The 115,343-nt window shown below is 47.4% G+C and carries 87 protein-coding genes, 1 other RNA gene and 1 pseudogene (2 of these 89 running past the window's edge); 45 read left to right on the top strand and 44 right to left on the bottom strand.

Going from position 1 to position 115,343, the window contains the following annotated elements; all coding sequences use genetic code 11:
* The 5 genes and pseudogenes from SHEWANA3_RS15600 to SHEWANA3_RS15580 all read left to right on the top strand — a co-directional run.
* Positions 1-805: the 3' portion of a transglutaminase domain-containing protein gene (locus tag SHEWANA3_RS15600; RefSeq protein ID WP_011717824.1), read on the top strand. 335 nt of this gene lie to the left of the window's left edge; 805 of the gene's 1,140 nt are visible here — the last part of the coding sequence; its start codon lies beyond the left edge, outside the window; the stop codon is at positions 803-805.
* A 16-nt stretch (positions 806-821) separates the two neighbouring features.
* Positions 822-1,139, top strand: coding sequence for a membrane protein (locus tag SHEWANA3_RS15595; RefSeq protein ID WP_041413108.1), 318 nt, complete (start codon positions 822-824; stop codon positions 1,137-1,139).
* Positions 1,136-1,435 (top strand): heavy-metal-associated domain-containing protein, encoded by a 300-nt coding sequence (locus SHEWANA3_RS15590; protein ID WP_011717822.1) that lies wholly within the window; start codon positions 1,136-1,138, stop codon positions 1,433-1,435. The genes SHEWANA3_RS15595 and SHEWANA3_RS15590 overlap by 4 nt, the downstream gene beginning before the upstream one ends.
* Before the next feature lie 769 nt (positions 1,436-2,204).
* A pseudogene (locus SHEWANA3_RS15585) lies at positions 2,205-4,438 on the top strand (hypothetical protein).
* A gap of 9 nt (positions 4,439-4,447) precedes the next feature.
* Positions 4,448-6,148 (top strand): hypothetical protein, encoded by a 1,701-nt coding sequence (locus SHEWANA3_RS15580; RefSeq protein ID WP_011717821.1) that lies wholly within the window; start codon positions 4,448-4,450, stop codon positions 6,146-6,148.
* A gap of 643 nt (positions 6,149-6,791) precedes the next feature.
* On the opposite strand, the gene SHEWANA3_RS15575 is transcribed toward SHEWANA3_RS15580, so the two are convergent.
* Positions 6,792-7,724 carry a phospholipase D family protein gene (locus SHEWANA3_RS15575; RefSeq protein ID WP_041412713.1) on the bottom strand — a complete coding sequence of 311 codons (933 nt, stop codon included), beginning with the start codon at positions 7,722-7,724 and terminating at the stop codon, positions 6,792-6,794.
* Positions 7,725-7,986: 262 nt separating this feature from the next.
* On the opposite strand from SHEWANA3_RS15575, the gene hsdR reads away from it, so the two are divergent.
* The 8 genes from hsdR to SHEWANA3_RS15535 all read left to right on the top strand — a co-directional run bounded on the left by hsdR (position 7,987) and on the right by SHEWANA3_RS15535 (position 20,233).
* Positions 7,987-11,490 (top strand): type I restriction-modification system endonuclease, encoded by a 3,504-nt coding sequence (gene hsdR / locus SHEWANA3_RS15570; RefSeq protein WP_011717819.1) that lies wholly within the window; start codon positions 7,987-7,989, stop codon positions 11,488-11,490.
* A gap of 137 nt (positions 11,491-11,627) precedes the next feature.
* Entirely contained in the window at positions 11,628-12,743 is a 1,116-nt protein-coding gene (locus SHEWANA3_RS15565) for a Fic family protein (protein ID WP_041412711.1), read from the top strand.
* Between the two features lie 26 nt (positions 12,744-12,769).
* Complete coding sequence (locus SHEWANA3_RS15560; RefSeq protein WP_011717817.1) at positions 12,770-14,362, top strand: N-6 DNA methylase; 1,593 nt, start codon at positions 12,770-12,772, stop codon at positions 14,360-14,362.
* A complete protein-coding gene (locus SHEWANA3_RS15555; RefSeq protein WP_011717816.1) occupies positions 14,362-16,125 on the top strand; it encodes a restriction endonuclease subunit S in 1,764 nt (587 codons plus the stop codon). The genes SHEWANA3_RS15560 and SHEWANA3_RS15555 overlap by 1 nt, the downstream gene beginning before the upstream one ends.
* A gap of 20 nt (positions 16,126-16,145) precedes the next feature.
* Positions 16,146-17,747: an ATP-binding protein gene (locus SHEWANA3_RS15550; RefSeq protein WP_011717815.1), complete on the top strand. Its 1,602-nt coding sequence runs from the start codon at positions 16,146-16,148 to the stop codon at positions 17,745-17,747.
* Positions 17,748-17,803: 56 nt separating this feature from the next.
* The gene (locus tag SHEWANA3_RS15545; RefSeq protein WP_244096571.1) at positions 17,804-18,556 is read left to right on the top strand and encodes a hypothetical protein; all 753 of its coding nucleotides are present in this window, start codon (positions 17,804-17,806) and stop codon (positions 18,554-18,556) included.
* Positions 18,557-18,600: 44 nt separating this feature from the next.
* On the top strand, positions 18,601-19,362 hold the full coding sequence (locus tag SHEWANA3_RS23510; protein ID WP_011717813.1) for an HNH endonuclease: 762 nt from the start codon (positions 18,601-18,603) through the stop codon (positions 19,360-19,362).
* A gap of 7 nt (positions 19,363-19,369) precedes the next feature.
* Positions 19,370-20,233 (top strand): hypothetical protein, encoded by an 864-nt coding sequence (locus tag SHEWANA3_RS15535; RefSeq protein ID WP_011717812.1) that lies wholly within the window; start codon positions 19,370-19,372, stop codon positions 20,231-20,233.
* Between the two features lie 270 nt (positions 20,234-20,503).
* On the opposite strand, the gene SHEWANA3_RS15530 is transcribed toward SHEWANA3_RS15535, so the two are convergent.
* From SHEWANA3_RS15530 to smpB, 7 genes are all read right to left on the bottom strand, one after another.
* Positions 20,504-21,130, bottom strand: a complete 627-nt coding sequence (locus SHEWANA3_RS15530; protein ID WP_011717811.1) for a helix-turn-helix domain-containing protein — start codon at positions 21,128-21,130, stop codon at positions 20,504-20,506.
* Positions 21,131-21,139: 9 nt separating this feature from the next.
* The gene (locus SHEWANA3_RS15525; RefSeq protein ID WP_041412710.1) at positions 21,140-21,331 is read right to left on the bottom strand and encodes a hypothetical protein; all 192 of its coding nucleotides are present in this window, start codon (positions 21,329-21,331) and stop codon (positions 21,140-21,142) included.
* A 56-nt stretch (positions 21,332-21,387) separates the two neighbouring features.
* Positions 21,388-21,579: an AlpA family transcriptional regulator gene (locus tag SHEWANA3_RS15520; RefSeq protein WP_041412708.1), complete on the bottom strand. Its 192-nt coding sequence runs from the start codon at positions 21,577-21,579 to the stop codon at positions 21,388-21,390.
* Between the two features lie 111 nt (positions 21,580-21,690).
* Positions 21,691-22,500 (bottom strand): hypothetical protein, encoded by an 810-nt coding sequence (locus SHEWANA3_RS15515; protein WP_011717810.1) that lies wholly within the window; start codon positions 22,498-22,500, stop codon positions 21,691-21,693.
* Positions 22,501-22,524: 24 nt separating this feature from the next.
* A complete protein-coding gene (locus tag SHEWANA3_RS15510; protein WP_011717809.1) occupies positions 22,525-23,751 on the bottom strand; it encodes an integrase domain-containing protein in 1,227 nt (408 codons plus the stop codon).
* A gap of 240 nt (positions 23,752-23,991) precedes the next feature.
* Positions 23,992-24,346: a transfer-messenger RNA gene (gene ssrA, locus SHEWANA3_RS23260) on the bottom strand.
* Positions 24,347-24,418: 72 nt separating this feature from the next.
* On the bottom strand, positions 24,419-24,910 hold the full coding sequence (smpB, locus tag SHEWANA3_RS15505) for an SsrA-binding protein SmpB (RefSeq protein ID WP_011623527.1): 492 nt from the start codon (positions 24,908-24,910) through the stop codon (positions 24,419-24,421).
* A gap of 253 nt (positions 24,911-25,163) precedes the next feature.
* Between smpB and SHEWANA3_RS15500 the strand changes: the two genes are divergently transcribed.
* Entirely contained in the window at positions 25,164-25,601 is a 438-nt protein-coding gene (locus tag SHEWANA3_RS15500; protein ID WP_011623526.1) for a type II toxin-antitoxin system RatA family toxin, read from the top strand.
* A complete protein-coding gene (locus SHEWANA3_RS15495) occupies positions 25,591-25,926 on the top strand; it encodes an RnfH family protein (RefSeq protein ID WP_011623525.1) in 336 nt (111 codons plus the stop codon). The genes SHEWANA3_RS15500 and SHEWANA3_RS15495 overlap by 11 nt, the downstream gene beginning before the upstream one ends.
* Before the next feature lie 75 nt (positions 25,927-26,001).
* On the opposite strand, the gene bamE is transcribed toward SHEWANA3_RS15495, so the two are convergent.
* Entirely contained in the window at positions 26,002-26,493 is a 492-nt protein-coding gene (bamE, locus tag SHEWANA3_RS15490) for an outer membrane protein assembly factor BamE (RefSeq protein ID WP_041413103.1), read from the bottom strand.
* Positions 26,494-26,896: 403 nt separating this feature from the next.
* Here bamE and SHEWANA3_RS15485 point away from each other — a divergent pair, with 403 nt between their 5' ends.
* The 4 genes from SHEWANA3_RS15485 (at position 26,897) to SHEWANA3_RS15470 (ending at position 31,729) form a co-directional block, all read left to right on the top strand.
* Entirely contained in the window at positions 26,897-27,688 is a 792-nt protein-coding gene (locus tag SHEWANA3_RS15485; RefSeq protein ID WP_011717807.1) for an SAM-dependent methyltransferase, read from the top strand.
* 44 nt (positions 27,689-27,732) lie between these two features.
* Positions 27,733-27,945, top strand: coding sequence for a hypothetical protein (locus tag SHEWANA3_RS15480; protein ID WP_011717806.1), 213 nt, complete (start codon positions 27,733-27,735; stop codon positions 27,943-27,945).
* 63 nt (positions 27,946-28,008) lie between these two features.
* Positions 28,009-29,736, top strand: coding sequence for a GGDEF domain-containing protein (locus SHEWANA3_RS15475; RefSeq protein WP_011717805.1), 1,728 nt, complete (start codon positions 28,009-28,011; stop codon positions 29,734-29,736).
* A gap of 223 nt (positions 29,737-29,959) precedes the next feature.
* Positions 29,960-31,729 carry a monovalent cation:proton antiporter-2 (CPA2) family protein gene (locus SHEWANA3_RS15470; RefSeq protein WP_011717804.1) on the top strand — a complete coding sequence of 590 codons (1,770 nt, stop codon included), beginning with the start codon at positions 29,960-29,962 and terminating at the stop codon, positions 31,727-31,729.
* A 68-nt stretch (positions 31,730-31,797) separates the two neighbouring features.
* Here the strand turns inward: SHEWANA3_RS15470 and SHEWANA3_RS15465 are convergent, their stop codons facing one another.
* A complete protein-coding gene (locus SHEWANA3_RS15465; RefSeq protein ID WP_011717803.1) occupies positions 31,798-34,269 on the bottom strand; it encodes a TonB-dependent receptor in 2,472 nt (823 codons plus the stop codon).
* Positions 34,270-35,104: 835 nt separating this feature from the next.
* Here SHEWANA3_RS15465 and aceB point away from each other — a divergent pair.
* The 3 genes from aceB to SHEWANA3_RS15450 all read left to right on the top strand — a co-directional run bounded on the left by aceB (position 35,105) and on the right by SHEWANA3_RS15450 (position 38,963).
* On the top strand, positions 35,105-36,754 hold the full coding sequence (gene aceB, locus SHEWANA3_RS15460; RefSeq protein ID WP_011717802.1) for a malate synthase A: 1,650 nt from the start codon (positions 35,105-35,107) through the stop codon (positions 36,752-36,754).
* A gap of 143 nt (positions 36,755-36,897) precedes the next feature.
* Entirely contained in the window at positions 36,898-38,220 is a 1,323-nt protein-coding gene (gene aceA, locus SHEWANA3_RS15455; protein WP_011623517.1) for an isocitrate lyase, read from the top strand.
* Between the two features lie 374 nt (positions 38,221-38,594).
* Complete coding sequence (locus SHEWANA3_RS15450; protein ID WP_011623516.1) at positions 38,595-38,963, top strand: hotdog domain-containing protein; 369 nt, start codon at positions 38,595-38,597, stop codon at positions 38,961-38,963.
* A gap of 37 nt (positions 38,964-39,000) precedes the next feature.
* On the opposite strand, the gene SHEWANA3_RS15445 is transcribed toward SHEWANA3_RS15450, so the two are convergent.
* The 3 genes from SHEWANA3_RS15445 to yiaY all read right to left on the bottom strand — a co-directional run bounded on the left by SHEWANA3_RS15445 (position 39,001) and on the right by yiaY (position 41,782).
* On the bottom strand, positions 39,001-39,246 hold the full coding sequence (locus SHEWANA3_RS15445) for a hypothetical protein (RefSeq protein WP_011717801.1): 246 nt from the start codon (positions 39,244-39,246) through the stop codon (positions 39,001-39,003).
* A 317-nt stretch (positions 39,247-39,563) separates the two neighbouring features.
* Positions 39,564-39,938 carry a hypothetical protein gene (locus SHEWANA3_RS15440; RefSeq protein ID WP_011717800.1) on the bottom strand — a complete coding sequence of 125 codons (375 nt, stop codon included), beginning with the start codon at positions 39,936-39,938 and terminating at the stop codon, positions 39,564-39,566.
* A 695-nt stretch (positions 39,939-40,633) separates the two neighbouring features.
* Positions 40,634-41,782 (bottom strand): L-threonine dehydrogenase, encoded by a 1,149-nt coding sequence (gene yiaY, locus SHEWANA3_RS15435; RefSeq protein WP_011717799.1) that lies wholly within the window; start codon positions 41,780-41,782, stop codon positions 40,634-40,636.
* Between the two features lie 327 nt (positions 41,783-42,109).
* Between yiaY and SHEWANA3_RS15430 the strand changes: the two genes are divergently transcribed.
* The gene (locus tag SHEWANA3_RS15430) at positions 42,110-42,586 is read left to right on the top strand and encodes a MarR family transcriptional regulator (protein ID WP_041408827.1); all 477 of its coding nucleotides are present in this window, start codon (positions 42,110-42,112) and stop codon (positions 42,584-42,586) included.
* Positions 42,587-42,644: 58 nt separating this feature from the next.
* On the opposite strand, the gene SHEWANA3_RS15425 is transcribed toward SHEWANA3_RS15430, so the two are convergent.
* Positions 42,645-43,280 (bottom strand): peptidylprolyl isomerase, encoded by a 636-nt coding sequence (locus SHEWANA3_RS15425; RefSeq protein ID WP_011717798.1) that lies wholly within the window; start codon positions 43,278-43,280, stop codon positions 42,645-42,647.
* A gap of 509 nt (positions 43,281-43,789) precedes the next feature.
* Between SHEWANA3_RS15425 and malQ the strand changes: the two genes are divergently transcribed.
* From malQ to SHEWANA3_RS15380, 9 genes are all read left to right on the top strand, one after another.
* Positions 43,790-46,195, top strand: a complete 2,406-nt coding sequence (gene malQ / locus SHEWANA3_RS15420; RefSeq protein WP_011717797.1) for a 4-alpha-glucanotransferase — start codon at positions 43,790-43,792, stop codon at positions 46,193-46,195.
* Between the two features lie 17 nt (positions 46,196-46,212).
* Positions 46,213-48,450: a 1,4-alpha-glucan branching protein GlgB gene (gene glgB, locus SHEWANA3_RS15415; RefSeq protein ID WP_011717796.1), complete on the top strand. Its 2,238-nt coding sequence runs from the start codon at positions 46,213-46,215 to the stop codon at positions 48,448-48,450.
* Entirely contained in the window at positions 48,447-50,705 is a 2,259-nt protein-coding gene (gene glgX, locus SHEWANA3_RS15410; protein ID WP_011717795.1) for a glycogen debranching protein GlgX, read from the top strand. The genes glgB and glgX overlap by 4 nt, the downstream gene beginning before the upstream one ends.
* 2 nt (positions 50,706-50,707) lie before the next feature.
* The gene (locus tag SHEWANA3_RS15405; RefSeq protein ID WP_011717794.1) at positions 50,708-53,221 is read left to right on the top strand and encodes a glycogen/starch/alpha-glucan phosphorylase; all 2,514 of its coding nucleotides are present in this window, start codon (positions 50,708-50,710) and stop codon (positions 53,219-53,221) included.
* A 118-nt stretch (positions 53,222-53,339) separates the two neighbouring features.
* Entirely contained in the window at positions 53,340-54,602 is a 1,263-nt protein-coding gene (gene glgC, locus SHEWANA3_RS15400) for a glucose-1-phosphate adenylyltransferase (RefSeq protein ID WP_011717793.1), read from the top strand.
* Positions 54,603-54,669: 67 nt separating this feature from the next.
* Positions 54,670-56,259 carry a glycogen/starch synthase gene (locus tag SHEWANA3_RS15395; protein WP_011717792.1) on the top strand — a complete coding sequence of 530 codons (1,590 nt, stop codon included), beginning with the start codon at positions 54,670-54,672 and terminating at the stop codon, positions 56,257-56,259.
* 109 nt (positions 56,260-56,368) lie between these two features.
* Entirely contained in the window at positions 56,369-59,398 is a 3,030-nt protein-coding gene (locus SHEWANA3_RS15390; RefSeq protein WP_011717791.1) for an EAL domain-containing protein, read from the top strand.
* A gap of 230 nt (positions 59,399-59,628) precedes the next feature.
* Positions 59,629-61,029 carry a DEAD/DEAH box helicase gene (locus SHEWANA3_RS15385; RefSeq protein ID WP_041412706.1) on the top strand — a complete coding sequence of 467 codons (1,401 nt, stop codon included), beginning with the start codon at positions 59,629-59,631 and terminating at the stop codon, positions 61,027-61,029.
* 123 nt (positions 61,030-61,152) lie between these two features.
* The gene (locus tag SHEWANA3_RS15380) at positions 61,153-62,250 is read left to right on the top strand and encodes a GTP-binding protein (protein ID WP_041412705.1); all 1,098 of its coding nucleotides are present in this window, start codon (positions 61,153-61,155) and stop codon (positions 62,248-62,250) included.
* A gap of 37 nt (positions 62,251-62,287) precedes the next feature.
* On the opposite strand, the gene SHEWANA3_RS15375 is transcribed toward SHEWANA3_RS15380, so the two are convergent.
* Entirely contained in the window at positions 62,288-63,064 is a 777-nt protein-coding gene (locus SHEWANA3_RS15375; protein ID WP_011717788.1) for a transporter substrate-binding domain-containing protein, read from the bottom strand.
* Between the two features lie 338 nt (positions 63,065-63,402).
* Here SHEWANA3_RS15375 and SHEWANA3_RS15370 point away from each other — a divergent pair, with 338 nt between their 5' ends.
* Positions 63,403-63,924 carry a DUF3087 domain-containing protein gene (locus SHEWANA3_RS15370; RefSeq protein WP_011717787.1) on the top strand — a complete coding sequence of 174 codons (522 nt, stop codon included), beginning with the start codon at positions 63,403-63,405 and terminating at the stop codon, positions 63,922-63,924.
* 145 nt (positions 63,925-64,069) lie between these two features.
* Here SHEWANA3_RS15370 and SHEWANA3_RS15365 read toward each other — a convergent pair whose 3' ends face one another.
* The gene (locus SHEWANA3_RS15365; RefSeq protein ID WP_011717786.1) at positions 64,070-65,614 is read right to left on the bottom strand and encodes an MFS transporter; all 1,545 of its coding nucleotides are present in this window, start codon (positions 65,612-65,614) and stop codon (positions 64,070-64,072) included.
* A 440-nt stretch (positions 65,615-66,054) separates the two neighbouring features.
* On the opposite strand from SHEWANA3_RS15365, the gene SHEWANA3_RS15360 reads away from it, so the two are divergent.
* Positions 66,055-67,407 carry an MATE family efflux transporter gene (locus SHEWANA3_RS15360; RefSeq protein WP_011717785.1) on the top strand — a complete coding sequence of 451 codons (1,353 nt, stop codon included), beginning with the start codon at positions 66,055-66,057 and terminating at the stop codon, positions 67,405-67,407.
* 227 nt (positions 67,408-67,634) lie between these two features.
* Positions 67,635-69,146 carry a hypothetical protein gene (locus tag SHEWANA3_RS15355; protein ID WP_011717784.1) on the top strand — a complete coding sequence of 504 codons (1,512 nt, stop codon included), beginning with the start codon at positions 67,635-67,637 and terminating at the stop codon, positions 69,144-69,146.
* Positions 69,147-69,809: 663 nt separating this feature from the next.
* Here the strand turns inward: SHEWANA3_RS15355 and SHEWANA3_RS23635 are convergent.
* The 14 genes from SHEWANA3_RS23635 to SHEWANA3_RS15290 form a co-directional block, all read right to left on the bottom strand.
* Complete coding sequence (locus tag SHEWANA3_RS23635) at positions 69,810-70,403, bottom strand: hypothetical protein (RefSeq protein WP_166485359.1); 594 nt, start codon at positions 70,401-70,403, stop codon at positions 69,810-69,812.
* Between the two features lie 98 nt (positions 70,404-70,501).
* Positions 70,502-70,948, bottom strand: coding sequence for a hypothetical protein (locus SHEWANA3_RS15345; protein ID WP_041412703.1), 447 nt, complete (start codon positions 70,946-70,948; stop codon positions 70,502-70,504).
* 105 nt (positions 70,949-71,053) lie between these two features.
* Complete coding sequence (locus tag SHEWANA3_RS15340; protein WP_011717782.1) at positions 71,054-72,085, bottom strand: hypothetical protein; 1,032 nt, start codon at positions 72,083-72,085, stop codon at positions 71,054-71,056.
* 446 nt (positions 72,086-72,531) lie between these two features.
* Entirely contained in the window at positions 72,532-74,697 is a 2,166-nt protein-coding gene (locus tag SHEWANA3_RS15335) for an AAA family ATPase (protein WP_011717781.1), read from the bottom strand.
* The gene (locus SHEWANA3_RS15330; RefSeq protein WP_011717780.1) at positions 74,694-75,131 is read right to left on the bottom strand and encodes a VPA1267 family protein; all 438 of its coding nucleotides are present in this window, start codon (positions 75,129-75,131) and stop codon (positions 74,694-74,696) included. Before SHEWANA3_RS15330 ends, SHEWANA3_RS15335 begins: the two co-directional genes overlap by 4 nt.
* A complete protein-coding gene (gene gmtX, locus SHEWANA3_RS15325) occupies positions 75,131-75,808 on the bottom strand; it encodes a gamma-mobile-trio protein GmtX (RefSeq protein WP_011717779.1) in 678 nt (225 codons plus the stop codon). Before gmtX ends, SHEWANA3_RS15330 begins: the two co-directional genes overlap by 1 nt.
* Entirely contained in the window at positions 75,808-78,477 is a 2,670-nt protein-coding gene (locus tag SHEWANA3_RS15320; RefSeq protein ID WP_011717778.1) for an integrase family protein, read from the bottom strand. The genes gmtX and SHEWANA3_RS15320 overlap by 1 nt, the downstream gene beginning before the upstream one ends.
* Positions 78,477-79,934: a gamma-mobile-trio recombinase GmtY gene (gene gmtY, locus SHEWANA3_RS15315; RefSeq protein WP_041412702.1), complete on the bottom strand. Its 1,458-nt coding sequence runs from the start codon at positions 79,932-79,934 to the stop codon at positions 78,477-78,479. The genes SHEWANA3_RS15320 and gmtY overlap by 1 nt, the downstream gene beginning before the upstream one ends.
* A 218-nt stretch (positions 79,935-80,152) precedes the next feature.
* Entirely contained in the window at positions 80,153-80,563 is a 411-nt protein-coding gene (locus SHEWANA3_RS15310; RefSeq protein WP_011717776.1) for an ion channel, read from the bottom strand.
* Between the two features lies 1 nt (position 80,564).
* Positions 80,565-81,590: a DUF2955 domain-containing protein gene (locus SHEWANA3_RS15305; RefSeq protein WP_041412701.1), complete on the bottom strand. Its 1,026-nt coding sequence runs from the start codon at positions 81,588-81,590 to the stop codon at positions 80,565-80,567.
* An 8-nt stretch (positions 81,591-81,598) separates the two neighbouring features.
* Positions 81,599-82,693 (bottom strand): HlyD family secretion protein, encoded by a 1,095-nt coding sequence (locus tag SHEWANA3_RS15300; protein WP_011717774.1) that lies wholly within the window; start codon positions 82,691-82,693, stop codon positions 81,599-81,601.
* The gene (locus SHEWANA3_RS23810) at positions 82,686-83,177 is read right to left on the bottom strand and encodes a TolC family protein (RefSeq protein WP_244096570.1); all 492 of its coding nucleotides are present in this window, start codon (positions 83,175-83,177) and stop codon (positions 82,686-82,688) included. The genes SHEWANA3_RS15300 and SHEWANA3_RS23810 overlap by 8 nt, the downstream gene beginning before the upstream one ends.
* Positions 83,158-84,252 carry an efflux transporter outer membrane subunit gene (locus SHEWANA3_RS15295; protein ID WP_244096569.1) on the bottom strand — a complete coding sequence of 365 codons (1,095 nt, stop codon included), beginning with the start codon at positions 84,250-84,252 and terminating at the stop codon, positions 83,158-83,160. Before SHEWANA3_RS15295 ends, SHEWANA3_RS23810 begins: the two co-directional genes overlap by 20 nt.
* On the bottom strand, positions 84,242-85,351 hold the full coding sequence (locus SHEWANA3_RS15290) for an AI-2E family transporter (protein WP_011717773.1): 1,110 nt from the start codon (positions 85,349-85,351) through the stop codon (positions 84,242-84,244). The genes SHEWANA3_RS15295 and SHEWANA3_RS15290 overlap by 11 nt, the downstream gene beginning before the upstream one ends.
* Positions 85,352-86,215: 864 nt before the next feature.
* Between SHEWANA3_RS15290 and SHEWANA3_RS15285 the strand changes: the two genes are divergently transcribed.
* The gene (locus SHEWANA3_RS15285; protein ID WP_011717772.1) at positions 86,216-87,793 is read left to right on the top strand and encodes a hypothetical protein; all 1,578 of its coding nucleotides are present in this window, start codon (positions 86,216-86,218) and stop codon (positions 87,791-87,793) included.
* Positions 87,794-88,261: 468 nt separating this feature from the next.
* Here the strand turns inward: SHEWANA3_RS15285 and SHEWANA3_RS15280 are convergent, their stop codons facing one another.
* The 6 genes from SHEWANA3_RS15280 to nadK all read right to left on the bottom strand — a co-directional run bounded on the left by SHEWANA3_RS15280 (position 88,262) and on the right by nadK (position 97,424).
* A complete protein-coding gene (locus SHEWANA3_RS15280; RefSeq protein ID WP_011717771.1) occupies positions 88,262-88,831 on the bottom strand; it encodes an LUD domain-containing protein in 570 nt (189 codons plus the stop codon).
* 1 nt (position 88,832) lies between these two features.
* The gene (locus SHEWANA3_RS15275) at positions 88,833-90,227 is read right to left on the bottom strand and encodes a lactate utilization protein B (RefSeq protein ID WP_011717770.1); all 1,395 of its coding nucleotides are present in this window, start codon (positions 90,225-90,227) and stop codon (positions 88,833-88,835) included.
* 10 nt (positions 90,228-90,237) lie between these two features.
* The gene (locus tag SHEWANA3_RS15270) at positions 90,238-90,981 is read right to left on the bottom strand and encodes a (Fe-S)-binding protein (RefSeq protein ID WP_011626788.1); all 744 of its coding nucleotides are present in this window, start codon (positions 90,979-90,981) and stop codon (positions 90,238-90,240) included.
* A gap of 302 nt (positions 90,982-91,283) precedes the next feature.
* A complete protein-coding gene (locus SHEWANA3_RS15265) occupies positions 91,284-94,088 on the bottom strand; it encodes an FAD-binding and (Fe-S)-binding domain-containing protein (protein WP_011717768.1) in 2,805 nt (934 codons plus the stop codon).
* A gap of 63 nt (positions 94,089-94,151) precedes the next feature.
* Positions 94,152-95,795: an L-lactate permease gene (locus SHEWANA3_RS15260; protein ID WP_011717767.1), complete on the bottom strand. Its 1,644-nt coding sequence runs from the start codon at positions 95,793-95,795 to the stop codon at positions 94,152-94,154.
* Between the two features lie 750 nt (positions 95,796-96,545).
* Complete coding sequence (nadK, locus tag SHEWANA3_RS15255; protein ID WP_086017265.1) at positions 96,546-97,424, bottom strand: NAD(+) kinase; 879 nt, start codon at positions 97,422-97,424, stop codon at positions 96,546-96,548.
* A 99-nt stretch (positions 97,425-97,523) separates the two neighbouring features.
* Between nadK and grpE the strand changes: the two genes are divergently transcribed.
* Positions 97,524-98,144 carry a nucleotide exchange factor GrpE gene (gene grpE / locus SHEWANA3_RS15250; protein WP_011717765.1) on the top strand — a complete coding sequence of 207 codons (621 nt, stop codon included), beginning with the start codon at positions 97,524-97,526 and terminating at the stop codon, positions 98,142-98,144.
* Positions 98,145-98,291: 147 nt separating this feature from the next.
* Here the strand turns inward: grpE and dxs are convergent, their stop codons facing one another.
* The 3 genes from dxs to xseB are packed head-to-tail and all read right to left on the bottom strand — an operon-like array spanning position 98,292 to position 101,305.
* On the bottom strand, positions 98,292-100,160 hold the full coding sequence (gene dxs / locus SHEWANA3_RS15245; protein ID WP_011717764.1) for a 1-deoxy-D-xylulose-5-phosphate synthase: 1,869 nt from the start codon (positions 100,158-100,160) through the stop codon (positions 98,292-98,294).
* A gap of 21 nt (positions 100,161-100,181) precedes the next feature.
* Entirely contained in the window at positions 100,182-101,063 is an 882-nt protein-coding gene (gene ispA, locus SHEWANA3_RS15240; RefSeq protein WP_011717763.1) for a (2E,6E)-farnesyl diphosphate synthase, read from the bottom strand.
* A 2-nt stretch (positions 101,064-101,065) separates the two neighbouring features.
* A complete protein-coding gene (xseB, locus tag SHEWANA3_RS15235; RefSeq protein ID WP_011623480.1) occupies positions 101,066-101,305 on the bottom strand; it encodes an exodeoxyribonuclease VII small subunit in 240 nt (79 codons plus the stop codon).
* A 314-nt stretch (positions 101,306-101,619) separates the two neighbouring features.
* Here xseB and pomA point away from each other — a divergent pair, with 314 nt between their 5' ends.
* From pomA to thiI, 3 genes are all read left to right on the top strand, one after another.
* Positions 101,620-102,387 (top strand): flagellar motor protein PomA, encoded by a 768-nt coding sequence (gene pomA, locus SHEWANA3_RS15230; protein ID WP_011717762.1) that lies wholly within the window; start codon positions 101,620-101,622, stop codon positions 102,385-102,387.
* A gap of 3 nt (positions 102,388-102,390) precedes the next feature.
* Positions 102,391-103,311, top strand: a complete 921-nt coding sequence (locus SHEWANA3_RS15225) for a flagellar motor protein MotB (RefSeq protein WP_011623478.1) — start codon at positions 102,391-102,393, stop codon at positions 103,309-103,311.
* A gap of 216 nt (positions 103,312-103,527) precedes the next feature.
* On the top strand, positions 103,528-104,982 hold the full coding sequence (gene thiI / locus SHEWANA3_RS15220) for a tRNA uracil 4-sulfurtransferase ThiI (RefSeq protein ID WP_011717761.1): 1,455 nt from the start codon (positions 103,528-103,530) through the stop codon (positions 104,980-104,982).
* A 151-nt stretch (positions 104,983-105,133) separates the two neighbouring features.
* On the opposite strand, the gene SHEWANA3_RS15215 is transcribed toward thiI, so the two are convergent.
* On the bottom strand, positions 105,134-105,367 hold the full coding sequence (locus SHEWANA3_RS15215) for a hypothetical protein (protein WP_011717760.1): 234 nt from the start codon (positions 105,365-105,367) through the stop codon (positions 105,134-105,136).
* Between the two features lie 176 nt (positions 105,368-105,543).
* On the opposite strand from SHEWANA3_RS15215, the gene SHEWANA3_RS15210 reads away from it, so the two are divergent.
* The 4 genes from SHEWANA3_RS15210 to rlmM all read left to right on the top strand — a co-directional run bounded on the left by SHEWANA3_RS15210 (position 105,544) and on the right by rlmM (position 108,826).
* A complete protein-coding gene (locus SHEWANA3_RS15210) occupies positions 105,544-106,455 on the top strand; it encodes a transcriptional regulator GcvA (protein ID WP_011623475.1) in 912 nt (303 codons plus the stop codon).
* Positions 106,436-107,107: an alpha/beta fold hydrolase gene (locus SHEWANA3_RS15205; protein WP_011717759.1), complete on the top strand. Its 672-nt coding sequence runs from the start codon at positions 106,436-106,438 to the stop codon at positions 107,105-107,107. Before SHEWANA3_RS15210 ends, SHEWANA3_RS15205 begins: the two co-directional genes overlap by 20 nt.
* A gap of 87 nt (positions 107,108-107,194) precedes the next feature.
* Positions 107,195-107,587, top strand: a complete 393-nt coding sequence (locus tag SHEWANA3_RS15200) for a DUF423 domain-containing protein (protein WP_011717758.1) — start codon at positions 107,195-107,197, stop codon at positions 107,585-107,587.
* A gap of 153 nt (positions 107,588-107,740) precedes the next feature.
* On the top strand, positions 107,741-108,826 hold the full coding sequence (gene rlmM, locus SHEWANA3_RS15195) for a 23S rRNA (cytidine(2498)-2'-O)-methyltransferase RlmM (RefSeq protein WP_011717757.1): 1,086 nt from the start codon (positions 107,741-107,743) through the stop codon (positions 108,824-108,826).
* A gap of 134 nt (positions 108,827-108,960) precedes the next feature.
* On the opposite strand, the gene SHEWANA3_RS15190 is transcribed toward rlmM, so the two are convergent.
* Positions 108,961-109,971, bottom strand: a complete 1,011-nt coding sequence (locus SHEWANA3_RS15190) for an isocitrate dehydrogenase (protein ID WP_011717756.1) — start codon at positions 109,969-109,971, stop codon at positions 108,961-108,963.
* A gap of 254 nt (positions 109,972-110,225) precedes the next feature.
* Here SHEWANA3_RS15190 and SHEWANA3_RS15185 point away from each other — a divergent pair, with 254 nt between their 5' ends.
* Positions 110,226-113,042, top strand: coding sequence for a prolyl oligopeptidase family serine peptidase (locus SHEWANA3_RS15185; protein ID WP_011717755.1), 2,817 nt, complete (start codon positions 110,226-110,228; stop codon positions 113,040-113,042).
* A 228-nt stretch (positions 113,043-113,270) separates the two neighbouring features.
* Here SHEWANA3_RS15185 and SHEWANA3_RS15180 read toward each other — a convergent pair whose 3' ends face one another.
* From SHEWANA3_RS15180 to xni, 3 genes are all read right to left on the bottom strand, one after another.
* Complete coding sequence (locus tag SHEWANA3_RS15180) at positions 113,271-113,879, bottom strand: hypothetical protein (protein ID WP_041412700.1); 609 nt, start codon at positions 113,877-113,879, stop codon at positions 113,271-113,273.
* Positions 113,880-114,693: 814 nt separating this feature from the next.
* The gene (locus tag SHEWANA3_RS15175) at positions 114,694-115,122 is read right to left on the bottom strand and encodes a DUF3192 domain-containing protein (RefSeq protein ID WP_011717753.1); all 429 of its coding nucleotides are present in this window, start codon (positions 115,120-115,122) and stop codon (positions 114,694-114,696) included.
* Between the two features lie 110 nt (positions 115,123-115,232).
* Positions 115,233-115,343, bottom strand: the end of a protein-coding gene (gene xni, locus SHEWANA3_RS15170) for a flap endonuclease Xni (RefSeq protein ID WP_011717752.1). The gene runs 672 nt beyond the window's last position; the window shows 111 of its 783 coding nt (coding positions 673-783); its start codon lies beyond the right edge, outside the window; its stop codon occupies positions 115,233-115,235.

Genomic DNA, 115,343 nt, shown 5'->3' with positions numbered 1-115,343 from the left:
CCTAACACTAGAATTAGTGATAGAAACCCAAGATTGGGAACCGGTGAAAAGTGGCGAGTTAAGCCATTACCGCGCGCCAGCTAAACCTGAGTATCCTGCCGACGTCGCCATTTACCTTAAGCCAACCAAGCATATGCCTGTGGATGGTATCGTGAAGCAAACCGCGGATAAGATCGTGGGTAAAGAAACCGAGCCACTCAAGCAAGCACAGTTGATTTATAACTGGGTGAGCGCCAACATGTACCGCGATAACGATGTCATAGGTTGTGGCAGTGGCGATGTGGCGGCGATTCTTGAAAGTGGCAAACTCGGCGGCAAGTGTACCGATATCAACTCAGTATTTGTGGCGCTGATGCGCGCAGTCGGTGTGCCTGCCCGTGAAATGTTTGGTATTCGCCTTGGCCAAGCCATCAAGATGGGCCATTATTCCAAAAAAGCCTTTGGCAACGCCGATGATAAGGGCTTTGCCGATGTGACAGGTGGTCAACACTGCCGTGCCATGTTCTATCTTGCGGGTTATGGTTGGTTACCTGCCGACCCTGCGGATGTCACTAAAATGCGCCTCACCGAGAAGAAGGAGCATAGCGACCCTGCGGTACAAGCGGTCAATGATTACCTGTTTGGTAACTGGGAAATGAATTGGGTTGGCTTTAACTATGGCCGTGACTTTGACTTATTCCCCGTGGCGGAGCAGACTCCACTGAACAATTTTGGTTATCCCTATGCCGAAGTGGACGGCGATCCTGTGAATTACTATGAGCCAAAAGTTTTCGCCTATGAGTACAAGTCAAGCGAGCAGCGCTAAACCCCTGCTTGCCACCATGGCCGCCGCCGTTGTTGCGGCGGTTGCCTCTAGCCTTTGCTGCATTGCGCCCTTAATTTATTTGGTGTTTGGCGTATCTGCGGCGGGGCTGTCGGGGTTATCGAGCTTAGCTTGGTTACAAGTGCCCATGTTGCTTCTATCAACCGGGTTGATTTTGCTGGGTTTTTGGCGCTTGTACTTTGCGAAAAAGCCGCTTTGCACAGGCAAGTTTAGCCGAGGACAAATGTTATTAGCCTATTGGCTGACTGTGCCTATTGTGCTGGCATTCCAACTGTATCCCTTTGTTTTACCTTGGCTACTTGAGGTGTTCGAATGAAGCCACTATTACGCACTACTCTCATACTCATAGTATCGCTGGGGTTTGCGCCATTCATTTGGGCGGATAACGTGCAGGTAACACTCGATGTGAAAGGCATGACCTGCCCGTTGTGCGTCACCGTCGTCAATCAGGCGCTGCGCAAAACCGATGGGGTGATCAAAGCCAAGGCAAACTTGAAAACCGAGCAGGCCGTGGTCACAGTCGCCGATGATTTTAACCTCGATAAGTTGATTACCGCCGTCGATGCCACAGGCTACAAAGGCAGCATCAATAAGATCGAAAAGCAGAGCTGATATTGGCTCATTATCGCTTCAGTATTTAATCTAAAAAGCACAACCTAATTGGATTGTGCTTTTTTATTAGCGGAAATGAGGTGCTGGATTCTATCAAGCAGAACAATATCAATATTGAGTTTTTCATTCACTCACACTGCCATGGTTAATGCTGATAAAATTACTACTTTTGACTGAATGAAGTCTCTAGGTCGCCATACCGGCAATTTCACTGCCAGCAGTAATATGCGATGTAGACCTTGCTCTATTATTGGCACAAATAAAACCAGTAACTAATTATGAGGGCCTGAATCTTATCGATACCCTTGAATTAACGCGTTTGAATAAGGAAAGAATCTAATGGCACGCTTCCAATATGAACACTTATGGCTAATGGTATTGTTATGATTTTAAATGTTTAATTGTATTTTATTGGGGCTGCGATTTGAGCTTGTAATGGGTATTATTAGTACTATTAATGAATATATGTGATTATTATTTTGTTAACATCGGCGTTACTTTTTTGAGGTGAGTTAGTCGCTACAGTCGTCATCGAATATTATCCATTTTAAGCCGTTGTAATCCTATTTGTGGATACTTCGAAGAGCTATTTTTATCGTTGAAATCTTACCAAAGTACAGTCCAAATCGAATTCGAAATCGCGCTCACTTTCCATCAATAATATGCTTCGCTCAAATAGAGAACCCGATAAAAATCGCCTCAAAAATGTATTTATGTTCGATTAACGGGCATAATGCGGCGTTTTAATATTCAGTTACAGGGAATAACCATGAAGTATTTGGTTAGCGTAGTTACATGTTTTCTATTATTTCCCTGCTCATTTGGCGATGCCGATGTGGAGTTTAAGCCACAAAAAGGCGATGAGCGCGCGTATCAAGTGTATAGCACTGCCCGCATCTCGGTCGAAGCGGGTGGGCGTACCGAAACAGTGAACACCACATCCCATCAATTACTGCGTTATAAGGTGCTCGAGACGGGTAAAAATAGCCGCTTCGAAGTGCATGTCGATTATATGAAAATGCAAGATGGCCAAGGGAGTGGTGTGAGTAGTGGCGAACGGGCTGAGCGAAACCCCGAAATGCATGCCATTTTCTCTCAGGGCTTTGAGTTTTCATTAAATTTAGACGATGGCAGCGTAAAAGAATTTAGCGCATTAAATAAACCCGCCTGGAAAGCCATGCTCGCAGAGCGCGGCCTTGAGCTCGAGCAGGAACTTAAAAAGCTCTTTAGCTCATCGGTTTTTATTAATTCGATCCCCGCTGAAGTGGGGGCTGTGGTTATGCTTCCGGCCTATCAAGGCCATGCTAATTCAAAACTTACCGTGTTAAAGGTCACTGACACCCATGTTCTGGCTCAGGTGGAAAGCGAAGGTGATCAAGCCAAAATATATGGCCAACTGATGCTCGAGCGCGACCGCGGGTGGCTAACGCAGATGGGGCTAGTGGCAGAGGTGCCCTTTGAGCGTTACGGCTTTAAGGGAACGATGCGCAGTAATGTGATTATGGTGCCTAAGGAGCGTGAGCTGGGCGATCTGTCGCAGCGAGTGGCTTTTGATTACGATTTCCCACCGGGTGAATATGAAAAACAGCCCGAATTATCATTAGAAGAGGCCAATAAACCCTTAACCCAAGAGGCGGTTTTTGCCTACGATGCGGGTTACTTTGACCTTATTGATGATCAACTCAGTCTTACCTATCAGCATGATTTTTCAGGTTTAAAAGCATCAGGAGAGTTTCGTCTAACCGATATTACGGCGCACAGTGCCGATGGCAGCGTTTTACCGCTACAACTCGATAAGATTTATCGCTTTAATTTCGCTGAAAAGGATGGTTTTTATAAATCCGTAGAGCAACATTTACTCGTTGGCTGGAATGAGCCCTCAGAGCTGCTATCCCAAGTTGTTGAGTTTCGTGCCAAGGCCCACTATCAGGGCGCTAAGCTGGTTAAACTGGCATTAACACCCGATCCAAACAAAACGGTGTCTTTGCAGTATAAGGATTTACAGCTGGAATTTGCCCCCATCCCCGATAAGCCTTTTTCTTATGTGCTGACATCGCGCGACCCAACCCATAAATCTTGGTTAGCGGGGCGATTTGACGGTGCCGAAGGTGCCATGATGAAGTACCAATCGCCGTCGGTAGAAGGGCCTGCTTGGTTAACCGCAGCCGAACGGAATATGTTGGGGTTAGCTGCATCGATGCAATTTGAACCCACTACCTTCTTTACTTTTCCTGCCGAGCCACAGGCGCTAACCATCTATGTGAATACACCGGATGAGAGTAGCGAGCTGACTAAAAATGTTCGTTTTATTCCGATGATGGATTACATGAAGAACGTCGCTTATCCCCCCGTGGATCAGCGCACGCTTTACCGTGATGATATGTATGCGCGCTACAATGAAGCGCCGCAAGAGGCATTAGCTGCGGATCCCGCCTTACTCGAACCCCAAATGGTAGCTAAGTATGGTGTGAGCCTACAGTTAAGCGCCGAGCAAGCTGCAGTATGTTCGTTAACTGTTGTGGATGCGCCCCAAGTTGACGGCCACAGTTTGCAATGGACGCAGATCAAATCCGAAAACAGTATGGCGGAACATCTTGAGAAGACTGTTCTATATCAACTCACCAGTGCCGATGGGATCCGTCGTAATTTTTACGATATTAAAGTCAGCAGTGCCTTGAGCTGTACGGGTACGCCCGAATGGCAAGCGATTGCGTATCAACCTAAGCAGGGTTGATTGATACTACTCAATTGCCAGAACTCGATACCACGCAAACCGTGGGCGAGGTGATGCGCCGTTATCGTTTTTTAAATACGCAGAACATTCCACTCGCGCCTTTTATGCCTGAGGATCGCGACGATTTTTATCAACGGCCGTTACAGCAAGTGCTTCATCAAGACCGTTGGTTTGAGCTGCAAGGGCGAGTGCAGGCGATTGAATACCTGAAGGTTAGTGGCGAGCCCATTAATAAACGGTGGGTTACTACATTCCCAGCCTTGCCTTAAGGAACTGATATGAGAGCCTTATTACTATTATCTGCACTATTCCTGTCGTTTAATGTGCTGGCTGATCGCATCTTACTCGACGAGCAATGGCAGCCTAGCGAGGTGCCTAGTGAGGCGATTTACTACCAGAAACAGCTCGCGACTGAGCAAGAGGGCGTGTGGCCAGTAGCGCTTTTTTATGTAGAGACGGATAAACCCGTTTTTAAGGGGACTGTCGACGGCCCCAATTTAGCGGAGAGTGCTATTGTCGGTGATTTCGAATTTTATCACCCCAATGGTCAACTCTCTCGCAAGGGACGTAGCGATGCACAAGGGCGTTATCAGGGAACGCATCTGTATTACTGGGAAGATGGAACACGCTCGGGTGAGTACCAATATCTGAATGGTAGGCTCTATGGTGAGCAAAAACGTTATCACACCAATGGTCAATTACGCGACCATCAACATTATGCGAATGGTGTGGAGTCCGGATTAGCGCAAAGTTATTTTGACAATGGCCAGTTGCAAACACGGGTAACCTATGGCGCTAAGGGGATGGAAGGCTTATATGAAAGCTTCCACAGTAATGGTCAGCCAGAGCAAACTGTGAATATGGTGGCGGGAAAAAGAGAAGGCGAGCGCCTGTATTGGACAAAAGAAGGCTGGTTATTCACTAAGGAGTTTTATCTTAAGGGGAAATTACATGGTGAAGTGTTGGTTTATCATGCCGCTGATGTGCCTCGAGAAATTAAACATTATCAGCATGATAAGCAGGTGGGTATCCAGCAACGTTTTGATCAGCAAGGGCGATTAACGCAGCAGCAGAAATACGATACTCATGGCCGTGAAATTCAGGATATGATCTATGCGAGTGCGGGCCATGTGACCTCCCAAATAGACACTCAATATCTTGCTAAAGGCCATATTATCAACGAGCAGCGCTTCGATGAGAGTGGGAAGTTAACTTATCAATATCAGCGCGATACCGTAAGAGATTGGAGTCTGCGTCAGCGCTTTGATGCCACAGGCGAGCTGCTTGAACGAGAAGAGCGAGTTAAGGGCAGCTACGACGGGGTGTATGTCGGCGCAGGCTGGAATGGCTTTGTCAGGCGGATAAATTACCGTAAAGGCAAAATGCACGGCGCATATCGTGAAGATAACGCTGAAAATGGCAGTTTTGTCACTGGGCAATATCAATCGGATCTAAAGGTCGGTAAGTGGGTGACCCAAAATCCCGATTCGACGCGTATCGAACAATTTAATTCACAAGGGCAGCTCAACGGCGAGCAGAGCGATATCGCCGCCGACGGCACGGTAATGTATCGAGCGTTTTATAAAAACGATAAGCTGCATGGCGCTTTTTTACAGCGAGGCTTCGATAAACAACTGCAAGCCCAAGGCCAGTATGTTAACGGCCAGCGTGAAGGTAAATGGTTAGTACAAGACGAGAGTAGTTACAGTGAGGTGAAGTTATGGCACGGCCAATATCAAGCGGGGCACGAAGTGGGCCTGTGGCGAGCCATGTCCGCTAACGGCCACTTATTGGGTACGATGCAATACGATAACAAGGGACTCTTGCAAGGGAAAAGCTACAGCTTCAATGAAGACGGCAGCCTGCAGCGAAGCGAAGAGTATGTCGATAACCAGTTACACGGCAAGTTGGTTTACTACTTCAACGGCGAAGCCTCATCCGAATACCATTATCAAAATGGTGTCGATGTGGGTCAATAACCTAGGTGTACTCGCTCAGACTGGAACTGGCCGTAGCCCATTTTTTAGTGTGCCGCGGTCAGTTTGGATTTGAGCTATACTCTTTCTGCCAAAACTGCCTTCCCATCGAAATATCTCTCTTGAGTAGCCCCATGTGCGGCTATGTGACCGGCCACATCTAAATCAACTCGAGTTTAATTCCTAAATGAGGAACTGAACCCGCATCCATAAAAACCACGCAGAAAACATCAACCATCCAATTCAGCCACGGAAACCAGCGCAACAGAGAAACTAAGCCACGAAATCCGCACTCTTGCTCCCCCTTCTGCACGGTTTGTATCTTAAATTTTTTTCAGTTTTGGTTTATTGCAGTTCGTAGGCATTCCTAGGGGGAGTTAAAGGAGCAAAGCTCTGAAATGATTTCGTTGTTGCGCTGTTCGTAGATTTTAAGCAATTGGCAACAGCAATTGTGGGTATTGATAAATCTGTGTGGGCAATCGGTGGACACTGAAAAGAAAAAGGACTTAGCATTTCTGCTAAGTCCTTATTTTATTTGGGGCGGCGTCATCTGAATTGGTTTTTTAATATTTTGATTAATATATATTAAGTTTTTTAGTTAATAGTTAGGTGTTACTTAATGTGTTACTAAAAAATTAGTCAATCACTAATGATTTTGTTCTTTGATTAGTCTTTCAAGTTCCTTAACACTTTGCTGCGCCCAGTAACGTAACGATTTAGAGAATGATTTGTCTTGAGCAAGGTGTAAAAGGAAAGCCAAAACATTTTTAGTCGTTTTAATGCCTCCAGTTTCCATTCTATTAAATACCTGAAGTGTTGAGTCAAATTTTTTCCGTGTACTAAAATCTTCTTCTACAGAGTTGCCAGACATAACCCATATAAAATTAGCTGCATGTGCTGGATTCCAAACAGCTCTATTTATACTTATGGATGTATCTGCTAATTTTTCAGGCTCTATTACTTCTAAGTAGCGCCTTACAAGACGGCTTGTAGCCATTCTCATTTTATTTGGGTGTTTAATTTCATCTTCTAAAAGTTCTTCTATCAACAGTTCTTCTTTAGGCTGAGTCTGTTGAGACTCATATGTATCATCGGTACCTCTACCTGCATTTGAGTTATTCAGCCAAGCTTCAAAAGCTTTTGATATGTCGCTATCTGAAACTATTGATGCCTTCTTCCATAACTCATCAAACCAATCTGAATGAACAGGCTCAGTTGCGATTTGTAAAGCCGCTTCATATTGTCCAGCGTTGGTTGCGCAGCCATAACCTAAACCATTTTCTGAAAAATTCGCTGATCCAACAATAGTGTACTTTGAACCAATGACTACTTTGGCGTGGAGTCGTTCGAGATGTTTGAGCTTAACATTTTTCATCTTGCGGATGATATCGATAGTGGCTGGATTCGTTCCTCCATCGGTTAAATTGCAAATGATTCTGTATTCGCGAGAACTTTCAAGCTTCTCATCTGCACCTTTCCCCCAATACGCGATAGCCATCAGAATCGGCGTACCAGGGTTCTGAGATGTGGTGGTTCTATCAATACTGAGGAAAATCTCTTTGTTACTGTTCAAAAACATCTTATGCCTTCCCTGCATTCAGTGGTTCAAAACCTTAATGTTAGATAAATAACATGGTGAAAATTAAAATCGGCTAAATTTCAGCTGATGGATATCTAAAATGTAGTTCTCAAAATATTAGCTAAGTCTTTGCCAAAATGTACCAATCTGATACTGTTGAACGATTAAAATCAAGTCCAGCAGTAGCTTAGTGGATTCACTAGCGTTCGATACCTAAGATAACAAAAATGGACTGGTTAGCTGAAACGGAGATTCGGGACTAATGGCATCCTCTAGTGAACCCTCAAATTTTGGTTTTCTTGTCGAACATGACCAACTGTTTGTGGATTTGGCCAATTCGGCAGAACGTGCCTTTTCTAGTGATCCTAATACCACTCTACTCAAACTGCGTCAGCTAGGCGAAGCTATGGCGCAACATATTGCTGTGCTCGCCGGTATTGAATTTGATGAGCAAACAAAGCAGACCGATTTGTTATATCGCATTAACCGCGATCTCAAACTCGAGCCTATGGTTCGTGAGCTTTTTCATACGCTACGTGTTGAAGGCAATATCGCCAATCATCAATTTCGCACTAAGCATAAAGAGGCTATCAATGGGCTGGTAGTCGCCAGAAAACTTGCGATTTGGTTTCATCAGACCTTCAGCAAAAGTGGCACAGCCTTTAAGCCCGGTCCATTTATTCCGCCTAAAGATCCAAGTGCTGAACTATTTACGCTACAAGCTGAAATTGAAGGTCTTAAAGCTCAACTTCAAAACGCAAACGTGGAGCTGGATTCTAGCCAGCAGCTAAATGAGCTAATCAAGCAAGAAAAAGACGAATATGAAGCATTGGCTTTGGCAATGGATCAAGAATCCAAAGCCCTAGCACTACAAGCAGCTCAGCATGAGCAAGAACTTGAGCGTGTAAAGCAAGATTACGAAGCAAAGTTAAAAGCCATTCAGCAGCACGCTAAGCAGCAGGACGATAAAGCGCAACGTAGTCAATTAAGTAAGTTAAGCCGTAAAGCTTTCCAAGCCAGTAAAGCCATTGTTGTCGATGAACAACTTACGCGAATTTTGATAGATCAGCAGCTAAATGAAGCTGGTTGGACCGCGGATACGCAAACAATAAGGTATTCCAGTAATTCTCGTCCTGAGAAAGGCAAATATAAAGCGATTGCGGAGTGGCCAACGTCAACGGGTAATGCGGATTATGTATTGTTTGCAGGTCTAACACCTATCGTAGTAGTTGAAGCCAAGAGAGAAAACATCAATGTCGCAGGTAAAATATCCCAAGCGGAAAGATATAGCCGCAGCATAAAAATAAAGGGTGAGTGTGATTGGGCTTGGGAAGTTGCGGGGAGAACCGTTGCTTGGCCTGATGAACAAGAATCGCATTATAAGGTGCCGTTTGTGTACTCCTGTAATGGCCGCCCTTATGTACCTCAACTCGCTGAGCAATCAGGCACTTGGTTTAGGGATGTCAGAGACCCAAGTAATTTAAAGCGAGCCTTGCCTTCATTTCATACTCCGACAGGGTTGCTTGACCTGCTCAACAGAAGTAAAGAAGAGGCGCAAGTTAAGTTGCAGCAGGAACCTTTTGGGTATCTCAAATTACGCGACTACCAAATTAAGGCAATTGAAGCCGTTGAATCAGTACTTAGTCAAAATGTGCGTTCTGCGCTGCTAGCGATGGCAACCGGTACCGGTAAAACCCGTACCATCATCGGTTTAATTTATCGTTTTTTAAAAGCGGAGCGCTTCAAACGGGTGCTATTTTTGGTTGACCGTTTTGCACTTGGCGATCAAGCACAAAATGATTTTAAAGAGGTTTCGTTAGAACAAAACTTATCACTTTCTGGCATTTATAACATTGCTGAATTAGGTGATATGGCCGCCGAGGCGGAAACTCGAATTCAAGTATCAACCGTGCAGGCTATGGTGAAACGTGTCTTTATGAGCGATAACCCACCTCCGTTAGATCAGTTTGATTGCATCATTGTAGACGAAGCGCACCGTGGATATACGCTCGACCAAGAAATGACCGAAGGCGAAATAGCAACACGTGATGCCGCTCAGTACCTGTCAAGCTATCGTCGTGTTTTAGACTATTTTGATGCCGTTAAAATTGCACTTACTGCCACGCCCGCTAAGCATACCTCCGAGATTTTTGGCAAACCGGTATATACCTATTCATACCGAGAAGCGGTCGCCGAAGACTGGCTTATCGATCATGAGCCGCCAATTCGATATGAGACATTGCTAACGCAAAATGGCATTTCATTCACTAAGGGTGAAACCGTTAGTGCCATCAATACCCAAACCGGTGAGATTGAATCCGCAGAGCTTGAAGATGAACTGAATTTTGAGGTGGAAGCCTTCAACCGGTGCGTGATTAATGAAAACTTCAACAAAGTCATTTGCGAGCAATTGGTTCAAGAATTAGACCCATTCGGCGATGAAAAAACGCTGATTTTCTGTGCCACAGACCTGCACGCGGACATGGTCAAACGCTTGCTAGATGATGCGTTTAAAGCCATTTATAACGGTGAATACAATCAAGCGGCAGTGGCCAAAATCACAGGGCAAAGCGACAAAGTTAACCAGCTCATCAAACAATACAAAAACGAGCGCTACCCCAATATCGCTATCACTGTTGATTTGCTGACGACGGGGATCGATGTCCCCAAAATCTGCAATTTGGTCTTTATGCGCCGTGTCAAATCGCGCATTTTGTATGAGCAGATGATAGGACGCGCCACGCGCCGTTGTGATGATATCGGTAAAACGGTATTTCGCATCTACGACCCTGTTGATATTTACGCAGCTTTAAGTGACGTCAACACCATGAACCCCTTGGTGAAAGACCCGAATGTCACTATTGAACAATTGATTGATGAACTCTCAGACCCTGAATCATTGGAACGAGCGTTAAACGCTCCCGGCGAGCAACAAGGTGAAACGCAGGCCGACGTAGTATTAACTCAGCTTGGCCAAAAAGTGATGCGCATCCTCCGTAAGGCAGCAAAGAAAGCCGAAGCCAAACCCGAGTTAAAACAGAAACTGGATGAACTTCAGGACTTATGGGGAGTTGAGCCTAAGAACTTGCATACCCATTTACGCCAATTAGGGCCTAAAGATGCTTCGGTGTTCATCAATCAACATGCAGGCTTACTCAAACAACTTGCTGAGGTGAACAGCTTACTTGGCAGCGAATATCAACCCATTATCTCCGAGCATGAGGATGAACTTAGAGAGCGCACTCAAAGCTACGGTACGCATCAGCGGCCAGAGGATTATCTGCAAGGCTTTGAGCATTTTATTCGTGAGCAGATTAACCAAAGCGCTGCGTTGGCAGTAGTCGTTAATCGTCCTCGGGATTTAACCCGCGGGCAGCTAAAAGAGATCAAGTTACTGCTCGATGCCGCGGGTTACACAGAGGCTAGCTTGCAGACAGCGGTGCGTAATCAAACTAACCAAGAGATAGCCGCCAGTATCATCGGCCATATTCGTCGTGCGGCAATGGGCGAAGCGCTAATCCCATTTGAGCAACGTGTCGCCAAAGCTATGGAATACATTTATGCCTCACATCCATGGACGCCAGTACAGCGAAAATGGTTAGAAAAGCTCGCTAAACAGCTTAAAAACGAAGTCGTGCTGGATCAGCAATTTATCAATCAACGCTTCCGTGATGATGGTGGTGTGAAAGGGGTCAATAACCGCTTAGGCAATCACTTAGATGAAGTATTGGATGAGTTAAAGCAGCATTTATGGGAAGCAAGTTAATGTCTATGTAATCGACATTAACTTATAATGTGTCGATATTTTCTTATTTTTTCGACATTAAAAGTTGATATGTCGATGGCATCGACATAAACTGCGTACCACGTAATTTCGTGTCGATTTTTCTTATGGATTTAAACATGACATGGTATCCCGATCAACCGCACAACGCGCTGCCAGTATTGCCACCAGCGCTTGAGAGTATTGAAACGCGCGCGGTGCTCAAAGCTTGTATTCCTGCTAGAGCGGCCCTTGCTGAATTAAAGCAAGCGGGTGAGTTATTGCCTAATCAAGGCCTACTCATCAACTTGCTGCCATTACTAGAAGCGAAAGATAGTTCTGAAATTGAAAACATCGTTACAACCACCGATAAGTTATTTCAGTATTCCCAAGAAGACACTGGCGCCGATCCTGCAACCAAAGAGGCGCTTCGTTACCGTAGTGCCTTGAATCAAGGCTTTCATCAATTATCACAGCGCCCGTTGTGTGTAACCACTGCAATTGAAATCTGCAGCACACTCAAAGATACCGATATGGAAATCCGCCGTATTCCAGGCACCACGATCAGCAATCAAACTACTGGTGAAGTCATTTACACCCCACCAGCAGGTGAAGCGGTGATCCGCGATTTGCTAAGTAATTGGGAAAAGTTTATTCACACTGAAGATGACATAGACCCATTGGTAAAAATGGCCATTGCGCACTACCAGTTTGAAGCCATTCACCCGTTTTATGATGGTAACGGCAGATCCGGCCGCATTCTCAATGTATTGTTTTTGATTGAGCAGCAATTACTAACCTTGCCGATTTTATACCTCAGCCGCTACATAGTGCAGCATAAGGCGGATTATTACCGGCTGCTTAATCAAGTGACCCGCGAAGGTGACTGGCAATCATGGTTGCTGTTTATGCTCAAAGGCGTAGAGCAAATGGCCAGTTGGACCTGCGGCAAAATTGCCGCCGTGCGTGAGTTAATGGAGCAGACCAGTGAATATGTAAGAACGGCTTTGCCCAAAATCTACAGCCACGAACTGGTACAAGTGATTTTCGAGCAGCCTTACTGTCGTATCGGTAACTTAGTCGAGCGTGACATAGCTAAACGTCAAACCGCATCTGTGTATTTAAAACAGTTGGCAGACATCGGCGTATTAGAAGAGTTAACCATCGGTAAAGAAAAGCTATTTGTGCACCCTAAACTGATGCAATTGATGACGCGCGATAGCAACCAAATTAAGCCGTACACCATGGCCGAATAAGCCACAGCAACAAAATTGAGAACAACATGACCCAAAACGATATCGTTCAAAAACTCTGGAACCTCTGTGACATCCTCCGTGATGATGGCATTAACTATTCTGATTATGTCACCGAGCTAGTCTTGCTGCTGTTTATCAAAATGGTGCACGAAAATACCGAAGCCGAACTCTTGGATAAACATACCTTGCCAGAGGGGTATCGCTGGACCGATTTACACACTAAATCCGGCATCAACCTGCTTAACGACTACAAAGCACTGTTACTGGCATTATCCACAGGTAAACGGGTCATGCTCGACCCTAATGACCCAGAAAAAACCATTGAAGTCCAAGTACACAACGACCCGTTAATCAGCGCTATCTATGCCGATGCGCAAACCCGTTTGCGTGAGCCACGCCATTTAGAGCAGATCACTAAAACCCTCGACCAAATTGATTGGTTTAGCGCAAAGCGCGATGGGTTAGGTGATTTATACGAAGGCTTATTAGAGAAAAACGCCAGTGAGACAAAATCGGGTGCAGGACAATACTTTACCCCGCGTGTATTAATCAACAGTATGGTGCGTTGCATCAAACCCCAAGCTGGCGAATACATTCAGGACCCAGCAGCGGGCACCGCAGGCTTTTTGATTGCCGCCCATGAGTATATTAAAGCGCAACCTGAATATGATGATCTAAGCCTGAAACAAATCGATTTTCAGCGTTATCACGCCTATGTCGGGGTAGAGCTCGTCCCCAATACCCGCCGCTTAGCCTTAATGAACTGTTTGCTTCACGGCATGGAAGGCGATGACGATGGCGTAGTGCATCTAGGCAACGCCTTAGGCAATGTCGGTCAAAGCCTCAAACCTGCTGATGTCATTTTGGCTAATCCGCCCTTTGGTACCAGCAAAGGCGGCGAGGCCAGTATTACCCGTGATGATTTAACCTTTGATACCAGCAACAAACAGTTGGCATTCTTACAACACATTTACCGCAACCTAAAACCCGGTGGCCGCGCCGCCGTGGTGCTGCCCGACAACGTGTTGTTTGAAGCTGGTAAGGGTACCGATATCCGCCGCGATTTAATGGATAAGTGCAACCTGCACACTATCCTGCGCCTGCCCACTGGTATCTTTTATGCCCAGGGTGTGAAAACTAACGTGCTTTTTTTCACCAAAGGATCTGCAAAAGACAAACACCAGCAAGAACAGTGTACCGAAAACGTCTGGGTCTATGACCTTCGTACCAATATGCCAAGCTTTGGCAAACGAACTCCGTTTAGCGATAACCACTTAGCACCATTTGAACAGGTTTACGGCGAACATGCTGGTGGACTCAGCCCACGTACTGAAGGGGAATATAGCTTCGGTGCTGAGCAGGTGGAAATCGCTGACACCGACGAAAATCAGGGCGTGGATAATAGGCTGGTACACTCCCGTTGGCGCTGTTTCAGCCGCGACTGGATCCGTGACCACAAGGGCGACTCGCTAGATATCAGTTGGCTGAAAGACAAAGACAGCGTCGATGCCGCCAGCCTACCCGAGCCCGATGTACTGGCTAGGGAAGCCAAGGCGGAGCTAAGCGCTGCGCTCAACGAGCTGGATGCATTGCTGAAAGCCTTGGGAGGGGCAGTGTGATGGTTGAGGTCAATCTGCCCAAAGGCTGGGCTGTTACAACCATTGGGGCAGTAGCTAGAGTCTCAAGTGGCGTTGGCTTTCCAATTAAATATCAGGGTAAATCAGAAGGTTTATACCCGGTTTATAAAGTTGGAGATGTCTCGAAAGCTGTTACCAGCAAACATGGAAACTTGGCTGTTGCTGGTCATTACGTGGATAAAGAAGAAGCTGCTGAATTAAAAGGGGAGATCTTCCCTGTTGGTGCTACATTGTTTGCAAAAATCGGCGAGGCAGTAAAACTAAATAGAAGGGCATTTGTAAGAAAACCAGGTTTGGCTGATAACAATGTTATGGCTGTCATCCCAGACAAATCTGATTGCAATAGATTTTTATATCAGTTTTTGCGAGCGATTGATTTAACTGAAACGTCTAGGTCCACGACAGTTCCTTCAATTCGAAAAGGTGATATAGAAGACATTGAGTTATACCTTCCCCCCCTAGCCGAACAAATAGTCATCGCCGACAAGCTGGATACCCTGCTGGCGCAGGTGGAAACCACCAAAGCCCGCCTCGAACGCATCCCCGAGATCCTAAAAAGCTTTCGCCAATCCGTCCTGTCTGCGGCAGTCAGCGGCAAGTTGACGCAAGAGTGGCGGGAAAGTCATGGCAATGGTACAGGCGAAGAGGTCGTTAAAGCTGATGCAATAAACAAGTCAGTTTTATTGAATGAAAATCCTGCACTTAAAAAAAAGAAATCAACAATAGAGAGTCAAATCGATACAGAGTATATATTTGACTTGCCTGAGTCTTGGGGGTTTACCACTTGGGGAAAGATTTCTGAATGGATTACATATGGTTTTACAAAACCCATGCCTAAATCAGACTCAGGAGTAAAACTATTAACTGCAAAGGACGTGCAGTATTTTGACGTAAATATAAATGACGCAGGACTTACAACAAGTTCTGCGTTTCAAAGTCTTTCAGATAAAGACAGACCAATAAAAGGCGACTTGTTAATAACAAAAGATGGCAGTATTGGTCGGGCCGCTTTGGTTAGGACTGATGAGCCGTTTTGTATTAACCAAAGTGTTGCAGTGTGTTGGTTACGTTCAACTTCTATGAACAAAGATTATCTTGAGTTTTTAGCCAATAGTGAATTCACACAAAGATTTGTTAAAGACAAAGCTCAAGGGATGGCAATCCAGCACTTATCTATTATTGATTATGCTAAATGTCCACTTCCAGTCCCATCATTAGAAGAACAAACCGAAATCGTCCGCCGTGTTGAAGAACTGTTCGCCTTCGCTGACAGCATTGAGCAAAAAGCCACGGCTGCGCTGGCGCGGGTGAATAACCTGACCCAGTCGATTCTGGCCAAGGCCTTCAGGGGTGAACTGACCGCCGATTGGCGCGCCGCCAACCCTGAGCTTATCAGTGGTGACAACAGCGCCGCAGCCTTATTAGAGAAAATTAAGGTGGAACGTGAGGTCATGAAAAAGCAGCCAAAACCGAAACGCAGCAACATAAAAAAAAAGACTGGTAGCCATATGAGTAAGCAGATCATCAAAGTCGTTGATGCATTAAAAGAGGCCGGTGAACCACTAAGTGGCCAACAGTTATTGGCCGCTGCGGGATATCCCAGTGATAGTGGTACCGAACAACTGGAACAGTTCTTTCTGGATATTCGTAAGGCGCTCATCTCCGAAAAATCCATTGTGAAGTTGCAGCGCGGTGACGATGGACAGGACTGGTTTGCCCTAGCACAGAAGTCTGCCAAAGGATAATAGCGAGCCAAGGACAGCCGATGAAAGTCGATAAATTACACATTCGTTCTCGATTTAAAAATTTGGAAAACGTAAAGGTGGACTTTGATGAAGACCACCTGATGACTGTGGTGGTGGGGCGCAACGGTTCGGGTAAATCCAACGTGCTGGAAGCGTTAGTAGCGATATTTAGGAACCTTGATTTAGGCGAAGAACCACCGTTTTCATATGAGTTGATTTATCGACTTGGCGAGCCTCGCAAACCAAATCAGCCCAGCGAACGATGGCTGGAAATCACTATTGATGCCGATCCGACTCGTGGCACTACCGCTAAGCAATATCAAGTACAGGTGCGAGACTTGTTGGAAGAAGACGCATCTGAAGACATGTTTGGCAAGACTGCATCAGGAAATATCGTTCCGTTTTCAAAGGTGAAACGCGATAAGGAAGGGAAAGCACCATATTTGCCAAACTATGTATTTGCTTACTATTCTGGCCCCAGTGATCGCTTAGAGAATCACTTTAAGAAACATCGCACCGATTTTTACCGTCGTCTGCTTAAAGATGAGTTGGATTTAAAGGGCGATATTCGCCCGCTGTTCTATGCTAAACCCCACCATAGTCAATTTGTACTATTGGCTTTTTTCTTATCAGAGCAAGACAGCGCAGAAAAAGCGTTCTTGCGCGAGCACTTAGGCATTGAAGGTTTAGACAGTATTCACTTCGTGATGCGACAACCCGGTTGGGCAAAACAAAAGGGTGAATTGTTTTGGGGTGCGCGGGGCGTTGTTCGCCGCTTTTTGGACGAGCTAATTAAACACACGTTGTCACCGGTTAAGGTAACGCGCCAAGAAGATACCTCTTTGACTGGTAGTAATATTCGTAATGAGTTCTTTCACCTATTCTTGCCCGATGTAAACGCATTACGTGAGTTTGCCAAAGATCTCAGCCCTGATGAGTTGTTTAAAATGCTCGAAAGTACGCTGCTTTCAGAAATCATCTCAGAAGTTAGTATTCGGGTGAATGTGACTAGCAGTAAAGACCCTCTCACCTTCCGAGAACTCAGTGAAGGTGAGCAACAGCTTCTCACCGTATTGGGTCTGCTCAAATTTACTGGTGGCAAAGACTCCCTATTTTTACTTGATGAGCCTGACACGCATCTCAATCCCTCATGGGCAGTGAAGTATCTGAAGTTCCTCCGCGATTTCGTACCAAACCATGAAACTAGCCATTTGCTGATGGTAACACATCATCCACTTGCTATTGCTGAGCTGAAAAAAGAGCAAGTTCAAGTGATGAAACGAAACGGTGATCAGCAAATTGTCGCTAAGATGCCTGCTGAAAACCCACGGGGTATGGGGATAAATTTGATACTGCGCAGTGATATGTTTGGTCTTCAAACCACGTTGGATGATGATACTAATCAGAAACTCAGTAATAGAAATGCTCTCGCCGCCAAAGATTCTTTATCTAAAGAAGAAGTAGTGCGTGAAAATGGATTTCCTGCAGAGAATGAAGAGCAGTATCTAGCCAGACTTAACTCGGAGCTTGGGCAATTAGGCTTCAATTTGGCGACAGATGATCCGGATTATCTGGAGTTTCTTCGCAACAAGTACCACGCCAATCAGGAGGCCGGTCATTAATGCGATGGATTTGTAAGGATGACATAGAGGAATGCTTGACTCAGGCTTGGCGGACTATGGCTGACCAAGCTAAGGCTGAGCTTATTGCGGCTCAAACCCAAGAAGAGCGGAAAAATATATTAAAAAAAGTCGCCTCTTCAAATGTTTGGCGTCAGTTTTATGATTTGCTCCCAGAAAAATTAAAGAAAAAGTGTTGGTACTGTGAGGCTGAAGATATACGTGCTGATATGCCAGTCGATCACTTCAGGCCAAAGAATAAGGTGGAAGAAGATAAAAAGCACGATGGCTATTGGTGGTTAGCATTCGATTGGCAAAACTATCGATGTGCTTGTACGTTTTGTAATAGCCGCAGGGTATTTGATGAGACCGAGGGCGGAAAGGCTTGCCGATTTCCACTTGAAAATCCGGATGAAAGGGCCATTGCACCTGAAGACCTGGATAAGCTGAGGAAGGAGCGTCCTTCGTTTCTTGACCCCTTTAATTCTCAAGATGAAAAGTTGCTTTGGTTTGACAACGATGGGTTACCTGAGCCTAGGCCACTGGCAACAATTGAGCAGAAAACTAAGGTCGAAAATTCAATTGAAATTTTTCATCTCCATGAAGCCAGAATTGTTCGGGAGCGAAATAAGATTCGTTTAAATATTGAGCGAGAAGTTCGGGATATCAGGGAACATCGAAATGTTAAAGACGCAACTGATAGGTTGCGAAAAATGGTAAGAGATACTGAGAAGCTGTCTCGTGCCGCGGTAGTTTATTTGCGGGCTCATAGAGATCTCCCGGAAGTGAAAGATATTTTGAATCTGGATTAATAGTTTTCGCTAAGTCTGACTAGTAGTAACCTCAAGGACGAGCAATGGTCAATAGTATAACTCCGCAACAATTCGAACCTGCATTTGATATTGCTAAGGCTATGCGCGAAGGGCGTTTAGATACATCTCAAGCTCTTGAACGAATGGTTGAAAATGGCTTTAGTCATAGTTCTGCAACCATGTACCTGAACGCACTTATGGCGATGCCAGTTGGAAAGGTATATCAAAAAACCATTAATAACCCAGCAGCTCGCTATTATCTGCAGAGATTTATGAGCGAGATGACTGCGACTGAATTTGCGACTGTATTATTGTCAGTCACGAGGCATATACATTACTACAATGCACAAGGAGCGGGTAAACATCGGCAATTGGCCACCATCCTAGCGGAGTTTCAATCTCTAGCTAAAGTACATTACGGTCAAAACTTTAACCCTACACTACTACCTTCTGAGATTAGTGAAGCCGAAACCGGATTTGTATTTCATGAAGGCGCGATGAAAACCATTGAGCTTAGTGTGCATGAGCGAGAACCTGCTGCACGAAGAGCTTGTATTGAGCATTATGGTGTTTCTTGCCACGTGTGTGGATTCGATTTTGAGCATGCCTATGGTGATATAGGAAAAGGTTTCATTCATGTTCACCATAGAGTTGATTTAGCTTTAGTTTCAAATCGCAGAGAAGTTAACCCTATTGAAGATCTGATCCCCGTATGCCCTAACTGCCATGCTATGCTGCATACTGAAACGCCCGCGATGGCGGTCGATAAACTCAAAGAATTGCTTAAACAGAATCTTCAAGGATGAACCGACTGTGGGATTATTAAGCGAAATTAACGCATTTTTCTCTCTCAAAGATAGGTTTTGGAAAGCTTCAGCAAATGAACCGGAAGCGCCTAACACTGCGAAGCGTTTTATCCGGTTATTTGAAGGCCATGGTGTCGCTAGAGCGCAAATACCTCGTTTCTTCGGACATGGTCTGAACCTATACCAAGTGGAAAATGAATCGGAGCTTTTAAAGGCTCTAAATCAAGATATTCTGCAAGCTGCCGCAGAGTTGTTTGGGATCAAGCTCGAGTGGCTAGAAGGCGCGACAGATGAGCTGTACGAACTAAATAACTTCTATAAAGCACCGCGGCAATTTGGTATTTGGCTTGATCAACTTATGGCAAAGTCAGTTAATCCAGATGTCGATGGCTGGTTACTTACCACGCATGTGAGTGGTGACCAATACGATGCGCTGATCTTGATGAGGGAACGCATAGGAGAACTATCTAGCCAACCGATTTACCGATATCACTTCTGTGAGCTTTGGATATACAGCTATTGGAAATGTCGAGCTGATTTGGCTGCCTGCATAGCACAGGCCTGGAAGCGTAACTGTTACATCTATGGCCGTGAACTCAAAGTTAACGTATTTGAAAAACTCGCTTCGCTAACAGCAATCCCTGATGCCGAATGTGAGGGAACGGAAATTCGCGGTCGGCATTTTCACCCAGAAAATTTAGCCACTGAGCCACAGGATTTTGTCAATGGATTGGCTGAGGGGAGCTTTGGCAAAAGTGCGGCTATTAGCCGTTGGATAGAGCATGATAAACAAGCATTAATGGATGCGGGTTTTGGTGATCATTCAAACAAATTCGAATCTATGTTGCTCAAGATTGTTCCAGAGGATTGAAGTTAAAAAGTCTATTAGAGTCTATCTCGAACCTCATCCGCGCAGTTCCGCGTTTAGTCGAAATCGAATGAAATTATTCATTTGAAAAGTACCATCATTTATACGGTGGTGATGCTGCTGTTTATGATTATCCTATTGTTTACTCTTCTGCTTAGTACGTCATCCATGGCATATCAAAAATGACTTGGGTGACGTGAAATGGCGACACCGATGACCTATCTGCCTGACATTGGTGACGTAGTATGACGACACCTGTGTCGTGATGGGACATCAGTCGCCGAATATATTCAGGTAACTTTTCCAATGATGGGTAAGGGTCGCTTCTGCATTATGAAGTTGTTCGGCGGTGAGTTTTAGTCTGATAAATGGATTGAATGGCGCTGCACTGTCGCCAAATTCATCAATGATGAAATCACAGAACAGGGCAAGCATTTTCTTGTCAATGAGATTGGGTTCGATTTTTAATGCAAAATCTATGGCGTCGCTGTCTTCACTGGAAGGGTATTTAGATAAATTTACTCCCTTCTCGGCGGGATAAAGAAGAAGATTATTCCAGATGTTGATGCACTTTTGAGTGTGCTTAATTTCTTTATCAAGCAACTGAGCATCAATTGCTGCTATTAGCGTGTCTAAATTGATGGTGTAGACATTGCTGGTGGCAGTTCGTCGTTTGATTGAAATAATGCCAAGCACTGCCAATTGTTTAATACAGCGCTGCACGCCACGAATACTCATTTCGGCATCATTAGCAAGGGTTGTGAGCCCAGGAAAGCATTTAAAGGACTTGTCATTGGCGCGGTCAGCTAAAGCAAAAAGCACACATTTGGTTGCCGTGCGTTGCTTTACCCCCTCCGGCAACCGGTAATCGCGTAATACTGTAAGTATTTTATTGCTCATAGGATTAATTTACTTCGTGGCTTTGAGCAGGATGACGAGTTGCTTGAGCTGTTCTTCAATTCGATACAGACAGTCGTGCGCAAGCCAGATGGCATCGTGTTCGGGGGTATTTAACGCCATCAAAACACTGAGCAGCCCTTTGGTTTTATCTATATGTTCGTCAAGCGTATTGAGTTGTTTAAGCATATTGGCGTTTAGCATGTTCAGTCTCCTTGGGCGGCCCCGTTTGACAGGGACCGTTTCGATTAATGGGATTTTTACAGTAGAGCTTCATCTCGTTTTTGAACTCGTTGTTCAATCCAAGTCATAATTTCCTGCTCCACCCAGCCTACTGCGCGATCACCAAGCTGAACGGGTTTGGGAAAGTCTGAATTGTTGATAAAGTCATATACAGTCGAACGTGCTAAACCGGTAACGGCCATTACATCGCGGAGTCTAAGAATTTTCATGGTGTGCCCTCGTATGTCTGTGGTTTTTCTAAGACAAGGGCAGATTAAGGGAATGCTAGCAGGACGTCCGTTTACTAAAATTTAGTTGCCAGTACTAAATTAATAGCCAGATTAACTCTTGATGTTGAGGGCTTTGTTTAATAACTTTCTAATGGCATCCCTACTTTGAGGCGGCTGACCAGTTTCAGGCCATTTTAATAGGGCTTTTTCATCGATAGTTTCAATCCATTTAGCGACAGTTGTGCATTGTTCAGGAAATTCATGTTTGACGTATAGAGCAAACGATAGAATTTCTTCACGCTGTCTGCCAAAGCGAATAGAGTTGCCGTGTTCAGGTTTGAGACCTTCAGAAATTCCTTCATCATCTGGAAATTTATTTTCTGTTGATGGAAAAGATTCATACCATTTAGGAAGACAAACTCCAGTTTTTAGTGAGTAGATTATTCGTTCTAAATCCCGTTTCCAAATAACGGATTGAACTAATGGAAGAGGTTGATTTTCAACAACCCAAATGCCCCAAGCGCCTTGAGTTCCAGGAATTATTAGACCCTGACGTTCTAACGAAACCCTCAAATCTGGCAAATATCTCCCAAAGCTTAATGCCCAAACTCCAGAAATTTTCCAATATTTATCATTCGATAAAGGGCTAATTAATTTGGTGCAATTAGGTAAGCTAGGTTTTGTCATTATTTGATTTTGCATATCTATTTTAAGATCTAAATCTTCTGCAGGATTCTCTGAGTCAATCATTAAGTTTTCTTTTATATTGACACAGTACTGAATTTGCTCCTGCTGGTATAAAACATCTAATTCATCCTTATGTAAGCCCAATACTTCTATACCGTGACTAACCGGCACGAAATCTATTGGCAACTTGAAATAAGGGCTTAATGAGTGGATCGCTGTTAGTGCGTTATTCATTTTAGAGCATCCATTCGCTAAAAATTATCTAATGGGTAATGACTGAATTAACATGTTAGCTTCAGCAGATTTAATACTTTTACTCCACCATTCCATCATTTCTCTTCGACGTTCAAGATATGTGGCGCGGTTATAAGCGCTGCGTACTTGGTTTTTGTCGGTATGAGCGAGCGCTGCTTCAACAACATCCCAATCAAACCCTTGTTCATTCAATGTCGTGCTGGCTAAGGCTCTAAGACCGTGGGCAGTTGTTCTGTCCTGCAGCCCCATTCTTTTTAGCGCGGCATTAGCCGTTTGCACATTGCTGTGTGTTTTTGGATTACGATCAGCAGGGAATAGATATTCTCGATGACCACTAATGCTCTTAAGTTCTTGCAATATCAACATACAAGCGTCAGAAAGTGGAATTACATGCTCCCGCTTCATCTTCATGCGTTCAGCCGGGATTGTCCATAAACGGTCATCGAAATTGAACTCATCCCAACGAGCACCTGCTGCTTCATTCGGACGTGTCATCGTATGCAGTTGCCATTCTATTAACAGCCTAGTGACTCGTTTAATACTCGCGCGGGACAAGGTTGATAATAATTCCGGTAATTCATAAGGCGCCATCGCTGCCATCTTTTGCTTTTTAGGCTTTTTAAAGGCTGCTTTAATACCAGAAAGTGGATTGGCATGAATTAACCCCGTATTGACGGCGTAGGTCATTACTTCATTGAGGCGTTGAGTCAGGCGCTTGACTGTTTCTAACGAACCTTTAGCTTCAATAGGGCGAAATATTTCAATCACCATCGGAGCCGTGATTTGGCTGATGGGAGTTGAACCGATATATGGAAGTACATGCAATTTAAAGGAACGCCAGGTTGAGGCTGCATGGTTCTCGGTTATTTCGGTTTTCTTGATATCGAACCATTGTGTCGCCACATTCTCGAATGTGTGTTCATGTATTGCTGCGAGCGCTTGCCGTTGTCCCTCTCGGTGTTCTTGTGGGTCAATGTCTTGGGCGATAAGCTTACGGGCATCTAAAGCTTTGCGCCGAGCATCTGCGAGTGTTAATTCAGGGTAAGTGCCTAAGGTCAAATTTGCGCGTTTACGCGAAGTGGGGCGGCTGTAATTGAGGAGCCAAGTTTTGGAACCGATAGGCCTTACTCTGAGCATCAGCCCATTGCCATCACTGAGGTTGTATTCTTTCTCCCTCGGTTTAGCTTGCCTAACTTCTGTGTCATTTAACGGTTTGGCCATTCGCGGCATTATGCTCTCCTCGTAGTAACAACAAGGGGCACCTTAAACCCTGTAACAACAGCATTTCGGTGTTTTTAGTAACACCGGCTGGGGTGGTTGGTACACTGTGTTACAACAAGTGTTACATAAAATCTTGGATGTTGCCAAATGCTTTTGGACAAAAATAGAACAGTTATTTATTTAAGTTATTGATTTTATCTTATTTTAGATAAGAAAAAAGACGTCCTGAGACGTCTTCGTTCTTACATTTGGTGGAGGCGGCGGGACTTGAACCCGCGTCCAGAAAACCTACATCCAAGGCGCTACATGCTTAGTCTTTCTATTGTTTAACCGTTTGAACTCCGAAAGACAGGATCCCACACGGTGAGTCCGGTACTGTTTCGCGGTTCACCCCCGGACAGGGTTCCCTCGCTAGCACGATGTGAGATGACCATCAAATCCACTGCCCATGTGCGAAACGTGTGGTAGATGGCTAGCGGCATTAAGCGGCTAGAGCGTAGTTATCGTCGTTTGCAACTATAACTTTGCGGCTTTTAACGAGGCCAACCGCCCCTCGGCATGCTCCCAGGGTTTCGTGAATCCTGTCGAATCCAGAATCGCCCCCAAGAAAGTTGATTGTAACTCGTAGCGTGGCGATAACCTAGTATCATTTGCTGCAAGTTCAATCGTTTGTTCATTATCCGCGCGTTTTTTCCTTTTTCATTACGCGGGCTTTTTCCACTTCCCACTCGCGTGCTTTGGTATCTTCACGCTTGTCGTGGTCTTTTTTACCTTTACCTAGGCCGATTTCTACTTTGACCCAAGCCCCTTTACGCCAGTACATGGAGATAGGGATAATCGAGTAGCCTTGGCGCTCAACAAGACCAGCTAATTTATCTAACTCTTTACGACTTAAGAGCAATTTCTTCAGTCGAATCGGGTCGCACACCACATGGGTCGATGCGGTATTAAGCGGAATAATGGTACAGCCGTGCATAAAGGCTTCACCATTTTTTAAGAAGACGTAGCAGTCCGATAGGTTCACTTTACCCATGCGGATAGACTTCACCTCCCATCCCATGAGGGAAATGCCGGCTTCCATTTTTTCTTCGAAACGGTATTCGAAGGTTGCGCGCTTATTGCGTGCGATTGTCGCAGGCGCGGCTTTTTTTGAGTTTTTCTTTACCATAATGGCGCCATTATACGCACGGTGAATCAATTTGAAATGGATATAAGGGTTTATTTGGGCTATTTCAAGCCCCCATCATTTTATTGCTGTTTTTTTATGCGGTTTTGCTTAGTCATCATAGGGATATGTGAGGGGTGCGTTTTTTAAGTATCGTGGTAGAATCCAAACCAATTTTGTTAGCTTCCCTAGAGAGTAGGGCGCGCGGAGTTCGCTTGAGACAGCGTGTTTACTTAGATTGAGAGTGCCAAGCCCTATGCCGCAAATTTCTCGAAGTGTGTTAGTTCGTTTTAGTGCGATGCAAATGTATGATTTAGTCAATGATGTTGAGTCGTACAAAGAGTTTTTACCCGGTTGTGTTGGCGGTAAAGTGCTTGAGTTTGATGGTAAAACCATGGTGGCCTCGGTCGATGTGAGTAAGGCGGGGATCCGTAAGACCTTCACTACGCGCAATCAGGTGGTGCCGGGAAAGAGTATCGAGTTAAGACTTGAAAATGGGCCTTTTAAACACTTATTCGGCCAGTGGCGTTTTACCGAGTTGACGGAAGATGCCTGTAAGGTGGAGTTTGACTTAAATTTCGAGTTTTCCAGCTCATTGGTCGATATGGCTTTTGGTAAAGTGTTTAATGATCTTATGGTGTCAATGGTGACGGCATTTACCAGCCGCGCTAAGGTAATTTACAGTGACAAATGAAGCAGATAAGTTCGTCGTCGATGTTATTTATGCGCTGCCGACTCAGCAAAAGGTGATTTCGGTTAGCGTATTGCCCGGCACGAGCGCGATTGACATAGTGCGTCAAAGCAATATGGTGAGTTTTTTCCCTGAGATTGATTTAGAAACGGTAAAGCTTGGGGTGTTTAGCAATGTGGTTAAGCATGACCAAGTGATTTTACCCGGGCAGCGAGTGGAGATTTATCGCCCGCTGATCGCCGATCCTAAGGATGTGCGCCGTCGCCGTGCCGATAAGGCTAAGGATGAAGGTCGTGCCAATAAAGTGACTGGTGGACGGGTGTCTTAATCTGTCCGCAACACGAACAAACAAAAAGCGCCATGAGCGCTTTTTGTGTTTAAGGCAAGTGTTAAACCAGTGTGCTTACTTGATTGGCTTTTGAACTTGCGCTTCGGTTTGATTTTCTTTCACTAATGGCTTTTCATCTGGGCGCTGTGCTGGCACGAGTGGCGCAGACTCAGCGGTGTTGGCCATAGGTAACTTACTCTGCTCAAGCGGCGTATTAAACTCTGGGCTTAAGTCATAGTCGCCCTTCACTAAGCTTAATTTGTTACCGGTAAAGTGCAGGATCAGTTCTTTGTGGGTAATGCTCGCATCACGGCCACTCTTATAGTGATACACATAATACCAAGTGTCATCGGCAAAGCTGTCACGCAATACTGGGCGACCAAGAATGTATTCGGCCTGCTCTTTGGTCATGTCGATACGCAACTTTTCAACCTGTTGCGGCTCCATGTAGTTGCCTTGCGGAATATCGGGCTTATAGATCAGCCAATCAAACACGCTACAGGCACTGAGCGAAACTGAGAGCGCAATGGCGCTCAGCAGGGTAAGACTTTGCTTTTTATTGATCATTGTATGCGCTACTTCTGAAAATCTGGCGGCCATCATACCCAAGCACTCCCCCTTATGACAAGGGTAATTGGGCGTTGCGGCGCTTATCGTTGCAATTGTGTGAGTTTTCGACCTAAGCGGCGCGTTTTAGTTCGCGATGAGTGAAGATTTTTATGCTGATGATTGCGTCTAAATAAGCTGCCCCGCGGTAAATTGCGCTGAAAAACCGTAAAGTTAAGCAAAGTCGAAATAGTCATGTAGCAATGTTGTGAAAACATGGGTAAAGTTGTGAAAGTGTTTTACTTTGATGGTGTTAGCATTTTCTCGCGACTTTAGGGAGTAGCATAGGGTTTAGCGGTTGCTATCAAAGTTATGGCTTGAGTTCATCAATCAGCCTGCGGTAGTGCATTTTTAGGAGAGACCATTGGGATCACTCGTTTGTGTGGGTACGGGGTTACAGCTCGCGGGGCAAATTAGCGTATTAAGCCGCAGCTATATTGAACATGCCGATATTGTATTTTCACTCTTACCAGACGGTTTCTCGCAGCGTTGGTTGACGAAGCTCAACCCCAATGTCATCAATTTGCAGCAGTTTTATGCGCAAAATGGTGAAGTTAAAAATCGCCGAGACACCTACGAGCAAATGGTCAATGCCATTCTAGATGCGGTGAGAGCGGGTAAAAAAACCGTGTGTGCACTCTATGGTCATCCGGGGGTATTTGCCTGTGTATCCCATATGGCGATAACTCGCGCCAAGGCCGAAGGGTTTTCGGCCAAGATGGAGCCGGGGATTTCGGCCGAAGCTTGCCTGTGGGCCGACTTAGGGATTGATCCCGGCAACTCAGGGCATCAAAGCTTTGAAGCCAGCCAGTTTATGTTTTTCAACCATGTGCCGGATCCCACCACCCACTTATTACTCTGGCAAATCGCCATTGCGGGCGAACATACCCTAACCCAATTTCATACCTCGAGTGACAGGTTGCAGATCCTCGTGGAGCAGTTAAATCAATGGTATCCCCTCAACCATGAGGTGGTCATCTACGAAGCGGCCAATTTGCCAATCCAAGCCCCCCGTATCGAGCGTTTACCTTTAGCGAATTTACCCCAAGCACACTTAACGCCGATTAGTACGTTGTTAATTCCGCCAGCAAAAAAGCTGGAGTACAACTATGCTATTTTGGCTAAGTTAGGGATCGGTCCCGAAGATTTGGGCTAAATTGAAGTGTGATATTGAGTCATTATTAACAATAAGGAATAAGTATGTCTGCATTATCGGATTTTTTTACCCAGCTAGGCCAAGATGCGCTGTTAATGGAAGACTATAAACAGAATCCAGAGGCAGTGATGCGTGCCCACGGATTAACTGATGAAGAAATTAACGCTGTAATGACTGGGGATATGGAAAAGCTAAAAGTCTTGAATGGCGACCAAAATTATCAAACCTTTGTTTTAGTTAATCACGGTAATAATTAACTTATCTTGAAACGGTTGCGTTGTGCCCTATTAGCCATCTTTGCTTTGTGTTCGACAGCGTTGATGGCTAACTCTCTCGATTTTGATCAGGCACTCAATGAGCTTGATGTATTACTGCAATCTGATCTTAGCGCCGCGCAGAAAAAACTGGCCGAATATGAGAAAGAATTCAGCAAATTAACTTCAGTGCAACAAGGCCGACTGAGGATAGATAGAGCGATAGGTTATTTTTTCACAGGTGAATATGCCAAAGCGTTAGACGATCTGCATCAGGCCGAAACCTTAATCACAAGTTCTGAATTATTAGCATCGGTTTATAGCTATCAAGCCACTGTCTATATAGGGATGCGCGACTATGACAAAGCCTTATCGGCTGTCGCCAAAGCATTAGCCCTAGTTGTGAATATCGATGATATTACGATTAAACGTCACTCTTATCTAAGAATTGCCAATATTTATTCTGAAATGGACGCTTATAGCGATATGGGCCTCTATGCCAATAAGGTGTTACAACTCGCTCAGGAAACCGATGTCCGCGATATTTGCCATGCCAAATTGCTGCGGGCGATTTACTTGCTCGGTGTGAAAAGTCCCGACACCTTCGATGCCTTCGAAGATAGCCGTCAATATTGTGATGCGAAGCAATTTCCCCTTTTGGCGACTATGTCGATGAAAGGCAAAGGGATGGTTTTGCAGGAGCGGGGTGACTATTTAGGCGCGAGAGCGATTTTGCTATTAGCGTTAAAAGGGTATGAAGCTTTTCAATTTCAATTAGAAATCAGCCATGTGCATGCACTACTTGCCGAGAATTACTTTGCAACGGGTGAGCTGGTTCAAGCAAAAAGTCACGCTGTTAAGGTGCTCACATTTCCCGATGATAATAGTTATATCGAACATAAGCATATTGCCTACAAAGTGTTTGCCGAGTTGATGGCGGCGGACAAACAATTTGAGCAAGCCTATGAATACTCCAGAAAAGAGCAACATTATAATCAACTGATTTTTGACCAATCTAAGATGAAAACCCTTGCTTATCAGGCGGCTAAGTTTAATGCCGATGAGCAGGCGCGTGAAATCAACTTGCTGAATAAAGAGCGCGAACTTTACATCGCTCAGCAAACGGTAAAAGAGCGCGAGTACACTAATATGCTGATGTTTATCACCATATTAGTTGGCGGGCTGTTTTTCCTCGCGATTTTGTTAGTGGTGGGTAATTTGCAAAAACGGCGTTTTATGCGCATGGCCAGAATGGATGCTTTGACGGGCGTGCTTAACCGTGGAGCAGGGCAAGATCTGGGGGAAAATCTGTTTGTGCAAGCCGCTGCCCGAGGGGGCGATTATTGCGTGATTTTATTCGACTTGGACCATTTTAAACGGATTAATGATTCCTACGGCCATGGTACGGGTGACTGGGCGCTTAAAAAAGTCGTAGAAGTATTAAAACCCCATGTTCGCAATGGTGATGTGTTTGCCCGGATTGGCGGTGAGGAATTTGCACTATTCTTGCCTTACGCCAATGAATCTAAGGGGATGGAAGTTGCCGAACAATGCCGTCGACGACTCGAAGCCATTGATACTCATCTGTCGGGGCATAAATTTACTATCACCGCGAGCTTTGGGGTTAGCGGTATGACAAAAGAAGACTTAAGCCTAGACCCTCTGCTGCACCGTGCCGATATGGCGCTGTATGCTGCAAAATCCAATGGTCGTAACAGTGTATTCTGTTATGAGGACGCTTTAGCCTCAGATAAACGCGCCACCAATATTACCAGTCAGTTTGCAAGGCAGTAGGGGGAGGAGTTGTGTTTTCTGTGTAACTGACTGTTTAGGCTAATGTAACGCGGTTTTCTTCTTTCGCTGTTTCGCTTGTTTCTTGCGTTTTTTCGATGATTTTTAGGTCAATTTTTCACACTTTTTCCTGCCTAACTAGAGTATGATTGCCAGCGGTAGCCGAAGCTTTTTTTGCTTATGGCTATACCTATTTTTTGCCTTTCGCTAACGTTGTGGAGCCCTAATGGAAGAGTCGAGTCTGCTCACTTCTGTACTGTTATTTTTATTGGCCGCGGTGATTTTTGTGCCCTTGGGCAAACGTTTTGGCGCAGGACCGATTCTGTCTTACCTCGCTGCCGGGGTGATTTTAGGCCCCGGAGGCATGGCGCTGGTGTCTGATCCCGCCGCCGTGCTGCATTTTGCTGAGTTGGGTGTGGTACTGATGCTGTTTGTGCTTGGGCTTGAACTCAATCCGAGCAAGTTATGGGAGCTACGCAGTGCCATCTTTGGTCTCGGTAGTGGTCAGTTACTCCTTTCTTGGGCGGCAATTGGCGGTTTAGCTTGGGGGTTTGGCTTATCCATTGAGGCTGCATTAGTGGTTGGCGCGGCGTTATCCTTGTCATCGACGGCTTTTGCGGTGCAGTTGATGAGCGAACATAGACTGCTGACCACCCCGCTGGGCCGCGATGCCTTTGGGGTGTTGTTAATGCAAGATCTCGCCGTGATCCCCATGTTGCTATTAACCGCTTACCTTGCGCCTAATTCGGCCCAGATTGAGCACCATGCGGTACCTTGGTATTGGACCAGTGTGGCCTTAGTGGGCTTTGTGTTGGTAGGCAAATATCTGTTGCCGCGGTTACTTAAACTCGTTGCCAGCAGCGGGGTTCGTGAAGTGTTAACCGCCTTTGCACTATTGCTGGTGATGGGCAGTGCCGAATTGATGGAGTGGCTGGGGCTATCGGCGGGTATGGGGGCGTTTTTAGCCGGAATTATGCTGGCGAACTCCAGCTACCGACATCAGCTTGAAACCGATATTGAACCTTTTAAGGGCTTACTGCTTGGGCTGTTTTTTATGGCCGTGGGCATGAGTATGGATCTCAAGCTGTTTTTAACCGATCCCTTACTCATACTTGCGATTTTGCTGGGCATGTTACTGATTAAGACTCTCGTGCTGATGCTCCTTGGCCGTTTACGACATCATGCATGGCGCCCGAGTATTGCTCTAGGCCTTATCTTGGCCGAAGGCGGTGAGTTTGCCTTCGTGCTGCTGTCGCAGGCGCAATTATCCAGCATAGTGGATGATAAAATCGCCCAAATCTTAGTGCTCGCCATCGGTTTATCCATGGCAGTCACGCCGATGATTTTCACGCTTTTTAGAGCCACTAAACCTAAGGTGGTGGATACACGTTTGCCCGATACCATTAATGTGACTGAATCTGAGGTGGTGATCGCCGGATTTGGGCGGGTGGGGCAGATCACTGGGCGTATTTTAGCGTCATCGGGTATTCCGTTTGTGGCCTTAGATAAGGATGCCAGCCATGTGGATGTGATCCGCAAATACGGTGGTGAGGTCTATTTTGGCGATGCCAGACGTTTAGATATGTTGATGTCTGCGGGGATTGCACGCTCGCGCCTGTTGCTGCTGGCTGTTGATAATGTTGAGGATTCGATTGAAATTGCCCAGCAGGTGAAAACCCATTTCCCCCATATCAATATCGTCGCTCGGGCGCGGGACCGTAACCATGCCTATCGATTGATGAGCCTTGGGGTGACCGATGTGTTCCGTGAAACCTTTGGTTCGGCTTTATCCGCCAGTGAGAAGATTTTGCAGGGCTTAGGCTTATCGCAGGTGCAAGCCAATGAACGGGTGAAGATTTTTGCCGAGCACGATAAAAAGCTGGTGATAGCCAGCTCGGCCCATCAACATGATTTAGCCAAGCTCCTTGATTTATCCAATAAAGGAAAAGCTGAGTTGGAGTCGCTGATGCGTGGCGACCGGGAGAATGTCAGTTAAGTCAGCTGGCTAAAACAAACAAGAGAGCCGATGGGCTCTCTTGTTGTTTATGGGCTTAAGGAAAACGCTTAGAAACTGTAGCTATATTGCAGCTTCACATTACGCTCTTCGCCCGGCATACCACCGAGGAACATGGCCTTACTGTAATAGTCTTTATTGAATAGGTTGTTGATATTCAATTGTAACTTCCAGGAGTCGGTGGCATAGCTGATGGCAGAATCCACTAAGGTGTAGCTCGGCACATAACCATCAGGGATACCAAATGAGCTTGAGTGTGTGCTTCTATCATCCACATACTTGGCACCTAAACTCAGCTCAATAGGGCTTGATAAGGCAAACCAGTCTGCACCATAGGTTACCCAAGCACTGGCTGTCACATAGGGCACACCTTTTTGACGGCTGTCGTAGTTGGCTTTGTCATTCGGGTTTTGTTTATCCCTCGCATCCTGATACATGCCGTTAAGATTGATGCGCCAGTTATCGTTTAGATGGGCATTGAGATCCAACTCGACCCCTTGGGTATCTTCGCTGCCATCGTAAAAGTACACCGGCACCTCGGCACCTGACACACCAGCGTTATAGTCTGGGTTGGTGTAAGGCACATTTGTGCGTGAGCTTTTAAAGAACACCAGTGAGGCCAACATTTGATCATCAAAGGCTTTAAAGCGCATACCGAGATCGTTACTGACGGATTCTGAGTCTTCGCGGTCGGTATTTTCCCCTGTGATTGAGCCTAAGATGCTATAGGCGGTGCGGCCCTTTGAGTGATTGACGAAAAACGATAAATCGTCAATGGGCATATAGGTTAAGCCCAAGTTGTAGGTCACACCGTTATCTTTGCTATCTTCCTCAGGAGTGGGGCTGGCTTGACTCGCGCTGTAGCGCTCATCCACACCTAAGTGCTCATAGCTCTGTTTGATTTCGTTAAAGGCCACGCCCACACGGGTGGTAAAGCCATAACCTAAATAACCCACATGTTGCACGCCTAAGCCCCAAGCGCTGACTTTTTTATTGTAGTTGGCGGTTTTGAGCGGATCGTAGTCGGCAAATTTACCCGTTCCCCAGTTTGGATTGCGGATATCGTAAATGTATGGCAGCGACCCACGGTAAATCACTTCGCCTTGTTTGTTTTTAATGACTTGGTCTGCATCGTAAATCGAGAATTGCTCGAGGCGAATATCGCGGTCTTCGTAGTTAGCATTCACCAGCAATTCGTTGTCGATATTGCCGATTTGGAAGTCGTAACGTAGATCGGCAAAATACTGCCACGAGGTTTCTTCGGCATCGAGCTGGCGGTATTCCTGACGTCTGGCGGCAAAGGGATAGAGCACACCATTTTCAACCAGTGGCGCGCGGGGATCTTCGTTAATCACATCAGTCGGTACGCCACCAATCTTGATTTTACGCTTCCAATACACATAGTTGTAAGCCCCTGTTTGGCGGGCAAAACCTGTGGTGTAGTCGCGATATTGCAACTGCTGGTTGAGGAACAGATTATCGGTAAAGTAGATATTGTGGGTCAGCTTGAATCTTAATTCTTCACCTTCATTATCCTTTGCCATGGGAGAAATTAATCCCGCGTCACCGAAGGAATAAGGAGTTAAGCCATCACCACTGGCGAGTGATGCCGCCAATTGCTGACGCTGCTCGTCGGTTAGCTGTATGCCTTGACCATTAGGATCGTTTATCAAATCTTGCCAAGTGACTTCACCAGCGGTTTTACCTCCGACAGAATCGGCATTGTAGATACGGATTGGATGGCCGATGGAGTCAACGGCAATGGCGTCTTTGATATACGCGCCTGATAGCATCAGATCTTGGCTATCACTTAATACCCACTTGAGTGAGCCGAACACTTCATCACGGTCGGCGCCTAAATCACGGTAGCCTTCACTGCGGGCGGTTTTGGCGACTAAACGATAAGCAAGATCATCTGTGATCCCCCCCGTGCTATCGATGGCGAGCGAGTAGGTATCCCACTGGCCAACTTCAGTGGTGATTTTGTGTTTGGATTCAAATTGCGGTTTCTTTTCAATCAGGTTGATCACGCCGCCCGCGCTGCCCATGCCGTAGAGCCCAGTCGCTGGCCCTTTTAAAACTTCAACGGATTCCACATTAGTTAGGGAGCGAGTGGGGTTAAAGGTGTTGCCAAGGCCGGCACCGCCATACATGCCGTCATAGGTATAGTTTGCGCCAAGACCGCGAATAACCAAGTTATCCCCAATGCCGTAGTTATTGCCTGCTTGAGTCACCCCGCTGATATTGCGAATCAAGTCCTGCAGATTATCGACTCCTTGGCTGTTAATCAGCTCCTGGTCAACGATAACAACCGCCGCAGGGGTTTCCATTAAGGACATATCTGACTTAGTCGCCAGCCCTGAGTTTTTCACCACAGAGTTTTGTCTGCCGTATACCGTTATGCGTTCGACGTTTTCATCGCGAGCGGAAGGTGTGTCATCGGCGTAGGCTGTGTGTGGTAAAGCACTGAGGCAGGCGAGTGCAATAAGTGATAAGCGAAATACAGGCTGTAATACTGGCATTGAAAGTCCCCCAATCAGAAAGGTCGCGAATGATAATGATTTTCATCTACTTTGCAACCCCTTGTTTGGCGCTTAAAAGACCATGAACCTTGGTTATCTTTACATACGAAATACGGTTAACTGGGTTGGGGATAAAGACCTTCACTATCACCTGTTGCCCTCATTTGAAGCAACACAGGGTCAGAATTCTAATTTGTTTCATTTTTTTTATAAAAAAGTGATTTATTTTTTGGGTTAACCATATCGACTCGGGTTTTTGATCGAGAAACATAACCCGTGATCCCTGTCACTCTCTCTCTATTGGCTTGACTGTTTACGTAAACGTAACAATTAAACGATTGTTTAAATTTTTAATCTGTTTCTATTTTGTTAATTGCTTGGTTTTGTTGATTTTTACCGCTTTCCTCCGGGTGGAGTTCAAAACGCGCACAGGTTTCTACTTAGGTCGAATAGGTCAAAAATGCTGTATATTTAAATTTTCAATTGGTAATTAAATTACGTATAAAATTACACTGAGATTTGAGTGGTAAAGTTGTCTGACAAATTTCACGATAAGAAAAAACTCATTTAGCTTAAATTTTTAAAGTTTTTATTTATCAGGTATTTGAATTGAACTTCTTGTCTTGGTCAGACCAATTTTTAGAGGTTTTTTGGTCAAATTATTGAGCGGTTATGGCACTTTTGGATAGTTGCAAATACAAATGTTTGTCTGTAAGTTTTGGTTCTAAACGAACATTTGAATGTTTTTAGGTGAATGTTTGTACATGTTACTCATGTCTTTGCTGGTAACGAGTCGTAAACGAGCAAAAGGTTAGCCTCTTGGGAGGGCGAGAAGATGACGGAACACACTTTAGGTGAACAGCAATTGAATTCGACACAGAATAAGGCCACTGCGAATGGCACTCTGGCCTTAGTGGGAAATACCATACCAGGGCAGGAGGTGATTTTTACCGAAGGCGCGCTGGCGTTGCTTGAGTCACTTTGCCGTGAATTTGCGACAGAAGTGCCCACCTTACTCGCCAAACGTAAAGATAGACAAGCGCGTATTGATAAAGGGGCTTTGCCTGACTTTTTACCCGAGACTCGCGCTATTCGTGACGGGGCATGGAAGATCCGTGGCATTCCGAATGACTTACTCGATCGCCGTGTTGAAATCACCGGTCCCGTCGAACGTAAGATGGTGATCAATGCACTCAATGCCAATGCCAAAGTGTTTATGGCGGATTTTGAAGACTCCTTAGCACCGAGCTGGCAGAAAGTGGTTGAAGGTCAGATTAACCTGCGTGATGCCGTGCGCGGTGAGATTGAATACACAGCGCCTGAAACTGGTAAACATTACAAGCTAGGCCCAAATCCTGCGGTATTAATCTGTCGTGTGCGTGGTCTGCACTTAAAAGAGAAGCACGTTGAATTTAACCAGCAGTCCATCCCCGGCGCGTTATTCGACTTTGCGATGTACTTTTACCATAACTATCGCCAATTGCTGGCGAAGGGCAGTGGTCCTTACTTCTATATTCCTAAACTCGAGAGCCATATCGAAGCGCGTTGGTGGGCAAAAGTGTTTGCTTTTGTTGAAGAAAGATTCTGCCTACAGCCTGGCACAATCAAATGTACTTGTTTGATTGAGACCTTACCCGCGGTGTTTGAAATGGACGAAATTCTCTATGAATTACGCTCAAACATTGTCGCGCTCAACTGTGGTCGTTGGGACTATATCTTCAGCTATATCAAAACATTAAAGCGTCATAGCGACCGCGTTTTACCGGATCGCCAAGCGGTGACCATGGATACGCCTTTCTTAAGCGCCTATTCAAGACTGCTGATCAAAACCTGCCATAAACGTGGCGCACTGGCGATGGGTGGCATGGCGGCCTTTATTCCAGCGAAGGATCCTGCTCAGAACGAAACCGTGTTGCAACGAGTGCGTAAGGACAAAGAGCTTGAGGCGCGTAATGGCCACGATGGGACTTGGGTCGCTCACCCGGGTCTTGCGGATACGGCGATGGGGATCTTTAACGAATACATAGGCCAAGATCATCAAAACCAATTGCATATCACCCGTGATGTGGATGCACCGATCCTCGCCGCAGAGTTATTAAAACCCTGTGATGGCGAGCGTACAGAGCAAGGGATGCGCCTGAATATTCGCATCGCACTGCAATACCTTGAGGCGTGGATCAGTGGCAACGGTTGTGTACCGATTTACGGATTAATGGAAGATGCGGCAACGGCTGAAATCTCCCGCGCCTCGATTTGGCAATGGATCCAACATGGCAAGTCACTCTCAAACGGCAAACCCGTCACTAAACAATTGTTTAAGGACATGCTAGTGGAAGAGTTAGCGAATGTGAAAAAAGAAGTGGGCAGTGACAGATTCACCCACGGCAAATTTACCCAAGCAGCGGTATTGCTTGAGGATATTACCACTTCGGATGAGTTGGTTGATTTCTTAACCTTACCCGGTTACGAGATGCTAACGGCTTAATGATTAGCGTTTTAATGCTGTAACACTGAATGCGTTTACATGGAATGCGTTATGGCGGTCAAACCGCCAATTAAACCAATGGGCAGGGTGAGGCTGTGGGGCAGCTTCACTTGCTACAACATCACAGAGAAAGGAGTGACACTATGACTAAGGCAACACAGACTTCACGTCAGGCACAGATTGACGCGATCAAAAAAGATTGGGCTGAAAATCCACGTTGGAAAAACGTGCGTCGCCCATACACTGCAGAGGAAGTTGTGGCACTTCGTGGTTCTATCGTACCCGAAAACACTATTGCCAAACGCGGTGCCGCTAAACTGTGGGATTTAGTCAACGGTGGCGCAAAAAAAGGTTATGTGAACTCGCTAGGTGCACTGACTGGCGGTCAAGCGGTACAACAGGCGAAAGCCGGTATCGAAGCAATTTACTTGTCTGGTTGGCAAGTGGCGGCCGACGCTAACTTAGCGGGCACTATGTACCCAGACCAATCTTTATACCCAGCAAACTCAGTACCTGCAGTGGTTGCACGTATTAACAACTCTTTCCGCCGTGCTGACCAAATTCAGTGGAGCAATGGTGTTAATCCGGAAGAAGAAAACTTTGTCGATTACTTCCTGCCGATTATTGCCGATGCGGAAGCGGGTTTTGGTGGCGTACTGAATGCGTTCGAGTTAATGAAGTCGATGATCGACGCAGGCGCCGCCGGTGTGCACTTTGAAGACCAATTGGCCTCTGTGAAAAAGTGCGGCCATATGGGCGGTAAAGTATTAGTACCGACCCAAGAAGCGGTACAAAAGTTAGTTGCGGCGCGCCTTGCAGCCGACGTGAGCGGTGTTGAAACTTTAGTTATCGCTCGTACCGATGCGAATGCGGCGGATTTATTGACCTCTGATTGCGACCCATACGATCGTGACTTCGTGACTGGCGAGCGCACCAGTGAAGGTTTCTACCGCGTGAAAGCGGGTCTGGACCAAGCGATTTCTCGCGGTCTCGCCTACGCACCTTATGCGGATTTAATTTGGTGTGAAACCGCTAAGCCTGACTTAGAAGAAGCACGCCGCTTTGCTGAGGCAATCCATGCTCAGTACCCAGACCAATTGCTGGCCTACAACTGTTCACCTTCGTTCAACTGGAAGAAAAACTTGGACGACGCGACGATTGCGCGCTTCCAACAAGAGCTGTCGGACATGGGCTACAAGTACCAGTTCATCACTTTAGCGGGTATCCATAACATGTGGTACAACATGTTTGACCTGGCTTACGACTACGCTCGTGGTGAAGGTATGAAGCATTATGTTGAGAAAGTTCAAGAAGTTGAGTTTGCAGCAGCGAAGAAAGGCTACACCTTCGTCGCGCATCAACAGGAAGTGGGTACTGGTTACTTCGACCAAGTCACCACAGTGATCCAAGGCGGTCAGTCTTCTGTGACTGCACTGACTGGTTCGACCGAAGAAGAGCAGTTTTAAGCGAAGTCTGTTGTATAGCGAATAGGTTCTACCCGTAAGATGTTGTACCCGTAAGCCCTGTGTTTAGCTGCATTGCAGCTGTTGTCCCCCGTGCAGTTCGCCTACATGTGCTGCACGGGTTTTTAAGTCAAACCTTGTGACTTAACTTCCTACCCAGTCAATACATTGCTTGCCTGAGCTTGGCGACTCTTTGAGTCGCTATTTTTTTATCTAATTGATTATTCTGGTGCAACTCTGACTCGAGTTGGTGCAAATTTTTAACCGTTTTACAATGGCTTAATGCTATCTCATTGTTATTCAATGGCTATTTATCTTGGCCTAAATAATGCTGTGAATTGACGGTAAAACTTGGCATTCACAGTGAGGTCACCGTCATGAAATATTACAGTCGTCGTTTAGTCAAACCTGAACATTTAAATCCTGCAAATACCCTATTTGGCGGCCAGTTATTGAGTTGGATTGACGAGGAGGCGGCCATCTTTGCTGCGTGCCAGATGAAGAGCAGCAGCCATGTGACTAAGCTGATTTCCGAAATCAATTTTATGACGCCAGCGCGCCAAGGGGATGTGTTGGAATTTGGCTTGGAGCTTGTCAGCCTTGGCCACAGTTCAATCACTGTCAGTTGCCAAGTGCGTAATAAGATGACGCAAGCGCCTGTGGTCAGTATCGATAAGATGGTGTTTGTGAATGTGAATGCACAGGGGTTACCCGTGCCCCATGGTATTCGTGCCAATGCGGCCTAGGGATTGAGACCCGATAAAGCAGAGTGACGCATGGGCGTCACTCCGAATCTTCTGTCAGTTCTTCTTTGACCGATTTCACCGCATCCCGTGAGGCATGACCAATGGCTTTGGTGGTGTCTCGGGTGGCGTGGCCAATCTCTTTGGTGGTGTCGCGAGTGGCATGACCAATCTCTTTTGTCACATCTTTAGTGGTGGTGCCTATGGCGCGACCCGCATCCTTTAAATCGGCGCAGGCCGTGGTGGCCAGTAGCAGTGGTAATATTATGAGCGTGGCTTTTTTCATTGTACTCATCCTGAAAACTAACGGTTGTTAAGCAAGATACCAAATACTGCTGTACCGCGCCTTAATAATCTGAAAATCCAATCATCGAACCCAATCTTTTGAACCCAACTTTTGGAGTAGGGATAATGCATAAGTTTGCTTGAGTGAAGCTCAAATGTCTCTGGCTCAAGATAACGAGGCGGCGGATTAACGACGGTTTAAGAATGGTTTGATTAACAAGGTGAGTAAAACAAAATGCCAGAGTATAAACTCTGGCATTGTTGCTATTTCACTTAGCGATTAATCGCTTATGTGATACATCACTCTCAAGCAAAACACTATGAGGCTTGATCGAGTTTTGCTAAACGCTGCTGATAGTCATCAATCAGGTGCTGCATAATTTCTTCTGGCGCAGCCTCGTCACAGCAGGTATCGAGGAAGATTTTAAAGGTGACGAGCGCGTGACCATCATTTTTAAGCCTATCGCTCTGCATGGAGAAGTAGGCTTCTTCATTATCGGCTTTACGGACAACAAACTTACTGGTTTCGAAGGATTTACTGCCTGAGAGTTCGTGCCATTTGGTGATACGGTTTAAGGCAATTTCACTGGATTGGTTTAATTCGATGTGATTTAACCAACTCACTGGATGTTCGGGATCTTTGTAATGCGGACATCTAACTGTGTAGTTATATACATGAGTAATTGCTGTCATAGCGTACCTACCTGTTGAGGATGTTGCTGCCATCATAGGCATCGTTTTTGAATTCGGTCAATCATTAATTGCGCTGATATCGCCCGAGTTAAATCACAGTTTTCACAAGTATTTTTGTTTAAAAATGAGTCGGTTAATTCATTTCCATTCAGTGTTATTTAGCATGAGTTTTTAACGAATATCTATGTGCTATCTCTCAGTTTTGCACTCAAATTCGTTTTTGCTTAATTACTGCGCAATAAAGCAGCAAATAAGCGACAGGATCTGAATGGCGCAGTCAGCCATTAAACAGTAGCAAATTATTGGAAAGGTGTAGGGGCGGGCACTAAAAGGGACAGAGGCCCATTCCTTAGAATGGGCCTCTGAGCTGGCTTCATCTTTTGCAGGGAAAAAGCGAACTAAAGCCAGTCTAGCGGATTTGTAACAGCATGTAACCCACCAAGATCACGTTTTTACGCTATTGGGACGATTTTTCGATCTATGGGATCCCAACTGCCGAAGATTAAGGCGCTACGGCGGTGTTTTACATTATGGCGTAGTGAAAAATTGGCTGAATCAGCCCAAAAGAAAGGCCCAAACAAGCTCCCTTGTTTGGGCCGATTCTCATGTCGTTAGCTTGCGCTAGCCGAACAACATCCTGTCAATTGGCGCGCGACAGACGGCGTTAATGCGAATGCTCTATGACGCGTTTTGGCTTATAACGCGTTAGCGAAGATCTGGCAGATCTCTTCATGGGTTGCCTGTTTAGGGTTAGTGAAACCACAGGCATCCTTTAAGGCGTTTTCGGCCAGGGTTGGAATATCTTCCGCTTTAACCCCGAGTAATGTCAGGTTTTCTGGAATGTTTACCGCAACGGATAGGGCCTTAATCGCGGCGATCGCCGCCGCTGCACCTTGTTCATCCGTCATATTGGCTACATCGACACCCATCGCCTTAGCAATATCCTTTAAGCGTTCTGGTACCACTTTGGCGTTGTATTCTTGCACATGGGGTAATAATAGGGCGTTACACACACCGTGGGGCAGGTCGTAGAAACCGCCTAATTGGTGCGCCATCGCATGTACATAACCTAAGCTGGCGTTGTTGAAGGCCATACCCGCCAAGAATTGCGCATAGGCCATTTGCTCACGGGCCTCAATATCTTGGCCTTGCTTTACCGCATTCACTAAGTTGCCTTGGATAAGTTCAATGGCCTTAATGGCGCAGGCATCGGTAATTGGGTTAGCAGCGATAGACACATAGGCTTCAACCGCGTGGGTCAGCGCGTCCATGCCTGTTGCGGCGGTGAGGCTCGCTGGTTTTTTCAGCATCAGCTCAGGGTCATTCACAGACAATAATGGGGTGGTGTGTTTATCGACAATTGCCATTTTAATATGGCGAGCTTCGTCAGTGATGATACAAAAACGGGTCATTTCACTGGCGGTACCAGCAGTAGTGTTAATGGCTACTAATGGCAGTTGTGGCTTAGCGGATTGGTCTAACCCTTCATAGTCTTTGATGCTGCCGCCGTTGGTGGCAACCAAGGCGATACCCTTAGCGCAATCGTGGGGTGAACCGCCGCCTAATGAAATCACAAAATCACATTGATTGGCTTTTAATAGTGCAAGACCCGCTTCGACGTTACCGACGGTTGGGTTGGGTTGCACGCCATCAAACACGGTTGAAGTAATGCCGTTTTGACCGAGCTTTTCGGCCACTTCACCGACCAGACCAATCTTGACTAGAGGTTTATCCGTCACGATTAACGCGCGTTTAAAGCCTAAGGTTTTGATATCTCCGATAGCGTCATTGACGGCGCCTTTGCCTAATACGTTGACGGAAGGGATAAAAAATTTAGCAGCCATAAGTCCACCTATTTGCTTGTAAATTAAATTTGTTTCTTTCTGGTGACCAAGCTACCAATTAAGGGGTATGTAAGATGTGATCTAGATCGGCTTAGGCAGTTTATTGGGGTGAAATTCCCACTAAAGTTGGAACTAGATAACTAAATAATGAACTTTTATGACAGGGATTAGGCTCGATATACGCTATGTTTTTAAAAGCTTTTTTCAGCTTATGCTTGTTTAGTTAAACTCAGATTATTATGCGATTAAATTGCCCGCCGAGGTGAGTTGTGGCTGAGTTTCTGGTAAGGTGCGGCCGTTGGGTTGATGAGGAGCACGCGAAGCACGATGGAAAAATACGAACAACTGCTGATTTCACTGCGTAGGGTGATCCGCGCTATCGACATTCATTCCCGGCAACTCAATAAACATTCAGGCCTGACGGGGCCGCAGTTGATGGTGATGCAGAAAATTGCCCAGCTCGGCGCTCCCTTAGCCAAACAGGTGGCCGAAGAAATCACCCTCAGCCCTGCCACAGTGACGACAATTATTGATAGGCTCGAAGGGCGGGGATTAGTGATCCGCAAACGCAGCGAGTCCGATAAGCGCAAGGTGCATTTACATTTAAGTGAGGCGGGGCGGGCATTATTGCAAGAGTCGCCTAAACCACTTCAAGAGCATTTTATAAAGCAATATCAAAATCTTGAAGAGTGGGAGCAGAGTCAATTGCTCTCATCGGTGGAGCGTATTGCCGCCATGATGGACGCCGATAAAATTGATGCTGCGCCTATGTTGTTGGTGGGTAAAATTCAAGGGGACGAATAATCCCCTTTCGGTGCTAATAATATAAAAGCACTGTATCTACAGTGCTTTGTTATTTTTGCTAGGCGGCGGGACAGGTCGTTTCCATCACGCTATTGATCAAAATTTCATTCACAGGTGTGTCGCTAAAACCATTGCTGGTTTTGGTTGGCACAATGCTTATCTGATCGACCACATCCATTCCTTCGACAACTTTACCAAACACGGCATAACCATAGCTGCTCGCCGAAGCATCGAGCTGAGGATTATCTAACACATTGATAAAGAACTGTGATGTCGCTGAGTCTGGCACTGTGGTTCGCGCCATTGCGATAGTGCCGCGTTTGTTGCTGATGCCGACGGCGGCCTCGTTTTTAATCGGCGCGCTGGTCGGCTTGCTTTGTAATCCCGTGGTGAAACCACCGCCTTGGATCACAAAGTTGTTGATGGTTCTGTGGAATAAAGTACCGTTATAGAATGACTTATCGACATATTGTTTAAAGTTCTTACCCGTGATCGGCATATGGGTGAGGTCGATGGCTAAGGTCAAATCTCCCTTTGTGGTGCTCATTAAATAACAGACATCGGCGCTTAAGCTCGGTGGGGTCGGATCGGGAGTCGGGATCGTTGGTGTTAATTCATCGTCGCCACTGCCGCCGCAGGCGCCAAGGGCTAAGCTCAAACTGCTGGCGAGTAAAAGTCCCGTGATTCTTTTCATATCAATTTCCTTATTTTGCATCGTTCGCCATTTATTCCTGCCACTTTGAATGATGTAAGTAGCTGTAGGTAAATGTTGCGATTAGGTGTTGTTTTTGTTTTGAACGCGCATAGTGACAGAGCGATGAACTGGAGTTCAAGATGAAAAATGCAATTGATACAAAGTGTTGCAGCTAGTTACTGATACGTGGTTTGTTGTTTGCGCTGGGGATTCAACCGATGCGATGCTTCTGGAAATACTGCTCCAAGATAAGACGCTGTTTTGCTTGCGCCATTTAAGCGCGTTGCACCTTTTTTAATCACTCCCTGCTTCAAACTAGTGCGTTTACGAGATGGCCCCGTGGGCCAAGGCTTGGGCGATAAAGGCACACATTTTATTCAAGATGCTGATTTATAAGTTTTCTTTGTTGTCACTTGGCTGACACAAATCTGTCTTCATGCTGTTATTTTGCGCTGGCATGGTTACTGCCTATCTAAGGCTATGGATGAGCAGTCGCGGGGGCGACAAATATGGGGCTGGAGAAGTTGCTGTATTTGCGGGGCGTAGGAGCAGACTTTACCGACTGCTTCGGCCAGTACATCCGCATTCCCGAGGCGGACAGGCAAGGGATTTTGACCTGTATGTTGCAGGAGAAAAATACTCAGGCCTGCGAGGCAAAGGATGAACCATTAACGAGTTTACCCAGTGGCGATGAGCTTGACGCTCAGGTATATGAACTCGATGCACATCATTGGACACAAGTGTTGCCGGCGTTTCATTGGTGCTATGTCGACGAACCTTGGGTCTGTCTGTATTTACCTCAATCTTACCGTGGCGATCTGCTGCTCACCTTTACCTGTGAGCAAGGGGAGAGGGTTATCCTCGAGGTGCCGTTTTCGGCGCTAAAACCCATTGGGGATTATCGTATTCAGGCGCAGGAATTGGCACAGTTTGGCAATAGCCCCTTTGCCAATGAGTGTCAGTACCTGCAATACCGTCTCGACCTTTTAGGTCATGAGTTTCATTGCCGTGATGCGGGCGATGCCGCTGAGCAAGATAGCAAGGCTGAGATGCGCCGTTCATGGGAAAATGTCAGCGCCGCACCAAACACATCTAACAATAAAGACAACTTAAGTGATTTATCTTGCTTGGGATTGGGGTACCACGCACTGAGCGTCAGTTTGCTTGGGCTGGCAGATGCTCAGCAAGGCCTTGCATCGGCAAGCACCTCAGCAGCAAGCAACTCATCAGCAAGCAACTCTGCCGCAAGTAAGACGACTGAATTCCATGGCACTTTTATGGTGGCACCGAGAACCGCCTATCAAGGGGTGATGAGCGCTGTAGCTCAAGGAAAGCGCCATAAACCGTGGGGTGTGAGCCTTCAGCTCTATAGTCTGCGCAGCGAAAGCCAATGGGGCATGGGCGACTTTGGCGATTTAGAGCAGCTTATCGGTTTAGTGGCCGAATATGGCGCCGATTTTATTCAGCTTAATCCATTGCATGCCTTAGATATTGCCGCGCCGGAACATCCGAGTCCCTATAGTCCCTGCGATCGTAGAAGGCTGAATCCGCTGTATATTCATTTACCTAGCGTGCCTGAATTTGAGCCATTAAAGACGGAGTTTACGGCGAAAGAGTGGCAAGAAACCATTGCCCTACTCAACGCGGAGAACTGGCTCGATTACCCCAAGGTCAGCGAGCTTAAGTACCGCGCCTTTGCACGTTTATATACTGTCTTTTGCGAACACCATTTACAGCCCAACACACCCAGGGCGCAGCGATTTGAGGATTTTGTGGCAGAGCAGGGCGCGCCGCTCAGGGAATTTGCCCAAGCCGAATCGCTACGCAGCCCAAGGGCGATCGCACAGGATGAAGGTTTTTATTTATATCTGCAGTTTGTGGCCGAAGATCAACTGCAATTGTGCCAGCTCAAAGCCAAAGAAGCGGGAATGGGCATTGGGCTTATTCGTGATTTGGCCGTAGGCGCTGCGTTGCAAGGCGTTGAGGTTCAAGCCAATTCACAGCAGTTCTGCTTAAACGCCAGCATAGGCGCGCCGCCGGATCCCTTCGCGCCGCAGGGACAAAACTGGGGACTTACGCCCCTCGATCCCGTCAAGCTAAAACAGCATCAATATCGCCATTTTATTGAACTGACTCGCGCCAATATGACCCACTGCGGGGCACTGCGAATCGACCATGTGATGGGGCTGCTGCGACTCTGGTGGTGGCCACTGGATAAGCGCCTCGGCCATGGCGCCTATGTGTATTACCCGGTCGAAACCCTGTTGGCGATTCTCTGCCTTGAGAGTCAACGTGCCCGCTGTGTGGTGATTGGTGAAGATTTGGGCCTAGTGCCGCCCGATATTATTCATCGCCTGTATCAGGCGGGGGTTTACTCCAACGAGTTGTTCTACTTCTGCAAAGACCATCAAGGCTTTAAGCCGCCGAGCCACTATAAGTTCCAGAGTTTGATGATGCTGGCAAACCACGATGTGCCGACGTTAGTCGCCTGGTGGACGGGCAGCGATTTGCACCTGAGGCGACAACTCGAACTGTTCAATACCGACGAGCAATTAGGTGAGGCCTTAGCCGGACGTGAGCAGGAAAAACACCAGCTGGCGCAGTGCTTAATCTCCCAGGGCTTATTGCCGGAGACAGATATTCAACAGGTTGATATTGAAGATTTATTAACGGCGTGGATGCCATTTGGCGCCTCGGGCAACAGCGCACTTTACAGTGTGCAGTGGTGCGATCTGCTCGGGGATCGCCATGCGGTGAATATTCCCGGCACTTGGCTCGAGTACCCCAATTGGCAGCGGCGATTGCCCATCAGCCTAAGCGAAGCTGCAGCTAGGCCTGCGCTGGCTGAGCGTTTGCAACGCATTGCTGCGGCAAGACATTTGCCAGAAACGGCTGCGCATACAGATACCCTTTGACTAAAAATGGAAGCCAAATGATGACTCAAGCCCAGACTTACTTCTATGACGGTAGCGATGTTGCGCTGTTAAATGGTCAATATACGGATGTGTTTTCCCTGCTCGGTATGCACAGCATCAACGAGGGTAAGGCCTTGGTGGTGCGCTGTTTTTTACGCAACGCCCAAAAAGTTGATGTGATAAGTCTTAAGGATGGCCGTAAGGTAGCGAGCCTTGAGCGCGTTAATGAGGCGGGGCTATTTGCAGGCACGCTTGGCAGACGGGTTAAGCCTTTTTTGTATGCGCTACGGGTGGTTTATCCCCTCTGCGAGCTGGATATTATCGATCCTTATCAGTTTGGTTCTCTCCTCGATAGTCAGGACTTATACCTCTTTGGCGAAGGAAGTTCTGAGCAGGCCTATCGCTTTTTAGGTGCGAACTGGCGCCACGTCGATAACGTCGAAGGCGTGCATTTTTGCGTATGGGCGCCCAATGCTAAGCGGGTTTCTGTGGTGGGGGATTTTAACCACTGGGACGATACTCGCCATGTGATGCGCCAACATATGGCCAACGGCTTATGGGAGATTTTTCTGCCAGATGTTGCCCAAGGCGCGCACTATAAGTTTGATTTGGTTTATCAAAATGGCGAGCGCCACGCCAAATCCGACCCTATGGCGACCCAAATGGAATGTGCACCGCACAATGCCTCCATAGTGCCGAAAAAACACCAACACCCGTGGGCGGATACACAATGGATGCACAAACGGGCGACCACGGCTTGGCATCGCGCCGCTATGTCTATCTACGAAGTGCAGCTAGGCTCTTGGCGCCGAAAAGGTGAGTTCGGTGAGCAATATTTTGATTATCAAGACTTAATCGAGCAATTGATCCCCTATGTGAAGGAGCAAGGTTTTACCCATATAGAGTTGATGCCAGTCAGCGAGTATCCCTTCGACGGCTCTTGGGGGTATCAACCCGTTGGCCTGTATGCGCCGACCCATCGTTTTGGCGATGCCAATGGCTTAAAGGCCTTTATCGATGCCTGCCATCAGGCCGAGATTGGTGTGTTACTCGATTGGGTCGCGGCGCATTTCCCTAAGGATCCCCATGGCCTTGTGCGTTTCGATGGCACTTGCCTCTACGAACATGAAGACCCGCGTAAAGGTACGCACCCCGATTGGGACACGCTGATCTATAACTACGACCGTGGTGAGGTACGCAGCTTTCTGCTCAGCAATGCCTGCTATTGGCTGCGGGAATTTCACCTCGATGGGCTCAGGCTTGATGCGGTGTCATCCATGTTGTACCTCGACTACAGCCGTGAACCCGGGCAATGGCTGCCCAATGCCTATGGCGGACGGGAGAATTTAGAGGCGATTCATTTTCTGCAAATGTTGAATCAACGTTTGTATCAAGCCTTCCCTGGCATTTGCATGATAGCCGAAGAGTCGACCGCCTTTGCGGGGGTGACTAAGCCGACGGATTGCGGCGGGCTGGGGTTTGGTTTTAAGTGGAATATGGGCTGGATGAACGACAGCCTAAGCTACTTGGGCCGCGATCCCATCTATCGCCAGTATCACCATAACCAGCTGACCTTTAGTTTGATGTATGCCTATTCGGAGCAATTTATGCTGTCGATAAGCCACGATGAAGTGGTGCACGGCAAGGGCTCTTTGCTGCATAAAATCCCTGGCGATGACTGGCAAAAATTCGCCACCCTCAGGGCCTATTACGGCTTTATGTGGGGGCATCCGGGCAAAAAATTACTGTTTATGGGCGGCGAGTTCGCCCAGCGCGACGAATGGAACCATAACCATAGCCTCGATTGGCATTTGCTCGCTTTTGAACCCCACCAAGGCGTACAGCGCTGGCTTCGGGATCTGAATTGGCTTTATCGACAATTCCCCGCCTTATCCGTGCTCGACTATGAGTCACAGGGGTTTCGCTGGCTTGATTGTGACAATGGTCGCGACAGTATTTTTAGCTTTGTTCGCTATGGCGAGGGTAGTGATGTGCCCTTGGTGTTTGTGGTGAACATGACGCCAACCCTGCACCAAGGATTTCGTATCGGCTTGCCCCAAGGCGGGGATTTTTGTGAGTACCTCAATAGCGACAGCCATCTCTATGGCGGTAGCAATCAGGGGAATGCGGGCAAGGTGATTGCCGAAGATTTACCTTGGCAGGGCATGGCATCGAGCGCGTTGATCACTGTGCCGCCCCTGGGTTGCTTAATCCTCGGGCCTGCGACGGATGCGCCAAGAGATACCAGCCTATGACGAATCCTGTGCCTGTAAATGCTGATGGCTCAACCGCGTATAACCTAAGTGCGGGGCAGCCCTTTCCCTTGGGGGCGACGGTCGATGATGGCGGGGTGAATTTCGCCCTGTTTTCGGCCCATGCCACTGGGGTGGAGTTATGTCTGTTTAATGCCCGAGGCGAGGTGGAAATTCAGCGCATCGCCTTGACGGAGCAGACCCAGCAGATCTGGCATTTGTATGTGCATGGACTGAGTGCCGGCCAGCTTTATGGCTACCGTGTTTATGGTCCCTACGAGCCGCAATTAGGCCACAGATTTAATCCGCATAAGTTGCTATTAGACCCTTACGCTCGCCAGCTCGTGGGACGCTATCACCACCATATCGCCAACTTTGGTTATGAGATTGATAACCCCAACGAGGACTTATCTTTCAGTACCTTAGATAACGCGGACTTTGTCCCAAAATGCAAAGTGGTCGATACTCGACCCCTTTTGGATGCCGCTAAGGCCCATACTATTCGGCCGCTTGCAAGCAAGCGTGAGCCATTGCCACTTGAGCAGTGCATTATCTATGAGATGCACTTAAAGGGATTTACCGCGCTGCACCCTGAGATAGATGCGCCGCTGCGTGGTACCTTTGCTGGGCTGGCATCGAATGCCGCGATAGATTACTTAGTCAATCTCGGCGTGAATTGCGTCGAGTTACTGCCGGTTCAGGCATTTTTCTCCGAGCCCTTTCTGCTTGAAAAACAGCTATCTAACTATTGGGGCTATAACAGCATTGGCTTTTTTGCGCCTGAGCCGAGTTATCTCTCGGGTGAGGATATCGGCGAGTTTCGCAACATGGTGGATGCGCTGCACGGTGCGGGCATCGAAGTCATTCTCGATGTGGTCTATAACCACAGCGCCGAGGGCAGTCGTCTCGGACCGACTTTTAGCTTTCGCGGCATCGACAATCTGAGTTATTACCGACTGCATCCAAACGATAAACGCTTTTATATCAACGATACCGGCTGCGGCAATACCTTAAACCTCAATCACCCACGCATGTTGCAGTTGGTGTTAGATTCGCTGCGTTACTGGGTCGAAGTGATGGGGGTCGATGGCTTTCGTTTCGATTTAGCCGCCTGCCTTGGCCGTGAAGCCTATGGATTCGACCCAGGTAGTGGTTTTTTCGATGCGTTGCTGCAAGACCCAGTACTTTGCCGGGTGAAGCTGATTGCCGAGCCTTGGGATATTGGTCCGGGTGGGTATCAGCTGGGTAATTTCCCGGTGGCCTTTAGCGAGTGGAATGACAGATACCGCGACACTATGCGGCGTTTTTGGCGGGGCGATCACGCCATGTTGCCCGAGTTTGCGAGGCGATTTCATGGCTCGGGGGATTTCTTTGAGCATAGCGGTCGTCCTCCTGCCGCCAGTATCAACTTTTTAACCAGTCACGATGGTTTTACCCTTAAAGATTTAGTGAGTTATTGCGAGCGGCACAATTGGGCCAACGGTGAAGAAAACCGCGACGGCCACCATGAGAACTTCAGCCATCACTACGGAGTAGAGGGCGACACCGACGACGCCACCATTCTTGCGCTGCGCGCTCGCCAGCAACGCAATCTATTGACCACATTATTCCTTTCCCAAGGGGTGCCCATGTTACTCAGCGGCGATGAGACGGGCCGCACCCAAGGCGGGAATAATAACGCCTATTGCCAAGATAACCCATTGAATTGGTTCGATTGGTCATCGGATGGCATGGATAGCTCATTGCTGAGTTTCACCTCACAGTTGATTGCCTTGCGTAAACGCTTTCCGCTCTTGTGTGCCAAACGTTTTATCCATGAGCAGCTAGTGGCCAATGCTTTCGATTGGTCGTCTGAGTCATCTTCAACTCAAGCAGCAAGCCCTGTATCAACCCCATCGGGGGCGAGGCTGGATTGGTTTAGTCGCCAAGGTGAACCTATGAGCAAAAGCCTGTGGAGTGAGTCCATGGGCCGCAGCCTCTGCGTGGTGCTATCGGGCAATTTAACCGCCACTCAACCACAGACTCAGGGTGACAGCCTTCAAGCACTGTTGTTAATGGTCAATGCCGATGAGCATCCCTTGGCCTTTACTCTGCCGATTTTTGACGGTTTAGGGCCGTGGCAATGTCTGCTGCATACCCAAACCGACCCACAATTTTTAACTCCCACTGAGCCGCTGGATGCTCAGTCCTCACCGACGCGGTACTTGCTACAGGATCGCAGTCTTATGCTGTTTCATGCTGATTTTATAAGGAATTAACTATGAGTCATAACAGTGAGCTGAGCCCAAATACCAGCGGCGTTCCCCCCAAAAAACGTGCCACTAAGGCCGCGCCGAGTAAGCCAAAAGCGACACTCGAACCCTGCGAGCCCTGTGATGCCCTGCCCGCGACCTTTAATCGCCATGTGCGTTATGGATTAAGCCGCGGCGAAGTGGCTCACGGTGAGTTATTTCAAGCACTGGCACTCAGCGTTAAGGAGCAAATGTTGGATGAGTGGCGTGAGACGCGCATCAAAGATAGCTGCTATGACAACAAGCAAGTGGCCTATTTATCGCTGGAGTTTCTGATGGGCAGGGCATTAGGTAATGCCTTGTTAAATCTAGATTTAGAGCAAGACAGCCGCGAGGCGCTTAGCCAATATTCCGTGTCTCTTGAGGAGCTTGAGGAGGCCGAACACGATGCGGGGTTAGGCAATGGTGGCCTTGGTCGACTCGCCGCCTGTTTTCTCGATAGCTGCGCCAGCATGGATTTATCCGTCACGGGTTATGGCATTCGTTACGAATACGGCATGTTCGCCCAGAAGATTGTCGATGGCTATCAGGTGGAGCGTCCGGATCGTTGGCTACGTGAGGGCAACCCGTGGGAGGTGCGTGTTCCGCACCATAATGTGACGGTAAAGTTCTTCGGTCACACCGAATCCTATGTGGATAAACAAGGGCGCAGGCACATGATTTGGGTCGATACTCAAGATGTGCTCGCCGTGGCCTATGATATGCCCGTGCCCGGTTATCGCAATGGCCGGGTGAATAGCCTCAGACTCTGGAAGGCCGAGGCGACGGATGACTTTGATTTAGCAGAGTTTAACCAAGGGGATTACACAGAGGCGGTGGCGTGCAAGAACCTCGCTGAACAGATCACTATGGTGCTGTACCCCAACGATGCCAGTGAGAACGGTAAGGAGCTGCGGCTGCGTCAGCAGTACTTTTTGTCCTCCGCTAGCCTGCAGGCGATTTTAAAGCGTTGGGTGCATCACCACGGCCATGACTTCAGTGAGTTTGCCGCGAAAAATGTGATCCAATTGAATGACACTCACCCGAGTATTGCCGTCCCCGAATTAATGCGGCTGCTGGTGGATGAATATGGCCTAGAATGGGACGCCGCGTGGGCGATTACCAGCCACACAATGGCCTATACCAATCACACATTGTTGCCCGAGGCGTTAGAGCGCTGGCCCGTGCGTATGATGGCGTTGATGCTGCCGCGAATTTTAGAAATCATCTATGAAATCAACGCCAGATACCTAGATTTAGTTGCCCATCACTGGCCGGGAGATGGCGCTAAACTGGCCAGCATGTCGATAATTCAAGATGGCCCCGATCCCCATGTGCGCATGGCGTACCTAGCCATAGTGGCGAGCTTTTCGGTAAACGGTGTGGCGGCGCTGCATACCCAGTTATTAAAGTCGGGCCTGTTTAAGGATTTTTATAGCCTGTGGCCGGAGAAGTTTAACAATCGCACCAATGGCGTGACCCCAAGACGTTGGTTAGCCCACTGCAATCCCGCGCTCGCCAAACTGTTAACCAGCCATTTAGGTAAGGGTTGGGTGACGGATTTAAGCCAGCTGACGGCGCTCAATGCCTTAACCCAAGACGCCAGCTTTATTCAAAAGTGGCGTGAGGTGAAACAAGCCAACAAGGTGCAACTCGCTAAGATGATCGCCAAGGAATGTGGCGTCGAGTTTGACCCTGCAATGCTGTTTGATGTGCAGGTTAAGCGGATCCACGAATACAAGCGTCAGCTCCTTAATATTCTGCATGTGATCCATCTGTACCATCAAATCCAGCAGGGGCACACGGAGCATCTAGTGCCACGCTGCGTATTGATTGGCGGTAAAGCGGCGCCCGGTTACTTTATGGCGAAACTTATCATCAAACTCGCCAGTAATGTTGCCCATATGGTCAACTGCGATCCTGTGGTGGCGCCTTATCTGCGCTTTGCGTTTCTGCCCAATTACAACGTCAGTGCCATGGAAAAAATCTGCCCCGGCACCGATGTCTCCGAACAAATCTCCACCGCGGGCAAGGAGGCCTCTGGCACGGGCAATATGAAGTTCATGATGAACGGCGCACTCACCATAGGCACCTTAGATGGCGCCAATATCGAGATGCTCGAAGAGGTGGGCGAGGATAACTTTTTCCTCTTTGGCCTCAACGCCGAGCAAGTGACCCAAATGCGCTGCGATTATCAACCGCAGCGGATTATCGCCGAGTCCCACGCCTTATCCGAAGTCATGGCCTTACTCAAGAGCGGCCATTTTAACCTGCTGGAACCGGGGATTTTCGATCCCATTATCGCCTCGATTGAAAGCGCGGATGATCAGTGGATGACGGCGGCGGATTTCGACAGTTATCGCCTCGCCCAAGAAGCGGTGGCGAAGGCCTATAAAGATCCGAAAAAGTGGACGCAAATGAGTATTCGCAACACCGCGGCCAGCGGTCGCTTCTCCAGTGATGTGACGATTGCGGGCTATCGAGATGATATTTGGAAACTGTAACGGAGAGATTAATGAGCAAAGGAATGCGATGTTGTATGCAATCCTGCGGCCTTAGGGCGGCAGGGAAGAGTGGTTGTGAAGCAATCGGCACTGATGTGCTATTTGGGGAGTAGAGCCTATGTCTAATGTACGTTATATCAGTAATTTAACTCGTGAAACCTATGCATTGATTTTGGCTGGTGGCCGAGGCTCGCGTTTACATGAACTCACCGACTGGCGCGCTAAACCCGCGCTGTATTTCGGTGGTAAGTTTAGGATCATCGATTTTCCGCTGTCGAATTGCATCAACTCGGGGATCCGCCGCGTTGGGGTGGTGACCCAATATAAGTCGCACTCACTAATTCGCCACGTGATGCGTGGTTGGGGCCACTTTAAAAAGGAATTAGGTGAATCGGTGGAGATTCTGCCCGCCTCACAACGTTACTCTGAGAATTGGTATCAAGGCACGGCTGACGCGGTATTCCAAAATATCGACATCATCCGCCATGAGCTGCCCAAGTACGTGATGGTGCTGTCGGGTGACCATGTCTATCGCATGGATTACGCTGGCTTACTGGCCGCCCATGCCGAGTCCGGCGCCGATATGACAGTCTCCTGCCTCGAGGTGCCTGTGGCCGAGGCGGCGGGTGCATTTGGGGTGATGGAGGTCGATGACGAGATGCGCATCCTAGGATTTGAAGAAAAACCCAAGCATCCTAAACACTCCCCTGGCAATCCCGAGAAGTGCCTCGCCTCGATGGGCAACTATGTGTTTAACACAGAGTTTTTGTTCGAACAGTTGAAGAAAGATGCACAAAACGCCAATTCCGATCGCGATTTTGGCAAAGACATTATTCCCTCGATCATCGAAAAACATAAAGTGTTTGCTTATCCCTTTAAGAGCGCCTTCCCCAATGAGCAAGCCTACTGGCGCGATGTGGGCACCTTGGATTCCTTCTGGCAGGCCAATATGGAATTGTTATCGCCCACGCCCGCCTTAAACCTCTACGATGCCAAATGGCCGATTTGGACCTATCAGGAGCAATTGCCGCCTGCTAAGTTTGTGTTCGACGATGACGATAGACGCGGCATGGCGGTGGATTCGATTATTTCCGGCGGCTGTATTATCTCGGGCGCGACCGTGCGCCGCAGCGTATTGTTTAACGAGGTGCGGGTCTGTTCCTACTCAGTGGTTGAGGATTCGGTGGTGCTGCCCGACGTGGTGGTGCTGCGCCACTGTAAGATTAAAAACGCCATCATCGACAGGGGCTGCATCATCCCCGAAGGCACAGTGATTGGTTATAACCACGACCATGACAGGGCAAAAGGCTTTAGGGTGTCCGAGAAAGGCATCACCTTAGTCACCCGCGATATGTTAGGGCTACCCGTGGGCTATGAGTAAGGCCAAGTCGATAATCTGCTTGAATATTAACCCTGTTGGAGTTTGAAGTTAGGTGAAACGCATATTAATGGTCGCGGCGGAAAATGGGGCGCTGAAAGGGGCGAAAGTGGGCGGTATGGCGGATGTGATCCGTGACTTGCCTCAAGCGCTCGCGGGTGTTGGGATCCAAGCCGATATAATTATGCCAAGCTACGGATTTTTAACGGACCTTGGAGCCAAACTTATCCATGAGTTTGAGGTGAGTTTTGCTGGGCGACAGGAGCCAATTAAGTTGTATTGGCTAGCGCACCCTAAGGTGCAGGGCGCCAATATTTACTTGCTCGAGCATGGGCTCTGGCAATCGAGCCCTGGACAGATTTATAGCCAAGGCACGAGCGACCGCCCCTTTGCCGATGATGCGACTAAGTTTGCGCTTTTGTGTGCAAGCGTAGCCAAAGCCTTAGTGGCAGGGCTTGTGCCTATGCCAGAGCTTTTACATCTGCACGACTGGCACACTGGATGTTTAGCCATGCTGCGGGCGCTGGCGCCTGAGTATCAAGCATTGCAAAGCATAGAATGTGTGTTTTCGATTCATAACCTTGCGCTGCAGGGGATAAGGCCGCTGAGCCATGATACCTCAAGCTTTGCGGCTTGGTTCCCTCACTTATTCGCCCAGTTAGATGAGGGCCAACGCGCCCAGATTATCGATCCCCGCTATCCCCACTGCATCAACCCTATGCGGATGGGGATAACGCTGGCGGATAAGGTTCATCTCGTCTCACCGACCTACGCCAAGGAGGTATTGCTTCCCTCCCGCCCCGAGTTGGGTTTCTTCGGTGGTGAAGGCTTGGAGGCAGATTTACAACGCAAAGCCGAGCAGGGGCGAGTGCTTGGTATTTTAAACGGTTGTGAATACCCTGAAACCTTGGCCCAAACCTCCCTCGAACGTATGGGATTAACTGAGTTTAAGGCGTTACTGAGTTGCATCGAGTCGGCCCTAGTGCAGTGGCTGGGCGGGCGAACTCAGGTGAGCGGCGTCGATATGATTGCTTTTATGCGGCTACAAGCCCTGTGGCGTCAGGCCTCTGCGGGGGAGTTTCCGGACTTTGTGTTGACCTCGGTTGGTCGGCTGACCGATCAAAAAGTGCTGATCCTGCGCCATATTTTACCTTCTGGCTTATCGGTATTAGAGACGTTATTGCAACATTTGCCGCAAACCCAGCCTAAGGCACTGTTTGTACTACTGGGCAGTGGCGACCCTGAGATAGGGCTGTTTTTTCAAACTCTTGCGGCTAAGTATGCCCATTTTGTGTTTCTGCTGGGATACCATGAGGAGCTCTCACAGTGTCTTTATCAACTGGGTGATTTATTCCTGATGCCAAGCTCCTTCGAACCTTGCGGCATCAGCCAAATGCTCGCCATGCGTAGCGGTCAGCCTTGCCTAGTGCATGGTGTGGGCGGATTGCGGGATACGGTCGAGGACAATGTCGATGGCTTTGTGTTCTATGGCGAGGATATCAAGACGCAGGGTGAGGCGTTACTAGTAAAGCTTGGCGACGCATTGGAGTCATTTGGCGCTGGTGATTGGATGCAATACAAGCGTAATGCCAAAGTGCGGCGCTTTGATTGGCGTAGCATCGCCCTCGAATACAAGAAACAACTCTACAACATTTTGTGAGTTACCCCTTGTAATTAGACCATGATTTGTAAGCAATTCTGCTACACTTGTGAGGGAGAGTTTTCGTAAGATAATCCGTTCCCTCATTTTTGGAGTTGCTTCCACATCCATGGATAAAAGCATTTTCTTACCCTTAGTACAAAATGCGGCGTTATTGCTCGCCTTGGTGTTTTTGTACGATGCGATTCCTAAAAAGCATCAGCGGCAGTATTTTTTGCTGTGGCGGCTGGGGATCGGATTACTCATAGGTGGCATTGGCGTCACTATTATGAGTACCCCATGGATGTACGAACCCGGCATTATCTTCGATACCCGCTCTGTGCTCCTATGTGTCACCGGCCTGTTTTTTGGCGGTTTGCCCACCGCCATCGCCGTTGTGATGACAGCTATTTATCGGATCAGCATTGGCGGCGCCGCCATGTGGGTTGGCTTAGGGGTAATTATTTCCTCAGGCTTGATTGGGGTGATATGGCGCCAGCAACGTAAATCTTACCTTGCCAATATCTCGGGCAGAGAAATCTTCAGCTTTGCCTTCGTCGTGCATATCGTCATGTTGTTGTGGTTCTTTTTGCTGCCGGACAAGGTTGCCATTCCCGTGCTGCAAAAAATCATGTTACCCGTGCTAACCATTTATCCCCTCGCGACTTGGCTACTGAGCCGTTTACTCTCCCGCCGTTTTGAGCTGGAGCGTGACGAGCAGATCCGTTTGCAGGATGATTTCCTGTTCCGCAGCCAATTTAACGTTGGCAATATCGGGATTGCCATTACCGGCGTCGATCAAAAGTGGATCAAGGTGAATCCAAGGCTTTGTCAGATGCTGAAATACTCAGAGGATGAGCTGCTGCATATGACCTGGAAACAGCTTACTCATCCCGATGATGTTGAGGCGGATATCGTCAAGTTTGAGCTGATGTTGGCGGGTAAAATCGATAACTATGAAATGGATAAACGTTTTATCGCCAAAGATAATTCGATTGTATATACCCATATGACGGTCGCCTGTAAGCGCGCGAATCATCAAGTGTTATTGGTGATTGCGGGTTACTTAGATGTCACCGCCCAGACTCTTGCCGATAGGGAAGTGCTCGCCAGTCGTGAGCAACTCGAGCTGGTGTTAAGCAGTAGCGATTTGGGCGTTTGGGACTGGGATATCCGTAATGATCATATCGAGCGTAACGCCCGCAGTGCCGATATTTTAGGTTGCGATATCGATATGCTCAACGCCAATAGTCGCCAATGGATGGACTCGATTGTCGCCGAGGACAGACCCAAGGTGCTGCACTCCATCGAGGCCCATATTCGCGGAGAAACGCTGCAACATAAGATGGAATATCGCTTAAAAACCCTCAACCGCGACATCCGCTGGATTTTAGATACGGGCAAAGTGGTGAGCCGCGATGCCAACAACAACGCCTTAAGAATGTGCGGTACCTATACCGATATCACCGAGGCCAAGCTTATTGAAGAATCCCTAAAGCTGTCGGCGCTGGTCTATGACAACAGCTCAGAGGCTATGAGTGTGCTCGATGAGACGGGGGTGATCATCACTGTCAATGCCGCATTTACCGCGATTACGGGTTACAGCGAGTCAGAAATTCGTGGTCAGCATATTCGCCTACTTTATTGCGATCTCAACGGTCACGGCTTTTATACTGAGATGAATAATGAAATTCGCGAAAAAGGTGAGTGGCAGGGGGAGATGCGCCAGCGACGTAAGAACAATGAAGAGTACGTCATTTGGCTCACCATCAACACCATCAAAGATAAAGATGGCCAACCTTACCGGCGTGTGGCGCTGTTTTCTGATATTACGGATAAAAAGCAGAGCGAGCATTTGATCTGGAAACAGGCCAACTACGACACGCTAACGGGCTTGCCGAATCGGCGCATGTTGCTCGAATATTTAGGCGCCGAGATCAAGAGTGCCGACCGCAATCGCAATCATTTTGCCTTGATGTTCCTCGATCTGGATTACTTTAAAGAAGTGAACGACACCCTAGGCCATGCCATGGGGGATCTATTGCTGATTGAAACCGCCAGTCGCTTAAAATCCTGTGTGCGGGATGCCGATGTGGTGGCGCGCCTCGGCGGGGATGAGTTTACTGTGGTGCTCAGTTCAATGGTGGATCACAAGGGGATAGAGCGGGTCGCCGAACATATTTTAAGGCGCATTGCCGAACCCTATGTGCTGGGGGAGGAAACCGCCTATATCAGCGCCAGTATTGGCATTACTCTGTATCCCGATGATGCGACCAGTATCGAAGGTCTGCTCAAACATGCGGATCAGGCCATGTATGCGGCGAAAGATCAGGGCCGCAATCGTTTCAACTATTTCACTCCTTCGATGCAGGAATACGCCAAGTATCGGATGCGCTTAATCCAAGATTTGCGTCAAGCTGTGGTGAGCAAAGAATTTGAACTGCACTATCAACCCATAGTGACCATGACCACGGGCGAGGTGCTTAAGGCCGAAGCGCTATTGCGTTGGTTTCACCCGGAGCGGGGTTATGTCTCCCCTGCGGAGTTTATTCCCGTCGCTGAAGATACCGGGCTGATTGTCGAGATTGGTAACTGGGTCTTTGAGCAGGCGGCGCGGCAAAGTGCCCTGTGGCGTAAAACCTTTGGAGTCGATATCCAGATCAGCGTTAACAAGTCACCTATCCAGTTCCGCGATGAGGGTACACTGCTGCACAATTGGCTGGAATTACTGCAGAAATTAGATGTCACCGGCACGGGCGTGTGCGTCGAAATTACCGAAGGGTTACTCCTTGATGCCAGTATGGGCGTCACCGAAAAGCTCTTGGCCTATCGGGATGCGGGCGTACAAGTTTCCCTAGACGACTTTGGCACAGGTTATTCGTCCTTGGCGTATTTGAAGAAGTTCGATATCGATTATTTAAAAATCGATCAATCTTTTACCCGCAATATCGACACCGATGAAAGCGACCAAACCCTGTGCGAAGCCATTATCGTAATGGCCCATAAATTGGGAATGAAAGTCATCGCCGAAGGGGTCGAAACCGAGGCGCAGCGCCAAGTCTTGCTGACTGCGGGCTGTGACTATGGTCAGGGCTATTTATTCTCTAAACCCGTGAGTGCCACAGAGTTTGCGAGCAAGTATTTGGTTAAAGAGGCTTAGTTGATAGCTGTGTAACTATTCTCCTGCGCTTATGGTTATCTTTTGCCTATAAATGCGCCGCAAATTTTGCTAGACTCCGCGGCCCCGTAAAGGGCCATGTGGCGGCTGATTCGAATAGCAGTTGATTCGTGTAGTGGCTGATAAAGCCGCAAACGACGCCGCACTTTATGGAACCAAGCTGCACGCAGCGGTTTTGCATTCACACTTCGCACTCACAAAAAAGAGCTTTTATGAAATTTGACACACTCGGCTTATCTTCCCCTATTTTGAATGCGATAGCTGAGTGTGGCTATCTGCAGCTCACGCAAGTGCAGCAGCAGGTGATCCCCCTCGCGCTCGAAGGAAAAGACATTATGGCCTGCGCCCAAACGGGCACGGGCAAAACCGCATCCTTTGCCTTACCCGTGCTTGAGCAACTGTCAAAACAGCCAAATGATAAGCCTCTGCTGCGTGCGCTAGTGATGACACCGACACGGGAACTGGCGATTCAAGTTTGCGCTAACATTCAGAAATACAGTCAGTTTTTACCCCTGAAAACCTTAGCCGTTTATGGCGGCGCGAACATGAATCCGCAGCGAAAAGGGGTGGAGCAGGGCGTGGATATTCTGGTGGCAACACCAGGGCGACTATTCGACATTATTGGCCAGTTCCATTTAGACCTCTCTAGTGTGACCACTTTAGTGATCGACGAAGCGGACCGCATGCTCGATTTAGGCTTTGTGCGCGACATTGAAAAGGTAAAACGCCTTATCGCCACTGAGCATCAAACCATGTTGTTTTCAGCCACCTATAGCGATGCGGTAAAGCAGCTTTCCCATAAGATGCTCAATCAACCCGAGTGGGTGAATGTGGCCGAAAATACCACGGCATCCACGGTTGAGCAGTTGGTCTATCGAGTCGATAAACGCCGCAAGGCCGAGTTATTGTCTGAGCTTGTCGGGCGCAACAATTGGCGTCAGGTGCTGGTGTTTGCCAGCACCAAGGAATGCGCCGAGCATCTATTGCAGGAGCTCACCCTCGATGGGATCAGCGCGGGCGTGTTCCACGGCGATAAAACCCAAGGCGCGCGTAATCGTGTGCTCGATGATTTTAAAGCGGGCAAATTGCGAGTGCTGGTGGCGACCGATGTGGCGGCGCGCGGCTTAGATATTCAAGCGTTGCCCTTAGTGATTAACCTCGAATTGCCATTCCTTGCGGAAGACTATGTGCACCGTATTGGTCGTACTGGCCGTGCGGGACTTTCGGGGCGCGCGATATCATTTGTGTCTCCAGCCGATGATGAGATGTTGGCCGAGATAGAGGCCTTGATTGGCCAAACCTTGCCAGTGACGGTACAGCCCGGTTACGAGGAAGGCACACCGCTGCCAGCGCGTTACCGTGAGGCGCCTACGGACACCACTAAGACCGCTAAGTGGAATTACAAGAGCAGTCGCAATACGGGGGCTAAAGGGGCGGGCGGCAATGGCACGAAAGCTAATGGCTCGAAAGGCAACGGCGCGCGAGGTAAGGGTGGCTTTGGCGGCAACGCCGGATTTGGTCAATCGAGCGAAAGCCAGGCGCGGGCGCGTAAATCGCCAGCCCGTGAAGGTAAATACGCTAAAAATAAGCCGAATACTCAAAAGGGTAAATAATCCCTCAGCTTCCACTTATCCATTTATCAGCGCGCCATTGGCGCGCTTTTTGTTGAGCTTTTACGGGATAATCCCTACACTCGAGTGCCCTCAATTCTGTTCGTTGCCATGAGAGTGCCGTCCATGATAATCAAAGCCATTCCCACCAATATCATCACAGGTTTTTTAGGCGTCGGTAAAACTAGCCTGATTAAACAGCTCCTTAAGACCAAACCCGAAGGTGAAACTTGGGCGGTATTAGTGAATGAGTTTGGCGAAGTTGGGATTGATGCTGGGTTGATGGATGCCAGCGACAGCGGCGTGCAAATTCGTGAGGTGGCGGGGGGCTGCATGTGCTGCGCTGCAGGTGTGCCGACTCAAGTGGCCATTAATCAACTGATCGCCCGGGCTAAGCCCGACAGATTACTGATTGAGCCAACGGGGCTTGGGCATCCCAATGAAATTATCAAAGTGCTCAGTGCGCCCCATTATCACAATGTTATCAGGTTGCAGAGCACCCTATGCCTTATCGATGCCCGCAAATTACGGGATGAGCGCTATCGTGGACATGACAATTTTATCCAGCAGTTGCACGTCGCCGATGTGATAGTCACAACGAAAACCGATTTGTACCCCGAGTTTGAAGCGGCAGAGGGCGGCCACTTGGCGGACGACTTAAGTCAATATCTGAATGAGTTACAGCTGAGTGATACTCGCGTGATTGAACACAATACGTCACAGGGATTATCCGAAACTTTGATAGGCAGCCTTAAACAGTCACGTCGTCAAAAGGCATCGATGGGAAAATCCGCCGTTTTTACACCAGTGGCAGCATCTACAAGTCTTTTGCGTAAAAGTGGCGACAGCTTAGGAGCACAGGGCGTTTTTGCCGAGGGCGCGAGCGAGCAAGCATTTAAGTTTGATGCGCGCGGCCTAGTGCGTAAACACAATCAGGGCGAAGGCTGTTTTAGCTGCGGCTGGGTTATTGAGCCAATGCAAGAGTTTGATTTTGATAAACTCATGCAGTTTATCTCGGCACAGACTCAAGGCCATTCTGCACTTTTGCGGTTAAAAGCGGTGATGATCACCAGCGATGGTATTGCCGGGATCAATTGGAGTGATGGCGATATGGCGGTGACTGAGCTGGACGATAGCCTAGATTCACGCTTAGAAATGATCTCGACCCAAGCGCTAAATTGGGATGAGATTGAGCAAGGTTTGTTGGGGTGCTTAGCGCGCTAGGCTAAGTGAGCCAGTTAATCTGAAGTTGGGAGTCGTGTTACTCGGTCAGCATAGTATCTGGGATAGACACGCCTCTTGCCTTCGCGAGGTTCGCTAATTCACCGCTTTGCACCATATCCTGCAAAAACAGATCGAAACTATCCAGAAGCGGTTGAAATTGTGCGTATTTTGGAAATGCCATAAAGCCATCTTGAGTATCAATCGTGGGCGACAGTGGCGCGATAGCCTGTGGGATCTTGATTTGCGCCAGTAAGGCTTGAGTGTTACGCACATTGCTGGCGAGCAGATCGAGATCGCCACGGGATAAGCGCTCTATACCACTCTTAAGATCGGTAAATTCATTGACGGTGAGCGACTTAGTACGCTCGTTAAACAGATAGCCGTAATTCCAGCCCTGCATCTTACCAATTCTTAATCCACGGATACTGGCGTAGTTACCATCCCAAGGTGTGGGATTGTGGGTTCTGGCGTAAAAGACAATGTCATCGCGGTAAAAGGCGAGGGAGGAAAAGGCTAAAACTTTCTGCCGAGCCTCGGAAATGTAGGGGCCAATCAGAATATCCGCTTGCCCTCGCTCGACCATAGATTGAGCGCGGCGCCAAGGCGCAAGTTGATAGTGAATCGTCACTTTTTGCTGTTCGGCAAAGCGATTCAGAATGTCCACACCTAAACCGCTGTATTCACCTTTGGCATTCTGTTCGAAAATCTGGCTAAACGAGGTACCGACGGCAAGCAGCTCCTCTGCCTGTGCGGGCGGGCACAGGCTTGAGAGGATAAAAAGGCTGTAAGCGATAAGCACTCTTTTAAATGCCATTGACGGTTCCTTTATGACTACTATAGGAATTTAGTTCAATTTTGAGGTAGTTATTAGGTAAATGTTCTTTTCCCTCAATACTGGCAAATTGTACAACGATTTTTATGCTTATTTCGCAGTTTGCAAAGCGACATTACAGAATAAGAGTGTTTCTTTAAATGGAAGATAAGCGAATCAATTTATTAGTATTTTACGAGTTTTTTAATCTGGCTATACCTGTTTCAATTTGTATCTCGCCAAGTTTGATAGCGGGTTTAGGATGTTGATATTCAGGCAGGCTCAAGCAAACTGAGTTATGCTGCGCCGCCAATAGGTATTTTTCGATAAGAAGTGAGCCAATGAAGTTACAGCAAGTAGATAAAACGGTTTACCGTAGCAATATGAACCTGTTTATGGTGGCCTTAGTGCTGGGGCTGATAGTTTTGTCCTTAAGTTTTGGGGCGGGATTGATTGCGCTCTTTGGTGTCGAGGCTGTGCCCGGTGAGCCGACGGGGAATTTCCATTGGAACCTACTCGGGGTGATTTTGGCGGTGTTACTCTGTAGCGCCATAGTGTATCAGCTTAAGAGTAAACCCTTCTTTAGAGAGATTTATTACGTCTGGCAGTTAAAGCAGCTGCAAAATCGCATTTATCGTAAGCTGAGTAAAATTCGGGCCGCGGCGGCGGATAATGATGTAAAAGCCTTGATTACGTTGCTGTTTTACTTCACCAGTTTACGCCAAGTCTATCTGCTGGATGATAATACTTTGACCTTATCCAGCGTCGATAAGGAGTTAAACCAACTGCAAGAGCAGTGCAACGCCTTGGAGTTAACGCTCTCGGCCGAGCAATTTGAAGTAGCGCTGTTAGCGGGTTTTTAGTGGCATTTGTGCCAAGAACCCAATAAAAAAAGTGAGTGCCTACGCACTCACTTTTTTCGAACTTACTTTTTAGAAATCACTCTTTAGATAAGTCTATTGGGGTAAGTACTTACGTCTCTTATTACGCCCCAGAAGACCCAGTCGATTAGTGCGCGGCTTGCTGCGCCCGTTGCAGCGACAGTAACCACTTACCATAGATATAAATCCCCACAGCCGAAATGGTGCCGATCGCGGCGATAATATACCAAGCCATACCGATATTGTGGCTATGGTAGAGCAGCTGAGTCAGGTCATGGGCGTTTTCGCCAGTAAAGCTCACTAAGGTGGTAAAGGCTTCCCCTTGCGGGATAGCATTCACATCCGTTGAGCTCATGCCGCGCTCGAGTAATAACTCGCGTGAGAACAATTCTTTCGAGGCAAAAATCTCATAGAGTTTAGGGCCGAAATAGCCTTCTAAGCCCCAACCAATCCCTTGAGGTAGCATCACAAAACCAAGGTACATGGCTTTTTTACCTTCGGGGGCAATGTTACCCATAAACTCGTTTTTCTTCGGGCTTATCATCATCTCGCCGATGGAGAACATGGCAATGGCAAGCACAATAAACCAAGCGGCATGGAAGGCGCCGATAAACACAAAGGCTAAGATACTCAGTAAACAGCCAATCAGCATCGCCGTGGTGATGCGGTACTTGGCGGTAAGGGCGGCAATTAAAAAGCAGCTGGTCATAATCAGGCCGGCGTTGAGGTTCAGCATGCCTTCTGGCATCACCTTGGTGCCTTCGTTATTTAACCCGAGCCAGAACTGTAAAATGCCGTTGCTAGTGCCTTCACTGCCAAACAGACTAGTTACAATCACGCTGGTATCGACCCACTCGGAGATGTGGATCGGCAGTACGTCGAACAGGGCGTTAAAGAGGAACCAAAAGCCTGAAAACACTAGCATGTAATAAATCACGATAGGCTTTTTCAGCTCATGCCAAGCATCGCGCCAGAGCGCTTCTTGCTTAATTTCGCCGGATTTTATTTGCTGATTACGGGCGATGCGCTCGGCCTTACCCGGCTCGGTATAGGTTAATAAGAACAAGAAGTTTAATGAGATAATCGCGGCGCAGGCGTAAAACACATTATCCCAAGAAAGCTGGCGCATATGCACGGCAACCAATGGGCCCAAGAAGCCACCGATATTCACCACTTGGTAAAATATTCCCCAGGCCATGGAGGTGTTATTGCGATTGGTGGAGAGCACTAAGGTGCCTTGAATGCCGGGTTTAAATATCCCTGTGCCGATGGCGAGTAATAATGCCCCCGATAAGAAACCCCAAAAGGTGGGGAAAAACGCCATGGTCAGGTAGCCCATGATTTTAATCACGGTTGAGGCAAAAATGGTTTCCTTGTAGCCGACCCTATCGGAAATCCCGCCAGTAAACACGGGCACAAAGGTCTGCATAATGGCCCAGAGCGAGATAATGATGCCATAGTCGCTGAGGCTGATCCCCAGACCGCCCGCCGACTCGGGGGCTTTGGCATATAAACCCGCACTGGCTTTGACACCGTAATAGGCGATACGCTCGACCAGCTCCATGCCGCCCACTAACCAAAAAATATAACTTAGGCTAGTGATCGAGGCCCACATGCCTAACTGCTTGACTTCGCGCAGATCATTCTCTGCATTTGGACTATTGTGACTCATGTCCTTCCCTTTATTATTGTTATTGAATTTAATTCCACTAATTCATTATTAATTAAATGGTTAACTCAATTGCGTTGGCAAATAATGCCTAGGTAATTAACCTAATTCGGGCAATTTAAGCCTACACTTTACCTAATTAAGGGTTAAATACCAAAAAAGTAGTGAAAAATGATGAGTTTCGCCACATCTGTTATTAAGTGATGCTCGCTTGTTGCAATCAAGGAGTAAATGTGTGCAAGCAGTAAGGTATTGTGCTGATTAGTTTTTGTTACAAATCCACCTCATTCAATCCCTTTGGTATTAAGGCAAAATTTAGGTACAATCCTCTGCCGCATTTTTGTTCATCCACTATTTTATCTGTGCGAATACAGCTTATCTGTGTGAATACAGTCAGAATACTGTGAGTGCGAGCCCTGCCTTTATTTTTGTGAGATTAGGTTATGACTGCAATTTCCCATAGCGCAACGGACCAACGCCTGCTGCAAGAGCCGATTGCTAAGCTTTTCTGGCGCTATACCATTCCAACGATCGCCTCCATGCTGGTGACAGGGGTGTATGTCACCATTGATGGTATTTTCGTTGGTCATTATCTTGGCGAAACCGGGCTGGCGGGTATGATGCTGGCCTATCCCGTGGGCGCGATTCTCTATGCCGTCGGCGCTATGATAGGCATGGGCAGCGCGGCGTTAGTCTCAATTAACTTAGGGCAAGGTCATGTCGCCAAGGCGCGTAAGTTGCTCGGCAATGCCTTTAGTTTATGTTTACTGGCGGGGGCATTTTTTGCCTTAATCGGCGGGATCTTTTCTCGGGATATTTTAATTGCCCTTGGCGCCGAGGGGGAGATACTCGAAAACGCTAATGAATACTTGTTCTGGTATTTTGCTCTATGCCATTTCCCTATTATTTCAATGGCATTTACCACCTTGCTGCGTAACGACGGTCGCCCCTCCATGGTGACCTTTGTGCTGATTTTAGGTGGCGTGCTGAACACCTTTTTAGATTGGCTGTTTATTGTGGTGTTTCCCTTTGGTTTGGCCGGAGCGGCGATTGCCACCATGTTGTCCCAGGCCGTGACTGGTTTACTCTGCCTGCAGCATTTTTTTGGGGCGCGCACTCAGCTCAAAATCAATCTTGAGCAGATGAAGCTAAAACTCGATAACTGCCTCAATATTGCCCGTGTTGGCTTGCCAAGTTTTTTGATGAACCTGTATTTGTCGATTGTATTGACCCTGCATAACACCGCCTTTTTATGGGTCGGCGGTCCTCTGCATGTGGCGGCATACGGGGTGGTGAGTTACACCGAAGCGTTTTTCTATCTGATTTTTGAAGGCATTGCCCTCGGCACTCAACCGATTTACAGCTTTAATGCGGGGGCAGGGCGCTTCGACAGGGTTAAGCAGGCACGCAATATCGCCTTTGGCATGACCCTACTCACCGCTGGACTCTGCTTAGTGTTGATTTATTCCCGCCCCGAATGGTTGGTATACCTATTTGCCGGTGACAACCCAAGCTTAACGCCGGTCGCGATTGAAGGCATGCGTTGGTATTTCTGGGGCTTACCGATGGAAGGCTTGATTCTTGTGGGCGCCAGTTTCTTCCAAGCGATTAATTGTTCTAAACAGGCCTCGATACTCACAGGGGCGAAACTGCTGCTTATCGCCGCCATTATCTATTGTTTTGCCTGGGCCTTTGGCGTGATTGGCGTGTGGGTGTCGCTTGCGACCTGTAGCACTATGCTGGTGATTTGGATGTTTATCGCGATGGGGCGGCTCCAAGTGAACGCTAAAGTCTGATGTTGTTTACGCATTATCTTTACCTTCGAAACCGACTTAGTACTGGCGTGTCGGCATGCGCTCTGTTACATTTCGCTGGTTTAATCCCAGCTTAAATTTAGCGCAGTTTTTAGCGTGTTTTTTGTACTAAAATACGGCGGCCGACTGACGGTAAAAGCGTGTGGATAGGATAGAATTCTGGGCCTTTTCAGGCTCGTCGTTTGTTATTTATGTTTTATGAGGCTCTTATGCGCACCGCTGCAGTCATCTCTATGCTGTTGTTTGGCGTGTTAACCAGTGTTAATGCCAGTGCCAAGGATAATGAGCTAGTGTTTGCTAGCGATTTTGAGGGTAACCGCTTATCCCAACCTTGGTCTTGGATCATGGGCTGCCAATTTGAGGGCGCAGAGCCCCACAGTGGTGAGAGCGCATTGTTATGTGCCGAAGGCAATAGCAGTATCGTCAGTAAATTCCCCGTCTCCGAAGCGGGTCTGTTGGAGTTTTGGGTCAAGACTCAAAATATCCAAACCCAATATCGCATTAATGTACTCACATCGCCAGTATTAAAACTGGATGCTCAGTGGCAGCATGTGGCGCTGATCGATATTACTCCTGCGACTACCGAATATTTGGCCCACAGGGTGTCGATTGACGATCCGAGCCGCCAGTATATTCGCCTCGATATCGAAGCCATCAATGGCCCCATCAGTTTGGATGACTTAACCTTAGATAAAATTCGCCTCGATATCGCGCTGCAAAAAAACGAGCAAAAAATCATTGGCGGCATTTTAGATAAGCTCAAAGAAGACAAAAACTACGAGGTTCAGGCCGAATCCTTTAGAACCTTGGGTAAAAATTACGCTGCCCAGCTCGAAAGCCAAAGACAGTACCTCGAGTATTCCAATGCGATTTACTCGAGCATCACCTTTGTATTGGCGACTTCTGAACGTAATAAAATGTCTAACCCATTGGGTTATAACACCTTTAGGTCGGTCTTAACCGATGCTAAGCGGGTGGCATCGCCGATTCAACAGGCGCGTTTAGGCTCTATGGTCAAACCCTTTGGTGACTTAGCTACCGCCACCTTAAATGTGGTAAGTGCGGGCGCATATTCGGCATTTGCCGAACCCTTTAAATCTTTCCTGGCGGCCACCTTCGACCGCTCAAACTATGACAACAGCGACTTAAGCCGCAGTGATAAAAAGTTTGCCGAGGAAAACGGCCTTAAGATTTATCAGCAAGCCGAACGCTTTATGGCTGAAATCGAAAAAGAGTTGCAACAGGTGACGGCGCTCGATAACGATTTAGTCAATATGCAGAAGAACTTAGATACTTTCCGTAAGGATTTAGATAAGCATCTGCGTAGCTATCTACAGCATGCCAGCATTGCCCGTACGCCCGAAAACTACAGTAAGGTGATGAGTAAAGATGAGCAAACGCGGGCACAGATTATGGCCGATGTGAATGCCAATATCAGCGCCAAGGCCGACGCCTTATTAGCCGCAAATAGCAATGCCGAGCTAGTGCAATACATGATTAAAACGACTGAAAAAATGGATGAGTTTCAGGAGTTTAAGGAGCGATTCAATCAAATCACCTCGGCGATGTTAACCTTCTACGATCGCTTTGAGCGCTCGATTGCCGCCGAGCAAAACCCATTCACCGACCCAAGCGATAGGGCGGTATGGGAGCAACATGCCCAAAGTGCGCGCAACTATATTCGCCAATCGAAGGAAGCCTTTACTAAGGCCTTTATGTAGCGGATGCTTATCGCCAAGTGGTCGTAATGGTCTCAGTCACTTGGCTTTTTCGATTTTTCTTTGGGGTTATTAAGGATAAAACAGGGCGTCAGAAGCATATTCGGTTCGTAGGCAAGGATGATGAGTCAACCCTATACAAGCACTCGATTTGACACAGATACCGCCACCATGGCGGTTTTCGATCCCGCGGCATTAGCCCATCGCTTTAAGCGCATACTTAATTGTCTCGTCTAAGGTTCTATCCAATAGAAAAGCCGCCAGTGCTGAGTATATAGTAAAAAGAATGTCTATTCGCGTGTGAGTGAGTGACAGCCCTTTAATAGCAATGCTTCTTATGGAACTCATAAGCGTACATACCATGTATAATAGTGTGTACGCTTTTTTGTCCCTGAAGGCTTAGCAAGGAGATGGTCTCACTGCGTGAAACCATCTCCCTGCCAAAAGGGTACTTAAGGGACATGATGGTAAAGTAAAATAATAAAGCCACTCCTGACGCTCGCGCAGCTCACTACTCGCTAGGCATTTATGATTTTTCTTGACCATCGCTTGTGACATGTTTCGGGACAAAAACACGTTAGTTTTTTTACTCTAATCAGTTCGTTTCAGATTAATATTTCTATGGGGTAATTTCTAATTGTGAGGCAGCATAGCTTCCCGCACCAATTATTTTTTAGGCGCTTCGATATGTATATTATTCAAAAAATTAAATGCAATATTGATACTACTTTTCAGCTCAGAAACTTCATTCTTACAGTGCTTTAATTGAATTGAGTCACTCAAAAAACTTATACTCATTTCTATGGGATTGAACCGTTTTAAGACAAGTGTTTTATCAGATGGCGGTTGTACACTTACATGGATGAAACTTAATGAAAATAGTTCGTTTATGTTTTTGAGTTCTTTGTCAATTCTTTCATCGTGATGTTCCCATGAGTTTCTCACCATTTTTGAGGTGATATTTGGGAGTGCTATATCTCCTAATAAGTTTTGAAGTTCATTACATCTTTTTTTTGAATCTGATGTTTTTGATGAGTATAGCAATCGATTTATCGCTGACATTGCAGAAAGACACACTGTCGCTTCAGATATAATTGAAAGTGGTGAAAATTTGTTGCCATCATTGATTGATTTACTTATCGCAATCCAGTGTTCAGATGCTTTTTCAAGTTTTTCATAAGCCAACAAATATAAGTCACATTGTATTGAAATTTCACTTAGGAAAATAACTGATGAGAAGTAAACTTTAGGAATTGGCATATGTATCTCGAATTAGCAGCTAACGCCCACAGTTCGGGCCGAAATCCGCGCAGCGGTTGAGGTCCTGGCCACGCAGTAGCAGATTGTGACTGCGCTTGTTAAGTGCGTTGTTTGGCATATAGCTCCCTCGCTTTTTGTAACCGCTTCACAATAGCCTGATATGTTGGACCTTTTCTAACGTCAGCAATACCTGCTGTACCATTCTTCAAATAAAACGCCTCAACTTTTTCAATGTACTGCGCACAGTAAAATATCTCTTGTTCGTAATTTTTTTCTTTCCTAGATAGAATTGCCACGCGCTCAAAATAATAAGGTGCTGGAACCATACCAGCTTTTTCCATTGTCTTTAGTTCTGCATCGCAGCAGCGCTTCATTACATCGATGTCATGCTTCTTCTCGTCAACCTGCTTCCAAGTTTGTTTGCCATCGACTAAATTAGCCCCGTCCGTAACCTCTGCGATTAACTCACCACTGGTTTTAGGGGCTCCATCCTTTTTGTGCATTGAAGGTTGCTTTTTTTTGAACAAGAAACTTAAAAGACTCATCTGCATTCCTCAGTACATAAAGTTGCCTTCATCGGAGCAGGCGCGTTAGCGACTGCGTCCGTTGGAAGGCCTTTTTAAACGAAAAACTCGACACCCGATTCTTCGCTAATTTTTTTGTATTTTGGCATATTCAATGAGCTCATTGTAATAGGCGTGACCGTGCCCCATATCTACTTCCTCGCAGAAGATAAGCCTCTCATATGGCTCTCCTCCATAATTGAAATGAGTGTAGATATGCGGAAAGTAATAATACTCATCACCCTTCCAGTTAACAGTGACAATTGAGTCGAAAGGTATTTCACCAATTAGGAATGCCTTAATGTCACCCTTCTCACCTGCTTTGTGATCTGTATATCTCAGTCCTTCGTCAGTTTGCGTAAGATTACTGATTCGCAGTAAAACCTTTATCCCTTTTGTGTATGTTTCTAACATACCAAGGCGAAACCACGGCGATATCCCTGTTTCCTCTTCACTTGTATTTGGATATCCATCTACTCGATCCACGTCTCTAATAATGACATCCGACCTTAGCTTTTTTGCCCGTATTTTACTCAGTTCTGCCTCGAACTCTTTTCTTAAAGTTTCACGATGCTTCACTTTTTCCGCGGGACTTGAAAAGATAGGAGCTGTTGTTTTGGGTTTACTAATGAATGGATAAAGTGCTGATTTGAAAGATGCTATAAGTTCATTTCTAACTGTTGCTTTATCAGCGTAGTTGTCGTCACTGAGGTTGTAAACGATGGGCCATCGTTTATGCGCCAAATCAAACGGTAGGTTCTTGTCTGGGCTGCCGAACGAAGAATTCATGATATTAATTACGCGACCATCACCAAGGCGGCTTAAAGCATAGCCAAGTTCAATTAGAACGTTGGGATTCGGGCAGTATTTCTCATTTTCTGATTTGGTAATGAATGTTATGTCACCAATAAATATGTCACTTTTTTCAATTTTACTAAGGATGGTGCTTGCTATGTCTGGCGACCCTTGTACGTCTTTCGTGTCGTGATCCAGTCTTAATGCATCCTCAATTTTCAAATCTTGGTTGAGTTGCTTTATGGCTCGTTCAAGACAGTCTTTGATGAAGTTCCGATTGAACTTGTTTTCAATATCACTCTGCCAAGAATAAAAAATCTTCAAATCAGGTTTCCTTCTTCTTACCGCTTAACGTCTTAGTATTTATGCGCTGCGCTGTTTGCAGGGCATAAATCGCTTTTTGGACTTGGCCGCTGCCACATCCGTGTCAATTGGTATAAATGATGCTATAGGAATTTGCTTTTTCGCGGTAGCGGTTTTTTATATAGTTTGATGGGTAATTACTTGATATCGTTTTAGCTATCTCATTATTTTACGCTCACTTTCGACTGAATATTGACCTTGGTTAACAGTATTTTGTCTCCGCATTCAGACTAACACTCGTACCACATTTTCTCATTGGCTAGGGTCATAGCGGTTGATAACTAATAAGGTTAAAACTCTGTAGCATTACTAAAATTTGGTCAACATACTGATGCTGAAGTGAGCTAAATGCCACTTTGCTAACGAGGAATGGGGCACTAAACGAGTTTGATGTACAGGGTTAATAGCTAACTCAACAGTTCTTTCAGATAGCTATTCCGCTTATGAGAGTGACTAGGTGCCTCGGTGATCTGCTTCATGTCATCACTACTACCAACGATATGGATTTCACTTTCAGCTCTCGTGATTGCCGTATAGAACCATGCTCTATCAACTATTCTTCCGTTTTGCAGAGCGATGATGATGCGTGGAAACTGTGACCCTTGAGCTTTATGTAGGGTGATTGCGTAACCCAACTCCATGCAGTCGAGAACGGATTGTGTTATCTCGACCTTTTCACCTGTATCTAGCGTCACTTCACCGTAACTATCACCAGAAGGTTTGGCGTTGGTTAGCATACCAAGTGAGCCGTTCTGAATGCCTTTGTCATAATGGTTCTGCGTGAATAACACCGCATCATTCATGCGAAGTGGCAAAAAGAACTTATCACCATTGATTTCGAACTCAAGGCTAGTGCTATCTGGGTTAACGGCTTGTTGGGTAAGTTTATTGATTTCTGATACGAGTGCCTTGGTTGGAGCCATGACGCGACTGTTTTCAGGACACTGTTGGTAAAGCTCACAACAGACTTTGGCAATGTCTGTTTTACTGGTTTCGTGAAAGTGTATTGCTCCCGTACTTAATCGATCAGGCATCACACCTTGATTGATGAGCTTTGAGTATTCGGGGATACCCGTTGAACCTTCCTGTCTCTTGACGATATCTAACATCGTATTAGCCACCGTTTTTGCTTCAACGATGTCTGCCAACACCTTGCCGCAGCCGATTGGTGGAAGTTGGTCGGGGTCGCCAGTGAATATTAATCGTACAGAGGGGTGAATGTGATTCACAAGACGATACATGGTTGGCAAGTCAATCATGCTTGCCTCATCAATCACCAGTAGGTGATTTGTTTTCTCGACACAGGGTTCTATGGGGGCTTCACGCAGCAATTTGGCAATGGTTGAGGTAACAAAACCGATGGACTCATGAAGTCTCATTGCAGCACGACCGCTGAGCGCAACGGCGTGTATTTCAAATCCAAGTTGATGATATGCCCTGAGAGCCGTTCTGAGTACCGTTGTCTTGCCTGTTCCTGCACCGCCCGTAATACAGCTTACCGAATTATCCAGACACGTTGTGACGGCTTCGATTTGTTTAGGAGTTAATTCGTAGGGAAGCTCCGCAACCGCAGAGCAATACGCAGCATTGGCGTTTTCATCAAACAAGTCATTTCGCTTAATCAGTGTATTTAGCCGTTTGGCAACGACACTTTCCATCAGAAGTTGCGCCGTTGGATGGTAGGCTCCTGTGTCGGGATTTAAAATATACTGAGCTTTATCATGACCTGATTTGAATGCCTGAGTGACCAGTGTTTTGTCTTTCAGTAGATTGTTGAGGTAAGGGCGCACATTGGCATGAGTGGTATAGGTGTGACCTTTTTCAATCTCCTTGCGAATCGCCATTTCCAGAGCAGCGCTGAGCCTTCTTGGGTCATCCTTCGCAACATAGCTCTTAAAATCCGTTACCTTGATAATATCTTCAATGGCACTGAACGAAAGACCAAAGCCCATCAAAGCATAAGGATTATCCTTAATTACCTCTATGGAGGCTTCACCGTGATGCTTGAGCAGCCGTTGCTGCACACTGGCGGGGATGTTGTGCTCGCTCATCCAGTTGCAATGTGCCAGGTTTTTATATTTGGCGTACCCCTTAAAGAGCGCTTCCACTGAATCTTCACTCAGAATCGATGTCAGACGCTTTCTGGACTCTGGGGTGTCATTTTTCAGTGTGGCATGGAAGTCTTTACCCAAGAGCTGCCAGAGCGCCCTGGCTTTGCTTTCACCAATACCCTTGAAGTCACTTTCTCTGGCGATAAAGCGTATCAGTTGCTCACCTGTTTCGGGTAAAGTGCATTCAATATGCTTGGGTGATTCATAAGTGTGCTGCTGCATTACATAATCACCCATCTCCACACTTTCTATCTGGCGAGCACCTTTGACTGACCAATGCTGACCCAGCGTTGGAAGCACTGGGATGCTATCGGGGTCGGCTTTGATGGTGACGAAATACTTCCCACTATTGGTTTTGTAAGAGTCTTTGGCCAGCGGCACACCGCTGAATATCACCATCTTGGTCGAGCGATAGGGAATACTGGTTACACGCATTTGGTCTTCATGCAAAGCGGTATTCATCGTGGCATCAACCCCATTTCGGATAAGGTTTCGGATAGCTCACCAAAGCGCTCAAGTCGCTTTTCAAGCTCCTTAACCTTGGCTTTCAATTCAATATTCTCAGCCTCTAACGAAGAAACCCGCTTTGAATCGAGCAGCTTACGATTCGCTGTATTATCGTAAGCTTTGGGCTTGTCTGCATGTTTCTTGGCCGCATCGGTTAACGGTGGCAGTACGCCTTTACCGCGCAGCTCATCTTCTAAGGTTTTGAGTGCTTTCTTAAGGGCAGGATTTTGGTTTAACGCCGATTTGCCACAACCAATCCCCTTTGCCACTTCGATACGATTAAGCTGACCTCGGAACACTAGTTGTTTAAAATCATCGTCCGTCTGTGTGGCTTTCCAGACCTCAAATGCCTCAAGGTTTTGTTGCGCTTTCTGCTGCCCACTTGCCATTAGTCATCTACCTCACCCAAGAGCTTGCGAAGTCCTGTGACAAAGCCCCTAGGGAATACTTCGCTGTTGTATTCCATGTCTTTTACCTGACCAGCCTGAGTAGTTTGCCAGGCGTTCTTTTCCATACATTCATCAGAAATGGCATACGCTAAGGCTTTTTTCTCTGATTCGGTGAGTACGCCTGATAGGGATGGCAGCACTTCCACGCTTGGTTCTGCGGTGGTGTCAAACTGGCGCACAGGGCGTTTGTCGATGGTAATATTAGCGTGTTGCTTGAGTAAATTGACCTCTTTGCGGTAGCGGTTGCGCTCGGCAATAATTTGACCAAACAAGGCGCGTACCGCAGGGTCTGGGATGCGCTCTAATAGCTTGTTATCCACAGGGATGGATTTAGACCGTGAGGTGTTAGATAGCGGTTTTTTGGTACTGGTATTGTACTTTGCCGCCCACGCTTCGATGAGTGTTCTGTAGTGCTTGTTACGGGTAGCACGCAAAGCCTCATACGCCAACCCGCCATTTTCGGCAGACACCCGTCCAATCTGGGTAATGGAGAAGTCGCGCTGACCTGATCCCGCATAGGCTTTCAGCGTGTCGTTGAGCTTATCGAGGTTTTGCTGCGTGCGAGGTACTTTGCCATCTTTTAAGTCAGCCAGAATGACATCAATATCAAGTTCCATTAGTCCTCCAATAAGTTCGGTAGTGCTATGCCATCTAGATTAATGACTTTATCAGTCAGTGCATGAATGCCCTGAGAGAACAGATTGTTATCAGTCAGGTATTCACCCGCTTCGATGTAGCTCGCCACTTTGCGGAAGCCTTCGAGCTTGTCGTCAGGGTCAGCGATTTTTGCCATATGACGCAGCATGGCATTGGCAGCGATAAGCTGTTGTTTGTCGTCCATTTCCATGAAAATCGGCTCAAAGCCTTTTTTCATCAATACACGGCTAAGTTGCATTGAACGCTTTTGGATAACAGGGGTTTTACGCAGTTCGTCCTGCAAATCAGGGTAGAATTCAGCGTCATCACAAAGTAGTGATAGATGCAGCAACTCTGAGTTGGTTTCGATAAACTTCAAGGCATGACTGACATCTTGCTCAGTGCCAACCGCAATCAGTTTATCTTTGGTATCACCTTCCTTTCTGGCTTCTTCGACACGCATGATTTTATAAATAAGCTCAAAACACGCAATCCAGTCTTTGGTGTATTCATCGGCTTCTACTTGCTGTTTTTCATAGCGGCGCTGTAGGGCTTGCAACTTATCGTGCTTAATAAACGGCTTGCCTTGCTCTTCACAAAAGAATTGTTCGTCTTTGAGGGCTTCCAATTCCCCCTCAATCTCAACAGATAGGTTGGCGACTTGATGTGCTTTGTAGCTCAGTTGATTGAAGTGGGCATTGAGTGGCTTAAGGTAATAAGCTTCGGTAATAAACCAACGGCAGCGAATACAATTTTCAGGGCCGTGGGGTACGCTGGCATAAAGGCGATTTGCGGCGACTTTTGAATCTTTAATCAGCTCACCACCGTTCCAGCAACCACCAAGGGTGCTGACTTCATCCGATTTCACAGTGTTACCGCCTACCAGACACATCCCACAGGAGCGCTCTTCCCAGCCAATCGGGTTGCGGTTAACCAACGCCGCCTGAATGCTGTCATCACTGTGATACACCATCTTGCATTGGATTTGCTCCATTGAGGCATCTTTAAGGAAGTTGCGTACCGATTGTTTGGATTTAGCATCCAGCTCACCATGTGCTTCATCCATCTTTTCTGCCATCACTGACGGGGTAATTTTGTTGTAGTAGATGGTCATCAACAGGCGCGTATGTCCTGCCAATAGCTTAGAAATCACAGGCAATGGCAATTGCGTATCCATCGTATACGCCGTGATGAGTGAGACACGCAAACTGTGTAATGGAAAGAGTGTGGCAACCTTATTCCATTCTGGCGTACCCTCTGGGTAGTCCACAACCAGTTTCAAGCGCTCGCCGTTATCCAGTGTATTGCCTTGCTCTGCGAGTTGGTTTTCCAGCGTCAATAGGAGTTGATACCAAAAAGAATCTGTTGCGTTGTAATTAATTGGCTTGAATTTATCCTCCCCCTTTGCTGACGCATCGCGAAACAGAAATGCAATTTCCCCCATGCTTTCTAGTTGCTTTTCAGACTTTTTCTTACGAGTGTGCTTTATTAGCAGCGTAGTGCAGTCGGTTGGTTTAGAAATTGGATTGTATTTTTCTTGCCAGTTGCGCAGTTTTTCCAGCCAGTACAGCACTTCCTCGTTTTGCCAAGGAATGATGTAACCACGCTCTAGTTCGTCTTTGTTCTGGTCGGCGGTTTTGTTGGTGTTGATATACAAGCCTGTGGAATGTAATCCTGTCATGGTGTCGTGAATGCGTCGGAACATGCCTTTCCCGAACGGGCGTTTTTCGCTACCAAGTGCAAAATCATGCTGAGTGTTTACTACCCACTGACCGTTTTCATAGCGCCATGTATCCGCTTCACCGCTGTCTAGCATACGCACCTGATAGGTACGCAGTGGTAGGTGGAGCTTCATGAAAATCACCATCGCTTTGACGGGCGACCAGATTTGATGAACGGTGATTTTATTACCTTTGCGAGTCACTTCGTTGGTGCGCCACACGCAGTCAGGGTCGGTTTTATCAATCCGCTCAGGTTCCACTTCAAACCAGTCACCATCACCACCTCTTTCTCCTTGTCCTGATTGTCGTTGCGCCCATGTCCAGTGCTTGAAGTGGCGGTAGTGATAAGCAGGAAGTAGTTGTTCATCTTCCTTGAGATTTTGCTCAATGACGGTTAATTCGGTTTTATCAGGCAACGGACAGAGAATTTGGCGCAAGTCCTGAATATAGCGATACGGCAGAGGGTTACGAACGGTTTCAGTCGTAGAACCTTGCACTTTGATTTTATTAAGCGGGTTTTGAACCAGTGGCACAAAATTGCCATTGTCATCTTCTTCTGAGAACACTTTTTCAATAACAAAGTCGATGAAGTCACATGGATAATTTACGCCTTTTTGGATGATAGTAGCTGTATTCTGTGTCTTCTTTACCACAGTCTCCAACTGTTCACTAGAGCATCGATGACCGTTATAACCCTGAAAGAACAGGTCAATATTGCTGATGGCATAGGGTGCACATTCAACAAGGTAGGATTCGAAGAAGCGAGCCATAGCTTGTTGTTTATGGTCAATACCAGTGGTTTGTTCTGCCATCCACTCAGCCGCCAGTTCCTGCCATTGCTGCCACTCCGCACCGAGCGTGGTGAGCATCCAAGAGAAGGTTAAATCCGATGTGCGTCCGTCCGCTTTTTTACCTTTAGTTCGCCCCATTATTTGCCTCTCAATTTTGGATGCTTGCCTGTGAAGTAACCCTGTGGGTCGATGTCATCAAAACCATGCCCAACCAGTGCTTTCCAGTCGAGTGCTTTGACTTTGGATTCAGGATTTGCCAGTTGCAGTGTGGCTTGGGTGAGTTCGTCAGAGATTTCCTGCTGACCTTTACCTGTGTAGGGGATTTGTGAATCTAAGGACTTATGGTGCATACAGCGTCGAATCACCAACGGGTTCAACCCTGAACGTTCTAATCGTCTACCGTAATTATGACGATGCCCGTGAGGGTCTTTACCTTCTGCCTTGCTTGGCTCCAAACCGATACGCTTCAAGCCGTTGGCGTAGTTATCATGGAAAGCGTTGATGGTGTAAGGGTTGCCGAAGGCACTGTGATGAAAAGAAATAAACGCATAAGGGTGGTGACAGTCGATGCTGGCACGGTACTTTTGATAGTTTTTCCAAAGTGACATAAACACTTTGCCGTAGTCGGTTGGGAACCACTGAACTTGTATGTAGTTATCTTTATGGTCAACCACACGGTTCTTCCAACCGAGATGTGCGGTGCCTTTCATGCGCTGGCGTGGGATACGCGCATACTTTTCTTTTAAGTATGTTTCTCTATTTTGATTTTTAGAACGAACTTCAGGGTCATTTGGCGCTTTGCCATCGACTTCATTGTAAATTCGAACGATTGCACTATCTGGGTTATAGGGATCTTCAAACACATCTGTCACCCAAAGGGTTAAAGCCTCGCTTTCGCGGAGCCCGCCACCGTGCATGAGCAGGAGTATTAATTTGTCCCTGAGTGCCACTCGTGGATCGCTTGCGCCACCAATACCGTTCAAATAAAAATCTTCCCAATGCTTTTCAGGAAAGGCGATAGCGTCATCTTCGGTTTTGGTGAGAGGTGTGCGTCCCTTAATGGTTCGCGCTTTACGGATGGTTTTATTGACGGTCTTATCTTCGATATGACCAAGGAAATCGTTTTGGTTTTTGCGATACCATGCAGCGTAATTCAGTCGCTGCTCATGCGGGGTTGCATCACGCAAGGGATTCATGGACGCAGTGCCGTGCTTGTTTGCCAACCAATCTGTGAATGCCGTCAATCGATGAATATGCTTATTCACGTTACTGGTTGAACTTGGCACCCAATATAAACCTGATGGGTCAAGTCCATCTTCACCAATCGTTCCTGTATACAACCGCTTAGAAAAGGTCTGGAAGAGCAACTTCGGATCGTCAAACAATCCTCTATTTGCTTCCATATAATCCAGCAACAAGGACACCGCTTGAAGAAATCCATTCATGACGGAGTTACTCACACCGTCCGCCTCTAGCTTGAGTAGGTAGTCCGTGACCGTACTTAACTCTCCTTGCTCAGTTAGTAAGATAGGCAGTTGGCTTTTGATGCCCGCATTGTCCTCTACAATCGTCGCTCTGACTTTTACTGATGACAAACTAACCTTCCGCGTACACATTAAACATATAATACACTATAGTCCTAACTGGAATCTCAGTCAATAAAAAGGCAGATTCTTCTGCCTTAATACACAATATACACCTTTTAAGTTACTATATATAATAACTGAGGCGGCTTTTTTGTAGGTGTGTTGGGTCATCATTCCACCGGATCTTGGGATCACTATAGACAGCGCTTACATTGAGGCTTTATCGGTCATTTTTTCTTCACATATTGCTGTAGCACAGCCAACATGGATGCGCCCGATAAGCCGATCATCAGGGCGCCATTTACCGCTTCGATTGGGCCTAATAATTTCCATTTTTCACTCATCACAATATCGCCATAGCCTAAGGTCGCGAAGTTGACCCCAGAATGATAAATCGCATCATGCAGGTTATTGAACTCGCCGAGGAAGAGAAACAAGCTGCCCCAAGCGACGATTTGTAAAAGGTTACCCAGCATTACTATGCTGGTGATACCGAAGAGTCCTAATACCCCTGCGACTAAACTATCGTGGTCTAGTAGCCGTTTATTGTAGAAACGGATGCACCACATAGTGGCAAGAGATTGCAGTAACATATTGATTAATATGATAGGTAAGCCAACCACTAATGCTGATAACATTCTATTCTCCTACGGGGGCTTCTGATGCTGGGCGGCCTGCTGGCCATTTCTGCTCCAGTGCGATAAAACATAGCCAACCATAACCAGCGACCAATAAATAGAGGCTGCAACGCATGGCGGCCGCTAACCATACATCTTTACCATTCGCACTGTCGGCAATGGCGGGGCCAAATAAGATGAGGGCGGTGATCCAACTATTGCTCCAAAAGGAAGGGGGAAACCCGGTTGGCACTAACTGAATAAGCCGGCGAGTCAGCCACATGGTCATCAGTCCCAGCATCAGCACTAACATCAATAACGAAGGCCAAATACTAAGCCCCATCCACAGGGCGAATGCCAACAAGGCGCCCATTAAGGTAGAAAGCACTAGCTCTCTGCCTGCTTGTTTGGCGTTTAGCAGAGTACTTTGCTGCGCTAACATCACTGTCTTCATCACGGCGGGAATATAAAAGGCCGGATCGCTTAGCGCCAGCAGCCATACTGGGATCACTATGATGGTGGCGCGTAGGGCCAGCCGTTTGGGATGTTCAGGGGGCAATAGGATAGGTTTTTCTGCTGCGGTCACGGGGGCGGGCGGAAACAAGGCATGGGCGATGCCATTCACTAACGTGCCAATCAATACCCCGATGGCGATGAGCTGTGCAATGGCGAGCGCCACGGCTTGTTCTATTAAGCCTGCAATCGGAATGAGGGTAATCGCCATCGTCAGCAACATGGCCAGTACGCCTTTACCTGTGACCGAAATAAGCATTAAAAAGTACAGCAGTAATGCCACTAACAGCACCGCGGCTAAGGTGTAATAACTCAATAAGGGGACTAACAAGACGCCCGCAGTCATGATAAGCGACAAGAGTACACCGCCAATAAGGCCTTTTTTTAAGCTCAGCGCCTCGCCGGGCATGCATAGAATGACCCATGCCATGATGCAACCAAGGTGGGGCATGGGCAGGGCTAGACCAAAACACACAAACGCCGCTAATGAGATGCCAAGGCTAATTCTGAGTACTGTACTGTCTGCGTGGTGCATATCAGGCCTCAATACAGATAGGAGAAGAGGCTCATTACCCGAATATACAGTGCACCGAGCGGGTTCATCAGGCCATGTTCTTCGGTATAAACCAAGATGTCGGCTTGGCCTCCCACACGCAAGTTAGCTGCAGGGGGCATATCGTCCGCTGAGAACGACACTTTAACGGGGAAGCGTTGTGCTTGGCGCAGCCAATCGCGGCTATTACTGACAGTCGGCAGTGAACCAACGGCCTGTTTTTTACCATCATCCACACCATAGCCAATACTGCGTATTTGGCCGCTAAATAACTGTCCAGGCATGCTGTCGAGCAGGATAGAGACTCTGTTTCCCACTTTAATATTGCCGAGATTGTTTTCGGTCAGATCCGCCGAAATCCACACATCGTGGATAGCAATCAGAGTCATTGCGGGGGCGCCCGCGTTAATAAACTGCCCCACATCGGTATTTAAGTCGGTGATCACTCCACGGCTTGGAGCGACGACATGGGTATTTTGTCTATCGCGCTCGGCTTTATTCACCGCCGAACGAGCACTTAATAGTTGTGAGTTGTTTTCACCATTCACCCCTGCGGCCTCAATGGCGCGCCTAACATCGGCTTCGGCGGCTGTGACTTGGCTGCTGGCAGTTTCTCGCGATGCTTGTGCGATTTCGAGTCGGCGTACTGAAATAGCCCCCGGGTCTTGGCGATAGAGACGTTCTTGCCGCTCGGCATCTTTCACTGAATTATTGTAAGACGCACGCATGGCTTGTAATTTCGCTTCCGCCGCCTTAACGCCTTCATTATTGGCTTTAACGCTATTTAGCACTGTTTCATAGTCAGACTTGGCTTTGGCAAGGGCAATATCATAGGGCTCAGGATCGATATCGAATAAGGGAGCGCCCTCGGCGACATCTTGGTTATCCTGCACATAGACTTTCAAAATCTGCCCCGTGACTTCGGTAGCAATCGGCACCACAAAGGCTTGGACCCTTGCCTGTGAGCTATAGGGGGTCATTCTGTCGGCCACAAGGTACCAAAGCAGTAATATTACTATGAGTGCCAGAAGGCCAAGGGTGGCATATTTACTCGCCTTTCCCGGAGTCGCGGTACTGTCAGTCATTCACAATTCCCTTTTGAATAGTCGATGTAGGCTGGGCATTAGGTTGAGAACCCGTTTGGGGCTGATTTGCATCGAACAATGGGTTATCGAGATAGGGCACCCATTCATCACGCGTGCGAAGTTTTTGATCAACAGCGGGAGTCACTAACGGACGTTGCCGCCCAGGTTCCCACCCGCCACCAAGCGCTTTGTAGAGGGTGATGAGATTGCCAATATGGGCGCCGCGACTGTTAACGAGCCGTTCCTGTTGGCTAAAGAGGGCGCGCTGCGAATCGAGTACACGCTGAAAATCCGCCATACCTTCGCGGTATTGGGTGTTAGCAATTTCGAGTGAACGACTCGCCGCTTCACCTGTTTGCGTCAGCAAGGTTATTTCGGTTGCGCTGTTGGCATAAGCGATGGCGGCATCATCGACTTCCCGCGCGGCCTTAAAAACGGTTTCACGATAGCGTTCGTGTAACTGCTCAAAGCGTGCGTCTTCCACTAAGATTTGGTTGGTAATCTACCGCTGTCGAGGATATTCCAACTGATGGATGGCCCAGCCCCCAAGAGAAAATGCTATGGCCGCTGCCCGTTGCACTTATCCCTAGCGTGCCAGCTAAGGTGATGGATGGATACAGATCGCTCTCGGCAATGCCAATCAGCCCCGATTGGGCGGCAAGTTGACGCTCGGCGGTTCTGACATCGGGGCGGCGACGTAATAAATCGGCTGGCATTTCAGCAACTAAGGCCAATTGCCCTTGGGGGAGTACGCCCGTATTGCTCGCCATTTCGGGTAATGCTCCAGGCGCCCTTGCCAGCAGAGTGCTGAGTGCATTTTGGCTTTGGCGCAGATTCGTTTCTAGCTGAGGAATGGTCGAGAGCGTGCTGAGATACTGAGTCTTGGCCTGCTGCACATCCAACTCGGCGGTATTACCGCTGTGAAACTGGTGCTGAGTGATTTCTAAGCTCCGCTTTTGGATCTGCGCATTCTCATGGGCAATTTGCAGCCGCGCCTCTAAGGTGCGAATGCTCACATACAGCTGTGCCACTTGCGCAATCATCAACACTTGCACATCGTCATATTGGGCGATAGTGGCAAAGTAGTTGGCATCGGCAGACTCGATACTGCGTTGAAATTTGCCCCAAAAATCCAGTTCCCAACCCAGATTAAATGCCGCGCCATAACTGCTACCTGAGGTGCTGTTACCGCTTTGGGTTTGGCCTGCGCCCAGCCATTGGGCCGTGGCTTGGGTTAACTGGGGATTTTTAAGGCTTTCAGCGATACCCAACTGGGCTTGCGCTTCGAGAATGCGCAGCCCAGCGATCCGCACATCGGGATTTTTCTGCAAGGCCTCGTCAATCAAGCTGCTTAGCACTGGGTCGTTCAGTTGCGACCACCATTGATGATAATCGCTGGCCGTTGTCGCACCGCTAAATAGGCGAGAGCTAGCGCTCTGCCAGCTTTGGACTTCTGGCACATCGGGCCGTTGATAATCAGGACCGAGCACAGTACAACCGCTGAGCAGAGCACATATCCCGCCTAACACGAGGCGGGGAACAAAGTGATCAATTGTCATCTTGCTCTCTCAATCCCTCTTCGAGACCTTCATCCACCCACATCATAAAGATGCGGTAGCCGATAGACAGTAGCGTGGCGCCAATAAACATCCCTAAAATACCGCTGGTGGCCATGCCGCCTAAGGCGCCGATGAGAACCACTGGCATGGGAGCATCGACTCCACGGCCGAGGAAAATAGGCTTGAGTACGTTGTCCACCGCACCCGCAAGGATCAGCAACACGGTATAGATGATACTGCCGACTGTGCCGTTATCGCCCGCCATCCAGATATAAGCAATCGCTGGAAGCGTCACTAATAGCGCGGGGATTTGGGCAATCCCTAATATCAAGACCAAGATAAAGAAGATACCCACCAAGGGGATACCCGCGAAGGTCATCACAATGCCGATTAATAAGGCTTGAATGAAGGCCACACCAATAACGCCTAAGGCGACAGCACGAATGGTTGAAGAGCAGATATTGACCAGTTTTGCGCCGCGCTCAGGACCAGCAATCCGAGTGGCAATACGAGCCGAACTTTGTGCACCGGCGTGGCCATAGGCCATCATGATGCCTGCGATAATGAAGGAAAACATACTCATCAACAGACTGGCACTGATGCTGGCTAACGCATGAATGACTTGCTTGGCAGCATCCCCCAAGTGCGGTTGTAAGCTTTTGACTAACGAGGGTAAATCGGTCGATGCTTTCAGCCAAAAGTCATAAATTTTAGCGCCAACAAAGGGAATATTGGCAATGCTTTCCTTTGGGGTTGGGACCTCAAGGGTATTCTGATTCACGCGCTCAACCAAGCTACCCATATTATCGGTCATGGAGCTAACCATCATAATGGTAGGTAAAACTAATATCATTAACCCTATTACAATCAACAAAGTAGCGGCTCGACCTTGCTTATCACTCAGCCGTTTAGCGATACGCTGGTGAAAGGGATAAATGACCACGGCTAAAATCACTGCCCAGAGCATGATATTTAAAAACGGGGAGAAGATGGTGTAGCAGAAGGACGCTAGCGCGAGGAGCATGCCAAACTTGATAAACATGTCCATAAATTTAGTGACGATTCGATTTTCAACCGCGATTAGTTCGTTGTTTTCCATTCCGTTGTTACCTCAACGAGTTATAAACCTATAACTTGAATCATCTGTATTGCTACAGAACGGCAGATCCCTGATGTTACTGTGTTGGTGAAGACGATTTAGTACTTTATAGCGACCCGCTAACCGTAACGCTATTCAAGGTGGCAGACTGATAAATCCCCTGTATTCAGTAGAGTGAGCCCTCATTCCAGCTCTCGATATTTTGGTAAGTTACATATTAGTTCATGTTTGTGAATTATTTGGTAAATTTCACCATTAAAGTGTGATGACCATCTAATAAAACGTTCAGTGAGTCAGCAGGTTGCAAGCCTGTCATAGATTCTTGATTGCTCATTTACGCTGCGGATGTATACAACATCTTGAAGCCAATACAGCCGTGATTGCCTCGCTAAGTGATAGGTTTAAGCGGAAAATACCTGCGTAAGAATGGTTGGAGTGCTGAAATGAGTTATCTAAAATAGTAATGGCTGAATAAGTTGGTGACTTGAGTCGTTTTAATTTAAGCAGAGTTTAAAATCTTTATCTAAGCGAACTATTTGCCTATGTTTGGCCTGACCAGAATTCGACTAACAATGTATGGTTAAACTGTCATATACAAATTTAAGTATTTTAGTATGATTTTAAGACAGAATTAGTGCGCACCAATTCCATTCGTAATTAATAAAATCCCATAAAATCAATTAACTATTGAGGCTGACTTTTAGTTTATAGCTTTGGAAAACGCGCATACGCGTTTTTGCAGATGGTGTATTTGGCTGAAAGCTGATAAGTTCTTTGCATACAGATAGTTAACCGTGCGCGTTTTCACTGCTCCAGCGATGTAAACGCGCACGAATAAAATGTTAGCACTACAAGGAGTTCAGCATGAGAGATTTAGGCCTAATGGGAGAGAGCACATTCAGTTTGTGGTGTGCCGAAGTAGGCTTAATTCCAAATGGCTCGCAGATTGATAAAACTGGGTGGGATTTTTTTGTAGAGTTTCCATTTAATTCTGATCTTTCTCCCTTGGAGATTCATAAGCCAGCTTTTGAATGTAAAGTTCAAGTTAAAGCAACAGATAAGAATGATAGAAAGTTATCCATTACCCTCTCAAATTTAAGACGTCTAATCACGGCTCAAATGCCAGCTTTTTTTGTTTTTATAGAATTTGACAAAAAAGAAGTGGCTCAAAGGGCGTATATGGTCCATGTAGACAACGAGCTGATATCAAAGGTTTTAAAGCGCCTTCATGAAATTGAGCAGAGCGATCAAGACAACAATTTCAATAAGCGAACAATGACAATTTACTATGATGATAGCAATCTGCTCGAAACGTCGAATGGTAATACTTTGAAGAACTGTTTTTTACGTTATATAGGAAATGATATCTCAGAATATATTTCAAATAAAAAAGCTCACCTAGAGTCTACTGGTTATGAAGACGGGTTTGCTCAATTAACTTTTACAACAGAGGGAGAAGAAAACTTAAAATCTCTAATAGATGTTTCTCTTGGTATTGAAGAAGTAGAAATTGCAAAATTTAGAGGCGTCGATGCTAGATTTGGTATATTAAGCAAAAACCCATTATTTAATTCAAATGGTGGAAAGCTAGCTATGCCAAACTTAAAGCCGACAGCAGAGGGTAAAATTAGGTTTAAAGAAGATAGGCTCTCTGTTGGGTTGTCATTCGAATGCAAGTTTTACATTTCACCATTTAATCAAATGCTTCCAGATTTTCTCAAGAAAATGAGAGTTGAAGGGGAGTTTTTTGATTTGAAATTCAACCTTTATACTGGCGCGGCTAGTTACTCATTTTCGTTTGGAGAAGGAATAAGGCTGGAAGTAAGTAAATTCAGAAATGCAGTTAAGTTACTAAACCTACTTAGTAAATCTGGGAAAAAAGTTGTAGCTGAACTGATTTTTGATGGTTTTCCAAAACTAGAATTTGGAGTTGGGTGTAATGATCAGCAGTTTGACTTCTCAAGCGAACTAAAAGCATTAGACAGTGCGGTAAAAATCTTGTCTTATTTTGAAGTTACTGATCTTGTTGATATTTCCTTTGATGAGGTCTCTCGTTATGAAACTCAGATATGCCAAATGGAAGGAATACTAACTTCATCCCCAAGTTTATTTAAAGTTGAGTTTGGGGTATATGGTGAGGGGTATGACCCTAATAAAGATACCGCCTGTATATTTTTGGTTACGACTCCAATCGGAAGCCATATATTCGGAATTATTCTGGTTCTGACTGGCAGTGTTGAAGAAATTGAAGGTGGAAGATATCGGTTGATTATAAAAGACGTAATCGTCGAGAAAAGAATAGTTTCGGAAAAAGATGAATCGATTTCTAATGATGATTTAGTCGCTGCTATAGAATCGATAGAAGAACAATATGACAATGATTTTTCGGTTGTCACCATGTTCGATAAAGGCGCTAACAAGGCCATTAAGTCGGATTCGTAATAGTTGGTTCGATTCCGCTTCGCTTCACACTTTAGTCAACAATTACTCACGGTCTATGGCGGCGTTAGTCCAGAGAAGTTTTTATCCGAAATTCTCCTGATAGTGCCGACGCCCAAATTCGGAAATGTCCCAAAGCATGCTGTGTATTTCTTTAAAACTTACAGACGACGCTGAGGCCAAGCAGGTTAGCCATGGTGATTAGCGAGACGACCGTCCGCCCCATGGACGGGGCGGTCGAGCATCCAAGGATGGACTTGAACAACATCCCTGTTTAACGGCCAGTTCGCCATCCATGGCTCTCGTTCATAAGCTTAGAAACCATAGGTTTCTATTCACCGTGTAGGTGAGTGAACACCATGGCAAGCCTGAGTTAGCGCATTAAATCCAACGCATTTTTGTCCCAAATCGTGCAATCCAATAAAAAGCCGCCCATTAAAGGCGGCTCTTAAAGGTTTAGCGCGCTAGCAATTAAACCAGATACACATTTAAGCTGCAGGCACCGTGGGCGCCGACGACTAAGGCTTGTTCGATATCGGCGGTTTTTGAGGGACCTGCGATAAACACACCAAACTCACCCGCATCTAAGGTAATGTCCTTGGCGGCTTGATGCATGTTGGGCACAATTTTAGTGCTAGGTAACGCTAAGATCAGGTTTTCACAGATAAAAGGCGTGACTCTGTGGCCTAAATTCTTATTATTCACCCAAATGGCACCATTTTCGGCAACGCCAACATCCCCAGGAATGACCGCATAATCGATATCCCTAAGTTCATGTGCCGTTGGCGGTACTTCACGGTTTGCCGTGACGCCCTCTACGAGGGAGATAACCTGTAAGCCTTGGGCGACAAGCTCATCCACTTTGGCTTGTAGTGCCACAAGACCGCCTTCGCGGTGCAGTGTGCCCGCCACGGTTTTAAGATTGGTTTCAAACTGGCCAACCAGATCTTCTACCCGCGGGGCGACATCGATGCTTGGCATAGGATGGTTTGTTAAAGCCGACAGTTTGAGCGCATTGAGAATTTCGTGCTTACTAGACATCTTATAGGCTCCTGTGTTTCTTAAACCAAGCTTCGAAGCTGGAGTTGGGGGCGACGGGCAGTTCACGGTATTTACCCCAAGCGCCGCTAAAGGGCTTGAGCAGACTGCCGGGCAAAATACGCAGTGCGGTGCGAGCCGCGCCCATTGAGCAATTGAGCAGGGTCGTGCTTGCCATAAATTTACCCACTAGTGGCATATAACCGTTTTTGCCGTAGGGGAGTTGTCCGGCTTCAGCCTTAAGGCGTCTGTGGTGGAAAATAATCTTATCGAGCGGCACCTTAGTCGGGCAAACATAGGTACAGCTGCCACACAGGGTACAGGCCCAAGCGATGGAGTTAGTGTCATCATGCTTGGCACCTACGGCAATCCCAATAGGGCCGGGAATGGTGTAGTTGTAACTGTAACCACCGGAGCGGCGATACACAGGGCAAGTATTTAAACAGCCACCGCAGCGAATACATTTCAATGATTCGGCAAGGATTTTATCCTTGAGCATTTCAGTACGGCCGTTATCGACGATGATCACATGCATCTCACCATCGACCTGTGGACCACGGTAGAAGGCGCTATAGGTGGTGACGGGTTGACCCGTTGCGTTACGCGCTAGGGTGCGCAGTAACACGGCGGCGCTGTCGATATCGGGGACAATTTTGTCGATACCCATTGAATGCAACTGTAACTTGGGCAGGTTCGCGCCCATATCTGCGTTACCTTCGTTGGTACAAACGACCACGGCGCCCTTATCGGCGATTGCCATGTTTACCCCTGTCATGGCGGCATCGGCGCTGAGGAATTGCTCACGCAGATGAGCACGAGCGGCGCGGGTCAAATATAGCGGATCGGACTCGCCTGCCTTAGTGCCTAATTTGTCATGGAACAGATCGCCCACTTCTTCTTTTTTCATGTGGATGGCGGGCACCACAATGTGCGAAGGTGGCATTTTTGCCAGCTGAATAATCCGCTCGCCCAAGTCGGTATCGATGACTTCAATTCCACGTTGCTCTAAGTAAGGATTGAGGTGACATTCCTCTGTGAGCATGGATTTAGACTTAACTAACTTCTTCACTTTATGGCTAGCTAAAATGTCGTGCACGATACGGTTGTGCTCAGCGCCATCCTTTGCCCAGTGGACTTTGATACCGTTTGCAAGGCAGTTTTGCTCAAAGGTTTCAAGGTATTGTGCAAGGTTGGTTAAGGTATGCAGTTTGATTTCGGAGCCTAACTGACGCAGTTGTTCCCACTCGGGTAAGCTGCCTGCGGCGCGGTCACGTTTTTCCCGCAGCACCCAAAGGGCTTTTGAGTGCCAGTCAACACGGGTTTCATCACGGCAGAAAATATCGGCCTTGTGGGCGTGAACCTGTGAACCCGTTGCCTCGTGATTATGTTGATATGCCATAGTGGGTCTCCTAGAGCGCGGCGTTAAGTACTTGCGCTATGTGGCGAATTTCAATTGGCAATTGTTGTCTGCGGATCATGCCATCGAGGTGTAATAGGCATGAAGGGTCGAAGCCAACCACATATTGCGCGCCCGTTGCCGCGTGGGCTTGGGCCTTATCTTTACCCATCTTGGCGGATACGGCGCCTTCATCAACGGCAAAAGTCCCACCAAAGCCACAGCATTCGTCGCGACGGTCTGGATACACAATGTCGATTCCGGCGATATTGGCGAGCACGGCTTCTACCTTGTTGAATCGTGGACCCATTTGCTCGCTCGGTGTGGCAAGGCTCAACATGCGAATGCCGTGGCAGCTCAGTTGCAGACTGATCTTATGGGCAAAAGGCTTGTTGAACGCTGGGATTGGGGCGACATCGTGGAGGAACTCGGTCAGCTCATAGAGTTTGTCGATAACGGCTTGGGCTTCTGGGCTGTTGTCAAACTCGTGGAAGTTTTCTTTGGCGGCCACTAAACAAGAGGCGGCAGGGCAAACAATGGCATCACATTCCACACCCTTGAAAGCATTAAGTAATTTCAAGGTAGTACTGCGTGCTGCATCGAAGCAACCCGAGTTGGTCATAGGTTGGCCACAGCAAGTTTGGCCTGCGGGTAGAATCACTTGGTGTCCGAGCTTTTCCAGTAATTCCAGGGTGGCAATCGCCACATCTGGCATCATTTGGTTAACGAGACACGGGATGAAAAGAGCGATTTTCATTGTGTTTTTCTCTTTCTTGTTAGTGAACGACATTGCCTTGCATTGTGACCCCAAAGTCCACACAAATGCTAAGGTAGTTGATCAAATATAGGCTTATCTTAAGTAAATAAGTAGCGCTAATTTAGTAAATGACCTTGTTGATTTTTGCAAAAATGAGAATATTTTAATTTGTTGAATTTAAACTGTTTATCTTGGTTTATATTTTGTGATTTATCTCCTGTTTTTAGTGTTTTGCTCGATAAATGAGAATAGTTTTCTTCTAAAGAAAACGGGGCTAACCCTAGCCCCGTTTATTCAGTGTTTTAGCGGCTGCACTCTTCGAGCAGATACGCTAAGTGGCGGTAGGAAATGCCACTGTGCTGCGTTAAGCCGACCTCACACATACGGTTGGCGTAATAGCCTTCCTTAATCTCGACAGGAATGAGCTTTTTAATATTACGCAGGGCGCTGGCGTTGATTTCTGGCTTATACAGGCCTTTTTCACCGGCGTAACCACAGCAGTCAATGCCCGCAGGTTTGTGTACTTGGCTCGAACAAGCATCGGCAATGGCTTGCATCTTAGGCTCTAACTTCATCTTGCGAGCACTACAACCTAAGTGCAGAGCAACATTGACCTTTTTATTGATGCTCAGCTTATCCAACAGCTTGTCGTGCATAAACTCAACCAAGTCGGTGATTTGCACCTGAGGGTTACCCGTGAGAGTACGATAGGTACAAGACAGCGCATCGACTAATACCGGGATTTTGCCGCCATTACTCATCTTGCTGACCACATCGATAAGCTCTTGGCGTTTGGCGTCGGCGTTTTTAAAGTCGCCCTTAGATTCCCACATCTGGCCGCAGCATAAATCGCGGGTCTTCTCTGGTGTAATAACGTTATAGCCCGCACGTTCAAGCAGGGTCACAACCACTTCTGGCAAGGTGCGATTATCGGGATCCTTCGGTGTTGGGCCAAAGGTGCGACCACCACAGGCAGGGAAGTAAACCACGGTTTCTTGACCTGCTTTGGCGGGCGACGGTTTAGGCAGTTTGCCGCCTTTCGGGAAATCAGGATTCCAATAGGGCACTTCTTTGGAGAGTAAGCGACCGGTTTTCATCAGCGCGTTGGTGATACCATCGCCGGTGATTTTATGGATGACTCCCAACACATCAAAGCCTGTGCTGATCACTTGGTTGACTGCGCCGAAGTGTTTGGCTTGGAAATCCAACACTTTTTGCTCAGTGGTGCTGATATAGGGCGTGCGCAGCTTACGCACTAGCTGACCCATGCTGTTGTCGACTGGGCAGGCGATAGTACAGAGCTGACAAGCTGCGCAAGTATCAATCACATCATACTTGGCATCGGCACGCATTTTCTCTGCGGCGGCTTTATCGCCAGATTGCTCTAAGCGCTCAATTTCACGTAGGGTGGCGATACGTTGACGTGGCGAGAAGTTTAGCGCCGAAGTCGGGCAGGTTTTTTCGCAGAAACCACACTCGATACACTTATCGACAAAATCATCGACCACAGGGCATGGCTTGATGTTTTTCACGTGTACTGTGCTGTCGTCGTTTAAGATCACGCCGGGGTTGAGCAGGCCTTCTGGGTCGAAGATATGCTTGATGCGTTTCATCAGGGTGTAAGCATCGGCGCCCCATTCCATTTCCACGAAAGGTGCAACGGCGCGGCCAGTACCGTGCTCGGCTTTCATCGAGCCATCGTATTTATGGATCACCATCTCGGCCACGTCCTGCATAAAGCCTTGGAAGCGCTCGATGTCCGCTTGGGAGGCGAAGGTCGGGGTGATAATAAAGTGGAAGTTACCCGCCAGTGCATGGCCGTAAATCACGCCTTCGGGATAACCGTGCTTATGGAATAGCTCGGTTAAATCGGCGGCCGCAGCGGCTAAATGTTCTACGTTAAAGGCCACGTCTTCGATAATGACTGAGCTGCCCTTTGGTCGTTCGCCACCAATAATGGGGAACAGGCCGGAGCGCATTGCCCAGTATTTGCTGTACACGTTGGCGTCGCTACTGAAGCTAATCGGACGCTCGGTTTTGATGTGCGCCAGTTTGGCAATCACATCTTGGGTATAGCTTTCTAAGGTTTGAGCATCGTTAGCACGGGACTCGATCAATAGGATTGCCGCGCCTTCTGGTAACTCATTGAGCCAGTCTGGCATGCCTTTTTTGCCGGTCACGGCCTTGATAGATGCCCAGTCGAGTAATTCGGCGGCGGCAACACTATCGCCAATAATTGGGGGAATGGCACTCGCCGCATCCACCATGTTGAAGAATACCGCCATCGCCGAGGCTTTAAATTTAGCTTCATCGACCGTGTGGTAAGTGACTTCTTCGACAAAGGCTAAGGTGCCTTCGGCGCCAACGATTAAGTGGTTAATTAAATCGAAGGGATCTTCAAAATCCACTAGGGCATTGATGCTATAACCCGTAGTGTTTTTGATGGAGTATTTTTTGCGGATGCGCTGCGCGAGCACTTCATTGCTGCGGGTCAATTTAGCGAGTGAAGCCAGTGAATCGAGCAGGTCGCCGTGGCTTTGGGTAAAGGCGGCCTTAGACTTATCACAACCCGTGTTGAGCTCAGTGCCATCGGCAAATAATAGCTTGGCGGAGGCGATAGTCTGGTAACTGTTTTGCGCCGTACCACAGCACATGCCCGAGGCGTTGTTAGACACAATACCGCCGACCATGGCCGAGGCCAGTGTTGCCGGATCGGGACCGATTTTTTTATTGAGTGGCTTAAGTGCGGCGTTGGCGTCGGCACCGATAACGGCGGCGCCTAAGGTGATCTTATTGCTGTCGGGGCTGATGTCTATGGTTCTAAAACCATCGTGGCCCAAGATCAATAAAATCCCTTCACCAATGGCTTGGCCCGATAAACTGGTGCCTGCCGCGCGGAAAGTCACAGGCACTTTATGGGCGCGGGCGATGGCTAAGGTCTGTTTGGCTTGTTCTAGGGTGTCTGCGTGAACGACGATTTCTGGCACGATACGGAAATAACTGGCATCCGTCGACCAAGCAAAGCGGCGCACAGGGTCATTTGAGACGGCTGATTCACCGAGTTGTTGAATTAGTTCTTTATAAACAGCGTCATAATTAATAGACATAAGTTACTCTCTCAACGCTAAAAATGACTAAGGCCGCCAACGCGGCCTTAGGTTTAGATTGGCTTAGAAGCCACCCCAAAGTGTTGCGATAGTGCCTGCAAGTAACGCGTAGCCAATGGCAACAGGCATAGTTTTACGGATGATTTCAGATTCTCTACCCGCCATACCCACAACGGTCGCGGCTGCCACTACGTTCATTACACACATCATATTACCGGCGTTAGCACCGATACCTTGTAGTGCTAATACCAGTGTATGGTTCATGCCAATATTGTCCGCCACGCTGTATTGCAGGCTGGAGAACATCATGTTGGAGAAGGTGGCTGAACCTGACAGGAAGGCACCAAAAATCCCCACAATCGGTGCCATCCATGCCCAAACCGCGCCCATAGATTGGCCTAACATATCGGCTAAGGCGACGGGCATAGACGCAAGACCTGCACCATTAACACCTGAGTTTAAGAAGATTTTCACCATAGGCACGGATGCGCCTAATGAAATAATAGTCGGTAACATAGACTTGCATGAAACGCCGATGGATTGCTTAATCGCAGGGCTTTTCATCTTGAACAGGAAGAAACCTAAGATACACACGGCCACGAAGAAGGCGCCAGGAGCATATAAGGTCGCAAAGCTGGCTTTAAGCTCAGTGCCCATTAGGCCAGTCCAGCTGATGTTGAAACTAGATAACCAGGCTTTGAGTGGTGCTACAGTGCGTGAAAGCACTAATAGCGCAGCCATGATGATATAAGGTGTCCAAGCGGCAATTTGTGAGAACTTAGCAGTCGTCTCAATTTTTGCACCTTCTTGGCTATCATTTTCGGCAAAGTCATTCCAAGGCGTTTTGGGCAGTAAGTATCCTTTACGCGCAACAGGGATGACTAAGGCCATACCGACCAATGAACCGATAACAGATGGGAATTCAGGACCTGCAAGGTAGTTGATAATCCATGCAGGAACGGTAAAGGCAAGACCGGCGAAAATCGCAAATTTCCAAATCGCTAAACCTTCTTTAAAAGATTTATTGCGGCCGAAGAATCCTGTCAGTATGGTCACCATGACCAGTGGAATTAAGGTACCTGTAATTAAGTCGATAGTGATCATATGCATCACGATAAAGCGAGCATAACCAACGTAGCTACCGCCATGGGCTGCAAACTGTTCAGCTGCTAAGCTCACACCGCCTTGAGTTAAACCTTGCTCCATACCAAATAGCACGGGTAAACCAATCGCACCGAAGGACACACAAGCTGAGTCGGCAATCAAGGCCACTACGGCTGCGGCAACTGGTGGAACGCCCAGTAATACCAGCAGCGGTGCACCAATCGCGGCGGGCGTCCCAAAGCCCGCACTACCTTCGATAAAGGCTCCGAATAACCAACAGATGATGATCACCTGCACACGGGCGTCGGCACTGATGTTAGTGAAGCCCGCGCGGATGGTATCCATTGCCCCTGAGTATTTCAGGGTGTTGAGCAGGAATACCGCGCCGAAGATGATGGTTAATGGGGTGATGGCTGACAGCAGTCCTTCGAGAACCGATGCGGCTAATAGTGTGGTATCCATTTGCCAAATAAACACGGCGGCCAGCGCTGTGATTATCATGGAGATGGGCATAGCTTTGGACGCTGGCATTCTGAGTAATACGAGAAAGATCATTACACTGATTACTGGCGTCAAGCTGGCGAGGAGTTGAAGTATTGTCATGCTTGCCTCTACATAAAGTGGTCTGTCTTATTATTTATATTTGGATCTTACTAGTGTTTTCCTGTCAGACTCTCCGACTGATAAATCAGCAGGTTTCACTGCCAATACCATGAGTCACAACATTCTGTGGTGTGTACTAGACGCTATTCGGGGCTTAACTAATATGATCTAGATCATTTTGGCTGCTGTATAGAATGCTAATTTACAGTGCTGCGGGAGGCTTCTCTCATGGGATTTTCTTAACTGTGATCCATGTCACTCGAAGGTGGTTTTTTATATTTCGATAATGGGATGTTTCGCTAATTTCTATTCCTTCAGGTTATAAAAATCGACATATTCACTAAATTAGCTATCAGTATTGCAATTAACTGATCCATTTATTTCATTAATGAGCACTTAATGGATTTTTAAGACAATATTAAGATGTGACTTATGTCTCGCTTTATTGTGGGTTGGAAAATTACTCAGCTGGATATTATTTATTAACAGTATGAATAAATAGATTTTTATTGGGGTTTGCAGCGTGAGGAATAATGAGGGATGGATCACGTTTTAGTAATGACTAAATTTTGCGTGATGAATATCACTTAATGAATTTTGTTTTAATCTGAAATTTAATAACGGTTAATAAAGCGGTTTACAGCCGCGCAGCCGCAACACACCATTCTGTTAACAACTGGTATGGGAATTAACCTGAGTGATTAATGATGGCGTGCCTTTGTGGCCATTATGCCTTCGCCTAATGTGGGCTTAAAACAGCTTACTGCCCCAGCCGAGCTTACTGCGTAACACATGGAAGTAATTATGGCCTTTAGGGTGGATAAGTCTGAGCTGCTCGGAGCTGCGGCGCACTATGATTTCATCGCCGGGTAAGACGGCTAAATGCACGTGGCCATCACAACTTACTTCGAGATTTTCGCCATTTTCAGGGGAGACGACCATCTTAATGGTGCTGCAGGCATCGACCACTATGGGGCGACACGACAGTGTATGTGGAAACATAGGCACTAAGATTAATGCCTGTAAATTGGGGGTCAGAATGGCGCCACCTGCCGACAGGGCATAGGCGGTAGACCCCGTCGGGGTTGAGACTATCATGCCGTCGGCACGTTGACTGTACATGAATTGATTGTCTATATAGACTTCAAATTCAATCATATGGGCGATTTTACCAGGATGCAGCACTGCCTCATTCACTGCGGTATTGCTCGCTTTTAACATGCCGTGACGATAGACCTCGGCTTCGAGTAAAAAGCGGTGCTCGGTATCAAATTCCCCATCGAGCACTTTGGCGAGCGCTTCTTCAAAGGCATCGGGCGGTAAATCCGTTAAAAAACCTAGATTGCCACGGTTTACACCAATCACGCCCACATCGAAGCGGGCCAGCACTCTGGCGGCGCCGAGCATATTGCCATCGCCACCCACGACTATCGCTAAATCGCAGCGTGCGCCAATCTCTAATAAATCGACCGCGATGATATTGGTCCCTAACTCGCTGGCAACGCGCTCTTCCACGAGGACTTCATACCCTTGCACCGTCAGCCAGTGGTGCAGACGTTTGAGGGTTTGATTTGTCCCTGGGTGGTGCGGCTTGCCAATCAGGCCAATGGTGTGGAACTTTGTGGTCATATTTATGCTAGATCTGGCCTTAGGCCTTGAAACGTCAAAATTGATCCCCATAATATGCCCAGAGTATTTAGAAACAAAGCATTTTTAGCTGGAGTGAAAATGAGCAACGAGTCGATTAAAGCAGAACAGGATCTGATCCAAGAGGGTGTAGAGTCTGAAGTTTCTACCGAAGAAGCGAGTCTGATTGACGAGCTTACCCAAGCCAATTTCCGTATTGAAGAGCTGGAACAGTTACTCGCTGACGCTTTGGCGAAAGTTGAAGAGCAAAAAGATTCAGTTATCCGTGCTGCTGCCGAAGTAGACAACATTCGCCGCCGTGCTGCGATGGATGTGGAAAAGGCGAACAAGTTTGCATTGGAAAAATTCGCCAACGAATTACTGCCAGTGTTAGACAATATGGAACGTGCGCTGCAAGGTACTAATCCACAGGATGAAACCACCAAAGCACTGTTCGAAGGTGTTGAGCTTACGCAAAAGAGCTTCTTGACCGCCGTGGCTAAGTTTGGGGTAAAACCTATCGATCCACAGGGGCAAGCCTTCAACCCTGACCAACATCAAGCCATTGGTATGCAGCCAAGCGCTGAGTATCCAGCCAATACTGTGATGTTAGTGATGCAAAAGGGTTATGAGCTGAACAGCCGTTTACTGCGTCCTGCCATGGTGATGGTGTCACAGGGCGGCCCTAGCCAAGAATCTGCTTCAATCAACATTGAAGCCTGATTGAAGCCTAAGTTAACGCACTGAGCGTTAAAGGTTACGTAATAAAAAGGACTGCAGATGCAGTCCTTTTTATTTGTCTGTTTTTTGCCTGCTAATCGCGATTCATCACGCTTTGCACTGTTGCTGGGAGCTTAGCTCCCATAACACTTAATCGGCAAGAAAGGCATTAATTTGCGCTAACATACCTTCGGCATCGAGTTGTAAATCATGGGTCACTTCTTCTGGAGAGCCATGTTTAATAAACTCATCGGGTAGGCCTATTTGCAGCACAGGTTTCGGCATTTTAAGCTTTTGCAGCAGTTCTAATACACCAGAGCCAGCGCCGCCCATAATGGCGTTTTCTTCCACTGTGACGAGCACATCGTGGGTTTGCGCCATCTCTTTGACTAAATCCACATCTAACGGCTTCACAAAGCGCATATCGACGACGGTGGCGTCTAAGCTTTCTGCGGCGGTTAAGGCGGCGGCTAAGGTGGTGCCAAAGTTCAGCATGGCGATACCTTTGCCTAAACGCTTAATCACGCCTTTACCAATTGGCAGCGCCGTCATGGCTTCTACCTGAGTCGCGCCTGTGGCGCTTCCCCTTGGATAACGCACCGCGCTCGGGCCTGCATCATAGCAATAACCTGTATAGAGCATTTGGCGACATTCATTTTCATCCGATGGCGCCATGATCACCATATTCGGAATGCAGCGCATAAAGCTTAAATCGAATGCTCCTTGGTGGGTTGGGCCGTCGGCACCGACGATACCGCCACGGTCAATGGCGAACAATACCGGTAAACGTTGTAGTGCCACATCGTGGATTAGCTGGTCATAGCCCCGTTGCAGGAAGGTCGAGTAAATGGCGACCACAGGCTTAAAGCCTTCACAGGCAAATCCGGCCCCTAAGGTCACCGCATGTTGCTCGGCAATGGCGGCATCGAAATATTGTTTCGGGAAGCGTTGTGAGAACTCCACCATGCCCGAACCTTCACGCATGGCTGGGGTAATGCCTAAGACTTTTTCATCCTGCTCGGCAATATCACATAACCATTTGCCAAACACTTGGGAGAAGGTTGGCAGTCCCGGCTTAGTCGCTGGCTTCTTAAACTGTGATGGGTCAAATTTAGGTACTGCGTGCCAACCGATAGGATCTTTCTCGGCCGGTTCATAGCCACGACCTTTTTTGGTCATGATGTGCAGCACTTGTGGGCCCTTTAGAGAGCGCATATTGCGCAGGGTTTCCACTAAGGCATCGACATCGTGGCCATCGATGGGGCCGATATAGTTAAAGCCTAGCTCTTCAAACAGAGTGCCAGGTACAACCATGCCCTTGAGGTGCTCTTCGGTGCGCTTGGCCATCTCTTTGATGACCGGCATGCCCTTGAGGACTTTCTTGCTGCTTTCACGAATGGTGGTGTAGAGGCGGCCCGACATCAGTTGCGCTAGGTGATTGTTGAGCGCGCCGACGTTTTCTGAAATCGACATTTCGTTATCGTTCAGCACCATCAGCATATCGTTGTGCAAATCACCCGCGTGATTCATGGCCTCGAACACCATACCGCCCGTCATGGCGCCATCGCCAATCACGGCAACCACTTTGCGGCCAGCCTGTTCTTTTTCGGCGGCAACGGCCATGGCTAATGCGGCACTGATGGATGTACCGGAGTGTCCGACGCTAAAGGTGTCGTATTCACTTTCTTCCCGCCAAGGGAAAGGGTGTAAGCCGTTCTTTTGCCTAATGGTGTGCATTCTGTCGCGGCGACCGGTGAGAATTTTATGGGGATAGGCTTGGTGGCCAACGTCCCAAATCAAACGATCAAACGGGGTGTTATAGACATAATGCAGGGCGACAGTCAGTTCGACCGTGCCAAGTCCAGAGGCAAAATGTCCGCTGGACATGCCAACGGACTTAAGAAGAAACTCCCGCAACTCATCGGCCAATTGAGGTAACAGGGCCTGAGGAAGCTGGCGGAGTTCATTAGGAGTGTTGGCCTGAGCCAACACGGGAAACTGTGAAATGTCCAAACTCATAGCGAGATACTTCGTCTCTTATTATATTCTTCGCTCAATGATATAGCGGGCGAAGTCTGCGATTAACTGGCTATTGTATGGCAATTTAGCCAGCGCTGATAGTGCCTCTTGGATCAGTTGCGCGGCGGTATCTTTGGCGCCTTGCAGTCCAAGTAGTTGCGGAAAAGTACTCTTATTGGACTCGGCGTCAGAGCCTTGGGGTTTGCCGAGTTCTTCCGTGGTGGCAATGATGTCCAGAATATCGTCTTGCACTTGGAAGGCAAGTCCTACCGCATGGGCAAATTCCATCATAGTCTGATATTCATCTTTTGGCGCATTAGCGGCGATCAGGGCTAACTCAACGGCGCAGCTGATAAGGGCGCCCGTTTTCATATTATGCAGTTGAGTTAAGGCTTTAAGGTCGATGAGCTTATCGGTTGAGGCTAAGTCAATCGCTTGGCCGCCACACATACCACGGTAACCCGAGGCTTTCGCCAGCGCCCTCACCATAGCGATATGTTGCTCGCTGCTGATCCCAGGTACGGCTTCGGTCACAATTTCAAAGGCTAAGGTTTGCAGTGCATCCCCAGCAAGGATGGCGGTCGCCTCATCGAAGGCGATATGCACTGTGGGCTGACCACGACGAAGGTCGTCATCGTCCATGGCGGGTAAATCGTCATGGATTAACGAATAAGCATGAATACACTCAATGGCGGCGGCGCTGGCGTCGAGCTTTTCAAGCGGCACGCCAAACATTTGCCCCACGCTGTAAACCAAGAAGGGACGAATACGCTTACCGCCTAATAGCGCGCCGTGGGTCATGGCGGCCTTTAACTGCGGCGCAGTGTCTTCGAGTGTGCTGAAACGTTGTTTTAATTGGTCATCAACCCGTAGTTGATATTCTTTTATTGCATTGACTAACACGCTTATTCGCCCTCAACGGCATAGGGAGAGAGGGGCGCATTTTCATCCTGCTTGAGTAAAATGGCCACTTTTTGCTGAGCTTGCTCGAGTTTTGCTTGGCTGTTACGCACCAAATTGATGCCACGTTCAAATTGTTTTAACGCATCATCCAGAGAGACATCGCCCTGTTCTAATTCGGCAACGATGCGCTCGAGTTCACCAAGGGATTCTTCAAAACTGAGATTTTCGGGTTTCTTCGCCACGTTAATAATTCCTTTGAAAGAGCGGACACAAGGTATATCAGGGCGACTCAAGGGTCAAATTCAGTCGACGGATATTTGCTCAATAGCACGCTTTGTTGCTGAATTTTTTTCAGAAAATAGAAATTGTCGCTAAACTTGCTTAGTGCTTGTCCGATAAATGACAATAATAGCATTATGCTTATAATCATCCTTTGACATCATAGAGTAAGGCTCAGGTTAAAACCAAAGTGTAATCCCTATGCGGATGACATTTTGTGTTATTTTGCGAATAGAGTCAGTATCATGTCGTTTATACCGAATATTGAGGAGCCGTTGTGGATTTAGCTACAGTTATAGGACTAGTCGGGGGCTTTGGTTTTATCCTTTGGGCTATGATGACCAGCGGCGGCCTGGCAATCTTTATCGACGTCCCCTCAGTGTTTATCGTATTCGGTGGTTCATTCTTCGTCGTAATGATGAAATTCAATCTCAAACAGTTTTTGGGCGCGGTAAAAATTGCCGTCAAAGCCTTTATGTTTAAGATTGATAAGCCTGAAGATCTTATCGAACAATCCGTGACTATGGCGGACGCCGCCCGTAAAGGCGGATTCCTTGCCCTCGAAGAAGCGCAAATTTCCAACAGTTTTATGCAAAAAGCCGTCGATATGTTGGTCGATGGTCACGATGGTGAAGTGGTGCGCGCCGCACTTGAAAAAGACATTGCCCTCACCGAAGAGCGCCATCGCAACGGCATTGCGATTTTTAGGGCCTTTGGTGACGTTGGCCCCGCGATGGGGATGATTGGTACCTTAGTGGGCTTGGTGGCCATGTTATCCAATATGTCAGATCCTAAATCGATTGGTCCTTCGATGGCAGTGGCCTTGTTAACGACGCTGTACGGCGCCGTGGTCGCCAACATGGTGTGTATTCCCATTGCCGATAAACTCACCCTGCGGATGGGTGAAGAAATGCTGAACCGCAACCTGATTATGGACGCGGTATTAGCGATTCAAGATGGTCAAAACCCGCGGGTGATTGAAGGTTTCTTGAAGAATTATCTTGCTGAAAAACAGCGGAAAATCGATACAACGGACGGAGAGTAGCCCATGGCTAAGTGCAACTGTCCACCGCCCGGAGCGCCGCTCTGGTTGGCAACATTTGCCGATTTGATGTCCCTCTTGATGTGTTTCTTCGTGCTGCTGCTGTCATTCTCCGAAATGGACGTGATGAAGTTTAAGCAGATCGCAGGCTCGATGAAGTATGCCTTCGGGGTGCAAAACAAGGTCGAAGTCAAAGACATTCCTAAGGGGACGTCTGTGATTGCATTGGAGTTTCGTCCTGGCCGTCCCGATCCCACGCCGATTGAAATCATTAACCAACAAACCAACGAAATGACCGAACCCGTATTGGATTATCAAGCGGGCGAGGACGATAGCGCGGGTGGTGTGCAGCAGCAAAATGGTTCGCAGCGGGGCGGTGAAGCCTCGGCGACGGCCCAAGAAACGGCGGATGCGGTAAAAGCGGAAGCCGCAGCGGCGCAGGATAAAATCAATCAGCAAGTGAAGAAAATGGCGCAGGAACTCAATAACGAGATCACCGATGGGGCGATCGAAATTGAGTCACTAGGGCAGCAAATCATTATCCGTATCCGTGAGAAGGGCTCATTTGCCTCGGGATCGGGCTTCCTGCAGCCACGATTTAAACCTGTGGTGCGCTCGGTCGGTGAATTGCTAAAAGATGTGCCGGGGATCATCACGGTATCGGGTTACACCGATGATATGCAGATAAGCGATGAGCTCTACAGCTCGAACTGGGATCTCTCGAGCAAACGCGCAGTGGCGGTGGCCGATGTGCTGCTGCAAGTGAAGGGCTTCGATCCTAAGCGGATGAAAGTGGTCGGTATGGCGTCGAATAATCCCATCGTGCCTAATGACTCACCTGAAAACCGCGCGCGAAACCGCCGCGTTGAGATTGCCATTGAACAGGGTAAAGCAAAAGAATCCGAAGAAATTCAAGTGGGTAAATAGCTTTTAATCCAAATCTGTGACTCGATAAAAACGCCGTGACTTGCTCACGGCTTTTTTATTTGTGATTTTTTGACTATAAGTTCAACTGTGCATAAGCGCACGCCACGAGCAGACCGTGTGTGGAAACAGGTGCGCCAATCGCCGTGAGTTTGTTATAATCCGGCGATTATTCTTTTAACCAATTTTGCTGTTTACAAAATTGCCCGCGGAAATCCCATGAAGTTTATTGTAAAGCTGTACCCAGAAATCATGATGAAGAGCAAGCCCGTGCGCATGCGCTTCACCAAAATGCTTGAAACCAACATCCGTAACGTGCTCAAAAAAGTTGATGAAGATGCCAAAGTGCAACGTCAATGGGACCGTATTTGGGTAAAGGTGCCAAATGATAAACCTGAATTAGCTCAGGCCTTTGGTGAGCGTTTAGCCTGTATTCCTGGGATCGCCCATGTGGTGCAAGTGGATGAATACAGCTTTACCTCTGTTGACGATATCTACCAACAAGTCTTACCCGTTTACCGTGACCAAATTGCCGGTAAAACCTTCTGTGTGCGCGTCAAACGCACTGGCTCACACGATTTTAACTCTATCGAAGTCGAGCGTTATGTCGGTGGTGGTTTAAACCAGTTTACCGATGCGATTGGCGTGCGTTTGAAGAACCCAGAAGTGACAGTTAACCTCGAAATCGAGGGCGATAAACTGTATATGGTGACTAAGCGTATCGAAGGCTTAGGCGGCTTCCCAATGGCGACGCAGGAAGATGTGTTGTCCTTGATTTCAGGCGGTTTTGACTCAGGCGTGTCGAGCTACCAATTTATTAAGAAGGGCGCTCGTACCCATTACTGTTTCTTCAACCTCGGTGGCGCGCAGCATGAAATTGGCGTGAAACAAGTCGCTTACCATTTGTGGAAAACCTATGGTGAATCCCACAAGGTGAAGTTTGTGTCAGTGCCGTTCGAGCCTGTGGTGGCCGAGATTTTAGAGAAAATCGACAACGGTCAAATGGGCGTGGTGCTCAAGCGTATGATGATGCGCACTGCGGCGCGTATTGCCGAGCGTATGGGCATTCAGGCGATTGTGACAGGTGAGAGTTTAGGCCAAGTATCGAGCCAAACCTTAACCAACTTAAACGTGATTGACCGCTGCACCGATATGCTGATCCTGCGCCCGCTGATCGCCATGGATAAGCAGGACATCATCAACGAATGCCGCCGTATCGGCACCGAGGATTTTGCTAAATCTATGCCCGAGTATTGTGGCGTGATTTCGCAAAAGCCAACCGTGAAGGCGGTACTGGCCAAGGTTGAGGCCGAAGAGACCAAATTCTCTGAGGACTTGATTGACCGTATCGTTGAGCAGGCCGTGGCCATTGATATCAGGGAGATAGCAGAACAAATGAATACGCGTATCACTGAAACTGAAACCGTTGTTGCTATCGACACCAATGAAGTGGTGATTGATATTCGTGCCCCTGAGGAAGAAGAGAACAAGCCGCTGGAGATTGAAGGCGTGGAAATCAAGCGCATTCCTTTCTTCAAATTAGCGACTCAATTTGCCGATCTCGATAAGCAGAAGACTTACCTGTTGTACTGTGAGCGTGGGGTGATGAGTAAATTACAGGCGCTATACCTGATTGAACAAGGTTATCACAATGTTAAGGTTTACCGCCCTTAAGCGATAGCGAGTAAAACGCGAGCTAAGGCCAAACATCAACTTTGGCCTTAATGCGTATGAATTGGGGCCTCGATGTGCCAATAAGCAGGTAAACGAATACAAAAAAGCCGCATTGGAATGCGGCTTTTATTTTACTGATCAGCAGTGCAATTTATTCGGTCTTGACCACTTGCTGGGCCGGTAACACTTCATCGGCAAGCAATAAGGTAGGATCCTGCAGCGCTTCTTCATGCATTTTTTCCATCGTCGCAGTCAGTTCGGCATTGATACTTGCCTGTAAATCACTGGTGTCGATGATAATTTCTGCATCGATAACATTTGCGCTGACATTGGCACTGAGTGCGCTGACTAACACTAACGCAAAAGCAGATTTTAAATTGAACATAGTCGCCTCCGGGCTGACAAAGTATTGCTGTCAGACATTCCCATCACCCGTTCGAGATTGTCCAACTCATGTGTTTCGTTGGCGCAAAATTTAATCAAAAACGCTGGCCTTTACAAACGATTAAATGTAACAATACGGATTAGAAAAACTAATTAAAAATTGAGATAGAGATCACTATGTCAAGACGCTTACCACCACTGAATGCGGTTAAAGCATTTGAGGCCGCCGCACGGCATTTGAGCTTTACTCGAGCGGCTGAAGAATTGTTTGTGACTCAGGCTGCGGTGAGTCACCAAATTAAGGCGCTGGAAGATTTTCTCGGATTAAAATTATTTCGCCGAAAGAATCGTTCGCTGCTGCTGACCGAAGAAGGTCAGAGCTATTTTCTCGATATTAAAGACATCTTCACCCAACTGGCGGATGCGACCGACAGGCTGCTCGCACGTAGTGCCATTGGTTCGTTGACCGTGAGTATGTCGCCAAGCTTTGCGATTCAGTGGCTGGTGCCGCGCCTGTCGAAGTTTAGTGAAAAAAATCCCGACATTGACGTACGAATTAAAGCGGTAGACACAGAGGCTAGCTCCTTAACCGACGATGTCGACGTTGCCATTTATTATGGTTTAGGCAATTGGCCTGGGCTTCGCGCCGATAAACTCCGTAATGAAGTGCTGATCCCCGTATGTTCGCCTATGCTGTTAAACGGCCCAAAGCCACTATCAAAGCCAGAAGATTTAAAATACCACACGCTGCTGCACGATATGAGCCGTCACGATTGGCAGGCTTGGTTTAGACAATGTGGCATTCACGATATCAACGTCAACCAAGGGCCGATTTTTAGCCATTCCTCCCTCGTTTTGCAGGCGGCTGCCCACGGCCAAGGTGTGGCGTTAGGTTATAGCGTACTCGCTCGCCCCGATATTAAGGCGGGTCGACTGGTGTGCCCATTCCAAGAAGTGTTAGTGAGCAAAGATGCCTATTACCTCGTCTGCCAACAGAATCATGCCGAGCTGGGTAAAGTGGTCGCGTTCCGTGAGTGGATGTTAGATATGTTTGCCGAGGAGTCACGCAGTGAGTTGTTACCCGGATAACCCCTTGGTCAATGAGGATGTGGTGCCAAGTGCCTATGTGTTAGAAGGCGAGCCCTCAGAGACCTTGATTTTATTTGCCCACGGCGCGGGAGCGAATCGAGATTCCGACTTTATGTGCCAAATGGCCGCAGGTCTTGTCGCCAAGGGCTTTCAAGTGATGCGCTTTAATTTTCCCTACATGCAGGCCAATGCCGTGGATGGTAAAAAGCGCCCGCCTGACAGAGCGCCAAAGCTGCTTGCCTGTTTTGGCGAGATGCTCAGTGTGGCGCACGCTCAGCCTAAGGTTAAGCGTGTGGTCTTGATGGGTAAATCCATGGGCGGACGCATGGCGGCGTTACTGGCCTGCGATAGCGCGCAAGCCAGCCGTATCGATAGGGTCATTTGCTTAGGTTATCCCTTTATTCCGCTTAAGGGTGGTGAACCTAGGTTAGAGCCCCTTAACGACTGCCAAGTGCCCGTGTTAGTGCTACAAGGTGAGCGGGATAAGTTTGGCACACAGGCGCAGCTCCTAAGTTGGCCGCTTAACAGTGATATACAAATTGAATACTTAGCCGATGGGGATCATAGTTTTGTCCCAAGAAAGTCGTCAGGCACGACCGAAGCGGCTAACCTTGCATTGGCTGTTGATTTATCAGCAAAATTTATTGGCTAATGTTTTTTCTTGATATGGCGTAAAGCGCTCAGGCGTTACAGCTAGAGCGTCGTCTGTCGTAAAGCCTATTGGTTTTTGGAGGTAAAAATGCGTAAAGGATTGTTGTTACTCGCCGCGGTAAGCGGATTTTTTGCGGTTGCGCTAGGCGCTTTTGGTGCCCATGGACTCAAGGCTGTCGCGCCGCCAGAGCTGATTGATGTGTTTAATCTAGGCGTGCAATATCACTTCTACCATACTTTTGCGCTGATTGCCGTCGCCTTTGCTGGGCAGTGGTTAACCTCACGCTTGCTAGATTGGGCGGCGTACCTGTTTATGGCCGGCATAGTGCTGTTTTCTGGCTCGCTCTACGGTTTAGCACTGGTCGGTAGCAAATGGTTAGGCCCCATTACCCCAATGGGTGGTGGCTGTTTCCTCTTAGGTTGGTTATTGCTGGCTGCGGCCGTATGGCGCCATAAAGTGGTGGATGGCAACGAGTCATAATACTTGTGTGGCGCAGCCATTGCGCTGTGCGTTCATGCTGCCAATCACACAAAAGCCCGATAGCAAATCGGGCTTTTGTGTATTGAAATTGCTATACTGGCGCCCAAATCGATAGTCGGCCATGTTTATGGCTTGGATTTCTTAAGGATCTCCATGAAAAACCTATTTTTATTTTGCCGTGCAGGCTATGAGAAAGAATGCGCAGCAGAAATCCAACAGCGAGCCGCCGAGCTCAATGTGGGTGGCTTTGTTAAGGCCAACAACAACGATGCCTACGTGGTATATCAATGTTTTGAAGAAGACGGCGGCGATACCTTAGTGAAGCAACTGCCGTTAGATTCACTGATTTTTGCCCGTCAGATGTTTGCCGCAAGCGAGCTGCTGGCCGATTTACCCGAGTCTGATCGTGTCAGCCCGATTGTGGCGGCGCTCAGTGAGGTGAGTAAAGCGGGTGAGCTGAGGGTTGAAACCCCTGATACCAACGAAGCGAAAGAGCTGTCGGCATTTTGCCGTAAGTTTACCGTGCCTTTGCGCCAGCATTTGAAAAAATCCGGCAGTTTGCTGGCACAGGAAAATCCTAAGCGTCCGATTATCCACGTGTGTTTTATCGGCCCAGGTCGCGCCTACGTAGGTTATTCCTTCAGTAACAACAGCTCACCCTATTTTATGGGGATCCCGCGCCTGAAAATGGCTGCCGATGCGCCGAGCCGCTCAAGCTTGAAACTCGATGAAGCCTTCGCGCAGTTTGTGCCTAAAGAAGAGCAAGAAGTGCGGGTTCGCAGCGGCATGAACGCAGTTGACTTAGGCGCTTGCCCTGGCGGCTGGACCTATCAATTAGTGCGTCGTGGCATGATGGTCTCCGCAGTCGATAATGGCCCGATGAACGAAAAGCTGATGGAAACCGGACAAGTGAAACATTTCCGCGAGGATGGTTTCCGCTTTGAGCCACAGCGTAAAAACATTTATTGGTTAGTGTGTGACATGGTTGAAAAACCCGCGCGCGTGGCTGAGCTGATTGAAGCTTGGGCCATCAATGGCTGGTTTAAAGAAGCGATTTTCAACCTCAAACTGCCGATGAAGAGCCGTTATAAAGAAGTGATGGCAATTTTGAATACCATGCAGGAAATCCTCAAGGAAAACGGCATCAACGAATTCCAGTTACAGTGTAAGCACTTATACCATGACCGTGATGAAGTGACTGTTCACCTGTGGATTAGACCGAGCCAGGCTTGGAACTAATCGGCGGTTTTTGGCCGTTCTGTTAGTGAGTGAAGCCCCAAGTCATGTCTGGGGCTTTTTATTTGGCTGTTCTGCTAGATTGCGGCCATAAAAAAACGCACCCTAGGGTGCGTTTTTTGTTTCGCGCAAAGCGATTATGACAGACGGTCAAGCACCGCTTGAGTGAAGTCAGTCGTACCGTGGGTGCCGCCTAAATCGCGAGTCGTACGGTCGCCTTCTTCAATCACTGCCGATACGGCTTTACGGATCAGATCGGCTTTATCGGCCATGCCTAAGTATTCCAGCATTTGGATAGAGGCTAAGATCACAGATGTTGGGTTCGCGAGGTTTTTACCTGCGATATCTGGCGCGCTGCCGTGAACCGCTTCGAAAATCGCTGCATCACGGCCAATGTTGGCGCCAGGAGCCATACCTAAACCACCGACTAAACCAGCACACAGATCCGACAGAATGTCACCGAACAGGTTGGTGGTCACGATGACGTCGAAGTTTTCTGGGTTCATCACTAACTTCATGCAAGTCGCATCGACGATCATTTCTTCAGTTTTGATGTCTGGGTAGCGTTGACTCACTTCTCGGGCCACTTTCAGGAACAGACCTGAAGTTGACTTCATGATGTTTGCTTTGTGCACGATAGTGACTTTCTTACGGTTTTCTTTGCGGGCCAGTTCATAGGCGAATGTCGCGATCTGCTCAGCGCCTTGGCGAGTGACGATACTGGTCGCTTCAGCTGTGGTGCCGTCTTCAGACACTTTTTGACCGTGGCCTGAGTACATGCCTTCGGTGTTTTCACGCACAGTAATGATATCAATGTTTTCATAACGGGCTTGAGTGCCTTTGAAAGACAACACTGGACGCACGTTAGCGTACAGGCCGAATTTCTTACGTAATGTCACGTTGATAGAGGTGAAACCTTCGCCTACTGGTGTAGTCAGCGGGCCTTTCAGGGTGATGCGGTTTTTTTCGATCAGTTCTAAAGTACGCTGCGGAAGTAGTTCGCCCTGCTTCTCGAGAGCAGTTAAGCCGGCATCGGCAAATTCATATTCAAAATCACAACCTGCTTTATCAAGAATTTTTAAGGCTGAATCAATAATACTTGGGCCAATTCCATCACCTGGAATTACGGTTATCGTTCTTTTTGACATGGAGAAGTCCTTCCACGGTTCGTCGTTACTGCAATTGTCCGACCCGGGATTAGCCGGGTAACATGACTATGAATTTGGTGTTTTTTCTCCCCATTATTTTAACCGTCTTTGGTCAAACTTCACAGGAAATAGTGAGCAATATCACGATTTTTTATCGGGTATAACTTGTAAAAATACTGGGTTATAACGATGATGGAGGACCAATGGTTAAAAAAGTCTACTTTAGTCTAACAACTACATAAAAGAGGAAGACATTGAAGTTATTACCTATCACATCGCTAGTGCTTTTATCCCTCGGAATACTGCCCAATGCTCATGCAGAAACCAGCACTAAACCGCTTACCCTGACCGACATTATGCATTTTGAGTCCCTCGAGAAGCCCGTTATCGCTGACAATGGTCAAGTGCTGGCGGTCGAGGTGGCACCGGATCGTGGCGATAGCCATGGCTTAATCAAAAATCTGCAAACAGGAAAAGACTTTCAGATTGAAGGCGGCTCGGACCCTATCGTGAGTCACACTGGCCGTTATGTGGCGATGGCCGTTAAGCCTAGTTTGCTTAAAGTTGAAACCAGCGATGCTAAAGCCAAGAAAAAGCTTAAGGCCGATATGGTGCTGCTCGATACCCAAACCGGCACGCAAACCAAATTTGAACGGGTAAAGGAATTTGCCTTTAGTGACGATGGCGCACATTTAGCCATTTGGTTTGAAGCCGATGAAGAGGCCAAGAAAGACGCCAAGGAGAAGACCGAAGGTGCCGATGATAAGCCCAAAGCCGAGAAGGTGAAGGTCGATAAGTTCGACCAAGGCCGTCGTTTGAGTTTAGTGAATTTGTCTTCGCCATCGCAGCGGGTGGATCTGGAGCATGTGACCGCCTATCAGTTTGATAAAGACAGTCGCCGCTTGGCTGTCGCGGTCAATGATATCGAGGCGAAACAACATCAACTGCAACTGATTGATTTGAAAGACTACAAAAAATCAACGGCATTTGAATCTCAAACCCAACAAATTGGTGCGGTTTCACTGTCGAAAAATGGTCGCTGGCTGGCCTTTACCCAAGGGGATGCGAGTGAATTACCCTATGGCCGCAGCTATCAGTTAAGCCTAGTCGATATCGCTTCGGGCAAAATTCGCCCAGTGCCAAACACCAAAGAGTGGACGTTAAATCGTTACGCCAGTTTAAACTTCTCGCTAGACAGTGAACGACTCTTCTTTGGCCGTGTGCCCGAGGTGAGCCAGCAGCTCAGTTTGAAGAAAATTGCAGAAGAAAAAGACCTTTACGACAAAGAGATAGTCACAGGTCTACGTGGGCTTAAGGTCTGGCATGGGGACGATCCGCGGATTAAACCCCATGAAATCAAGCAATATGATAAAGAGCAAAAGCGCACTTACTTAGCCGTGCTGCATTTAGGTTCAAACAATGTGGTGCAGCTTGGCGATAAAACGGTGCCAGATGTGACTCTGTCGCAGCACAAGCGTTATATGCTGGCAAGCTCAGACTTACCCTATCGTAAGATGATCACTTGGGCGGGTTTTTATCAAGACTATTACTTGGTGGATATCAACACCGGTCGCAAGTTGCCGCTGTTAACCCAACAACCAAGTGATGCTGAGCCGAGCTTATCGGGCGACGGCAAATATGTAGCCTATTATCAGCAAGGTAATGTGTATTTATACGATATTGCCGAAGGTCGTCGCACCAATCTGACCAAGTCTTTAAAGGTAAGTTTTGCCGATGAAGACCATGATTATCCCTCCAATGCGCCGGGTTATGGTTTTGGCCCTTGGCTGAAGGACGATGCAGGTTTCCTCGTCTACGACAAATACGATGTGTGGCAGTTTAATACCGCATCGAAAAGTGGATTTGCCTTAACCGCAGGGCAGGGGCGCGCTCAAAAAATTCAATATCGTGTTGAAGGCTTAGTCGATAATCCCGATGAGCCAACCACGCTGGCCTACAATGCCACTGTGCTGCTGCATGGTTACAGCGACAAGACTAAGGCCGATGGTTTTTATCAAGCGACCTTAGGCGAAGCGGGCGTTAAGACCTTGATGGAAGGCGAGTATAAGCTAGCAGTGCTTGGGCGCAGTAAAGATGCGGATACCTTGGTGTTCTCTAAGGAGCGCTTCGATCTGTTCCCTGACTTGTATACCGCAAGCTATCAGGCTCCACAAAATGCGGTGAAGCAAACCGATTTAGACAAGCAGCGCCGAGCCTTTAATTGGAGCCAAGCCGAGTTAGTGCATTGGACCAATGGCGATGGCAAGCCGCTCGATGGCGTATTGATTAAGCCTACTAACTATCAAGTGGGCGAGCGTTATCCTGTGCTGGTTTACTACTATCGCTTTATGACCGACAGGCTGCATGCCTTCCCGCAAATGAAGGTCAACCACAGACCAAACTTCGCTTGGTATGTGAATAACGGCTATGCGGTATTCTTGCCGGATATTCGTTTCGATATCGGTTACCCCGGCGCCAGTTCGGTTCAAGCGCTGACCTCGGGCGTGCAAAAGCTTATCGAGATGGGCGTTGCCGATGCTAACGCTATTGGTTTACAAGGACACTCTTGGAGCGGTTACCAAACGGCGTTTGCCATCACTCAAACCAAGATGTTTAAAGCCGCAGTGGCTGGTGCGCCAGTGGCCAACATGACCAGCGCTTACAGCGGGATCCGCCATGGCACAGGGCTTGCGCGCCAATTCCAATACGAAACCGGCCAAAGCCGCATAGGTGAAAGCCTCTTCGCTGCACCGCAAAAGTATATTGAGAACTCGCCAGTCTTCTATGCCGATCGCATTCAAACGCCATTGATGATCATGTTTGGCGATAAAGACGATGCGGTGCCTTGGGAGCAGGGTGTTGAAATGTACTTGGCGATGCGCCGTGCGGGTAAAGATGTGGTGTTTTTACAATATGAAGATGAACCCCATCATCTGAAGAAATACCCCAATAAGCTCGATTACAGCATTCGCATGATGGAATACTTCGACCATTATCTTAAAGGTAAGCCCGCGCCAGCCTGGTTAAGCCAAGGCGAAGCCTATGTCGAATATAAAGCCGATGATGAGTAATCATCTGTTTTAGGTTTATTCATAAGCAAACGCCACCATAAGGTGGCGTTTTTTTATGGAAATAAAGGACCAAAGCGAGTGATTTTTTACTTTAATAAGTTGCTTTCGGATTAAGATATCTGTTGAGTAACGTCTTAAACACTCGCTGGTTTAAGCTTGTGACTTGTTGGAGCCCAAAAGATCACAGCGTTACCAAGCCCACTTGTTTTCATTGGTTATGTGTTGGTATTAGCACTGCCACAAAAAACTTGCAGAACCGTTACAGTGACAGACGAACGAATACGCCACCCCACCGCCGCCAAAATTCATTTCTGTTTCCCAGTTTGGTCCTTGTTCTAGTTGAGCGACAAATTCCATTGGTTCATTACACGCAGTGCAATTGGGTGTTTCATCACCTTGAATCCATGCGGGTTCACCGGAAATTTGACCTAATACCTCTCGAGGGCTAACGCCATTTTTTTCCGCCCATTCCCTTCTTGCTGTTTCGTAGTCATCTCCATCGACCGATACTACCTGAGCTGAGTGCGCTGTATCTCGAAGCGTTTTGCCTTCAGATGGGACTTGGACAAATTCAAGGTCAAATGGTTTTATTACGATTACAGCGTTGCCGCCGCCATCAGCATCCGAATCGTCGCACATTCCAGGATCGTTTTGGCACATGAAAATTTGATGTAATTTTTCTTCAACCGAGATTTTCGCCAAAAATTGCATTGGAAGGTTACAGCAAGCACAAGTCGGCCAGTGAAAATCTTCACCTTTATTCTTAACTGGTTTTCCACCAAAAGAGGTTTCGATCATTTCGGCTAAATCAGATTTATTTATCAATAGGTTAATCATATTAATTACTTCCGTTGTATAAATTACGCTTGAATAACGCCGAGCCACTAAACGGTTTCGGCTTGAATGAGTTATTAGGCCCCAGCTGGAGAATGGGCAGACAAGAGTCTCTCGACGTCCCGAGCGCTAATGCTCGCGCCATTGAACTCAAGAGATGGGTTGCTCTCCAAAAGAGGGTACCTCAGCACTGCCAAGCTTGGAGCAGGGATAATTCATGTGCTGCAAAGCCTAGCTTGCCATCGAGGAAGAACTCAAGTTTGCAGATCTCATAGAGGGGAATCAAGCTCCGACACCTGTCGTAGAGGGTAAGCGGCGTTCTTATATATCCATTCAACGTCGATGTGTTCCATGGGGCCTAACATGTGATTAGTGTACGTTTACTTTGTTAGAGCAGTAAAAGTACACAATTAACTATTTGTATATAAAGAACTTATCAGTTTCCCATTTAATAAACCATCCTGAAAACGCACATCCTCGTTTTCGAAACCGATTAACTAAAATCAAGGCTTATATAATTAATTGATTCCAAATGTTTTTATTTGTTAGCGGTTGAGTTGAGATGCACTAACCTTGCCCTAAAATCACTCAAAAGTATCTAAATTCGAATACGACTGTATACCTTGCATGGTAAGTAGCCGTGCGATAGTTGTTGCAGATGCCGCCATCGACCCTGTAGGGATGATTCTTGTTAAATAAATCGGTGGCTTGTCACAGGGGAAGTAATGGCAATGAATTGGTATTACATTGCCATTTGGGGATATTGTTTAAACGCTTACGATATTTAGCTTGGGATGATGGCGATATCAGAGCTAAATCAATTTTTACTTGAGCTTTCGGCTTCTTTGGCGGTGCGGCTGACGATATCGGTGCCGGCTTCGAGGTACTGTTTATAGGTATCATCGCCCCAGGCCACGAGTTTATCGTCTTTAAAAATCAGTGGTGTGCATTCTTCTTTGGTGGTCACGCCATCGGATTTTTCATGGTGAGTACGATAAAAGAGCACTTGTAGTTGGCCATCTTTAAGGGATTTGGCTTCTGTAAAATCGGCCTTGCCAAAGAGGGTTTTTACGGTGGCAATGTCCTGTCCTAGGGTTAACTCATTTAATTTCTGGCTGTTATAGACTTGTCTATCTTCCCAATCCATTTCATCTGGGGTGGGCTCATATACCAGCACCACAACAGCGACGAAGGCGACATATGCGGCAAATATACTGCCAATAATGACCGAAGTTTTTGATTTCATTGAATCTAATTCCTTTGCATATCCAATGTACTATCTGGCAAGTCAATAAAATACGCCTTTGATGGCCTAAGGTAAACGGCTTTATTGCAACTTAGTGTTAACAAGATGCGTTAATCGAGCTGCGGCGTAGTGGCGGGGCCATTGACCCTAAAATCCTTGAGGTTGATGTTTAAGGGCAAATCGATTTGCAATTGGGCTAATTTATAACTGAGGCGAGCCAT

This window comes from Shewanella sp. ANA-3 (genome assembly GCF_000203935.1).
Lineage (GTDB): Bacteria > Pseudomonadota > Gammaproteobacteria > Enterobacterales > Shewanellaceae > Shewanella.
The sequence above is the reverse complement of the archived record's forward strand: the minus strand, read 5'-3'. Positions and strand labels throughout refer to the sequence as shown.

What these genes read in the sequence shown, in the direction of transcription:
- SHEWANA3_RS15580 (WP_011717821.1), top strand. Translation starts at nt 4,448, where the DNA reads ATGAGAGCCTTATTACTATTATCTGCACTATTCCTGTCGTTTAATGTG.
- SHEWANA3_RS15595 (WP_041413108.1), top strand. Translation starts at nt 822, where the DNA reads ATGGCCGCCGCCGTTGTTGCGGCGGTTGCCTCTAGCCTTTGCTGCATT.
- nadK (WP_086017265.1), bottom strand. Translation starts at nt 97,424, where the DNA reads ATGACCACAAAGTTCCACACCATTGGCCTGATTGGCAAGCCGCACCAC.
- gmtX (WP_011717779.1), bottom strand. Translation starts at nt 75,808, where the DNA reads ATGGAACTTGATATTGATGTCATTCTGGCTGACTTAAAAGATGGCAAA.
- SHEWANA3_RS15305 (WP_041412701.1), bottom strand. Translation starts at nt 81,590, where the DNA reads ATGCACCACGCAGACAGTACAGTACTCAGAATTAGCCTTGGCATCTCA.
- glgC (WP_011717793.1), top strand. Translation starts at nt 53,340, where the DNA reads ATGTCTAATGTACGTTATATCAGTAATTTAACTCGTGAAACCTATGCA.
- SHEWANA3_RS15215 (WP_011717760.1), bottom strand. Translation starts at nt 105,367, where the DNA reads ATGTTCAATTTAAAATCTGCTTTTGCGTTAGTGTTAGTCAGCGCACTC.
- SHEWANA3_RS15385 (WP_041412706.1), top strand. Translation starts at nt 59,629, where the DNA reads ATGAAATTTGACACACTCGGCTTATCTTCCCCTATTTTGAATGCGATA.
- hsdR (WP_011717819.1), top strand. Translation starts at nt 7,987, where the DNA reads ATGGCATCCTCTAGTGAACCCTCAAATTTTGGTTTTCTTGTCGAACAT.
- malQ (WP_011717797.1), top strand. Translation starts at nt 43,790, where the DNA reads ATGGGGCTGGAGAAGTTGCTGTATTTGCGGGGCGTAGGAGCAGACTTT.
- SHEWANA3_RS15225 (WP_011623478.1), top strand. Translation starts at nt 102,391, where the DNA reads ATGGCTAAGTGCAACTGTCCACCGCCCGGAGCGCCGCTCTGGTTGGCA.
- SHEWANA3_RS15575 (WP_041412713.1), bottom strand. Translation starts at nt 7,724, where the DNA reads ATGTTTTTGAACAGTAACAAAGAGATTTTCCTCAGTATTGATAGAACC.
- SHEWANA3_RS15440 (WP_011717800.1), bottom strand. Translation starts at nt 39,938, where the DNA reads ATGACAGCAATTACTCATGTATATAACTACACAGTTAGATGTCCGCAT.
- SHEWANA3_RS15290 (WP_011717773.1), bottom strand. Translation starts at nt 85,351, where the DNA reads ATGGAAAACAACGAACTAATCGCGGTTGAAAATCGAATCGTCACTAAA.
- grpE (WP_011717765.1), top strand. Translation starts at nt 97,524, where the DNA reads ATGAGCAACGAGTCGATTAAAGCAGAACAGGATCTGATCCAAGAGGGT.
- SHEWANA3_RS15320 (WP_011717778.1), bottom strand. Translation starts at nt 78,477, where the DNA reads ATGGGGCGAACTAAAGGTAAAAAAGCGGACGGACGCACATCGGATTTA.
- SHEWANA3_RS15300 (WP_011717774.1), bottom strand. Translation starts at nt 82,693, where the DNA reads ATGACTGACAGTACCGCGACTCCGGGAAAGGCGAGTAAATATGCCACC.
- SHEWANA3_RS15310 (WP_011717776.1), bottom strand. Translation starts at nt 80,563, where the DNA reads ATGTTATCAGCATTAGTGGTTGGCTTACCTATCATATTAATCAATATG.
- SHEWANA3_RS15430 (WP_041408827.1), top strand. Translation starts at nt 42,110, where the DNA reads ATGGAAAAATACGAACAACTGCTGATTTCACTGCGTAGGGTGATCCGC.
- SHEWANA3_RS15560 (WP_011717817.1), top strand. Translation starts at nt 12,770, where the DNA reads ATGACCCAAAACGATATCGTTCAAAAACTCTGGAACCTCTGTGACATC.
- SHEWANA3_RS15355 (WP_011717784.1), top strand. Translation starts at nt 67,635, where the DNA reads ATGCGCACCGCTGCAGTCATCTCTATGCTGTTGTTTGGCGTGTTAACC.
- SHEWANA3_RS15275 (WP_011717770.1), bottom strand. Translation starts at nt 90,227, where the DNA reads ATGGCATATCAACATAATCACGAGGCAACGGGTTCACAGGTTCACGCC.
- SHEWANA3_RS15260 (WP_011717767.1), bottom strand. Translation starts at nt 95,795, where the DNA reads ATGACAATACTTCAACTCCTCGCCAGCTTGACGCCAGTAATCAGTGTA.
- SHEWANA3_RS15465 (WP_011717803.1), bottom strand. Translation starts at nt 34,269, where the DNA reads ATGCCAGTATTACAGCCTGTATTTCGCTTATCACTTATTGCACTCGCC.
- SHEWANA3_RS15500 (WP_011623526.1), top strand. Translation starts at nt 25,164, where the DNA reads ATGCCGCAAATTTCTCGAAGTGTGTTAGTTCGTTTTAGTGCGATGCAA.
- SHEWANA3_RS15450 (WP_011623516.1), top strand. Translation starts at nt 38,595, where the DNA reads ATGAAATATTACAGTCGTCGTTTAGTCAAACCTGAACATTTAAATCCT.
- SHEWANA3_RS15360 (WP_011717785.1), top strand. Translation starts at nt 66,055, where the DNA reads ATGACTGCAATTTCCCATAGCGCAACGGACCAACGCCTGCTGCAAGAG.
- SHEWANA3_RS15380 (WP_041412705.1), top strand. Translation starts at nt 61,153, where the DNA reads ATGATAATCAAAGCCATTCCCACCAATATCATCACAGGTTTTTTAGGC.
- SHEWANA3_RS15470 (WP_011717804.1), top strand. Translation starts at nt 29,960, where the DNA reads ATGGAAGAGTCGAGTCTGCTCACTTCTGTACTGTTATTTTTATTGGCC.
- SHEWANA3_RS15330 (WP_011717780.1), bottom strand. Translation starts at nt 75,131, where the DNA reads ATGGCAAGTGGGCAGCAGAAAGCGCAACAAAACCTTGAGGCATTTGAG.
- SHEWANA3_RS15365 (WP_011717786.1), bottom strand. Translation starts at nt 65,614, where the DNA reads ATGAGTCACAATAGTCCAAATGCAGAGAATGATCTGCGCGAAGTCAAG.
- SHEWANA3_RS15590 (WP_011717822.1), top strand. Translation starts at nt 1,136, where the DNA reads ATGAAGCCACTATTACGCACTACTCTCATACTCATAGTATCGCTGGGG.
- aceB (WP_011717802.1), top strand. Translation starts at nt 35,105, where the DNA reads ATGACGGAACACACTTTAGGTGAACAGCAATTGAATTCGACACAGAAT.
- smpB (WP_011623527.1), bottom strand. Translation starts at nt 24,910, where the DNA reads ATGGTAAAGAAAAACTCAAAAAAAGCCGCGCCTGCGACAATCGCACGC.
- SHEWANA3_RS15555 (WP_011717816.1), top strand. Translation starts at nt 14,362, where the DNA reads ATGGTTGAGGTCAATCTGCCCAAAGGCTGGGCTGTTACAACCATTGGG.
- SHEWANA3_RS15180 (WP_041412700.1), bottom strand. Translation starts at nt 113,879, where the DNA reads ATGATTAACCTATTGATAAATAAATCTGATTTAGCCGAAATGATCGAA.
- dxs (WP_011717764.1), bottom strand. Translation starts at nt 100,160, where the DNA reads ATGAGTTTGGACATTTCACAGTTTCCCGTGTTGGCTCAGGCCAACACT.
- SHEWANA3_RS15190 (WP_011717756.1), bottom strand. Translation starts at nt 109,971, where the DNA reads ATGTCAAAAAGAACGATAACCGTAATTCCAGGTGATGGAATTGGCCCA.
- SHEWANA3_RS15425 (WP_011717798.1), bottom strand. Translation starts at nt 43,280, where the DNA reads ATGAAAAGAATCACGGGACTTTTACTCGCCAGCAGTTTGAGCTTAGCC.
- SHEWANA3_RS15545 (WP_244096571.1), top strand. Translation starts at nt 17,804, where the DNA reads ATGGCTGACCAAGCTAAGGCTGAGCTTATTGCGGCTCAAACCCAAGAA.
- SHEWANA3_RS15565 (WP_041412711.1), top strand. Translation starts at nt 11,628, where the DNA reads ATGACATGGTATCCCGATCAACCGCACAACGCGCTGCCAGTATTGCCA.
- SHEWANA3_RS15200 (WP_011717758.1), top strand. Translation starts at nt 107,195, where the DNA reads ATGCGTAAAGGATTGTTGTTACTCGCCGCGGTAAGCGGATTTTTTGCG.
- yiaY (WP_011717799.1), bottom strand. Translation starts at nt 41,782, where the DNA reads ATGGCTGCTAAATTTTTTATCCCTTCCGTCAACGTATTAGGCAAAGGC.
- SHEWANA3_RS15265 (WP_011717768.1), bottom strand. Translation starts at nt 94,088, where the DNA reads ATGTCTATTAATTATGACGCTGTTTATAAAGAACTAATTCAACAACTC.
- SHEWANA3_RS15295 (WP_244096569.1), bottom strand. Translation starts at nt 84,252, where the DNA reads ATGACAATTGATCACTTTGTTCCCCGCCTCGTGTTAGGCGGGATATGT.
- SHEWANA3_RS15285 (WP_011717772.1), top strand. Translation starts at nt 86,216, where the DNA reads ATGAGAGATTTAGGCCTAATGGGAGAGAGCACATTCAGTTTGTGGTGT.
- SHEWANA3_RS15525 (WP_041412710.1), bottom strand. Translation starts at nt 21,331, where the DNA reads ATGCTAAACGCCAATATGCTTAAACAACTCAATACGCTTGACGAACAT.
- glgB (WP_011717796.1), top strand. Translation starts at nt 46,213, where the DNA reads ATGATGACTCAAGCCCAGACTTACTTCTATGACGGTAGCGATGTTGCG.
- glgX (WP_011717795.1), top strand. Translation starts at nt 48,447, where the DNA reads ATGACGAATCCTGTGCCTGTAAATGCTGATGGCTCAACCGCGTATAAC.
- SHEWANA3_RS15550 (WP_011717815.1), top strand. Translation starts at nt 16,146, where the DNA reads ATGAAAGTCGATAAATTACACATTCGTTCTCGATTTAAAAATTTGGAA.
- SHEWANA3_RS15280 (WP_011717771.1), bottom strand. Translation starts at nt 88,831, where the DNA reads ATGTCTAGTAAGCACGAAATTCTCAATGCGCTCAAACTGTCGGCTTTA.
- SHEWANA3_RS15480 (WP_011717806.1), top strand. Translation starts at nt 27,733, where the DNA reads ATGTCTGCATTATCGGATTTTTTTACCCAGCTAGGCCAAGATGCGCTG.
- SHEWANA3_RS15335 (WP_011717781.1), bottom strand. Translation starts at nt 74,697, where the DNA reads ATGAATACCGCTTTGCATGAAGACCAAATGCGTGTAACCAGTATTCCC.
- SHEWANA3_RS15390 (WP_011717791.1), top strand. Translation starts at nt 56,369, where the DNA reads ATGGATAAAAGCATTTTCTTACCCTTAGTACAAAATGCGGCGTTATTG.
- SHEWANA3_RS15475 (WP_011717805.1), top strand. Translation starts at nt 28,009, where the DNA reads ATGGCTAACTCTCTCGATTTTGATCAGGCACTCAATGAGCTTGATGTA.
- SHEWANA3_RS15345 (WP_041412703.1), bottom strand. Translation starts at nt 70,948, where the DNA reads ATGAGTCTTTTAAGTTTCTTGTTCAAAAAAAAGCAACCTTCAATGCAC.
- SHEWANA3_RS15405 (WP_011717794.1), top strand. Translation starts at nt 50,708, where the DNA reads ATGAGTCATAACAGTGAGCTGAGCCCAAATACCAGCGGCGTTCCCCCC.
- SHEWANA3_RS15445 (WP_011717801.1), bottom strand. Translation starts at nt 39,246, where the DNA reads ATGAAAAAAGCCACGCTCATAATATTACCACTGCTACTGGCCACCACG.
- SHEWANA3_RS15375 (WP_011717788.1), bottom strand. Translation starts at nt 63,064, where the DNA reads ATGGCATTTAAAAGAGTGCTTATCGCTTACAGCCTTTTTATCCTCTCA.
- SHEWANA3_RS15395 (WP_011717792.1), top strand. Translation starts at nt 54,670, where the DNA reads ATGGTCGCGGCGGAAAATGGGGCGCTGAAAGGGGCGAAAGTGGGCGGT.
- SHEWANA3_RS15270 (WP_011626788.1), bottom strand. Translation starts at nt 90,981, where the DNA reads ATGAAAATCGCTCTTTTCATCCCGTGTCTCGTTAACCAAATGATGCCA.
- SHEWANA3_RS15210 (WP_011623475.1), top strand. Translation starts at nt 105,544, where the DNA reads ATGTCAAGACGCTTACCACCACTGAATGCGGTTAAAGCATTTGAGGCC.
- SHEWANA3_RS23510 (WP_011717813.1), top strand. Translation starts at nt 18,601, where the DNA reads ATGGTCAATAGTATAACTCCGCAACAATTCGAACCTGCATTTGATATT.
- SHEWANA3_RS15520 (WP_041412708.1), bottom strand. Translation starts at nt 21,579, where the DNA reads ATGAAAATTCTTAGACTCCGCGATGTAATGGCCGTTACCGGTTTAGCA.
- SHEWANA3_RS15370 (WP_011717787.1), top strand. Translation starts at nt 63,403, where the DNA reads ATGAAGTTACAGCAAGTAGATAAAACGGTTTACCGTAGCAATATGAAC.
- SHEWANA3_RS15530 (WP_011717811.1), bottom strand. Translation starts at nt 21,130, where the DNA reads ATGAGCAATAAAATACTTACAGTATTACGCGATTACCGGTTGCCGGAG.
- aceA (WP_011623517.1), top strand. Translation starts at nt 36,898, where the DNA reads ATGACTAAGGCAACACAGACTTCACGTCAGGCACAGATTGACGCGATC.
- rlmM (WP_011717757.1), top strand. Translation starts at nt 107,741, where the DNA reads ATGAAAAACCTATTTTTATTTTGCCGTGCAGGCTATGAGAAAGAATGC.
- SHEWANA3_RS15510 (WP_011717809.1), bottom strand. Translation starts at nt 23,751, where the DNA reads ATGCCGCGAATGGCCAAACCGTTAAATGACACAGAAGTTAGGCAAGCT.
- bamE (WP_041413103.1), bottom strand. Translation starts at nt 26,493, where the DNA reads ATGATCAATAAAAAGCAAAGTCTTACCCTGCTGAGCGCCATTGCGCTC.
- thiI (WP_011717761.1), top strand. Translation starts at nt 103,528, where the DNA reads ATGAAGTTTATTGTAAAGCTGTACCCAGAAATCATGATGAAGAGCAAG.
- SHEWANA3_RS23635 (WP_166485359.1), bottom strand. Translation starts at nt 70,403, where the DNA reads ATGCCAATTCCTAAAGTTTACTTCTCATCAGTTATTTTCCTAAGTGAA.
- SHEWANA3_RS15175 (WP_011717753.1), bottom strand. Translation starts at nt 115,122, where the DNA reads ATGAAATCAAAAACTTCGGTCATTATTGGCAGTATATTTGCCGCATAT.
- SHEWANA3_RS15515 (WP_011717810.1), bottom strand. Translation starts at nt 22,500, where the DNA reads ATGAATAACGCACTAACAGCGATCCACTCATTAAGCCCTTATTTCAAG.